This window comes from Longispora sp. NPDC051575, assembly GCF_040681875.1.
In the GTDB taxonomy this organism is placed as follows: domain Bacteria; phylum Actinomycetota; class Actinomycetes; order Mycobacteriales; family Micromonosporaceae; genus Longispora.
Genome location: NZ_JBFAZP010000006.1, coordinates 114,704 through 228,167, shown reverse-complemented (window position 1 = coordinate 228,167; position 113,464 = coordinate 114,704). Strand labels below are relative to the sequence as shown.

Sequence of the window (113,464 nt, the reverse complement as noted above, 5' to 3'; positions counted from 1 at the left end):
GCTGCCCCAGGAACGCCTGATCATCGCCGTGAGCGCGGTGGCCGTGATCGAGGGCGTGCTCGCCCTGACCATCGACTACGTGAAGCAGCGCGAGGCGTTCGGCCGGGAGCTGATCAAGTTCCAGAACACCCGGTTCAAGCTCGCCGAGTGCGCCACGGCCGCCCGGGTCGCCCGGGTGTTCGTCGACGACTGCGTCCGGAACCACCTGGCCGGCGAGCTGGACCTCCAGACGGCCGCGATGGCCAAGTACTGGACCACGGAACAGCAGTGCGCGGTCGTCGACGAGTGCCTGCAACTGTTCGGCGGGTACGGCTACATGGCCGAGTACCCCGTCGCGCGGGCCTATGTTGATTCCAGAGTCCAGAAGATCTACGGCGGGACGAACGAGATCATGAAAGAACTCATAGCGAGGTTTCTCTGATGACCGAGGCATTCATCTACGACACGCTGCGCACCCCGCGCGGCCGGGGCAAGAAGACCGGCTCCCTGCACGAGGTCAAGCCGGTGACCCTCGCCGTGGGCCTGCTCCGGGCCGTCCTGGAGCGCAACCCCGGGCTCGACCCGGCCCGGATCGACGACGTGATCATGGGCATCGTGTCCCCGCTCGGCGACCAGGGCAGCGTGCTGCCGAAGATCGCCGCGCTGGCCGCCGGGCTGCCGGTGACCGTGGGCGGCACCCAGCTCAACCGGTTCTGCGCCTCGGGCCTGGAGGCCGTGAACATCGCGGCGCAGAAGGTCCGCTCCGGCTGGGACGAACTGATCCTCGCCGGGGGTGTCGAGTCCATGTCCCGGGTGCCGATCGGCGCGGACGGCGGCGCCTGGTACGCCGACCCGGAGACCAGCCACCAGGTCGGGTTCGTGCCCCAGGGCGTCGGCGCGGACCTGATCGCGACCATGGAGGGCTTCTCGCGCACCGATGTCGACAGCTACGCGCTGGAGTCGCAGCGCAAAGCCGCTCTCGCGCGTTCCGAGGGCCGTTTCGACAGGTCACTGGTGCCGGTGCTCGACCGCAACGGCCTCACCATCCTCGACCACGACGAGTTCATCAAGCCGCAGAGCACCCTGGAGGGCCTCGGCAACCTGCCCGCCTCGTTCGAGGTGATGGGCCAGGTCGGCGGCTTCGACGCGGTGGCGCTGCAGAAGTACCCGCACGTGGAGCGGATCGACCACGTGCACGGCCCCGGCAACTCCTCCGGCATCGTCGACGGCGCGGCCCTCGTCCTCGTCGGCAGCGCCCGCGCCGGCCAGGAACTCGGGCTCACCCCGCGCGGCAGGGTGGTGTCCGTGGCCGTCAGCGGGGCCGACCCGGTCATCATGCTCACCGGCCCGATCCCGGCCATCGAGAAGGCGCTCGCCAAGGCCGACCTGACCATCGACCAGATGGACCTGGTGGAGATCAACGAGGCGTTCGCGGCCGTACCCATGAAGGTGGTCCGGGATCTGAAGATCGACCCGGAGAAGGTCAACGTCAACGGCGGGGCCATCGCGCTCGGCCACCCGCTGGGCGCGACCGGCGCGATGCTCGTCGGCACCGTCCTCGACGAGCTGGAGCGGCGCGGCCAGCGCTACGGACTGATCACCCTCTGCGTCGGCGGCGGCATGGGCGTCGCGACGATTATCGAACGGATCTGACGGATGACCTTCTTCCACTACGACCGCGACGCGGACGGCATCGTCACCCTCGCCCTGGACGACGAGGGCGCCGTGCCCACCATGGACGCCGAGTTCCGGGCCTCCCTGCGGGCCTCGGTCGACCGGCTGGTCGCCGAGGAGGACCTGCGCGGCGTCATCGTCACCTCGCGCAAGCGGGCCTTCCTCGCCGGGGCCGAACTGACCGAGTTCCTGGCGGCCGGCCCGGGCGCCGGGGCGTCGGCTGGTCCGCCCACGTCGGCCGCCGCGCCCACGTCGGCCGCCGCGCCCACGTCGGCCGGCACGTCCGCCCAGGTGCTGTTCGACATGCTCACCGAGGTCAAGGCCGACCTCCGCCGGCTGGAAACCCTCGGGAAGCCCGTCGTCGCGGCCGTCAACGGCACGGCCCTCGGCGGCGGCCTGGAACTGGCGCTGGCCTGCCACCATCGGATCGCCTCGGACGACCCGCGCGCGGAGTACGGGCTGCCCGAGGTCATGCTCGGCCTGCTCCCCGGCGCGGGCGGCGTGACCCGGACGGTGCGGATGCTCGGACTCGCCGACGCGCTGATGAACGTCCTGCTGCGCGGCCAGCGGCACCGGCCCGCCGCCGCGCTGGAGGCCGGGATCGTCGACGAGCTCGCGCCCGGTTCCGAGGTGCTGGACCGGGCCAGGGCCTGGATCCTGTCCGACCCGGAGGCCTCCCAGCCCTGGGACCGGCCCGGCTACAGGATGCCCGGCGGCACCCCGTCCAGCCCGAAGCTCGCCGGCACGCTGCCCGCGTTCGCGGCGACCCTGAGCCGGGAGCTGAAGGGGGCCGACTATCCCGCGCCCCGGGCGATCCTCGCCGCCGCCGTGGAGGGCGCGCAGGTCGACGTCGACACGGCGTTGCGGATCGAGAGCCGGTACCTCGTCAGCGTCGCCACCGGCCAGATCGCCCGGAACATGATCGGCGCGTTCTTCTTCGACCTCCAGGCCATCAACAGCGGGGCCTCGCGCCCGGTCGGCCCGCCGCGCTGGAAGGCCACGAAGGCGGCGGTCCTGGGGGCCGGGATGATGGGCGCCGGCATCGCGTTCTCCTGTGCCAAGGCCGGGATGCAGGTCGTGCTCAAGGACGTGACCCTGGAGGCCGCCGAGCGCGGGAAGGCCGCGGTGGCGAGGATGGCCCGCCGCACCCCGGAGATCATGGACCGGGTGCTGGCGACCGATTCCGTGGCCGACCTCGCCGGCTGCGACCTGGTCATCGAGGCCGTCTTCGAGGACGCCGCCCTCAAGCAGCGGCTGTTCGCCGAACTGGAGCCGGTCGTGGCCCCCGGCGCGCTGCTGGCGTCCAACACGTCCTCGCTGCCGATCACCGAACTGGCCACGGCCGTCCGGGCGAGTGAGAACTTCGTCGGGCTGCACTTCTTCTCGCCGGTGAACAAGATGCTGCCCGTCGAGATCGTCCGCGCCGACAAGACGAGCGACGAGACCCTGGCCAGGGCCTATGACGTGGTACTCCAGATCAGGAAGACGCCCATCGTCGTCAACGACCGGCGCGGCTTCTTCACCAGCCGGGTGTTCGGGGCCTACGTCCTCGAAGGGCTCGCCCTGCTCGGCGAGGGCGTACCCGCCGCGACGATCGAGCAGGCCGCCCAGCAGGCCGGGTACCCGGTCGGGCCGCTCGCCGTGATCGACGAGGTGACGCTGACCCTGCCGTACAAGCTGCGCCAGGAGACCCTGAAGGCGGCCGAGCGCGACGGGTTCGCCTACCCGCACCACCCCGGCGAGGCTGTGCTGATCCGGATGGTCGAGGAGTTCGGCCGCAAGGGCCGGTCCACGGGCGGCGGGTTCTACGACTACCCGGAGGACGAGCCGAAGGCGCTGTGGCCGGGGCTGTCGGCGTTCGGCGGGCCGGAGGCTGGGGCGGTCGCGTTCGGGGAGATCCAGGACCGGCTGCTGTACGCGCAGACGGTCGAGACCCTCCGGTGCGTCGAGGAGGGGGTCGTCGCGGCCGGCCCGGACGTGAACGTGGGGGCGATCCTGTCGATCGGGTTCCCGCCGTGGACGGGCGGGCCGCTGCGGTTCCGGGACCAGACGCCGGGGTTCGCGGACCGGGCGGCGGAGCTGGCGGAACGGTACGGGGCGCGGTTCGCGCTCTGAGTGGGGGATGGTCCGGGCGGTGACTCCGAGGGGGGCACCGCCCGGACCCTTTTCCGCCTCAGCCCCCGGTCGCCTCCCACGCCCCGACCACGACCCGCACCCGCTCCCGCAGCCCGTCGACCTCCACCGGCACCGCTCCACGCACCAGCTCGTCCACGAGCAGTCCGTCGAGCAGCGCGATGAACAGCCGGGCCCGCTCCGGCGTCCCGAAATACCGCGCCCCCCGGGTCAGGAAGCCCTGCGACAGCGCGCCCCCGACGGCGCCCAGCTCCTGGCGGGCCTGCGGATCGAGCATCAGCAGCATCCGGGCGCGGCTGCGGGCCCGGGCCGGCCCGAGCCAGTGGGTCAGCAGCTCCACGGCCAGGTCGGCGACGGGTTCGGGGGGCGCCGACAGGGCGCGGGCCGCGACGCCCTCGACGTCCACGGTGTCCAGTGCGGAGATCCGGCCGAGGACGGCGCCGAGCAGCGCGCGCCGGCTCGGGTAGTGGTAGCCGCACGTGCCGGCGGGCAGTCCGGCGCGGGTCTCGACGGCCCGGTGGGTCAGGGCGCGCAGGCCGTCGTCGCCCACGAGGCCGATCGCGGCGTCGGCGAGCAGGGTCTTGCGATCTGTGTCACTGGTACGCACCACCCAGATGCTACAGGCGTAGTGTTCGCTACACCTGTAGTGGAGGGCTGGTGGTGTGATGCGGCACAAGGGGCACGCCGTCGTCGTGGGCGGCGGGATCGGCGGACTGGCCGTGGCGGGCGCGCTCGACCGGAGCGGCTGGCGGGTGACCCTGCTGGAGAGACAGCCCACGATCGGGGCCGCCGGGGCGGGGCTGCTGCTGGCCGCCAACGCGGTACACGCCCTACGGGCCCTGGGGCTCGGCGGACGGGTGGCCCGGATCGGTACCCCCGTGGCATCGGTCGGGTTCCGGCGGCCCGACGGCAGCTGGCTCAGCCGGATCGACCCGGCCCGGGTGGCCGCCCGGCTCGGCGCGCCCACCCTGGCCGTGGCCCGGCCCGCCCTGCACGCCCTGCTCCTCGACGCGCTGGGCCCGACCGTCGACGTGCGCACCGGCACCGAGGTGCGCGTCCTTCCCGACGCCGACCTGGTCGTGGGCGCCGACGGCATCGGCAGCGCGATCCGGGGCCTCCTCGCGCCCCGGTCCCTGCTCCTCGACACCGGGCACGTCGCCTGGCGGGCGCTGGTCCCCGCCGGGCGAGCCCCGACCGGCGCCACCTTCGGCGAGACGCTCGGCGCGGGTCTGCGGTTCGGGTGCGCGCCGCTGGGCCCCGACGGCGTCTACTGGTACGCCACGGCCCCCGGCCCCGCGCGCAGCACCCCGCCGGCCGCACAGCTCCGCGAACTCGCCGACCGGTTCGCCGGCTGGCACGCCCCCGTCGGCGACCTGATCGCCGCCACCGACCCGGCCGACCTGCTGCACCACCCGCTCGCCGGCATCCGCGTCGTACCCCCCATGGCGGTCGGCTCTGTCGCCCTGGTCGGCGACGCCGCGCACCCGATGACCCCGAACCTCGGCCAGGGCGCGTGCCTGGCGCTGGAGGACGCGGTGACCCTCGCCGCCCTCCTCGGCACCGACGACGTCGCCCCCGCGCTGGCCCGCTACGACCGCGAACGCCGCCCCCGGGCCGCCCGGATCGTCCGGCGGTCCCGGTCGGCCGGCCGGTTCCTCCAGGCGGGCTCGCCCCTCGGCACCCGACTGCGCGACCTGGCCCTGACCGCGACCCCGGCCCGGTTCGCCGAGTCGGGCGCGGTCGCCCTGGCCGGCTGGACACCCCCCACCCTCCCCGAAGGAAAGGTCCTGCCATGAAGACCCTCACCCTGTTCCGTGTCGGCGCCTGGTCCTGGGTCGTCACCGGCGTCGGCCACACGGTGCTCGACACCCTGATGTCGCTCCGCCCGACCCCGCCGGAGGACGAGGCGATCACCGCCGCGATGAAGGCGCACACCCTGGAGATCGGGGGCATCGCGCGCAGCACGAGCGACCTGCTCAACGGGTTCAGCATCGCGACGGGGGTCGCGATCGCGCTGGTCGGGGTGCTGTTCCTGATCGTGGCCCGGTCGACGTCCCCGCTGGTCGGGGTCACCTGGCTCGGGCTGGGCGCGTCGCTGGTCCTGCTGGCCGTGGCGGCGGTGCTGCTGCCCAGCCCGCCGATCGTGCTGTTCTCGGTAGCCAGCCTCGGGTTCGGGCTGTCGCTGGTCGCGCGCCGACGGCCAGCTTCGCTGACCCCGGCCGCCGAGCAGGGCGCGGCGCGGGTCGCCTGACACCTGGGCGGTGCGCGCTGAACGGCCCCGGGCGGTGCGCCCGGAATTGGCCAGGGCGGTGCGCCCGTAAACGGCCCGGGGCGGTGACCTGCGAGGTCACCGCCCCGGGGCCATGTCGCCGGTCGAGCCGGGGCGGGCCCCGTGGCCCCGCCCCGGAAGTGCCTAGCGCAGCACCGCCGCCCGCTCCACCGCCCGCGCCGCGATCTGGCGGAGCACCGGCTCGTGTCCGGCGCCCGTCTCCCAGCCCAGGTCGGCGACCACCACGACCACATCGCCGATCCGGACGAGTACCGCGTAGGTCTGCTGCTCGCCACCCGGCTTCCCGGGCAGGTACGTCACGTACTTCGTGTTCCGCAGCACCACCGAGTCGTCGCCCAGCCCGGCCGACCCGAGGATCTGCCACGCGCCGGAGCCCGCCCCCGGCACGCCCGGGCACCGCCCGACCTGCTCGCGTACCTCACCGAGGAACGCGGCGGCGCCACCCGCCCGGTAGATCGACACCCGCTCCTGCACCGTGCTCACGATGCCCTGGCCCAGGCGCTCCAACTCGTCCGGCAGCGCGAGGTGCCCGGACAGCCGCCGGGTCTGCGCCCGCTGGCCCTCGCTCGGGTACCCGCCGCACACCGACAGGGTCATCGCCCCGTACTCCGCGATGGTCTCGGTGTCGATGTCCGCCGCCGCCGAGCCCAGCTTGAGGTCCGAGGCCCGCAGCATCGCGCCGTCCGGGATCGGCCCCGGATCCGGCACCCGGGAGGGACTGGCGCTCGCACTCGGGCTCGGGCTCGCGGACGGGCTCGCCGACGTCGAGGTCCCCGGCGGCGGCGGCGCCGGACGCTCCCCGCCCGCGAACGAGGACACCCCGAACGCCACCCCGCCGACCACGGCCAACGCCGCGACCCCCGCCATGATCGCCGTCCGCCGGGTCCTCCGCGCACCCCGCCGACGGATCGCCGCGGCGCCGGGCATCAGTACCGACTCGGTGTCGTGGGTCAGGCCACCGAGGGCATCAGTCAGTTTCTCAGACATTTTCGGTCGCTTCCCATGAGTCGGTGAGCAGTACTGCCAGTGCGGAGCGGCCCCGGGACAACCGGGCCTTCACGGTGCCGGCCGGCGTGGACGTGGCCTCGGCGATCTCGGCGACGGACTGCCCACACAGGTGGTGCAGCACCACCGCCTCCCGCTGGGCGGCCGGGATCCGGGCCAGCGCCGCCATGATCGCCACGTTGTCCGGCGAGGGGCCGGCGCTGACATCGGGCTCGGCGAGCCGGACCCGGGCGGCGAGCCACCGTTTGGCGGTCCGCCAGGTGCCGGCGGCCAACCGCCAGCCGACGGTGCGGACCCACGCCTCGGGGTCGTCGTAGGTCGAGAGCCTGCCCCAGCGTTGCCAGGCGCGGGCGTACGCCTCCTGGGTGACGTCCTGGGCCGTGTTCAGGTCCCCGCAGACGGCATAGAGATAGGTCAGTACCCGCCGGTGGGTGTCCCGGTAGAACTGGTCGAAGCTTTCCGTTCCGCTCATGCGCGCCGTCCTGTTGTCGGTCTACGCAGTCATACACACGGCACGCGCCGGCCGGTTGCACGCGCCAGGGACGGAGTTTCGGGTCACAGACCGAGCCCTGAGATCAACCCCATCATCCGATTACGAGTGGGGCGGCCCCCGACGCGCATCAGCCGATCCGCGGCATGTCCCCCCGCGTACTCACTGCGAGCCGCCACCGGACCCTGAGTCCGACCCGGAGCTGGACGTGTCCGGCACGACGATGATCGTGGAGTCCTGCCCGAGACCGTCGTAGGCGCGTGGCCCCCGGGGCGCTTCGCGCGTGTTCTGCAGGCGGCGGACCCTGACGACCTTCTCCACCCCGAAGACCAGCGCGACGAACACCAGGGCGGCCAGCCCGAGAATGGCGAGATCCATCGATCGAGTGTACGTGCGCGGGCCTCTACGCCAGCCCCGCCGCGTACTCCCCGAGGATGCCGTCCAGGACCCGCCGCGCGTCCTCGGCGTCCTCATCGACGTCGTCCACCGAGTACGCGCAGGTGGAGAGGGTCTTCCACAGCGCCCACCCGCGCCCCCGAGCCCACTCCGCGTCGTCCACGCCGAGCGCCGCCCGGAACACCCGCCGCCCCTCGACGGTCAGCAGCGTCCACGCGACCGCCAGGTCACACGCCGGATCGCCGACCCCGCAGGTCCCGAAGTCGATGACCGCCGCCAACCGCCCGCCCCGGACCAGCAGATTGCCCCGCGCGACATCACCGTGCAACCACGACTCGGCCCCGTCCCACGGCGTACCCAGCGCGTCCCGCCACATTTCGGCGACCAGATCCCCGTCGACACGGCCGGCCAACGCCGCGAGCGCCTCCCGCACGATGTTGTCGAACGTCCGCAGGGTCCCGCCCCGGAACCAGTTGTGCGTCCCCGGACGCGGACCGTACGCCGGATCGACCCGCCGCAACGCCGCCAGGAACCCGGCCAGGTCGCCCGCGAACCGCACCGGGTCGGCGATCCGGTCGGCGCGCGCCGTCTCGCCGTCGAGCCACGAGTAGACCGACCACGGGAACGGGTACCCCTCACCGGGTTGGCCCTTCGCGACCGGCGTGGAGACCGGCAACGGCAGGCGGGGCGCCAACTCCGGCAGCCACCGGTGCTCCTTCTCCACCGCCAGCGCGTACTCCGCCGCGCTCGGCATCCGCACCGACAACTCCGCCCCGAGATGGAACGTGAAGTTGTCCCAGCCGCCCCGCGCCACCGGAGTGACGGGCAGGCCGGCCCACTGCGGGAACTGCGCGGCCACGAGCCGACCCACCAGCTCGGCGGAGACGTCGACGCGCTCGGGCGGGGCACCCAGATCCGGTGTGTCACTCACAGAGGAGGAGTCCTTGTCTGCCGACGGTCAGTCGTCAGAGCACATCAACAGGCCCCGACCCTGTCAACGACATTCCCGCCCCGGCGGCAGGGACACGACAATGGTCGAATGATCAACGACCGCTTCCTGCCCATCCACGATCCCGAGCTCCTCGCCAGGGGCGAACGGGTCCTCGGCCCCGACTTCAGGGCGATGAGCGAGCGGGTACTCCACGTCACCGAGCTGACCTCGCGCCTCAACGTGCTGCCCTTCGACGACGAGGCGGGAAAGGCGGCGCTGTTCGCACAGATCCTGGGCCGCCCACTCCCGTCGAGGGCCACCATCTATCCGCCCTTCTACACCGACCACGGCCTCAACCTGGACCTGGCCGGGCGCGTGTTCGTCAACCAGGGCTGCACGTTCCTCGACTACGCTGGGATCCGGCTCGGTGAGGGTGTGATGGTCGGTCCGAAGGTCACATTCATCACCATGGGCCACCCTGTGGACCCCGACGAGCGGCGCCGGTTCCTCACCGGAGCGCCCATCGACGTCGCGGAGAACGTGTGGATCGGTGCCGGCGCGATGATCCTGCCCGGCGTCAGCATCGGCCGCGACGCCGTGGTCGCCGCCGGGGCGATCGTGGCCGACGACGTGCCGGCGGCGAGTCTGGTCGCCGGACAGAAGGGCACGGTGCGCCGGAGTTGGTAGAAGGTGGGCCTTTTCAGCGTTCGAGCAACCTGGTGAGCACCTGTGGGCGGAACCAGGCCACGTAGCTCAGCGCCAGGCCCGCGACGAAGTACGGCACGTTCGAGAAGCCGCCCGCGCTCTCCGCCTTCTCGTCGGCGTGGCCGACCACCCTGCACAGTTGCCCGTGCCGGTAGAGGACCTGGACCTGGTCGCCGACCTTGCGCTCGCGGGCCTTCGGATCGCCGAGGATGTGCGCGGCCTCGCAGGTGTCACCGTCGGAGGTGGAGAAGCGGGCGAGGTAGTACGGGGTGCGGGAGGTGTTGAGTTCGTCGATGGAGGTGATCTGGGCGGTCACCCGCGCCGGGGCCGGTGTGTTCCAGGAAAACACGTCCATGAACAGCAACCCCCCGGACATGAGCACCCACGTCGTAGAGACAAACCTAGCGATGAGGATCACCCTGGAGGTGTGCTGCGCCATGCGTCCAGGCTAGGTGGGCGCGGCCGGCGGCACTGCCCCGTTTCCTGCGGGCTGCGACACACAGAGGCCCCCAGCCCGCGCCCCGGCCACCCCCGCGACACCCCGGCCGGGACTGGCGGGGGCGGGGACTGGCGACCCGGGCGGTGCTGCTGGTGTGCGGATATGCGGCCGGGGTGGGTGCGCGGGAGGCCGTGATCCAGGTGGAGCCGGGGAATCCCGCGTCTGCTGCGGTCGCGCGGCGGGCCGGGTTCGCCCCGGGTGGGCGGAGACGACGCTTGGACGGCACAGTGTTCGACTGGCACACCAGGGACCTGCACGGCGACGTCCCCTAGCACCCGGACGTCCCCCAGTTCGAACACATCCGGCCGACCCGTCCCGGACCGGTGCCCTGGCTTAGGCTCGGGTGGTGGGGAGCAGCGTGAGCAAGTGGCTGGTGGGCGATCGGCATGTGGCGTCGCTGGTGGTCGTGAGCGGGGATTTTCCCTGGCTCCACGGCCGGATGGAGCCGGGCCCGGACTTCGCGCTCGCAGCGGAGTACTTCGAGCCCGGGCCGGCCGACGGGAGATGGCTGGCGGACGAGGCTCTCGCGGCAGCGGGACACCCGACCTCGACCTGGCTGCTGATCGACGAGGACGACGACGAGCCCTGCTATCTGCACGCGCTCGTGCTGCGGGAGGGCGACACGGTCTCCTGGCGCTTCGGCCTGGCCCCGCTCGAACTCGACTAGACAAACGTCCTGAGGGCGACTCCGGCGGGTGGGCGGCTGCGTCGTAGGTGCCGTCGTTGGGACGTCGTTACTGCCGACTTCCCCGGACAATCCCTGTCAACCCGTGCGGCGCGCGCCTACTGTCGACTCAGGATCGTCATGCGGGAGGTTCGATGGTCGGCGCTCCGACAACCATGCGGGTGCTGCTCAGCCGCAGGCACTGGCAGCGCTACGAGACGTTCCTGATCCAGTTCGAGCGGACGGCGAAGGCGCTCGCCGAACAGGAGGGAAACGGCAGCCTGGCGCGGTTGACGGTGTCCCAGCGGCAGTTCGAGCGCTGGTATGCCGGCGTGCTCAAGACCCTGCCGCGTCCCGACCAGTGCCGGGTGTTGGAGGCGATGTTCGCGTTGCCGATCGCCGAACTGCTCGCGCCGCACGACCTGGCCGAGATAGCCGAGAAGAGGACGCTGCCCGCGGTGGCCGAGCCTCTGGACCTGGAGAGGCAGGTAACGATGGCGGCACGCAGAGCGCTGAGGTTCACAGCGCTGGCCGAGAGCAGTAGCGTCGGGCCGGAGACGGTGGCCCAGCTGCACGACGAGATCTCCCGTCTGGCGGCGGCTTACCCGCGACAGCCGTTGTCCGAGATCATGGGCGACCTGGTCGAGGTGCAGGACCTGTTGTTCCAACTGCTCGACCAAGGGCGGGTCCGGCCGAACCAGGCCCGAGACCTCTACCTGCTCGCCGGGATCGGCACCGGCATGCTCGCCAAGGCCAGCCACGACCTGGGGGACGCCCGCTCGGCGATGACGCAGGCCCGCGCCGCGTTCGTGTGCGCGGACAACGCCGATCACCCGGGGCTGCGTGCCTGGACCCGTGGCCTCCAGTCGCTGATCAGCTACTGGGCCGGTCAGCCCGAACACGCGGTCCGCTACGCCGAACTCGGCATGGCCGCCGCCGAACAGGTGGCCGGCACCTCCCGGACATGGTTGGCCTGCCTCGCGGCCAGGGCCCACGCCACGTTGGGTGATGTCCTGACGACGTCGGCGCTGGTCAGGACCGCAGACGCGAGCCGGGACCAACTCATTGCCGACGACCTCGATGCATACGGCGGGATCATGACGTTTGCGCACCCCAGGCAGCTCTACTACACCGCTGCTGCCCTGGCCCAGCTTCCTGACAAGCCTGCCGGCACGTTGGCGAGGGCGGAGGAGTCTGTGCGGGCCTATGAACAGGCGAGCCCCGACGAGTGGGCCTTCGGGGATCAGGCTGGCGCCCGCAACGCCTTGGCGGTGGTCCGGCTGTCGTCAGGGGATCTCGACGGGGCGGTGGGCGTGATCGGATCAGTGCTGGACATGCCGGTGGAGCAACGGATCCACGGCGTTCTCGTGAGTGTCCGCAAGGTCCACACGACGCTGTGCGAATCCCATCTGCGCAACGCTTCGGTGGCCCGGATAGCGCGCCAGGAGATAGAAACATTCACGGCCACTTCGGCTCGGTCCATCACCGCATGACTTCAGCCAGCGCCAGGCAGTAAGGTGCGTCGGTATGTACCCTGTGTCGCTAGCAGGCCCTCGCCTTTGTCTTCGCGAATTCAGCGTTCAGGACGTAGCGGGAATCCATGCGATCTACGGCGACGCCGAGGCGACCCGCCACTTGAGCTTCGAGCCCAGAAGCGCTGAAGAAGTAGAGAACCTGATAGCCAGGGTGATTGCTCTCGCGGGTGAAGAGCCGCGCGCCGAGTATTCGCTGGCAGCCGTGAGCTGCGATGACGACGCGGTGGTGGGCTTCGCCCGGCTGGCCGTCGAAAGCCCCCACTCGGCAACCATCGGGTTTGCCACCCGCGCCGACTCATGGGGGAAGGGGCTCGGTACAGAGATTGTGGGATTGCTCTGCACCCTGGGATTCGAGCACCTCGGCCTTCACCGCATCTGGGCTGCTCGCGCTCCCGAAAATGCGCCTTCCGACCGGGTGCTCCGCAAAGCCGGCTTCACCGAAGAGGGGCGGATCCGGGCCCACGTGCACGTGCACGGCGCGTGGCGGGACTCCGTTACCTACTCGATCCTGCGGCCGGAGTGGGAATCCGACTGAGCATTCCCGCAGCGGGCCGCGCGACGTGGCAGCCCTCCGAGCAACCGATGCGCGCCCGGCGCCGCCCCACTCGTAACCAGATGATGGGGTTGATCTTCATGCGGCCGGCGCGGGGCGCTCGCCGGGTCTCGGGTGCTACCGGCTGGGGTCGAGGAAGGACTCGATGACCGTGGCCAGTTGGACCGGGGTTTCGTGCATCGGGTAGTGGCCCGCGTTGGCCATCGCGCACAGCTCGGCGTTCGGGTAGTGCGCGAGGAAGGTGGCGTCCATCAGGGCCGGGGCGACCGCCGGGTCGTGCTCCCCGACGATCACCTTGACGGGTACCGGGTTGCCCGCGATCTCCGGCGCGAAGTCCGCCCGGCCCCACTCGGCCAGGTACGCGGCGAACGCGTCGCGGGAGGAGGTCGCCACCGAGTGCGCGACCATCGCGTCCAGCCAGGCGCCGCTGTTGCGGTTGCCCGTGGTGAAGTCGATGATGATCCGCCGGTTGTCGGGGGAGTCGGCCGCGCCGGAGAACAGGGCCCAGCCGGCCTCGTCGAACGGGAAGCCCGAGGCGGGGATGGGTGCGACGCCGACCAGCCGGCGGACCCGGTGCGGGGCGTCGGCGAGGATCCGTTGCGCGGCCGTGCCGCCCATCGAGTGGCCGACCAGGGAGAACGTGTCCCAGCCGAGGTCGTCGGCGAGGGCCAGCGTGTCGGCGGAGATCTCCGCGAGGGTGTACTCGCCGGGCTCGTCCTTGCGCGTGCCGTAGCCCCGGTAGTCGGGGAAGGCGTACGTGAACGCCGTCCCGTCCAGGTAGCGGGGGAGTGAGCCCCACTCGTCGCCGGTGCCGAACCAGCCGTGCAGCGCGATGACCTTGTGCTCCCCGGAGCCGTGCAGCGTGACCATAGGCGGGAGTCTATCGGGCCGCACTGTGGACGGCGCGCAACCCGGCGAGGATGACGTGCAGCCCGGCCTCGAACGCGTCGTCGGTGTCGCGGTCGAACACGTCCGGCATCGCCCGGGCGGTGAGCGGGAAGCGTTCCGGGTCCACCAGGGTGGCGACGGATTCGTAGGGGTTCGCGTCCTGGTACGCCGTGCCGGCCCTGGCCTGCTCCTCGATCGTGAAGCCGATCGTGTAGTGCAGCAGCGCGGGGTAGCTGCGGGCGGCGACCCGCAGGTCGAAGCCGGCGTCGACGAGGGTGCGCAGGGTCAGTTCCATCTTGCGGAACAGGCCGGGGTCGGTCACGTGTGTGCCGGCGAGGACCCGCGCGCCGTCGCGGTGGGCGAGCATCACCCGGCGCAGCCGGCGGACCTCGTCGCCGAGCCATTCGTCCCAGGGCACGTCGCGGCCGGGGAGTTCGAGGTCCGCGCCGGCCTCGGCGAGCATGATCGCGGCCATCGCGTCGAGGAGTTCCTGTTTGTTCTTCACGTGCCAGTACAGCGCGGGGGCCTTGACCTCGAGTTCCGTCGCGACGAGCCGCATGGTGAGCCCGTCGAGGCCGGCGTCGTCGAGCAGCCGGAGGGCGGTGCGGGCGATCAGGTCGGCGGTGAGCTTCACGCTTGACAGCTTAACACTGTTCACTGCATCCTTAACGACGTTAAGGGCTTAACGTTGTTAAGGAGATCGTGATGACCGAAGTACTGATCGCCGGGGCCGGACCGACCGGCCTGATGCTCGCCTGCGAACTGCGGACCGCCGGAGTGGACGTGCTGGTGCTCGACCGGCTGCCCGGGCGCGGTGGCGAGTCCCGGGCCGGCGGGCTGCACGCCCGGACACTGGAGGTGCTCGACCAGCGCGGCATGCTCGCGCCGTTCCTCGCCGCCGGGCGGGAGGTCGCGGCCACGCACTTCTCCGCGCTGTGGCTGGACATCAGCGGGTTCCAGACGCGGTACCCGTACACGCTGATGCTCGTGCAGACCGAGGTGGAGCGGCTGCTGGCGGAGCGGCTGGCGGCGCTGGGCGGACGGGTGCGGTGGTCGGCCGAGGTGGTGGGGGTGCGGCAGGACGCCGACGGGGTGGACGTGGAGCTCGGCGGGGGCGAGCGGATCCGGGCGAGATACCTGGTGGGCTGTGACGGCGGGCGGAGCACCGTCCGCAAGGTCGCCGGCATCGACTTCCCCGGCACCCCCGCGACCCTCACCGCGCTCCTCGCCGATGTCCGGCTCACCGACCCGCCGACCGGCCTGGTCTTCCAGGAACGGCGCGAACACGGCGACTACTCGGTGCTGCGGTTCGGCCCCGACTGGTACCGGGTGATGACCACCCAGCACGACCGGGTCGCCGACCGGGACGCCCCGGTCACCTTCGAGGACGTGCGCGCGGCCATGCTCCGGATCGCCGGCACCGACCACGGCATGCACAGCCCGAGCTGGGTGTCCCGGTTCGGTGACGCGGCCCGGCAGGCCTCGCGGTACCGGGAGGGCAGGATCCTGTTGGCCGGCGACGCGGCGCACATCCACTATCCGGCCGGCGGGCAGGGGCTGAACACGGGCGTGCAGGACGCGGTGAACCTGGGCTGGAAGCTGGCCGCCGCCGTGCGGGGCCACAGCCCGGCGGGCGGACGGGACCTGGAGGCGGCCGACGGGCGGGATCACCACCTGCTGGCCCGGTGGGCCGACGACCTCCTCGACAGCTACGGCGCCGAACGGCACCCGGTCGCGGAGCGGGTCCTGGACAACACCCGCGCGCAGACCGCCCTCGCCCGGCCCGGACCGCACACCGACGCGCTGCGGGCGACCTTCCGGGACCTGATCGGCATGGCCGAGGTCAACCGGTCGCTCACCGGCATGATCACGGCGCTGGACCTCCGCTACGACCTGGGCGAGGGCCACCCGCTGGTCGGTCGCCGGGTGCCCGACGTGGACCTGAAGTCCGCCGGCGGCGACCTGCGGCTGTTCGAGCTGCTGCACGCGGCCCGGCCGGTGTTCCTGGACCTGGGCGGGGCTCCCGGCTGCGCGGAGGTGGCCGGGGAGTGGGCGGTCACCGTGGTGGAGGCGCGGTCGGCGGAGGACGCGTGGGGGATTCCCGTGATCGGGGAGGTGCCGGTGCCCGGGGCGGTACTGATCCGGCCGGACGGGCACGTGGCGTGGGCGGGCGGTTCGGTGCCGGAGCTGCGGGCGGCGCTGGGGCGGTGGTGCGCGCCGCTGGTGGAGACCCGGTCGGGCGGCGCGGCGTAGGCCCACGGAGGAGTCAGACCCGGCGGGGCACCGGGATCCGGTCCAGGTCGGCCGCCACGTACAACTCCCCGGAGAACTCCTCCCGCGCCTCCGCCTCGAACGACCCCAGCTCCGGGTACCGCTGCGAGAAGTGCGTCAACACCAGCGCCCGCACCCCGCTCTCCGCCGCGATCCGAGCCGCCTGCCGCGCCGTCAGATGCCCCACCTCGGCGGCCAGCCCGGCCTCGGCGTCCAGGAACGTCGACTCGATGACGAGCATGTCGACCCCCTCGGCGAGCGCGTACACGCCGTCGCACAGCCGGGTGTCCATCACGAACGCGAACCGCTGCCCGCGCCGCACCTCGCTGACCTCCGCCAGCGCGGGCCCGCCCTCGCGGATCAGCGCCGCCACCGCCGGGCCGGAGATGCCGCGCGCGGCCAGCTCGGCGGGGAGCATCCGCACGCCGTCGGGTTCGACCAGCCGGTAGCCGAAGGCCTCCACCGGGTGGTCGAGCCGGGCGGCCGACAGCCCGCCGCCGAGCGGGCCGTCCCCGGTCACCGGCTCCTCCACCAGGGTGGCGCGTTCGTGGAAGGCGGACGCGTACCGCAGGCGGTGGAAGTACTCCGCGCCCGAGGCCGGGTAGTGCGCCGTCACCGGGTGCTTGACCTGGTCGAGGGACAGGCGCTGCACGATGCCGGGCACCCCGAGGCAGTGGTCGCCGTGCAGGTGGGTCACGCACAGCCGGGTGATGTCGGAGGCGGCCACTCCGGCGTACTGCATCTGGCGCTGGGTGCCCTCGCCCGGGTCGAAGAGCAGGCCCTGGTCGTCCCAGCGCAGGAAGTAGCCGTTGTGGTTGCGGGTCCGGGTCGGCGCCTGGGAGCCGGTACCCAGCACGACCAGCTCACGCATACGTGTACCTCACCTGGGTGGTCTCCACGTCGCCGAGCATCCCCGTCCGCCGGGTGCCGTCGGGTTTCCAGCCGCACTTCCCGTAGAACGCGATCGCCCGGTCGTTGCCGTCGAGGACCCACAGCTCGAACGCGTCGTGGCCGCGCGACCGGAGCGCGTCGAGGGCGGCGGCCATCAGGAGCCGGGCGACGCCGGTGCCGTGCGCGGGCGGGACGACGTGGATCGCGCACAGCAGGCCGCGGCCGTCCCCGCCGGGGCCGACGTAACAGAAGCCGACCGGGGCGCCGTCGCGTTCGGCGAGCAGGAGCTGATGGGTACCGGCCTCGCGGGGCAGGCGCTCGGCCCAGTAGGCGCGCATCGCGTCGGGGTCCATCGCCGCGAGCGCGTCGGGAGGCAGGATCCGGGCGTAGCCGGCCCGGCGCGCGGCGGAGTGCACCGCGCCCACGGCGGGCACGTCGTCGGGCCCACCGGGCCGAATGATCACCGACATCCGTCGAGCCTACGACGGTCCCGGTAGGGGACCGGGCGGGGTTCGCGCGCCGGGGTCGAGGGGTCCCGCGTCCGGGATCGGCCCGGCCGGTGGGGAGGCCCGAAAAGAAGTGGGGCGAATCATGTCGTTCTGGCAGGGTGGCCCGCATGATCGATAACTTGCGGGCCACGGTGCAGCACCGGATCGACGCCCTCGTCGCCTCGGGCCGGGAGGTCGGCGTGCAGGTGGCGGCGTACCTGCACGGGGAGTTGATCGTCGACGCCTGTGCGGGGACCGCCGACCTGTCCACCGGCCGGCCCGTCACCCCCGACACCCCGTTCTTCAGCTACTCCACGGGCAAGGGCCTCGCCGCCACGGCCGTGCACGTCCTCGCCGAGCACGGCCACCTCGACTACGACCTGCGGATCGCCGACGTGTGGCCGGAGTACGCCCGGCACGGCAAGGGTGCCACCACCCTGCGGCACGCGCTCGCCCACACGGCCGGTGTCCCGGCGCTGCCCGCCGACACCACCCCCGAGGACTTCGCCGACTGGGAGGGGATGTGCGCGGTGCTGGCCGACAGCGTGCCCGAGTGGCCGCCCGGCGAGGGGTACGGCTACCACGCCTGGACCTTCGGCTGGCTCGTCGGCGAGGTCGTGCGCCGGGCGACGGGGCGGACCCTCGCCGAGGTGCTCGCCGAGGACGTGGCCGCGCCGCTGGGGGTGGCGGGGGAGCTGTTCTTCGGCGTACCCGACGGGGATCTCGACCGGCTCGCCCGCCTGGAGGAACGCGACTGGGCGGCGACCCTGGACCACCTGAGCGCGCACGTCCCGCGCTTCGACCGGCTCGTGCCGCCCGGCGTGCGGATGGACGCGGCCCTCGGCAACCGCCGCGACCTGCTGCGCGCCGATCTGCCGGCGACCGGCACGGTGACCGCCCGCGCGGTCGCCCGGATGTACGCCGCGCTGCTCGGCGAGGTCGACGGCGTCCGCCTGATCTCCCCGGACCGGCTGCGCGAGGCGCTGACGGTGACCCACCACGGGCCGGACTGGGCGTTCGGCCAGGAGTCCCCCATGGGCCTCGGCTACGCCCTGCTGGAGGACGGCACCGTGTTCGGCACCAGCGGCCTCGGCGGCAGCCTGGCCTACGCGGTCCCCGGCTCGGGGCTCACCGTCGCGGCGACGAAGAACATGCTGGCCTACGGCGACGGCGACCCCATGGAGGAGCTGCGGGTACTCATCCAGGAGGCCGTCGCGTGAGGAGCCGTGCGGTCCGGCCGGGCCGCCGGACCGCGCGAAGATCACAGACCTTCGTCGGGTACGAGGAACCCGTCGGCGCCGTCGAGCACCACCTGCACCGGCAGGAACCCCCACCCCCAGCCGACCGCCCGCTCCGACAGCGACCCGCCCCGGACCGGCGGCTCGAACAGCCCCCGCCCCGGCCCGGTCGGCGCCCGCCCCGGAGCCGCCGGTTCGAACAGCGACCTGCCCGGGTCCGGGGCGCCCGCGTCCGGCGCCCCGCCCGGGGCCACGGGCTCGAACCCGCCCGGACCGTGCCCGGCGAGCGCCTCGGTCAGTTCCTCGCGCACGGTGCCCACGAACCCGGGATCGGGCCCGTCGTACCGGTCGAGCCGTTCCACGAGCCGGGCCAGCGAGCCGAGCATCCGCAGCTCCTCCAGCCGGGCCAGCACCTCTGCGGGCGCGGTCACCGCACCCCCAGGTGGGCGAGCGCGGCCTCGCTGGCGGCCAGCCGGTCGCCATCGAGGTTGGCCGGCCGGTCGAGGGCGACGGCGCCCAGCGGCCGGTCGTGGGTGGCGTCGATGGTCTCGACGTGCGCCACGCCGTCCACGTCGTAGGACATCACCACCCGGATCGGGGCCTCGTCGGGCAGCCCGGGCGGCAGGGCGAGCACGCTGCGGTGCAGGACGGCGACGTGCTCCGGATCGGAGTCCTCGCCCTCGGTCACGGAGGCGTGCAGTCTGCTCTGCCGGGGCTGCACCGTCACGAAGGTCTCCTCGTACCGGCACGGGACCGGGCTGTTCCGGGGGATGATGACGAAGTTGGTGAGCTGGCCGGTGTCCGCATCCAGGGCGATCGTGCCCAGCGCCTGCGAGGTGACGTCGGTGACCGTCACCGTGGGCCGGGGCGCCGTCAACGAGCCGGCGATCACGGCCGCCCCCAACGCCACCGCCTCGTCGGGGTGCACGCCGGGCTCCGGTACCCGGTGGGTCAACCGGCTGATCAGGTCGCGGACCATGGGCATCCGGGTGCAGCCGCCGACGAGGAGCACCCGGTCCACGTCGCGCCAGGACAGCTGGGCCTCGTCCATGACGGACTCCAGGAGCAGTTCCGTCCGGTACAGCAGCCCGGCCGACAGGTCCTCGAACTCGCTCCGGGACACCTGGAACGAGTACGTCCGGTCCCGCACGGTCAGCCGGACCGAGGCGGTGTCCGCTGTGGACAGCCGGATCTTCGCGGTCTCGCAGCGCTCGCGGAGTTCGGCGGACAGCACCGGGTCGCGGGTGACGTCGGGGCCGCCCTGCTCGATGATCCGCGTCGCCAGGTACCCGATCAGCAGGTTGTCGAAGTCGCACCCGCCGAGGTGCCGGTCCCCGTCGGTGGCGATCACCTCGTAGTCGCCGTCGACCACCCGCAGCACGGTGGCGTCGAACGTGCCGCCGCCCAGGTCGTAGACGAAGAACACGCCGTCCTGGCCGGAGTGCGTCCCGTAGCCGACGGCCGCCGCGGTGGGCTCGTTGACCAGGCGGTGCACGGTGAGCCCGGCGAGCCGGCCGGCGTCGCGGGTGGCCGTGCGCCGGGCGTCGTCGAAGTACGCGGGGACCGTGATCACCACGTCGCGCACCGGCCGGCCGAGCGCGGTGGCGGCGTCCTCGGCGAGCCGGCGGAGCAGGAGCGCGGAGACCTCCTCGGCCCGGTACCCCCGACCGTCCGCGTCGACGTGCACCGCCGCCGCCTCGCCCATCCGGCGCTTGACGAACTGCACGCAGTCGCCGGGCCGGCTCGCGGCGGACCGCCGGGCCAGGGTGCCGACCAGCACCCCGGTGGGACTCTCGAACAGCACGACGGACGGGGTCAGCCGCTCGCCGTCCCGGTTGACCAGGAGCTCGGGCCGGCCGTCGGCGGCGAGCGCGGCGACCGCCGAGTACGTGGTGCCGAGATCGATCCCGATCACCTCCACCGGGCGCCTCCCCGCAGCCGGGCGAGTTCACCGGTCGACGTGACGACTTCCTCGGCGAATAGTGGCGGAGATACCGGAAAAGACAATGTTTTGTTATCGGTGAGTAAACATCGGGAGCCGTGAGGAAAATTCATTTCAGCTTGTGCCAACCAATTTCCCCGTTTCTCCGAGTGGCGCTTCGCAGTCCGACGTTGTGCCTGGTCAGGGGCGCTCGCAATGCGTGGGGTGCCAATGATCTCGTCATGGTCGATCATGATTGGAGAGTCCAATGCTTTCGGCGCACGGATAACTGTGCCGGATCATATCCACGGACGTCGGGATCGAGGAGTCGGCCGAGTGGGTGAGGTCAACCAATTCCCCATGACGAAAACGGAACGACTGGGCGGGTGCGGAGAAAGCCGGACCGTGATAGGCGTCCGCCCACTGTGGACGCGCTTATCCCTGGCGTGCCGGACACCGGTCTCCGGATTCTGCCCGGGGTGCTTCGAGATGCGACGAGCGCACGCCGGAGACCAGCGGCTACCGATGTGGAGCGATCTGCGGACCGCCGCCTACCAGGCGATCGACGACCGACCCGGGAAACTCAGGCGGAACCCTGGGGGGTGATCAGGCCGCTCTCGTAGGCGGCGACCACCGCCTGGGCCCGGTCCCGCAGCCCCAGCTTCCCCAGGATCCGCCCCACGTGCGTCTTGATGGTCTGCTCCGCGATCACCAGCTCGGCGGCGATCTCCCCGTTGGACAGCCCGCGCGCGATCAGCACGAGCACCTCGGTCTCCCGGGCGGTCAGCGCGCCGATCGCGGCGGGCGGCGGACCGCTCGGCCGGCGGGCGAACTCCGCGATCAGCCGGCCGGTCACCCTCGGGGCGAGCAGCCCGTCCCCGGCGGCGACGATCCGGACCGCCTGGATCAGCTCGGCGGCCGGCGCGTCCTTGAGGAGGAAGCCGCTGGCGCCGGCGCGCAGGGCCTCGTACACGTAGTCGTCCAGGTCGAACGTCGTCAGGATGAGCACCCGGACCCGGTGCGGTTCCGGCCGGTCCGGGCCGCCCGCGCCCGTCGCGGTCCGCGCGCCGTCGGTCTGGTCCAGGATGATCCGGGTCGCCTCGATGCCGTCCATCACGGGCATCCGGACGTCCATCAGGACCACGTCCGGCAGGGTCCGCTTGGCCACGGCGACCGCCGCCGCGCCGTTCTCGGCGTCCCCGACGACCTCGATGTCGGGCTGCGCGGCGAGGAGCGCCCCGAAACCCTGCCGCACCATGGCCTGGTCGTCGACGATCATGACCCTAATCATCGGTATACGGTAGCCGGGCGCTGACCCGCCAACCGCCGTCGGTGGTGGGGCCGGCCGCCAGCTCGCCGCCGAGCATGCCGACCCGTTCGCGCATCCCGACGAGGCCGTGGCCCGGCCCGGAGTGCGTCGTGGGTCCGTGCGGGGAGACCCCGTTGGACACCAGCAGCCCGAGCCCGGCCGGCTCCCGGTGGACCTCCACGGTCACCGCCGCCCCGGGCGCGTGTCGGCTGGCGTTGGACAGGGCCTCCTGCACGATCCGGTACCCCGTGAGGCTGACGCCGGCCGGCAGCACCGCCTCCCCGGTGACGGTCGCGTCGACCCGCACCCCGGCGGCCCGCGCGGTCTCCAGCAGGCCGCCGAGCGCGTCGAGACCGGGCTGCGGGGCGCGCTCGGTGGCGGCGTCCTCGCTGCGCAGCACCCCCAGGAGCCGGCGCATCTCCGTCAGCGCCTCGCGGGCCGCGTCGCCGAGCTCGGCCAGCTCGGTGGTCGCGGACTCGGGCAGGTCCGGGATCCGGTACGGCGCGGTCTGGGCGCGCACCGTGATCATCGACAGGTGGTGCGCGACGACGTCGTGCAGTTCCCGGGCGATCCTGGTCCGCTCCTCCAGGACGGCGCGCCGGGCGTGCTCGACCTCGGTGCGCCGCTCCTCGACCTTGAGCCGGCTCTGGGCCTGGCGGCGGCGGCCGATCTGGTAGCCGAGCAGCAGGAGCACGACGACGGGCACCATGCACGCGGCGACGTTGTCCCGGTCGACGAACAGCGCGATGGGGACGAGTGTCATCAAACCCACCCAGGTCACCACGCCGGCCGTGTTCCGCAGCGCCACCACGAACAGCACGACCAGGCCGATCAGGATCTGGGCGGGGTTCCACGGCCAGGGCTGGTTGTCCAGATACGCCCGGGCGAGACCGCCGAGCAGCATGCCGGCCGCCATGACCCGCCACGCCCACAGCGGCCACCGGACCACCAGCGCGAGCGGCAGGCAGCTGAGCACGGCGAGCACCGGGTCGCGCAGCGAGTCCGGGTTCCTCTGGGAGTTCAGGAGCGACCAGGTGGACCACGCCAGCAGCGCGGCCGCCACGACGAGCAGCACCCGCGCGTTCCGCCACCGGGGGATCGGCGGGCCGCTGTCGCGTCCGGTCCACAGCGCGAAGAGCAGCGCGCGGCCGACCGTCTGGAACAACTCCCTCATGTCTCCGCAGCCTACGGGCCGCGCGCGCCCCCGACATCGGACCACGGAGCTACCACCCAGGTACCACCAGCGGCCGGCGGGCCGGGCCACGACAGCGCCCGCCGCCTACGCCAGCCCCGCACCCGGCAGGTCACGCCACGGCGCGCAGCCGGGGAATCGTCTCGTCCGGCAGCCGGATCAGCCCCTCCCGGATCGCGAGCACCGCCGCCTCGGTCCGCGACCCGCACCCCAACTTGGCGAGTACGTGCTCCACGTGCTTGGCGGCCGTCTTCGGCGCGACGGTGAGCGCCCCGGCGATCTGCGGGTTGCTGTACCCGGCGACCATCAGGTTCAGCACGTCCAGCTCCCGGGCGGTCAGCTCGTACGGCAGCCGCGCCGGCGTCTCGACCACGACCGCGCCGCCCGCGACCGGGTACATCCGCACCTGGTGCCAGCCGCCGTCGGGGTCCGGCCACCAGAACCGGGGCGGCACGTGCCCGCCGGCCAGGTGCCGCGCGACGTCGGCCACCAGCCCGTCGCCCCGGGCCAGCTGCGGTCCGAGGTCGCAGCCCGGTACGGCGACGGCCCGGCCCTCGCGGCTCACCACGGCCGCGCGGTCGCCGGGGCCGAGCAGGGTCAGCGGGTCGGTGGCGGCGCGCATCCCGTCGGCGACCCCGGACAGCATCGTCTGGAGCACGACCAGGGCGGGGACCACGTCGTCGGCGGGGTGCGCGGTGCTGTCCGTGGACAGGTGCAGGCTGCCGGTGTAGCGGCCCGCCCGGGTGTACAGGCACACGGTCACGCCCTCGACGAAGCCGTTGGGCAGGAACGTCTCCAGGGCCGAGCGGGTCTCCCGGTACGGCACCTCGCCGGGCACGTCCCGCCAGCGCAGCGGGGTGGTGCTGCTGCCGCGCATCGTCCGGTAGCCGATGTCGTCGTCCACGAACGTGGTGTCCAGGTAGCGCAGCACGTCGTCGGGGTAGCCGTCGTTGGCGAGGGTGCGGTGCTCCCCGGTCAGCGGGTCGTACCGGCTGAGGGACGCCGCCGCGAACGGGACGATCCGGTGGATGACGCGCAGCGCCTCGGAGGCGGCCTGCGCCGGGTCGGCCGTACCGCCCGCCACGCAGCCGACCTCGACCAGCACGTCCTGCCACACGGGCGCCTCCCCCCTGTGCTGTGCGGCAAGAGTGCCCAGGTCACGGTACTGGTGTCAAGGAGATCGATCGAGCGAAGTTCTTACAAGAAATGGGGAGGTTGACGTATTCACATCCCGCGTTGACATCGTTAGCGTCGATCTCCTACGGCGCTCCCGAGGGGGGTCTGAGGGCGGCGCCGGCGGGGAAGGGGCCACGGGCCGCGCCAGGGGGTGGCGCGCCCGGCCCCGGCCCCGACGCCAGTAAGGGGGCCAGGCATGACGATCGACATGGAATGGACGCTGCGGGCGAGCTGCCGGGGAAGCAACCCGGAGGCCCTGTACGTCGACGGGGCCGCCCAGCACGAGGCCAAGCGGATCTGCGAACACTGCCCGGTCCGGTACCGCTGCCTCGCCGAGGCGCTCGACGCCGGGGACGAGCACGGCGTGTGGGGCGGGATGACCGACCGGGAGCGCCGCGCCCTGCGCAAGCAGCACCCGAGGGTCACCAGTTGGCGGGACCTGTTCGCCGAGGCGCTCGGCCCGAGGGCGCAGGTCTGGGCGCTGGGCGAGAAGCGCACCATCCCGGTCTGACAGCGTCCTCCCCGCCCGGCGGCCCGACGTCGCACCTGCTCGGAGCGACCGGGGCCGTCCGGCGCCGGCACCCGCCCACCTGGCGGAACTGACGGGCGTTGCCCCGACTGGACGTGAGGGGCTAGTTTCGTGGGGTGATGTCGAGCGAGGTGGACGAACGCTACGAACACCTCCGGGCACTGCTCACCGGCGACGAGAGAGCCACCGGCCTGCGGTACCGCCACGAGACCCGCTTCCCCCGCCTCCTGAGCTACTGGGCCTACGAGGGCCGCGGCAGCAACGTGTCCTGGTGGTGCGTGTGGTGGGTGCTGCCGAGGCCGGGTCTGCTGCTCCGCCGGGCCGCCCTGGTCGGCTGGACGACGTCCGACCTGGGCGTCGACGAGGACAGTGGCCGGCACCGGGTGGTCTACGACGACTGCGACGACTGGCTCTACACCGGACCGGCGGCGCGCCGGATCTACAAGCACGCCCTGGGCGAGGCCCAGCTCCTCTACGTGGACACCTGGCCCAAACCACTCTGGCCGGACGTCGACGGCAACATCAGCTGACGGGTACGCCGGGGCGGGCCCCCGGCCCAGCACGCCGCAGCCCTCCGGGGACACCCCGGGAGCCCGCCGCCGTCCTCGTACCCGACAGCGGCGGCCTCCCGGAAGTGCCGACCGGCACAGGGCCGGGTGTCGCCGTAACCATCAAAAGCTCTTCGCTCTTGATCTGCTCTCAGTGCAGGCGCGGGGCCTCGTCGCCCCGGGAACGCTTCAGTTCGAAGAATCCGGGGGTACCGGCGACGAGCAGCACCCCGTCCCACAGCTTCCCGGCCACCTCGTCCCGGGGCACCGGGGTCACGACCGGCCCGAAGAACGCGATGGTCTCCCCGTCGGCCCCGGGCACGTGGATGACGGGGGTGCCGACGTCCTGGCCGACGAGGTCCATGCCGGCGTGGTGGCTGGCGCGCAGCTCGGCGTCCAGGGCGTCGGAGTGCGCGGCCTCGGCGAGGTCGGCGGGCAGGCCCACCTCGGCGAGCGCGCCCAGGATGATCTCCTCGGGGGTGCCCCGGTCGGGGGTGTGGATCCGGTTGCCGAGGGCGGTGTAGAGCGGCAGCAGGATCTTGTTGCCGAACCGCTGCTCGGCGGCGATGCAGACCCGCACCGGGCCCCAGGCGGTGACCAGGAAGTCGAGGTAGCTCTGCGGCAGGTCGCGGCCGTCGTTGAGCACGGACAGGCTCATGACGTGGAACCGGAAGTCGACGGTACGGACCTTCTCGACCTCCAGCAGCCAGCGGGAGGTGACCCAGGCCCAGGGGCAGGAGGGGTCGAACCACATGTCAGCGGTGAGACGTTCGGTAGTCATTACCGAACTCTAGCCACGACCTGGGCCTGTAACGTTGGTGTTATGCGCCACCAGGCAGGGTAGGGACCATGCGCGTACTGATTGCCGAGGACGAACCGACGCTCGCCGAGCACATCGCCGACGGGCTGCGCGACGCCGGCATGGCCGTCGACGTGGCCCCGGACGGCGCCGACGCGCTCGCCAAGGTCGGCGTGAACGCCTACGACGTCCTCGTCCTCGACCGCGACCTGCCCGTCCTGCACGGCGACGACGTGTGCCGGGCGCTCGCGGGCCGGGCCGACGCGCCCCTGATCATCATGCTCACGGCGTTCGTGGAGCTGGCCGACCGGCTCGACGGGCTGGCGATGGGCGCCGACGACTACCTGGGCAAGCCGTTCGCGTTCGACGAGCTGGTGCTGCGGGTCCGGGCCCTGGGCCGGCGGGGCCGCAGCCAGTCCGCGCTGCTGCGGCGGGACTCCATCGAGATGGACACCCTGCGCCGCACGGTCTGGCGGGACGGGCAGCCGATCCGGCTCACCGCCAAGGAGTTCGCGGTCCTGGAGGCGCTGATGGTCTCCGACGGCGCCGTCGTCAGTACCGAGGACCTGCTCGAACGGGTCTGGGACGAGAACACCGACCCGTTCACCAACACGGTGCGGGTCACGATGAACCGGCTGCGCCGCAAGCTCGGCGACCCGGCGGTCATCGAGACCCTGGTCGGCTCCGGATACCGGTTGCCGTGAGCAGACGGCTCACGATCCGGGCCCGGCTGACCCTCCTGTACGGCACGGTGTTCCTGCTCGGCGGCCTGCTGCTCATCGCGATCATGGTGTTCTCGGTCCGGGCCGACATCCTGAACCAGCCGACCACCGCCGAACTGCACGACCGGGCCAGCTCCCAGGCCGGCCAGCCGCCGACCACGGACTCCGAGGCCGTCGCCGCCGAGGAGCGGATCCGGCAGAAGCTCCGCGAGGACGCCCTCAACCGGCTCGCCGCGAACTCCGTCGGCGTCCTCGGCGTGCTCGTGCTGCTGTCCGGCGGGGCCGGCTGGCTGATCGCGGGCCGGACCCTGGGCCGGCTGCGCCAGCTCACCGACGCGGCCCGGCGCGCGGGGGAGAACACCCTGCACGAGCGCCTGGACCTGCCCGGGCCGCACGACGAGATCAAGGAGCTCGGCGACACGTTCGACGCGATGCTCGCCCGGTTGGACGCCTCGTTCGAGGGGCAGCGCCGGTTCGTGGCCAACGCGTCGCACGAGCTGCGTACCCCGCTGGCCGTGACCCGGACCGCCGTGGAGGTCACCCTGGCCAAGCCCTCGGCCTCCGAGGGCCAGCTGCGGGCGATGGGGGAGGACGTGCGCTCGGCCACCCTGCGCGCCGAGCGGCTGATCGACAGCCTGCTGACCCTGGCCCGCAGCGAGCAGGAGGTCCGGGGCGGCGAGGTGGACGATCTGGCGGACCTGGCGGCGGAGGCGGTGGACGCGGTCCGGCGCGAGGCGGGAGTGCACGGCGTGACGGTCACCGCGGATCTGGAGTCGGTGCCGGTGCGCGGCGACGTGGCGCTGCTGTCCCGGGCGGTGGAGAACCTGGTGGAGAACGCGGTCCGGCACAACGTCCGGGGCGGCTCGGTGCGGGTCACGACCGGCGCGGGTGTGCTGCGGGTGGTCAACGACGGCGAGGTGATCGGGCCGGAGCTGCTCGGTCAGCTGTTCGAGCCGTTCCACCGGGGCAGTCGCAGCCGGTTGGGGGGTGGCGGGGTCGGCCTCGGCCTGTCGATCGTGCGGTCGGTGGCCCGGGCGCACGGCGGGACCGTGGAGGCGGAGGCGCGGACCGGGGGCGGCCTGGTGGTCACGCTGGCGCTCCCGGTCGCGGAATGATCACCTGAGCGCTACCTGCTGGTACTTGAATCGATAAGGATAGTTAACATAACACGTGATTTAAGTAACTTTTATTTTAACCTTGGGTTCCCCTTGAACCGGTGATCTTAATACTCCGAGCTACCGCTACAGCGGTTTACCCACCCCTCCGGAGGCTTGACAATGGTCCCCTTCGATCCAAAGCGCGCTGTGAAGGCCGGTGCCGGGCTCGCGCTCGTCGCCGGTCTGCTGGGCCTCCCGGCCGCAGCGACCGCCGCCCCGAACGCCCCCACCCCGCTCGCGTCGGCCTCTGTCGCCGTCGCGGACGCCAAGGCCAGCCTCCGCACGCACGGCGCGGCCCTCCGGGCGAGCGGCTCCGACGCGTTCGTCGCCAAGGGCAGCACGGTCGACCCCAACGGCACCCGGCACGTGCGCTTCGACCGCAACTACAAGGGCCTTCCGGTCCTCGGCGGCGACGTGATCGTGCACAGCGCCGCCAACGGCCAGTTCAAGGAGGCCAGCGTCGGCCTCGAGGCCCCGTTGAACCTGTCGACCAGCCCGGCGGTCACCGCGCAGCGCGCCGCGGCCCTCGCGGTCGGCGGCTACGCGGGCAAGCCCGCCAGCTCGACCCCGCAGCTCGTGGTGGACGCCACCGCCGGCTCCCCGGCGCTCGCCTACCGGGTCGTCGTGGACGGCAAGGCCGCCGACGGCGGCACCAGCCGGATGAACGTCCTGATCGACGCGCAGTCCGGCCTGATCCGCAATGCGTGGGACGACGTGCAGACGTTCGCCACCCGCAACCGCGCGGCCAAGGCCGGCGCGGCCACGGCGATCGCGGCCGGCCCGGCGACGGGCAACGGCAAGGGCTACCAGGTCGGCAACGTCACCCTCGGCGTGAACCAGAAGGCCGACGGCAACTACGAGCTGCTCGACCCGAGCCGGGGCAACGGCGAGACCCGCGACGCCAACAACAAGGGCGACGCGCAGGGCAACACCGACCCGACGGTCGCCAACTCGCTGTCCTTCACCAGCGCGAACGGCACGTTCGGCGACAACACGCTGAACAACCGGGCGACGGTGGCCGCAGACGCGCACTACGGCGTCCAGTGGACCTGGGACTACTTCAAGAACGTCCACGGCCGCAACGGCATCAAGGGCGACGGCGTCGGCGCGCGTTCCTACGTGCACTACTACGTCAACTACGACAACGCCGGCTGGTCGGACTCGTGCTTCTGCATGATCTACGGTGACGGGGCCGCCGGCTCCAAGCCGTTCACCGAGCTGGACGTCGCCGGCCACGAGATGGGGCACGGCGTCACCGCCTCCGTCGCGGGCCTGATCTACTCGGGTGAGTCCGGTGGCCTGAACGAGTCCACCTCGGACATCTTCGGCACGCTGGTCGAGTTCTACGCCAACGCCGCCGCGGACACCCCCGACTACCTGATCGGCGAGAAGATCGACATCCGGGGCAACGGCACGCCGCTGCGCTGGATGGACGAGCCGAACAAGGACGGGTCCTCGCACAGCTGCTGGTCGACCAGCACCAAGAACGTCGACGTGCACTACTCCTCCGGCGTCGGCAACAAGTTCTTCTACCAGCTGGCCGTCGGCTCCGGTTCGTCCTCGTGGGGCAACAGCCCGACCTGCGCGAGCGCCCCGGCCGTCACCGGCATCGGCAACGACAAGGCCGGCAAGATCTGGTACAAGGCCCTCGACGCGTACATGACGACGTCGGAGACCTACGCCAAGGCCCGGATCTCCACGATCAAGGCCGCGAACGACCTGTACGGCGCCACCGAGTGCAACGCCGTCAAGGCCGCGTGGAAGGCCGTCAACGTCGCGGTCCAGACCGGTGAGCCGGCCTGCGCCAGCACCCCGTCGGGCAGCCCGACCGTCACCAACCCGGGCAACCTGACCGGCAAGGTCGGCGTCGCGTTCTCCCAGCAGGTCAGCGCCACCGACCCGCAGGGCGACGCGGTCACCTTCTCCGCCACCGGCCTGCCGGCCGGCCTCGCGATCAGCACCTCCGGTCTGATCTCGGGCACCCCGACCACGGCGGGTACCGCCAACGTGGTCGTCACGGCGAAGGACCCGGCCAACAACGCGGGTACCGCCTCGTTCACCATCACCGTCAGCCCGGCCTCGGGTGGCTGCACCGCCGCCCAGGTCGTCGCGAACGGCGGCTTCGAGTCCGGTGCCGCCTCGTGGACCGCGTCCTCCGGCGTGATCGACAACGGCACCTCGCAGCCGGCGCGCAGCGGCTCGTACAAGGCGTGGCTGAACGGCTACGGCAAGGCGCACACCGACACCCTGACCCAGTCGGTGACCGTCCCGTCGGGCTGCTCGACGTACACGCTGAGCTTCTACGTGCACATCGACACGGCCGAGTCGGGCACCACCGCCTACGACAAGCTGACCGTGAAGGCCGGCACCACCACCCTGGCGACCTACAGCAACGCGAACGCCGCCAGCGGGTACGTCCTGAAGAGCTTCAACCTGTCGGCCTTCGCCGGTCAGACCGTGACGCTCTCCTTCACCGGTGTCGAGGACTCCAGCCTCAAGACCAACTTCGTGATCGACGACGTGAACCTCAACGTCTCCTGATCACACTGGTCGGCACCGGCGCACTCAGCTCGCGCGCCGGTGCCGACCGCCTTCGCACCCCCGGTACTTCCGTGTAGGAGCCCCTCATGCGCAGCACCCCCACTCGACGCGCGGCGATCCTCGCCGGCATCGGCACGGTCATGACCGCGGCGGTGCTCGCTGCCGCCCACCCCACGATGGCCACGACGACGGCGGCCCCGCCGGACATCAGCGTCACCAACGTCAAGGCCCACCTGCAGAAGTTCTCCGACATCGCCGCGGCCAACAGCGGCACCCGCGCGCACGGCACGCCCGGCTACGAGGCGTCGGTCGACTACGTCAAGGGCAAGCTGGACGCCGCCGGGTTCACCACGTCGAAGCAGAGCTTCACGCACAACGGCAAGACCGGCTACAACCTGATCGCCGACTTCCCGGGGCGCGGCGACGCCAACCAGGTCGTCATGCTCGGCGCCCACCTCGACTCCGTCACCGCCGGCGCGGGCGTCAACGACAACGGCTCCGGCTCGGCGATGATCCTGGAGATCGCGCTGCGCTACGCGGCGGGGACGGACGCGGGTACGAAGTCGCTGCGGTTCGGCTGGTGGGGCGCCGAGGAGCTCGGCCTGGTCGGCTCGGAGTACTACGTGGACAACCTGTCCGCCACCGAGCGCACGAAGATCAAGTCGTACCTCAACTTCGACATGACCGGCTCCATCAACGGCGGCTACTTCGTCTACAGCGAGGACCCGACCCGGGGCGCGGCCATCAAGACGGCCATCGAGTCGGCGTTCACGGGCCGGAACATCGACCCCGACGACGCGAACCTCAACAGCCGCTCCGACCACGCGGCCTTCATCGGCGCGTCGATCCCGAGCGGCGGCATCGCCTCGCTGAGCCTGGACCCGACCAAGAGCGCGGCCCAGGCCGCCAAGTGGGGCGGTACGGCCGGCGCGGCCTACGACCCCTGCTACCACAAGGCCTGCGACACCCTGTCGAACATCAACGACACGGTCCTCGACACCATCGGCGACGTCGCCGCGGTCGCCGCCTGGAACCTCGCCGGGATCGGGGCGGGCACGCCCACGCCGAGCCCGACCGCGACGGCCACGCCCACCGCGTCGCCGACCCCGGGCGGGAACACCTACACCAACGCCAACGACGTGGCGATCACCGACAACGCCACGGCCGAGTCGCCGATCGCCGTGTCGCGGACCGGGACGGCGGGCACCGTGCAGGTCGCCGTCGACATCAAGCACACCTACCGGGGCGACCTGGTCCTGTCGCTGGTGGCCCCGGACGGCTCCGTGTACCCGCTGGAGGACTTCGCGAACAACGACAGCACCGCCAACGTGCTCAGGACGTACACCGTGGACGCGTCCTCCGAGGCGGCCGGCGGTACCTGGAAGCTGCGGGTGGTCGACGGCGCGAGCAACGACGTCGGCAAGATCGACTCCTGGGGGCTGACCTTCGCGGGCGCGACGACGAGCCCGTCGCCCACCACGAGCCCCTCGGCCACGACGAGCCCGTCCTCGAACGTCTTCACCAACGCCGCCGACGTGACGATCGGCGACAACACCACGGTGGAGTCCCCGATCGCGGTGACCCGCGCCGGCAACGCCCCGTCGGCCCTCAAGGTCGCCGTGGACGTCAAGCACACCTACCGCGGTGACCTGGTCATCTCGCTGGTGGCGCCGGACGGCTCCGTGTACCTGCTGGAGGACTTCGCGAACAACGACAGCGCCGCCAACGTCGCCAGGACGTACACCGTGAACGCCTCCTCCGAGGTCGCCAACGGCACCTGGAAGCTGCGGGTGGCCGACGTGGCCGGCGGCGACGTCGGCAAGATCGACTCTTGGACACTGACCTTCTAGAGCCTCCCCCCACAGTGGCCCGCCCCAGGACAGGGGGCGGGCCACTGTCGTGTCCGGCCGCGGGTCGCTCTGGGCCGGCGACGCACGCCCAGGTCCGGCCACGGGCCCTCCGGGTCGGCGACGCCGCTGACCCACCGCATGTCCGGCCACGGGCCCTTCCGGGTCGCCGACGCCGCTGACCCACCGCCATGTCCAGCCACGGTCCGTCCCGGGGCCGACACCGCCCCCGACACTGCCCCGACACGGCGCCGCCGAAGCACTGCCATGTTCACCCGTGATTCATTCCCCTGTGGGCCGAACGGACGTTAAAGTCAGCCCGCGTCCCACCCGCCCCGCCTTTTGGGAGTGAGTCATGAGATATCGGATCGCAGGCGCGCTGACCCTCGGACTGACCCTGGCCCTCGCCGCCCCCGCACAGGCGTCCTCACCCAATGTCGTGCTGAGCGAGGTGTACGGCGGCGGCGGCAACAGCGGCGCCCCCTACGCCAACGACTTCGTCGAGCTGTACAACCGGAGCGCCGCCGCGGTCTCCGTCGCCGGCTGGAGCGTGCAGTACGCGTCGGCCGCCGGCACCACCTGGCTCGTCACCCCGCTGACCGGCAGCATCGCCCCCGGCGGCTCCTACCTGGTCCGGCTCGCGGCCGGCGGCGGTGGCGGGGCCGCACTGCCCACCCCGGACGCGACGGGCACGACGAACCTGTCCGCCACCTCCGGCAAGGTCGCCCTGGTCACCTCGACGAACGCGCTGGCCTGCGGCTCCAACTGCGACACCGCCACGGGCGTCCGCGACTTCCTCGGCTACGGCACGGCCAACGACTACGAGACCTCCCCGGCCGGAGCGGCCAGCAACACCCAGTCGGAGACGAGGACCAACCCGGCGGCCGACGCGGACGACAACGGCACCGAGTTCGCCCGGCTCGCCCCGGACCCGCGCAACTCCAGCTCGGGCGGCGACACCTGCGGGTACCCGTCGCCCCGGATCCGCGACATCCAGGGCGCGGCGCACGTGTCCCCGAAGAACACCCAGACGGTGTCCGGGGTGCGGGGCGTCGTGACCGCCGTGGGCGCGAAGGGCTTCTGGTTCCAGGACCCGTGCCCGGACGCGAACCCGGCCACGTCCGAGGGCGTGTACGTGTTCACCAACACCGCCGGCGCGGCCGTCGTGGGCCAGGACGTGGCGGTGGGCGGCACGGTGACCGAGTACCGGTCCGGCGGCGCGACGAGCACGAACCTGTCGGTCACGGAGATCGCGACCCCGACGGTGAGCGTGGTGGCCTCCGGGAAGCCGGTGCCGGCCCCGACCGTGATCGGCGCGGGTGGCCGGGTGCCGCCGGCCACCGTGGTCGACGACGACGCGACGGGGGACGTGGAGACCTCCGGCACCTTCGACGCGACCACGGACGGGATCGACTTCTACGAGTCGTTGGAGGGGATGCGCGTGCAGGTCACGGCACCGAAGGCCGTCGGCCCGTCCAACAGCTTCGGCGAGATCCCGGTGATCGGCGACACCGGCTCGGTCCGGACGAACCGGGGCGGCATCATGGTCCGCCAGAACGACTTCAACCCGGAGCGGGTGATCCTGGACGGCTTCCTGCTCGCCGGCTCGACCCCGACCGGGGTGAACGTCGGCGACACGTTCTCGGGCCCGGCGGTCGGGATCCTCGACTACGCGGCCGGCAACTACAAGCTGGACCTGACCGGCGCGCTGACCCGGGTGTCCGGCGGCCTGGCGAAGGAGACCACGGCGGCCACCCCGGCGGGCCAACTGTCGGTGGCCACGTTCAACGTGGAGAACCTCGCGCCGTCGGACCCGCAGTCCAAGTTCGACGGCCTGGCCGGGGTGATCGTGAACAACCTGGCCAAGCCCGGGATCCTCGTGGTGGAGGAGGTCCAGGACAACGACGGCGCGACGAACAGCGCGACCGTGGACGCGTCGCAGACCTGGACGAAGCTGATCACCGCGATCACCGCCGCCGGCGGCCCGACCTACGACTACCGGCAGATCAACCCGACCGACGACCAGGACGGCGGCGCCCCGGGCGGCAACATCCGGGTCGGCTTCCTGTTCCGTACCGACATCGGCCTGACGTTCGTCCCCGGCACGGCGGGCGACGCGACCACCCCGGTCGGCGTGGTCAACGTCGGCGGCACCGACAAGGTGGGCCTGACCCGCAACCCCGGCCGGATCGACCCCGGCAACGCGGCCTGGGCGGCGACCCGCAAGCCCCTGGTCGGCGAGTTCCGGTACGCCGGGGCCCCGCTGTTCGTGGTCGCCAACCACTGGAGCTCCAAGGGCGGCGACGACCCGCTGTTCGGCCGCAAGCAGCCCCCGGTCCGGTCCAGCGAGGTGAAGCGCGACCAGCAGGGCGCGTCGGTGGCGGCGTTCGTGTCCCAGGTGCTGGCGATCGACGCCCAGGCCCGGATCGTGGTGGCCGGCGACCTGAACGACTTCGAGTTCTCCGCGGCCGTCGGGAAGCTGGTCACGGCCGGGCTGACGGACCTGCCGGCGACCCTGCCGGACGCGGAGCGCTACTCCTACGTGTACGAGGGCAACTCGCAGTTCCTCGACCACATCCTGGTGTCGCCGTACCTGGCCGCGAAGTCCTACGGGTACGACGTCGTGCACGTGAACGCGGAGTTCGCCGTGCAGACCAGTGACCACGACCCGCAGATCGTCCGGCTGCCGCTGCCGTAACGGGCCGCGTCCCCGGAACGCCGGAGCGGTCCGCGCCCGAGTCGTCTCGCGCGCGGACCGCCACCGTCAGGCCCGGGCTCCCGCCGAGGCCGTCCCCAGCCAGGTGTGCGGATTCCCCGCCCAGCACCAGCCCAGCTTCGGCGCGTTCTCACTGATCCACAGCGCCGGCACCCGCCGGTCCCCGCACCGCGAGCCGCCCAGCATGAAGCACTTGTTCTTCTCCAGCGTGGCCGGGAAGTGCGTGACGACCGCGATCCCCTCCTCGATGGTCAGCGGCGTGCGCCCCCGGCCGGCGAGGGTCTCCATGGCCTCCTGCGGCTTGACGTCGCAGAACTCCTCGCCGCGTTCGACGTCGAAGACCACGTAGGCGGCCCGGTCCGGGACACCCACCTCCTTGACGGGTACGAACCGGGAGACCTCCCCCTCGGCGTAGTTGCGGTCGACCACGCCCGGCTTCTTCTTCCCGGCCAGGGTGAGCAGCGGCACCGCCTGGTAGGGGTCCACCGCCACGACCAGCACGAACGGCACCCATCCGGGCGTCGCCGGCGCCAGGTCCCCCCGGGCGAGCACGTCGGCGCGCACCGGGGCGACCAGCGCGGTGAACTCCTCGGCGGACAGGCCGGCCAGTGCCGGGTACCCCAGATCCAGCAGGTTCTTGACCTGTCGGTCGAATTCGGTGTTCGGGTCGAGGGTCATCGGCTCAGCCTCCGGTAGCGCCAGACGGACAGGGGAAGGAAGATCGCGACGAGGAGTACCGGCCAGGCCAGCGCGAGGGCCAGCGCGTGCTCCTGGCCGCCCATCCCGGGGTTGCCGAACAGGTCCCGGGTCGCGGTCACGGTCGCCGACAACGGGTTCCATTCCGCGACCGTACCCAGCCAGGCCGGCATCGTCGCCGGATCCGCGAACGTGTTCGTGACCATGGTGAGCGGGAACAGCAGGGTCTGCACGGCCGCCGTCGCCTCCGCGCCCCGGACGACCAGCCCGAGGAAGACCCCCACCCAGACCAGCGAGAACCGCAGCAGGAACAGCAGCCCCACCGCGCCCAGGGCGGAGGCGAACCCCTCGTGGGCGCGCCAGCCGACCAGCAGCCCGAAGGCGAGCATGACGGCGAGCAGCACCGCCGAGTACGCCATGTCGGCGATGCTCCGGCCCAGCACCACGGCCGCGCCGGACAACGGCATGGACCGGAACCGGTCCGTCACGCCCTTCTCCTTGTCCGCGCTGACCGAGACCATCGTCTCGCCGATCCCGAAGGCCATGGTCATGACGAACATGCCGGGCATCAGGAACTCGATGTAGTCCCCGCCGCCGGGCACGGACATCGCCCCGCCGAACAGGAACCCGAACAGCACCGCCAGCATGATCGGGAACAGCAGACCGAACACGATCGCGAACGGCTGGCGGACCCAGTGCGCGAAGCTCCGGCCCGTGAGGGTCCAGGCGTCGCCGAGTACTGCCGTCATCGGCCCTCCTTCGTGAGCTGCGGGGAACGCCCGGGCTGTGGCAACCCGGGTTCCGACAGGTCAGGGGCCCGCTCGCCGGTCAGGTGCAGGAACACCTCGTCCAGGGTCGGGCGGCGCACCGCGATGTCCTCCGCGACGATCCCCGCCGCCGCCAGCCCGGCCATCACCCCGGTCAACGCGGCCATCCGGTCGGTCACCGGCGCGCCGACCAGCCGGCGGTCCGGATCGGTCGTGGGCGCGCCCCCGGTCGCCGCGGCCACCACGACGGCCGCCCGGTCCAGGTCGGCGGCCCGGTGGGTGACCACGTCGATCCGGTCCCCGCCCAGGGTCGCCTTCAACTCCTCCGGGGTGCCCCCGGCGATCACCCGACCGGCGTCGATCACCGAGATCCGGTGCGCGAGCTGGTCGGCCTCCTCCAGGTACTGCGTCGTCAGCAGCACTGTCGTCCCGGAGTCCACCAGGGCCCGCACCGCGTCCCACACCTCGGTCCGGCCGCGCGGGTCGAGCCCCGTCGTCGGCTCGTCCAGGAACAGCACCGGCGGGGCGAGGATCAGGCTGGCGGCCAGGTCGAGCCGCCTGCGCATCCCGCCCGAGTAGTCCTTGACGGCCTTGGTGCCGGTGTCGGTGAGCCGGAACCGCTCCAGCAGCTCGTCGGCCCGGCGCGCCGCCGCCCGGCGGTCCAGGTGGAACAGTCGGCCGAACATGACCAGGTTCTGCCGGCCGCTGAGGATCTCGTCCACGGCCGCGTACTGCCCCGACAGGCCGATGTGCCGGCGGACCTGGTCGGGCTGCCGGCGCACGTCGTACCCGGCGACCTCGGCCCGCCCCGCGTCGAACCGGGTGAGGGTGGCCAGGATCCGCACCGCCGTCGTCTTGCCCGCCCCGTTGGGCCCCAGCAGCCCGTGCACCGTGCCCGTCGGCACCGCGAGATCGAACCCGTCCAGCGCCGGACCGGCCCCGTACCGCTTGGTCAGCCCCTCGGCGACCACTGCGAGTGTCACGCTCGCTCCTCTCGTTCGGGGTCCCATTTTAATGTACGTCGTAAATAGTTTACAACGTAATTGATTGTGATCCCGGTCGCGGGGACCCGACGTGCACAATGACGGGGTGAGCATCGAGTACAGCGGCACCGGCGACCCGACCCGGAGCATGGAGCTGCTCTGGGGCGTCGGCGAGGACCGGCCCCGCCGGGGACCGAAGCCCAAGCTCACCGTCGCGGGGATCACCGCCGCCGCGATCGCGGTCGCCGACGCGGAGGGCCTCGACGTGCTCACCATGCGCCGGGTCGGCGAACAGCTCGGCGTGACGGCGATGTCGCTGTACAACTACGTCCCCGGCAAGGGCGAACTCCTCGACCTGATGCTCGACGCGGTGTACGCGGAGGTCGGCCCGCCCGCGCCGGCGGACGCCCCGGGGGAGCCCGTGGGCTGGCGGGCGCGCCTGGAACGGATCGCCCGGGACAACCGGGCCCTCTACCTGCGCCACCCCTGGCTGCTCCGGGTCGCGACCAGCCGCCCGGTCCTCGGCCCGCACACCATCGCCAAGTACGACCGCGACCTGCGGGCCGTCGACGGGCTCGGCCTCACCGACATCGACATGGACCTGCTCGTCCAGCTCGTCAACGACTACGTGCACGGGGCCGTCCGGGGCGCGGTCGAGGACGCCCAGGCGGTCCGGAGCACGGGCATCACCGACCTGGAATGGTGGGAGGCGCACGCGCCGCTGCTGGCGCGGGTGTTCGACCCGGAACGGTTCCCGGTGGCGGCGCGGGTCGGGTCGGCGGCGGGCGAGGAGTACCAGGCGGCCCACGACCCGTCCCGGGCGTTCGAGTTCGGCCTGAAGGTGCTCCTGGACGGCGTCGAGGCGAACCTGCCGCCCCGCTGACCGCCCACGCGCCCGCCGCGTCAGCCCCGCCCGGCCGCCCGTTGGGCCAGCCCCGGCGGCGTCACCCCACCTGTAGCGACACCGCCACCGCCCGGTGGTCCGACGCCCGGCTCTCCGGGGTCACCACCCCGTGGGCCACGAGCCCGGCCGTGACCAGGACGTGGTCGATCTGCTGGGTGGGCACGTCGGCGGGGAACGTCGGCACCGGCCGGCTCGGCGCCAGCGCGTCCGTCAGCCCCACCGCCGCCAGCGGGGCGAACGCCGGCGCGCCCGGCTCGATGTTCAGGTCCCCGGCCAGTACCACGGGCCGGCCCCCGGCGGACAGCTCACGGACCAGCTCGGCCGCCGCCGTGGCCTGGCGGACGGCGGGGGAGTCCCCGGCGGGCTGGAAGTGGGTGGACACCACGGCCAGTTCGCGCCCGCCGGCCACCCGGAGCACCACGCCGAGCGCCTGCGCCCCGGTCGGGCCCTCCCTCGGCAGCGCGACGGACCGCGAGGACACGATGGTGGCCCGGGTCAGGACCGCGTCGCCCCAGACCTGGTCGGCGGCGGGGGCGAACACGTAACGCATGCCGAGGCGCTCGGCGAGCAGGCCCAGGGTGTCGTGGCCGCCGTTGAGGAACCAGCCCCGGTCGACCTCGCTGAGGAGTACCACATCGGGATTCTGGCTCTGGATCGTCGCCGCGAGGGCGTCCACGGAGAACCGGCCGTCCAGATCGAAACCCATCCTGATGTTGTACGAGACCAGTCGCAGCATCCCCGGCGGCTCCGCCGACGTGACGGCCGGCAGCGCCCAGAGTCCGAAGAGGAGCGCCAGCCCGCCGGCCAGCACCGCGTCGAGGTTCAGCACCCGAGGCCACACGCGGGCCCGCGCCCGGACGGCCGCCCGCGCGCCGAGCAGGGCGGGGACGGCCACGGCCAGCGCGGCGAGGAGGACGGCGACGAGCGTGGCGGAACCGGAACCGGAGCCGAGGTCGAGGTCGTAGGAGGCGTAGTACCCGAAGAGGAGGGTCACGCAGACGAGCAGCCCGCCGGCGGCCGCGAGACCGCGCCGCACCCCGGATCCGGCGCCGCTCCCGCCCGTGCCGGCCACGCCTGTGCCGCCGGCCGCGTCGGCCGCGTCCGGGGCGGAACTCCGGATGTCGCCATCCGCCGCGCCGCCCCCGCCACGGCTGGCACCAGCCACGCCCGCGGCGCGGGCCGCCCGGGCCGCCGCGCCCAGGCACAGCCCTAACCCGACCGCCACGCCGGCCGACCCGGCCACCAGGAGCCACCCGCTGGCCTCGTTGGCCACGGCGACGGACCCGAGCAGCAGCAGCGCGGCCAGCCCCGCCAGGGGCACCCGGAGCCGCTTCCGGCCCACCCCGGACAGCCGGTTCCCCAGCACGCAGGCCCCGACCAGCACCGCGACCGCCCACACCCCGGCCGCCGCGCCCACCCGGGCCGTCGCACCACCGAGGATCCCGAACAGCAGCACCGCCGGCCCGACGGCGAACCAGAACCCGGCCGGGGCCGCGACCTTCCCGGACGGCGCGCGCGGGGTGGCCGCCACCGCCGCGAGACCGGCGAGGACCAGGACCAGCCACACCCACCAGCCGGTCCGCCACATCAGGTCCACGCCGCCGAGGACCGCGTGGCCGAGGGCACTGAGCGCGAAGCCGCCGAGGACCGCGTTCGCGGCGGCCCGGCCGGGCAGGCCGCCGACCGCGAGGCCGACGAGCCACCACAGGCCGCAGATCAGGGCGGCGGTGGCGAGGTAGAGCTGGGGGCGGCCGCCGTGGGTGGCCTGGAGGAAGATCCGGGCCACGGCGAGGCCGGCCACCGACGCGGTCGCGAACCGGCCGGGGCCGACCCACCGGGCCAGCGGCACGCCGAGCAGCGCGACCGCGAAGCAGGCGAGGGCGAACAGGCCGAGCTGCTCGGCCGGGGTGCTGCCGGCGGCGCCGTACACCGTGATCAGGGAGGGTAGCCAGACCCTGAGGACATCGATGAGCAGCGCTATGCCGAGAGCCATGGTGATCACCGTAGCGATCACCATGGCCCTACGGAAGTGGCGTCAGGACACGTTCAGCGCCGTGTCGTCGATGACGAACGACGTCTGGAGCGAGATGTCCTCGGTGCCGGTGAAGTTCAGCACCACCGTCTGGCCGGCGAAGGCGCCGACGTTGAACGACTTGAGGGAGTAGCCCTGCGGGTTGAGGTTGGAGTACGTGGCCAGCACCGTCGAGCCCACCTTCACGGTCAGCTTGTCGTACTGCACGGTCGTGGTCGTCTCCGCCGTGGTGATCTTCAGGTAGAAGCTCAGCACGTAGCTGGAGCAGCCGGCCGGGATGCTGACCGTCTGCGACAGGGTGTCGGTGTGCGTGGTGCCGTAGCCGTCCAGCCACGCGCTGCGGGTGCCGGTGCGCGGGGCCCCGGTGCCGGCCCACGCGCCGATCACGCCGGTGGTGGACGTCCACGGCGCGGTCGCCGTCTCGAAGCCGGGGTTGCCCAGCTTCTGGCCCGGGCTGGAACAACCGCCCGTGCCGTTGACCGTGAGCGCGTAGGACGTCGTCCGGGTGACGGCCGTGCCGGTACCCGTGATCGTGTACGTCCCCGGTGCCGCCCCCGTCGTCGTGGCGATGGTCGCCGTCGAGGAGAAGCCGGAGCTCCCGGAGGCCGGGCTGAACGACACGGTCACGCCGGCCGGCTGGCCGGAGGCCGTCAGGTTCACGGTCTGCGGGGCGCCGGCCGTGGTCGTGGTCGTCACCGTCGCCGACAGCGAACCGCCCGGGTTCGTGCTGCCCGAGGCCGGGCTGACCGCGATGGAGAAGTCCTGGCTGGCGTTGCAGGGCGCGTCGTTGCCGGCCACGTTGACCGACGTCCACGACGACTGGACGGCCTTGTACTCGGTGCTGCACAGGCCGTAGAGGTCCGTGGCGGCCGTCAGGGTCTGGGCGCGGGACGTGTTGGCGGGAGTGGTCGTGTTGACGTACTTCGTCGTGGTCGTGAAATACAGGTCGAGCGCCCGGTACCAGATCTTCTCCGCCTTCGCCCGGCCGATGCCGACCGTGCCCGGGTTGGAGCCGCACAGCGGGGAAGTGCCGTACGGCGTCGAGCCGGTGCCCTCGGCCAGGTTGAAGTAGAAGTGGTTGCCGACACCGGAGGAGTAGTGCACGTCCACGCTGTTGGTGCTGGTCGACCAGCAGGTGTGCGAGGAGCCGTCGAGGCCCGGGTTGTACATGTACCGCAGCGGGGTGCCGTTGCCGTTGATGTTGATCTTCTCGCCGACCTGGTAGTCGCCCGGATCGGAGGACGTGTTGGCGTAGAACTCGACCATGTTGCCGAAGATGTCGGACGTGGCCTCGTTCAGCCCGCCGGACTCGCCGGAGTACTGCAGCCCCGACAGCGCCTCGGTGACGCCGTGCGACATCTCGTGCCCGGCCACGTCCAGCGAGACCAGCGGGCGCTGGTTGCTCGCGCCGTCGCCGTAGGTCATCTGCGCGCCGTCCCAGAACGCGTTGATGTACGCGTTGCCGTAGTGCACCCGGCTCGGCACGCCGGCACCGTTGCCGAAGATGCCGTTGCGCCCGTGGGTGTTCTTGAAGTAGTCGAACGTGACCGCCGCGCCGAAGTGCGCGTCCACGCCGGCCGAGGCCCGGTCGGACTGCGTTCCGTTGCCCCACGTGTTGTCCGTGTCCGTGAACGTGGTGCACGTGCCGGAGCCCTGGTTCATGTCGCAGGTCCGGCCGTTGCCGTGCGACGGGTCGACCATGCTGTAGGTGCTACCCGACAACGTGGTGTCGATCGTGACCGCGCCGGAGTAGACGCTGTTGCCCGTCCCCGCGACCAGCGCGCCACCACTCGCGCCGGACCCGGAACCGAAGCTCTTCACCTCGTCGTACCTGTTGAGGACGGCGCCGCTGTGCGCGTCGGTGAGGACGTGCAGCACGCTCGGGGTCTGCCCGTTCGTGCCACGGACGACGGTCTCCCACGCCAGCCGGCCGGTGCCGGAGGTGGCGTCGACGACCAGGGCCGGGTCCCGCACCCCGGAGACCGTCCCGGTGAACTGGCCGCGCGCCTTCGCGGCCGCCGAGGCCCGGCCGACGCCGGGGTTCGTGGCGAGGGTGAGCGGGGCGGACAGGCCGTTGGACGCCGTGACCGCGCCGCCGGGGGCGGTGTGCGTGACGAAGTCGCCGCCGATGACGGGCAGTCCCTGGTAGGTCCGCTGGTAGCGGACGTGTGACGTGCCGTCGGGATCCACGACGGTCCGGGTGGCCCGGTAGGCGTCGCCGGGGCCGCCGGCGAAGGCCGCCCGGTGCGCCGTGAGTGCCTGGTCCAGTCCGGACGGTGTCGGGGAGGCCGTCGCTGTGGTGGACACGCCGGCCAGCAGGCCGACCACCAGAACGGCTATCCCACTTGCGGCGATGGATTTTCTCATCGGTGAGTCTCCCTTGCCGAAGGGCCGCGTTATGCGGTTGTTACATCTCTAGCAGTCGATCTTTTGTCCAGTAAAGAGCTTGATTGTTATCGATGTGTTAGTCGCCGTCACTTAACGGTGGACCGCCGGGTACTCTGCGCGATGTGCGTAAAAGGTTGAATTGGGGCATAGGAATCGTGGCAGTGGCGGCGCTGGCGGGCTGCGCCCAGGCGGACCCGAAGCCCGCGGCGAAGCCCCAACCCGTGCCCGCCCCCACCGCGACCAGCGCGTCGCCGACCCCCGCCATGGACGTCCTGCCCGGCATGCCCCCGCCGCTGACCACGGCCGACGTGTACGCCGCCTCCGGGTCCAACAAGTTCAGTCCCGCCGTGGCCGGCGCGCGCGAACTCGTGTACGTGCCGCACAACGGCAGCCACGACGTGTGGGTGATCGACCCCAAGACGTACCAGGTGATCGACAGGTTCGACGCCGGCCGCGAACCCCAGCACGTGGTCCCCGGCTACGACATGAGGACCCTGTACGCGACCGCCGACGAGATCCCCGGCGGCACCCTCACGCCGATCGACCCGAAGACGGGGCGGCCGGGCGAGGTGATCCACGTCCAGGACCCGTACAACCTGTACTTCACCCCCGACGGGAAGTACGCGATCGTGGTCGCTGAGGCCTACAAGCGACTCGACTTCTACGAGTACCCGTCGTGGAGGCCGCACAAGAAGCTCTCCGTGCCCGAGTGCGCCGGGGTGAACCACATGGACTTCACCGCCGACGGCAAGCGGGCTCTGGTGACCTGCGAGTTCGCCAACCGGATGATCGTGCTCGACGTGGCCACGATGGAGCAGGTCGCCAGCTTCGCCCTCGACCAGGTGCCCAACGGGATGCCGCAGGACTCCCGGCTGTCCCCGGACGGCAAACGGTTCTACGTCGCCGACATGCACGCCAACGGGGTGTACGTCTTCGACGGCGACGCCACCAAGCAGATCGGCTTCATCCCGACCGGCCAGGGCGCGCACGCCGTCTACTTCTCCCGCGACTCGAAGCGGATGTTCGTCACCAACCGGGGCGAGGGCACGATCGTGGTGCTGGACCCGGTGACCGGCGACAAGCTCGGCAAGTGGACGATCCCCGGCGGCGGCAGCCCCGACATGGGCGCGCTGTCCGCCGACGGCACCCAGTTCTGGGTGTCCGGCAGATACCACAACGAGGTGTACGTGTTCGACACCACCAGCGGCGAGCTGCTCCGGAGGATCCCGGTCGGCTCCGGCCCGCACGGCCTCACGTACTGGCCGCAGCCCGGGCGCTACTCACTCGGGCACACCAGCAACATCCGGTGACGGGCCGCCGGCCGGCTTCCCTCCGGCCGGGGGTCCGGCGGTGCGCGCCGGGGCGCCGGACGGCACTTCCCCGCCGTCCGGCCCGGCCGCGTCGTCCGGGGCCGCAGTCTCGTCCGGAGCCGGAGCCGGGGCCGTCACCGGCGGGCCCGCCCCGCCCCGCCTCCTACGCCGCACCGACAGCCACGACAGCGCGAACAACGGCCCCACCACCAGCACCGACACCAGCTGCCACGGCCACCGCCAGTTCCGGTCCGCCCGTTCCTCCACGGCCCCGCCCCCGGACACCCATCCCGTCGTGGTCGTCGACCACACCATGAACGAGTCCCCGATCGGCACCAGCCCGCCGAGATACCGGTCGCCCACCCGGAACCCGGTCGCCTCCGCCAGCCCGGACAGCTCGGCCGCCGTCCGCTGGTCCCCGAACAGCACCGCCGTGCCCAGCCCCACCGCGCTCGCCGACGCCGACAGCCCGAACACCAGCGGCCCCGAGTCCACGTCGCCGCCGCCGGAACTCCCGCGCGGGTACTCCCGGATCCCCGGCGCCCCCGGCACCGTCGAGGCGAAGGTCTCCCGGAACACCGTCCAGTCCTTGCGCGCCCGGGCCGGGTCCAGCTCCGCCAGGAACCGCAGCGCCACCACCTGCGACGTCGCCCGCGCCCCCTCCAGCGGCCGGCCGCTGACCGGGTCGGTCGTGTGCGGCAGCAGCCCGGTCGCCGGGTCGCGGCGCTCGTCGGACGCCGCCAGCCACCGGCCGATCACGTTCGCGTAGTCGCCCGCGTCCACCTCGTCGGCCAGCGCCAGGGACGCCACCGCCACCACCGAGTCCACCGGCCAGGCCTGCCCCGGATACGACGGCAGGAACGGCGTCGGGCTGGCCAGCAGCACCTCGGCGAGCTGCTTCGTCTCGGCCGCCAGCTGGGGCCGTTCCGGCGCGGCCGGGTCGGCGGAGAGCTTCACGATCCCGCCGCGCAGCCAGTTCGACCAGCCGACGTAGAACGCGCCGTAGGCGGGGGACAGGTTGGGGGAGAACGGGGCCCGGCCGGCGTCGGAGTCCACGTGCGCCAGCGCCCAGCGGGCCTCGGAAAGAGCCCTCTTCTGGTGTACCGGCGAGCGCAGCCCCACGTTGACCCAGCTCAGCCCGTACAGCTCGTAGGAGAAGAAGTACCCCTCCGGGAAGAGTCCCTGGGCGTCCCCGGCGGCCCCGTCCTCCAGCGTGCCCCGCAGGTACTCCAGCCGGGACACCGCCTCGGCCACCACGTCGGACGTGCGGCGCTCCAACGGACTCGGCGCGTACAGCCGCACGTTGACCAGCCCGGCGAGCAGCGTCACCAGCATGGTGACGGACAGAAGGAGGACCCGGCGCATCGGCCGATCATGCCAGTACCCTGACGTCATGACCAAGGATCGATCCGCGTTGGCACTCGCCGGCCTGCTCGCCGGCATGGGCGCGCTGCACTTCCTCAAGCCGCGGCCGTTCGACCGGATCGTGCCCCGCGCGCTGCCCGGCTCCCCCCGGTTCTGGACCTACGCCAGCGGGGTCGCCGAGCTCGCCGTCGCCGCGAGCGTCGCGCTGCCCGCCACCCGGCGCGCGGGGAGCTACGCGGCGGCGGGGCTGTTCGCGGCCGTGTTCCCGGCGAACGTGCAGATGGCGGTGGACGCGCGGGGCGGTTCCCCGAAGGCGAGGGCCATCGCCTACGGCCGGCTGCCGCTCCAGCTCCCGCTGATCGGCTGGGCCCTCAAGGTCGCCCGCCGCGCCTGACCCCGGTCCGCACCGGACCGCGTCGTGCCGGCCGCACCGGACCCTGCCCGCATCGTGCCGGCGGCCCCTGGCCCGTGTCCGTCGGGGACCATTCCTGTTATACCAGTCATGATCGCCCGTATCGTCACCTTCCTGACCGCCCTGCTCGTCGTCGGCGCGGCCACCCCCGCCCCGGCGGCCCCCGGCCTGCCCCGGTTCCGCGCCACCGGCGCCTACCAGGTCGCCGTCCGCCAGACCGGTGGCTTCGCCGGGGTCGACCGCACCGTGACCCTCAGCCGGTGGACGGCGCACGTCGACGCCCCCCGGGTCCTGGAGCTGGCCGGCGGTCCCGGGTTCCGCGCGCTCGCCCCCACCTACAGCCGCCCCGACCTGTGCTGCGACCGGTTCAACTACGAGGTGACCGTCTCCTACCTCGACGGCGCGGCCAAGACCGTCACGCTGCTCGCCGAGGCCCCGGCCCCGAAGGTGCTCCGCGACGTGATCGACGAGACTCTGCGGATCGGCACCCCGACGGCCCGCCGGGTCGCGATGCGCTAGCCGGTCACCGGGGACCGCGCCCGGGCCGCGCGCCGGGGGACCCGTACCCGTCGGCTATTTGCCCTTGCCCTTCCACTTGAAGTGCACGAACAGCCGGCCGAAGTTGTCGGAGTCCTTCTCCACCCGGTGGTACAGCGCCTTGATGTCCTTGCGCTCCAGGAACCGCAGCACGGTCTTCTTCAGCGCCCCGGACCCCTTCCCCGGGATGATCTCGACGCTGGTGGCCTTCTTCTCGACGGCCTGGTTGATGATGTCCTGCAACGACCGCTCGATGTCGCGGCCCTTGTTGAAGATGTCGTGCAGATCCAGCTTCAGCTTCACAGTCGTCCCGCCTCGATGATCCGTCGCACGAACTGCCGGGTGCGCTCCTCGGTCGGCGACCCCAGCACCCGCGACGGCGGCCCGGACTCCAGGACGCTGCCCCGGTGCAGGAAGCACACCCGGTCGGCGACCTGCCGCGCGAAGCCCATCTCGTGGGTGGCGATCACCATGGTCATGCCGTCGTTCTTCAGGTCCCTGATCATGGTCAGTACCTCGCCGACCAGCTCCGGGTCCAGCGCCGAGGTGACCTCGTCGAGCAGGAGCAGCCGGGGCGCGTTGACCAGGGCGCGGACGATCGCGACCCGCTGCTGCTGCCCGCCGGACAGCCGGTCGGGGTACTCGCCGGCCCGGTCCGCGAGCCCCACCCGGTCGAGCAGCTCCCGGGCCTTGTCCTCGGCCTCGCGGCGGGGCAGTTTGTGCACCCGGACCGGGGCCAGGGTGATGTTGTCCAGCACGCTCATGTGCGGGAACAGGTTGAACGACTGGAACACGATCCCGATCCGCTGCCGGACCACGTCCGGGTTCACCCGGGGGTCGGTGATGTGTTCGCCGTCCAGCCGGATCGCGCCGTCGTCGATGTCCTCCAGCAGGTTCACGCACCGCAGCAGGGTCGACTTGCCAGAGCCGGACGCCCCGATGAGTACGACGACCTCGTGCTCGCCCACGTCGAGGGACAACCCGTCGAGTACCACATTGGGCCCGAAGGTCTTGCGGACGTCCACGCAGCTCAGCACAGGGTTCACGAGGTGCCTCCCGCCGACTGCCGCCGGGCCGCCCGCAGCGTCACCCAGTCGGTCACGGCGATCAGCGGGATGGCCAGCAGCACGAAGATCAGACCCGCCACGATGTACGGCGTGAAGTTGTAGCTCGTCGCGACCTCGATCTGGGCCGCGCGCACCGCGTCGATCACCCCGGCGATGGACACCAGTCCCACGTCCTTCTGCAACGCGACCAGGTCGTTGAGCAGCGCGGGCCCCACCCGGCGCACCGCCTGGGGGAGCACGATGTGCCGCATGGTCTGCCAGTAGGTCAGGCCCAGGGAGCGCGCGGCGGCCCGCTGGCTCGGGTGCACCGACTCGATGCCGGCCCGGAACACCTCGGCGATGTACGCCGCGTACGTGATCACGATCGCGAACCCGCCGAGCACCACCACGGGCGGCGTCCACTCGAACCGCAGGCCCGGCACGCCGTAGCAGAGCACGTACAGCACGATGATCAGCGGCATGCCCCGGAACCCGTACGTGTACAGGGTCGCCAGCGCCCGGACCGGGAAGAACACCGCCCCGCGCAGGGTCTTGACCACCGCGACCAGCAGACCCAGCGCCAGGGCCCCGGCCGCGCAGAACAGCAGCAGCCACAGGTTGAGCACCAGGCCGTCGAGCACGGCCGGCAGCGCGGACCGGGCGGTGTCCAGGTCGAGGAACGTCTCCTTGACCTTCTGCCACCCGGGGGAGCCGGTGACGGCCACGACCAGCCCGGTGCCGAGCACGACCGTGGACGCCGCCGCGATCAGCACCGACCGCAGCGCCCGGGACCTCTTGTAGGCGACCCGTTCGAGCTGGAGCCCGCTGGGCTGGTACGTCACGAGAGTTCGCGGGCGCCGTCCGCGCCGGCGAGCCACTGCTTGGCCAGCTCGGCGAGCTTGCCGTTGCTGCGCAGCTGGTCGACGGCCTGGCTCACGCAGCTCGTCAGCTTCGAACCCTTGTCGAGCACCAGGCCGAACTGCTCCTGCTGCACGCCCGGCAGCGGCGGGAGCTGGCCGACGATCAGGGAGTCCTTGATCTCGGCCCCGGTCATGTAGAACGCGGTCGGCAGGTCCACGACCAGGCCGTCGAGCGTGCCGTTGGCCAGGGCGGCCTTCGCGTCGTCGTTGTTGTTGTACACGCCCGGCTTGTCCGTCGGCTTGATCACGTCGGTGATGGCCTTGTAGCTGGTCGTGCCGACCTGCGCGCCGAGGTTGGCGCCCTTGAGGTCCGCGATCGACTTCGCGCCCGCGATCTTGGAGCTCTTCAGGGCGATGACGGTCTGCTTCACGTCGTAGTACCCGGTGGAGAAGTCGACGGCCTTGCGCCGGTCCTCGGTGATCGAGAACTCGTTGATGTCGAAGTCGTACGCCTTCGGGCCGGGCGCGATCGCCGCGTTGAAGGTGACCCGGGTCCACACGACCGAATCCTTCGGGTACCCGAGCTTGTCGGCCACCGCGTACGCCACGGCCGACTCGAAGCCCTGGCCGCTCTCCGGCTTGTTGTCCACGAACCACGGGCCGTAGACCGGGTTGTCGGTGCCGATCGTCAGCTTGCCCTTCGCGAGGGTGGGCAGCTTGTCCGCCGTACACCCGAAAGCGTCCGGCTTGGTGTCGGACTTCTTGTCGGCGGCGGTGCCGCAACCGGCGAGGGCGAGCAGGGCGGCGGAGCCCACAGCGAGGGCGAGACGGGCACGAGGCATGACATGGATCCTAGAGTGAAGGCACGGCGCGGTGGTCCGAAACGGCGACGGGGCGGCCTCACCGAGCGGTTGAGCGCTCAAACTACCGGCCGCGTCCCGTCATCCCGTCACTGAGCTGGCGTGTTGCTGGTCACGCCGTGTTCCACACAGGAAGCCGACCAGCCCGCCGGCAGCACCTGGACCTTCATCCGCCGCCGGCACTCCGGGCAGAACCGGGGCGGTTCCATCTCCCGGGCCCGCGAGCACGCCTCGTGGCCGCCCTCGGCGGCGGCCAGCCCGCAGTGGTCACACCACTTCAGCACCGCGACTCCTCCCGACCCCGTCACAGGGTCGTGTTCAGGGCCTTGATCGGCATGTTGAGGTCCACGAGCAGGCTCAGGTCCTCGTCGGCGGGCCGGCCGAGCGTCGTCAGGTAGTTGCCGACGATCACGGCGTTGATGCCGCCGAGCAGGCCGTCACGGGTACCCAGGTCGCCGAGGGTCAGTTCGCGCCCGCCCGCGTACCGCAGAATGGTCTTCGGCAGTGCCAGCCGGAACGCGGCGATGGCCCGCAGCGCGTCGGACGTCTCGACCAGCGGCAGCTCCTCCAGCGGGGTGCCGGGGCGCGGGTTGATGAAGTTCAGCGGGACCTCGTGCGGCTGGAGCTCCGCGAGCTGTGCCGCGAACTCGGCCCGCTGCGCCAGGGACTCGCCGAGGCCGAGGATGCCGCCGCAGCAGACCTCCATGCCCGACTCCCGGACCATGCGCAGCGTCTCCCAGCGCTCCTCCCACGAGTGGGTGGTGACGACCTTGGGGAAGTGCGACTTGCAGGTCTCCAGGTTGTGGTTGTACCGGTGCACGCCCATGTCCACCAGGTCGTCGACCTGCTCCTGGTTGAGCATGCCCAGCGACGCGGCGACCTGGATGTCCACGGCCTCCTTGATCGCCTTGACGCCGTCGCGCATCTGCTTCATCAGCTTGGCGTCCGGGCCGCGCACGGCGGCGACGATGCAGAACTCGCTGGCCCCGCTCGCGGCGGTCTGCTGCGCGGCCTTCACCAGCTCGGGGATGTCGAGCCACACGCTGCGCACGGGGGACTGGAACAGCCCCGACTGGGAGCAGAAGTGGCAGTCCTCGGGGCAGCCGCCGGTCTTGAGGGACACGATGCCCTCGACCTCGACCTCCGGGCCGCACCAGGCCATCCGCACCTCGTGCGCGAGCTGGAGGGCGTCGGGGAGCTGGTCGTCGGGCAGCTCGAGGACCTCGAGGACACCGGCCTCGTCCAGGCCGACGCCGGTGGGCAGTACTTCGCGGCGGGCCCGCGCGAGGACATCAGACATGGCGTTACCCTACAAGCGATCCTGTGGGGAGCACACAAGTGGGGGCACACGTGTCTGATTGGCTCCGTCGCGATGCCGCAAGCGTCTGGCATCCCTTCACCCAGCACGGAATGTGGCTGGAAGATGAGCCGACCGTAGTCGACCGGGCCGAGGGGCCGTGGTTGTTCGACACGGACGGCAACAAGTACCTCGACGGGGTCTCGTCGCTGTGGGTCACGACCTTCGGGCACCGCACCCCGGAGATCGACGCCGCGATCATCGCCCAGCTGGGCAAACTCGACCATTCCACCTTCCTGGGCGCCACGCACACCCCCGGCATCGAACTCGCCGAGAAGCTGCTCGCCCTCACCCCCGGCCTGGACAAGGTCTTCTACGCGGGCGACGGCTCTTCGGCCGTGGAAGCCGGGCTGAAGATCGCGTACCAGTACTCGGTGCAGAGCGGGCAGCCCCGGCCGCTGTTCGTGCACCTGTCGGAGGCGTACCACGGGGACACCCTCGGCGCCGTGTCCGTCGGCGGGATGAAGCTGTTCCACGCCACGTACCGGCCGCTGCTCCTGAAGACGGCCACCGTGGGCTCCCCGGGGCTGCGGGCTCCCGGCCAGACCCCTGCCGCCCGGGCCCTTGAGGTGATCGCCGAGCTGGAGGCCGTGATGGCCGCCCAGGGCGACCAGGTGTGCGCCATCGTCCTCGAACCCATGGTCCAGGCCGCCGCCGGGATGCTCACCTACGACGCGTCGTTCCTCCGGGCCGCGCGGTCGTTGGCCACGAAGTACGGCGCGCTGCTCATGGTCGACGAGGTCGCCACCGGCGTCGCCCGGACCGGCCCCATGTGGGCGCACCAGCACGCCGGGATCACCCCCGACCTGCTGACCTGCGGAAAGGGCATCACCGCCGGGTACCTGCCGCTGTCGGCCGTCCTGGCCACCGACGAGGTGTACTCGGCCTTCCTCGGCGCCCCCGAGAAGACCTTCTTCCACGGCCACACCTACACCGCCAACCCCCTGGCCTGCGCCGCCGCGAACGCCAACCTGACCCTCGCCGTCGAGCGCGACCTCCCCGGCCAGGTGGCCGTCCTCGGCGCCCGGCTCGCGGACCTGCTCAAGCCCGTCGGCGACCGCGACAGCGTCGTGGAGATCCGCCAGCTCGGCGCGATGATCGGCGTGGAGGTCGCGAACGTGCGGCACCGGACCGGCTTCGAGGTGTGCCGGGCGGCCCGCCGGCGCGGGGTGTGGCTGCGGCCCCTCGGGGACACCGTGATCCTGATGCCGCCGCTGACCCTGGGCGAGGCGGAACAGGACCTGATGGTCGGGGCCCTCGCCGAGGCGATCGACGAGGTCGTCCGTTGAGCGCCGCCGGACACACCTTCCCGTCCCGGCACTCGTCGGCAGGGTCCGCCGTGCCACAGCCTGCGCAGGCCGGGTCCGCCGTGCCCCGGCCCGTGTCGGCCGCGTCCGCCGTGCCCCGGCCCGCGTCGACTGGTTCCGTCGTGCCCCGGCCCCGCGTCGCGCCGGAGCACGTGACCCCGCTCGCGGAGATCCCGGTGGCCCTGCGCGGCGCCTCCGCCCGCCCGGCCGACCGGCCCCGGCCCGGCAAGACGCGGACCACACCCGTCGGCGCGGCCCGGACCACCTCGTCCGCTCCGGACCAGCCGGCCCGGACCGCTCCCGCCGCCGCGCGGGTAGCCCCGTCCGCTGGCCCCGCCGCACCCGACCACACCCCGCAGGCCCCCGCCGCGCCCGACCACGCCCCCGCCGCGAACGACACCGTCCTCGCGGAACGGGAGACCCCCGCGCCCCGCAGCCTCACCCACAGCGGCGCCCGGAGCACCACCCACCCCGCCCCCACCCTCGCTGGCCGCCGCGTCCGCGCCGACGGCGTCCGCCGGGGCCCGACGGGAGACGCCCGGTGACCTGGGCCCGCCTCGTCCGCAAGGCCGAACTCCGCGCCAAGGCCGGCCTCAGCCGCACGGTCACGGCCCGCGACCCTGCGGCCGTCGACCTGGCCGGCAACGACTACCTGGGTCTGTCCCGGCACCCCGTGGTGATCGCGGCGGCGGCCCGGGCCCTCGCCGAGTACGGCCTGGGCGCGACCGGTTCCCGGCTCGTCCGGGGCGGCACCCCCGAGCACGAGCTGCTGGAGTCCGAACTGGCCGCGTGGACCGGCGCGGAGACGGCGCTCGTCTACTCCTCCGGCTACCTCGCGAACCTGGGCGTGATCAAGGGCCTGGCCCGCAGGGACACCCAGCTGATCATCGACGCGCACGCGCACGCGTCCCTGATCGACGGCGTCCGGGCGACCGGCCTGACCCCGCTGGTCGCCCCGCACAACGACGTCGCGTACGTCGCCGCGAACCTGCGCCCCGGCGCCCTCGTCATCGTGGAGTCCATCTACTCCGTGGACGGCGACCTCGCGCCCCTCGCCGACCTGCACCGCGCGTGCCGGGACGCGGGCGCGATCCTCGTCGTGGACGACGCGCACGGCCTCGGCGTGATCGGACCGCGCGGCGCGGGCGGCCCGGCCGACTCCGGGCTGGCCGGCGAACCCGACGTGATCGTCACCGCGACGCTGTCCAAGTCGCTCGGCGCGGCCGGCGGGGTCGTCCTCGCCCCGGCCGCCGTCCGCCGGCACCTGGTCGACACGGGCCGCACCTTCATCTACGACACCGCCCCGCCGCCGGCCGTGATGGCCGGGGCCCGGGCCGCGGTGGGCCTCGCGCGGGGCTTCGACATCGCGCGCGACGAGCTGCGGTCCCGGGCGGCCACCGCGTCGGAGGCACTCGACCTGCCCGGCGTACCGGCCGGCGGGGTGCTGTCCGTGCCCGCCCCGTCCCCGCAGGCCGCCGTCGACTGGGCCGCCGCGTGCCGGGACAAGGGCGTCGCGGTCGGCTGCTTCCGGCCACCGTCCACCCCGGACGGCACGGCGCGGCTGAGACTGACCATCAACGCGGGCGTACCCCGCCATGACTTCGATCGTGCTCTGGAGGTGGTGACCGCGTGCGCACCCTGATCGTGACCGGCACCGACACCGGCGTCGGCAAGACCGTCGTCACCGCCGCGCTGGCCGCGAAGGCCGCCGCCGAGGGCCAGCGGGTCGTGATGGTCAAGCCGGCGCAGACCGGCCTGGCCCCGGGCGAGGAGTCCGACGCGGAGACCGTGGCCCGCCTGGCCGGGGTGCGGGTCCTGGAACTCGCCCGCTACCCCGACCCGCTCGCCCCGCGCACCGCCGCCCGCACCTCGGGCCTGCCGGAACTGCCCATGAAGACGGTCGTCGAGGCCGTCGCCGCGCTGGACGAGGACCTGGTCCTGATCGAGGGCGCGGGCGGCCTGCTCGTGCAGCTCGGCGAGGACGGCTGGACCGTCGCGGACCTGGCCGCCGCCCTGGACGCCCGGCTCGTGGTCGTCGCGCGCGCCGGCCTGGGCACCCTCAACCACACGGCCCTGACCCTGGAGGCCCTCGGCCGTCGGGGCCTGTCCGCCGACGTGGTGATCGGCTCCTGGCCGCGCGAACCCGGGCTGGCCGACCGCACCAACCGCGAGGACCTGCCCCCGGTGGCGGGTGTCGTCCCCGAGGGCGCGGGCGCCCTGCCCCCGACGGAGTTCCGCGCGGCGGCCCCCACCTGGTTCACCCCCTGACCCCTCCATCGGGGTACCGGGACCGCCCGGCCCGTGTCGGGTCTCCGTCGGTGGGGAGTCCCTAGTGGAGGGCCGGGCGGGCGCATAATGCTCTCGTGGCGAGCCCGAGGAGTCTCCCGTCCTGGATCGTCGCGCTCGGCGCGGGCGCGGCGTCGGTCCCGGTGGTCGGCCCGTGGATCTCCGGAGCGGTCACCCACCGGTACCTGGGACCGACCGTCGTCGCCGTCGTGGCCCTGGTCGTCGGTGGCCTGGGCAAACTCGCGACCGACCTGCTCGGCCACCTCCGCCCCCGGCTGGTCGCCTGGCTGGAGCTGCTCCTGGTCCGCTGGTTCTCCCGCTTCGGCCCCTGGTACCGCCGGGTCGTCCTCACCGACTCCCGCACGATGGGCAGGGAGGGCTTCGGCGGCCTGGTGGCCCGGGGCCTGGACCTCGACGCGGTGTACGTCGACGTCAGCCTCGTCTCCCGCGCCCCGCGCAGCGCCTCCCGGCACCTGGTCCGCGACGGCCGGAACGAGGGCGACCGCCGCCAGGACATCACCGGCTACCTGGGCGACGCCGACCAGACCGTCCTCGTGGTCCTCGGCGGCCCGGGCAGCGGCAAGAGCACCCTGCTGCGCCGGATCGCCCGCCAGACCTACCTGGACCCGAAACCCCACGGCCGCCGGATCCCGATCTTCCTGGCGCTCCGCGAGCACGTCGCCGCGATCGTCGCCGACCCCGCGATCCGGCTGTCCACCCTCGTCGGCCGCGCGAAGGCCCCGCTGCTCACCGGCGGCACCGTGCCCGGGCTCCTCGCCCCGGAGCCGCGCCGGACCGACGCGCTGGTCGCCTGGTTCGAGAACCTGCTGGTCGCCGGGCGGTGCGTCGTCCTGCTCGACGGCCTCGACGAGGTGGCCACCGAGGGGGAGCGTTCGGCGATCGTCACCTGGGCCAACACCCAGATCCTCCGGTACGCCCGGCACGGCAACCACTACGTCCTGTCCTCCCGCCCCGACGGGTACCGGACGGGCGGCCTGGTCGACGCCGCCGTCCTGGAGGTCGAACCGTTCACCACGGCACAGGTCAACGCGTTCGTCGTCGACGCGTACGCCGCCGGCTCGGCGGACGGCCGGCCCGGGGTCGCGCGGCGCTCGTCGCTCCGGCGGTTCTTCCGGCGGCCCGGTTCCGGGGAGGTCGTCCGGCGCGGCGCCTCCCGGGCCGCCGCCCAGCGGGCCGCCGACCTGTCCCGCCAGCTCGGCGAGGCGTCCCGGCTCCGGCCGCTGACCCGCAACCCGCTCCTGCTGACCATGCTGTTCTTCGTGCACCGCGACCGGGGCTCGCTGCCCAAGAGCCGGCTGGAGCTGTACCGGCAGATCTGCCGCACCGTCCTGGAGGACCGCCAGAAGGACAAGCGGATCACGGTGCCCCTCCCGGTCGAGCAGGCCGAATTCCTGCTCAGCGGCCTGGCCCTGGCCATGACCCGGGAGGGCCGGGCGACCACCTGGACCCGGGCCCAGGTGCTCGACGAGATCGGGCCGCACATGCGGGCGCTGCGGATCACGGCGGAGGACTTCCTGGACCTCGCCGGGCTGCACGGCCTGTTCGTGGAGAGCGGCATCGACCGGTACGCGTTCACGCACCGCACCTTCCAGGAGTACCTCGCGGCCGTGGCCCTGTCCGCCGCACCTCCGGAAACCCTGCCGGTGGATGACCCCTGGTGGCACGAGACCCTGCTGTTCTACGCCATGGTCACAGGTCCGGGCGCCGTGGTCCGCGAGTGCCTGCGGAGTGAGACGGTCACCGCCTGGGCGCTGGCCTTCGACTGCGCCGACCACGCGACCGACACCGAGCCGCTCGACCCCGACCTCGCTCTGCGCCTGGAAAAGCTCCTGGTCGTACCGGTCGCCGACTCCGGCCTGCGTCGTCTGGTCGCCGGTGTGCTGGCCACCCGGCACCTGCGGGACGTGGTGCACACCGCCAGGGACCACGCGATCTGCGCGCGCCTCGTACCCGCCAAGCTCTACCAGTTGTTCCAGGACGACACCTCGGAGAACCTGCCGATCGACCCCGCGTGGGTGACGTACACGCCCGACACGCCCGACCATCCGGTTCTGGGCGTGCTCGGCGGGTTCGCGGCCGAGTTCGTGGTCTGGATCAACACGGTGAGCGGCGGCGGGCGACAGTGCCGCCTGCCCACGGAGCCCGAGGCGTCGAACCCCGCCGTCCGGGAGCTCTTCGCCGGGCGGGGGGCCGGCGCGCCGCCCAGCCTCTGGACCTCGGCCCGGTCCTCGGCGGGCGGGCCCGCCCTGTGGATCCCGCCGGGGCAGTCGCATCCGTGGACGGTCTCCGCGGAGGAGATCCGGCACAGGTGGGGTCTTGACCTGGAAGAACCGCGGTTCCTGCTCGCACGCCTGTTGCTCGTCCGGAGCCTGTCGGACCTGCGACTGGTGGCCCAGGTGGACCGGGATCGACCCCCGGCGGAGCGGGGCCCCGGACGGCTGGCCGTACTCGGGCAGGTCGAGCTGGTCATCGGTCTCCTGAGGGGCCTACTCCCCGCGGAGGAGTACGGCATCCCGGGCGCCGCCTACGTCCGGCACCGGATCGACGAGCCCGCGGACGGCAGGGTCGGAGGTATCGCCAGGCTCGCCCGGGATCTGCGGGCCGCACACGCGAACGTCGCCGCTGAGCAAGCCCCGGCGGCCCAGGCGGTCACCCTCGACGTCGCGCAGCTGGACGGGTACCTGGACGTGCCGGTGGCCAGGTCGGAGCGGCAGGAGCTGGTCTCCGGAGATATGGGACGGGTCATCGCGGAGGCCCGGCGGGCGATTCTCGGACACCGCAACGCGGAAGCGTTGGACCAGATGATGGCGAGGGAGTTCGTGTCTCCCGCCGGGGCTCTGACCCAACTGGCCCCGACGGCCTTGGCCCAGGACCTGCGCGGGATCGTAGAGCCGCTGGTGCCAGCACGGACGGTTTCCCCGGAGGACCTGGCCGGCATCCTGCGCCGGGTATGCCTTGAGCACCTGGCACTGTCGGAGTCTCCTTCGAAGTCGGCGTGGGCGCTCGCGGTCAGCCGTCAGCTCGAGGCGACGTCCGCTCCGGTGTTCGCCTGGCACACGCCCGTCACGCCGGATCTGGCCACCCGGATCAGGGCAGCCGCGCTGTGCCTGGCTGGCGAGGCACTGGCCCAGGCCGGGATACGGCGGGACCTCCGGACCGCCCTTGACCAGGTGGCCGGATGGTTCCTGGACATCGCCGCCGGGGTCACGCTTCTCGAACAGCGCGCCTCCGGCCCGGCCCGCCCGACCGAGGGGATCCTGCTCGCCGTCGACTGACATGGGGTACACATGGCGGATGGACGCGAGGGTGGAGTTCACGGCCGGGGCGACCCCGGTACAACGGGCGGACCGGTTGGCCGCCGCGATCGGGATGCGCCCCGGCGCCCTGTGGATCAAGCGCGACGACCTGACCGGCCTCGCCGGGGGCGGCAACAAGGCCCGCAAGCTGGAGTACCTGTGCGCGGCGGCCCGGGCGGCCGGCCACACCCTGCTGGTCACGGGCGGCGGGCCGCAGAGCAACCACGCGCGGGCCACGGCGGCCGCGGCGGCGTACCTCGGCATGGGGTGTCATCTCGTGCTCACCGGGTCCCCGCCGGCCCAGCCCAGCGGCAACCTGATCCTCGACCGGCTGCTCGGCGCGACCGTCGAGTGGACCACGGGCCCGCCGGAGGAGGCGATCGCGGCGGCGACGGCGGCCCGGGGCGGCTACCTTGTCCCGTTCGGTGGCAGCTCCCCGACGGGCGCCCTCGGGTACGTCCGGGCGGCCGACGAGCTGCGCGCCCAGGTCCCCGACCTGCGGCTGGTGGTCACGGCGACGGGCTCGGCGGGTACCCACGCGGGACTCGCCGCCGGGCTCGGCGACTGGGGCGCGGTGCACGGCGTGCGGGTGACGGAGTTCGGGGACCTGCGCGAACGGCTGGTCCGGCTGGCGGAGGGCTCGGCGGCGCTGGCCGGCCGCCCGGCCCCGACGGGCGCCCCGACCCTGGACGGTTCCCAGCTGGGCGGCGGCTACGGCGTCCCGACCCGCGCGGCGCTCGCGGCCATCGAACTGACGGCCCGGACCACGGGCCTGGTCCTCGACCCGGTGTACACGGGCAAGGCGATGGCCGGGCTGATCGACGGGCTCCGGAGCGGCGCGCTCGACCCCGAGGCGACCACGGTCTTCCTGCACACCGGCGGCCTCCCGGGCGTCTTCGCCGAGCGCTATGCCCCACTCTGGTAGCCGATCCGAACTTCGCGGCACCCAGGCCGGCCCAACTGCGGCCCGGTCGGTGCGGAAAGTGGCATTCGGCTGGAACCCGGCACGGTCGGGTCGCGGTGGTATTCGGTGGTGACCCCGGGGGAGTTTTCGGCCTCACCGTCCGGGTGTCGTCACCGGTGGGAGAAAAGGGTGATCCCCGGGGTGCTTCCATACCTTGCGGTATGGGCCGGGAGGACAAGCTCCGGCACCCCGGGGATCAGATGACTGTCTCTGTCGCCGCACCGCGTCCGGCCAGCGACCATCGAGAGTCCAGAAGGACAGCGGCTAGGAGACAGCCACCTCATGTGTCCGATGCTTACTCAACTCTGGACCACCTCCTCTCAACGTCTCGATGGCTACGTTATGCCGCCGCCCAGCCGCTTGCCAACTGTTTTTCCCGAGTAATCTCGGCGGCATGAATCCGCAGGTACCGGCCCCGTGACCGACCTCAGGCTGCGGGTGGGTACGGCCGCCGCCGTGATCGCTGTCGGGGCACTGCTCGCGCTGCCCACCACGGAGTCGCCGCAGCGCCCGCCGGGCGGCCCGGAGACGGTGGCCTCGGTGTGGCCGCGGGCGGTGACCGGGACGCTGCCGGCGGTGGGGGCGGACGGGCAGTCGTACACCCCGATGCTGTTTCTCGATTCTGGGTTCTCGGTCGGGAGCCTGGCCGTGGAGGCGGCCGCGCCGTCGTTCGTGCTCCGCTCCCCGGGCGGCTACCGCGAGCTGGCCCCCGCCGACCGCACGAAGTCCGTGGACGCGGTGACGGCCACCCCCGAAGCGCTGTTCTGGCTGCGCAGCGCGTCGGGCGCCGACGGCCGGGTCGGGTACACGGTGTGGACGGCGGCGCGGGCGGGCGGCCCGGCCCGGCAGCTCACCGCCGACACGGGCAGCCCGCTGATCTACGGCACCGGCTACGACCTCCAGGTCGCCGAGGGCCAGGTGCGCTGGGCGGCGGCGGTCGGCGAGGCGGACACGGAGATCCGGTCGGTGCCGGTCGACGGCGGCCCGGTGACGACCCGCGCGGTGCCCGGCAACGTGGTGCTGTCCGCGTGGCCGTGGGTGGTGTCCGCGCCGGGGCGGCCCATGGAGGTGACCAACCTGGTCACCGGCGAGCGAAGGCCGCAGCAGGGCACCCCGGGACAGCAGCTGACCTGCTCGCCGGTGTGGTGCCGGTCGGTGACGACCCGGGCGGACGGCGGCGGGGAGTTCGAGCTGCGCCGGACGGACGGCACGGAAGCGCGCCGGATCGGGGGATCCGACGCGTCTCCGCTGGGTTTCGGTCCGGCCCCGTTGGACCGCTACGAGGTGTACTCGACCCCGGGCGTGTCCAACGCGACCGGCTCGGCTCTCACGGTGTGGTTGTACGACATCGCGCTCCGCAGGGCCGTGCGCGTGGAGTCCACGGCCTACGGAGTGCTGGTCCGTGACGGCGTCCTGTGCTGGTCGACAGGGGACCACGAATCCCTCGTCTGGCACTTCCTCGACCTGCGGTCACTCTGACGCCCGTCCCACAACGAGCTCGCCCACTCCCAGGGCGAGCTCTCGGCTCAACTCGCAGTACTCCTCGCGGCACAGCACGAGAAAGGCCAGCGACAGTACGTCCTCTGTCGACAGACATGCCGGTACGGAGACCAGGACGTCGTCCCGGTCGGCGATCCGCACCAGCACGGGCAATGTCGAACAGCGCACGACCCGCATCGGCTCCCCCTAACGGAGATCGGCGCTCACACCGACTACCGTAAGCCCATAACGGGTTGTTACGTAAGGGTTACCCGGATGAAATCGACGTCAGGAAAGATCGTTGCGACGGCGTTCATCGTCCAGAAGCGACTCCACCAGCGCCTGGACGTGTCTGCGGTCCTGGGGACTCAGTTGTGTGAGTCCTGCCACTAGGACGTCGATCTCGGGGTCGGTCACCGTTTGGTGCCACGTGCTGAGCCCCGCGGCGTCGGCGGCGGCGGCGCGGACGGTGTCGAGCGGCACCTCGAGGCCGATGGCCAGGCGTTCCAGGGTGGTCGGATTCGGAGGGCGGGTGAGTCGGTCAGTGGTCGCGATGTGGTGCACGGTGGAGCGAGGCAGTCCGCCGCGTTGGGCGACATCGCCGTACGACCATCGGCGATCCTCCATCCTTGAGCGGATGAGCTGCTGCAATGCGTTCAACGGGGCCTCGGGATGCCGACTCGATTAGCAGATAACAAAGGTTACTCCTGTAGACCCCTTGCGGGCCGCCGACATGTCGCAGTAGTGTCCAATCTCGTTGGACAGATCGTCCAATAAGATCGGATTGGAGGCGGAACAAGGATGCGACCCCGTTCCGCACCGACCGATCGGGGTCCGGCGCCGGCGTTTCTCCCAGTCGCCCGCACCGTGCCCCTGTGGCCCGCCATGGCCCAGGTGGCCAGGCTGTTGCCGTTCTTCACCGCGATCACCGCACCACCGCCGGTCCCGGTGGCACCGATCGCGGAGATGAGCCCGGCGTTGCGTGTCGCCGGGTCGGTCACCGAGCGCGCTTCCACTGAGGGGTAGGGGTGTAGCTCGGTTGCCAAAGGGAAGGGTTGGGCGGGGATTCCGGAGTCCCCGCCCAGCTCGCCGCGTGCCGCACCCGCTCCCTCGGGTGCGGCACGCGCCCTTCTTCGCCACATCCCCGTCCCGGCGGAGCGCTCTCACGGCCACACCCCGGTCCCCGTTCACCGTCTTGTAGTTACGCGACTCTATCTTTCCGGGCGCCGCGCCACACCCGTGTGTCGGGCCAGATCCGTCTGGTGGGCCAGATCCGGGCGGCAGACCGCGTCCGTGGGCGCGGCCGGATCCACGCGTCAGACCGGGCCCGTCGGCCGGGCCGGATCCGTGCGCGGGGCCGCACCGGTCCGCCGGGCCGGAGCCGGGTCCGTGCTCCGCACCACGAGGGTGTCCGGCATCCGGAACGACAGGTTCGCCGGGAAGCTCGGCGCCGTGACGACCGTCGACCGCCTCAGCAGCGGCGCGACCTCGTCGAGGACCACGGCCGCCTCCATCCGGGCCAGCTGCGCGCCCACGCACCGGTGCGCGCCCGCCCCGAAGGCCAGGTGCCGGCGCGAGCCGCGCTGGCCGGGCACCATCGCGTGCGGGTCGGCGGCCACCGCCCGGCCGGCCGCGCCCAGCCACAGGAGGACCGACGTGCCGACGGGTACGTCGACACCGGACAGTGTGGACGGTAGGGCCGCGAGGCGCCGCCACGTCGGGATCGGCGGGTCGAGCCGCAGGCCCTCCTCGACGACGTCCGCCGTGTCGTACCCGTCGGGCAGGCCCTCCTCCGCCAGCCGGTGCAGCAGCAGGGTCAGGAACTGCGAGGTGGTCTCCTGGCCGGCGACGAGCAGGAAGAACAGCGCGGCGGTGACCTCGTTCTCGGTGAGGCCGGCCTCGCGCAGGTCGCGGGCGAGCCCCGGGCCGGTCCGGGCGATCTCCCGCAGCTCGCGGTGGTACTGGCCGACCTTGTCGGCGAGCAGCAGCTGGCGGTCGAGGGGGAGCGGGGCCCAGAAGAGTTCCAGGGCGGCGGCGGAGAAGTCCTTGACCCGGCGGACGTCGGCCACCGGCAGGTCGATCAGTCGGGCGAGGACCAGCAGCGGCAGGTCCGTGGTGAGCGAGGCGTGCAGGTCGACGGCCTCCCCGGCGCGCAGCCGGCGCATCAGCGGGGCGACCCGGCGGCGGACGATGCCGGTCAGCCACGGCCGGAGCGCCTCGACCCGGGCCGGGTGCATCGCGTCGAACACGGCGCCCCGGATCATGGGGTGCGAGTCGGTGCCGTTGTTGGCGAGGGTGGCCGGCAGCTTGAACCGGTACTTCGCCAGGACCCGCATCACGGCCACCGACATCGGGGTGACGGCGTCGAGCGCGTTGTCCGGCCGGTACGTGTCGGGGTCGGCGAGAACCTTCCGCACTTCCGCCGGCCCGGCCACGACGAGGTGACCGTCGCGCCAGAACACCGGCTCGACGGTCTCGTGGACCTGTTCCCAGCTACGCCACATGTGCCCAATCTATTCAATGCCGGGCTGGCGTCTTTCCGACAGGTCTTTGAGGTGCTTATGTCTGGTTCGGGAGTTGCCTGACGACGCTGTGAGTGTGACTGTGGTCGCGGTTAGTTAACGCCCTCCAGGGATGTGACATGCGCCGTTGCCTCGCCCTCCTGCTCGTCCTGAGCGTCGCCGGCTGCACCTCCACCGCCGGCGGCACGCCCCGGGCGACCCCGACGGCCGTCGACCCGCCCGCCTCCGGTGCCAACCCCTCCGACCAGGGGAATCTGCACACGACGAGCCCGGGCGCGAGCCCCCGGCCGAAGCCGGCCACCCCGAAGATCAGCTCCTGGGTGTACCAGTTGCAGAACTACCCGGGCGGCACCCTGGAGGACGTCGCCAAGGCCCCCGGTCAGCTCGCGGTGATCGACCTGGCCCGCGACGCGAAGACCGACTACTTCCGCGCCGAGGAGGTCGCCGCGCTGAAGAGGAGCGGGAAGACCGTCCTGGCGTACTTCGAGATCGGCTCCATCGAGAACTTCCGGCCGGAGTACCCCGGAGTCAAGGATCTGGTCCTCAACCGGTGGGACGACTGGCCCGAGGAGTTCTTCGTCCGCTACTGGGAGGCCGCGTGGTGGGACAAGGTCGTCCGCCCGCGCCTCGACCAGGCGGCCCGCGCCGGCTTCGACGGGGTCTACCTCGACACGCCGCTGGCCTACGAGGAGATCGACCTCAAGCTGGTCAAGGGGGAGACGCGCGAGACGCTCGGCCGGAAGATGGCGGACCTGATCGTGCGGATCGCCAAGTACTCCCAACAGCTCCTGATCTTCCCGCAGAACTCCCCGGAGCTGCGGAAATACTCCGGCTACACGGAGGCCATCGACGGCATCGGCATGGAGGAGCTGTTCTTCCTCGCCACCGACAAGCCGTGCGACGAGGACTTCTGCCCCGAGAACCTGGCGGAGACCCGTGAACTGCGCAAGGCCGGCAAGCTCGTCCTCGCCGTCGACTACGCCACCCGCCCCGAGAACATCCGGAAGGCGTGCGCGAGCTACGCGGCCGAGGGCTTCGCCGGCTACGTGACCACCCGAGCACTCGACACCTTAACCAGGAGCTGCGAATGAAACGGATCGGCGTCATCGGCATGGGCTACGTGGGGCTCACCCTCACCGCCGCGCTGGCCCGCAAGGGCTTCACCGTGTTCGGCGTGGACACCCAGCCGGCCGTGCTGGAGTCCCTGGCCGCCGGCAAGCCGCACATCTTCGAGCCGGGCTGCGAGGAGGTCTTCGCCGAGTTCGTCGGGAAGACCATCCACGTCGAGTCCGAGCTGCCCGCCGACGGGGTCGACGCGGCCATCATCTGCGTGTCCACCCCCGTGGACGAGACCACCCACGAGCCGTACCTGCTCAACCTCGCCGCCGCCGCGAAGCACATCGCCGCCGTCTGCGGGCCCGAGACGCTCGTCGTCGTGCGCAGCACCGTCCCGGTCGGCACCAGCCGGCGGGTCGTGCTCCCCGAGCTGTGGGAGGGCGCGAAGGTCGTGATGGCCCCCGAGCGCACCATCCAGGGCCAGGCGCTCCGCGAGCTGGTCGAGCTGCCCCAGGTCATCGGCGGCCTCGACCAGCGGTCCCTGGAGGCGGGCCTCGAACTGTTCGGCGGCCTCGCCAACCAGCTCGTGCCCGTCTCCTCCATGGAGGCCGCCGAGATGGTCAAGCTCACCAACAACTGCCACACCGACGTGATCTACGCCTTCGGCAACGAGGTCGCGCTGCTCGCCGAGCGGTTCGGGCTCGACCCGCTGGAGGTCATCCGGGCCACGAACCTCGACTACCCGCGCCCCGACATCGCCAAGCCCGGGTACGTGGGCGGCGGGTGCCTGTCCAAGGACCCGTACATCCTGATCTCGGCCGCCGAGCGCGAGGGGCACACCCCCTACCTGATCGGCCGGGCCCGGGCCCTCAACGAGGAGCTGCCCGTGCACGTCGCGCACCGGCTGCTCTCCCTCGTGCAGGACCTCAAGACGGTGCTGGTGCTCGGCTGGGCGTACAAGGGCTGGCCGCCCACCGACGACATGCGGGGCACGCCGATCGCGGCCATGCAGCCGGTGTTCCAGGCCGCCGGTGTCGAGGTGCTCGGCCACGACCCGCTGGTCACGCCCGAGGTCATCACGGCCTACGGGGGCCGGCCGGTCACCCTCCAGGAGGGCTTCGCCGCCGCCGACGCGGTGCTCGTGATCACCGACCACCCGATGTACCGGGCCCTGGACCTCCCGGCCCTGTTCGCCGAGGGCACCCCGAAGCTGGTCTACGACTCGTGGCGGATCCTCGACGAGGCGGTCGTCGAGTCCTTCGGCGTGTCCTACGTCGGCCTGGGCTACGAGGTCGCCGGAACCTCCGCGGCGGTGGCCCGATGAAGATCCTCGTACTCGGCGGCGCCGGGTTCATCGGCGCGCACCTGACCCGCCGCCTCGTGGCCGACGGCCACGACGTGACCGTGGTGGACGACTTCTCCCGGGGCCGCGACGACCTCGGCTACGAGATCATCCAGGCGGACCTGACCGACCCGGCCGCGTGGGAGCGGATCCCGCACGGCTGGGACCACATCTACCACCTGGCGGCGGTCGTCGGGGTGCGCAACGTGGAGCGGGACCCGGCGCGGGTGCTGCGGATCAACACGCTCGCGCTGTCCCACTTGCTGGACTGGATCCAACCGGGCCCGAAACTCTTCTTCGCGTCGACCAGCGAGGCCTACGCGGGCGGGGTCACGGCCGGCGTCGTCGCCGTCCCGACGGACGAGACGGTCCCGCTGCACATCCAGGACGTCACCGCCCCCCGGTTCACCTACGCCATCTCCAAGCTCTGGGGCGAGGCCGCGGTGGCGCACTCCGGGGTGCCGGCCGTGATCGGCCGCTTCCACAACGTCTACGGCCCCCGGATGGGCGCGGACCACGTCGTCCCCGAGCTCGCGCTGCGGTCCCTCAAGGGCGAGGACCCCTTCATCGTGTACGGGTCCGAGCAGCACCGCGCCTTCTGCTACATCGACGACGCGGTCGAGGCCATGGTGCTCCTGATGGCGGCCCCGGAGGCGGTCGGCCAGATCGTGCACATCGGCGACGACACCCAGGAAACCAACATCGGGGACCTGGTCGGGCTGGTGCACGGGATCGCCGGGGTCAAGCCGGAACTGGAGATCGCGCCCGCGCCGGCCGGTTCGGTGGCCCGCCGCTGCCCGGACCTGACCAAACTGCGCGACCTCACCGGGTACGCGCCGAAGGTGTCCCTGGAGGACGGCGTGCGCCGCACGTTCGACTGGTACCGGGACAACCGGTGAGTACCGGCCTCCCGGGCCCGGCCACGAGCCCGGGAACCTTCCCGGGGCCGGGCTTCCCGGACGGTTCGCCGGGGATCGCCCGGGGCCCGGGGGTGCCCGGTTCGGTCGGCCAGGACATCGTCTTCTACTACGGCGACGGCGAACTCGACAAGCTCACCACGTACCGGTGCGCCGTCCTGCAGCCCGACTTCTACCGCCCGGCCGAACTGGCCGAGCTCGCCGCGGGCGGGGTCCGGCTGCTCGGCTACCTCAGCGTCACCGAGGACGTCGATCCCGACCCGGCGCCCTGGCACCGGCCGTCCCGCAACCCCGACTGGGGCGGGCACTTCGTGCACGTCGGGCACCCCGGTTGGGTCGCGCACGTGCTCGGCCAGGCGACGGCGGCCCTCGACGCGGGCTTCCACGGGCTGTTCCTCGACTGCCTCAACGTGGAGTTCACCTACCCGGAGGACCTGCCGCACACCCTGGCGCTGATCGGGGCCCTGCGGGCGGCGGCGCCGGACGCGTACCTGCTCGCCAACCGGGGCTTCGAGCTGTTGCCGCAGCTCGGCGAGCTGGTCGACGGGGTGCTGTTCGAGTCGTTCTCCGCCCGGTGGACCGACGAGGGGTACGCGCCCTGGCCGCCGGAGACCCTGGAGGTGCACGCCCAGTACGCCGAGCGCCTGCTGCACCTCGACATCGACCTGTTCGCCCTGGACTACGCGGACACCCCGGCGCTGACGGAGTTCGCGCGGCGGCGGGCCGAACGGTTCGGGATGGTGTGCTCGATCAGCGACAAGGCCCTGAGCAGGGTCTGAGCCCGGATCCGGCGCCCCGGCCAGCCATGGTCGCGGGCGCCGTCCGTTCGCGCCCGGCCGTGGCCCCAGGGCGCCGTGCGTTCACGCCAGGCCGTGGCCCCGGGGCGCGGGCCGTCGTCAGTCGCCCAGGCCGAGGGTGAACTCGTCCGGCGATTCCTTCTTCCTGCTCCGGCGGCCCGGCCGGGCAGGCTCCGGGGCTGACCCGGCACCGGGGGCCGCCGGTGCCGGGTCGCCCAGGACCACCGGGGTGACCGCCGGGACCTCGTGCCGGGGAGCCGTGGCCACCCGGGCCGGAGCGGCCCCGTCGGCCGGCCGGGCGGCGGGAGAGCCACCCGTCGCGGGCACGGCACCGGCCGCCGGTAGGTCGGCCGTCGGCGACTCGCCCGGCGAGGGGTCGGCGGTCGTCTCCACGGCGGCGGTCGTCTCCGTCGTGGTCAGGGCGCGGACCGTGAGGCCGGCGAGGACCACCGCGAAGGCGCCCGCGCCGATGGCCCACCACCAGTAGCCCTGGTAGACCGAGGCCAGGACGAGCCCGAGGCCCAGGCCGGCGGCGAAACCGAGGCCCAGCAGGGTACGCGGGCCGAGCCGGAGCCGGGGCAGCCGCACGACGATCAGGATCTCCAGCCACGTACCGCCGATCGCGAGCGGCACCGCGCCCACCAGGTCCAGCGGGGACACGGCGTGCCCGGTGCCGAGGTCGACCAGCGGCGGCCCCTCGAAACCGGCCGGCATGGCGAGGACGGCCCCGCCGAACGCGACGAGCAGCAGGGCGAGGGTGAACTGCACGCGGACGGGCATGCCCCGCAGTATGCCCCGGGGGGCCGGCCGACGGAAGCTTTCGAGCCATGGTGAAACCTCGATGCGTGCTGAGGACTTGTCGTCTATAAAGGTCTAAAAAGGAAGAGGTACCGCGATGACGGCAACCTTCGCGCAACAGTCCTCCCATCCCGCCGATCTGCTCGACTGGTTCCACCACATGCGCGGCTCCGAGCCCGTGAGCTGGGACGGCCCGTTCGGCGCCTGGCACGTGTTCGGCTACCCCGAGGTGTCGGCCGTGCTCGCCGATCCCGGCACGTTCTCGTCCGACCTCAGCGCCCTCATCCCGCCGCAGGAGGACCTGGAGCTGTTCGCCAAGGGCAGCTTCGTCGGGATGGACCCGCCCCGGCACCTCAAGCTCCGCCGGCTCGTCAGCCGCGCGTTCACGCCCCGGATCGTCGCCGAGCTGGCGCCCCGGATCGACCAGGTGACCCGGGAACTCCTCGACACCGTGCGGGGCGCCTCAGCGTTCGACCTGGTCGCCGACCTGGCGTACCCGTTGCCGGTGATCGTCATCGCCGAGCTGCTGGGCGTGCCCGCCGACGACCGGGCCGCGTTCCGGCGCTGGGCCGACGGGCTGCTCAGCGACGCCCGGCCCGAGCAGCTGATGCCCGACGAGGCCACCCTGAACGCGGTGGGCGCGACGGTCCGCGAGATGAACGCGTACCTGCTCGACCACATCCGGGCCCGGCGCGCGGCGCCCACCACCGACCTGACCAGCACCCTGATCGCGGCCGAGGTGGACGGCGAGCGGCTCGACGACGAGGAGATCGTGGGCTTCGTCGGCCTGCTGCTCATCGCCGGGCACATCACGACCACCCTGCTGCTCGGGAACACCGTGATGGCCCTCGACGCCCACCAGGACGCCACGGCGGCGCTGCGGGCCGACCCGACGGGCCTGGCGACGGCCCTGGAGGAGGTGCTCCGGGTCCGGACGCCGTTCCCGCGCCTGGTCCGGCTCGCGAGGACCGACGTGACGCTCGCCGGCCGGGACATCCGGGCCGGTCAGGTGCTCAACCTGTGGCTGGCGTCGGCCAACCGGGACGAGCGGCAGTTCGCGGGGGCCGACCGGTTCGACGCCGGGCGCAACCCCAACCCGCACCTGAGCTTCGGGCACGGCATCCACTTCTGCATCGGCGCGCCGCTGGCCCGGCTGGAGGCCCGGTTGGCGACGGCGATGCTGCTGGAGGAGTGCCCGGAGTTCGCGGTCGGCCCCGACGCCGACCTGTACGACGCGCGGGTGATGACCGGGGCGCGCCGCCTGCCGGTCGCGGTCACCTGGCGCTAGGTCCCCGGCCGGCCAGCCGGGAGCCTGGCCGGAGAGGGACGGGCGCGGGGGACCGCCCCGGTGGCGTGGACGGCCACCGGGGCGGTCAGCGCCGGCGCAGGGTGGGCAGGGAGGCCAGCGCGAGCAGTACCCCGAACAGGATCGTCGCCAGGGCCGAGACCAGCATCGTCTGCCGGCCGCCGATCGCACCCACCAGCGGCCCGCCGACGGCCGTGCCGAGCGCCGCGGCCGGCGAGATCAGGGCGCCCCGGAACGCGAGTACCTGGCTCAGGTGCTCCGCCGGGGCGCTCTTCTGGAACAGGGCCGTGCAGATCGCGGTGAACGGGCCGTAGACGAACCCGCCGATCCCGAAGCCGACCATGCCGGGGGCCACGGCGTCGGTCAGCCCGTTGGGCAGCAGGCACAGCCCCCAGCCGACCACGATCGCCGCGATCACCGGCCACAGCGGCAGCCGGCGCAGCAGCCCGGCGCACAGGGAGCCGAGGACGGTCCCGACGCCGTACGCGGCGACGTAGCCGCCCAACAGGCCCGCCGAGCCGTGCAGCTCGTCGGCGATGTGCACGGGCATGGCGACCTCGACCGGGCCGTACAGGAAGAAGAACGCGCAGGTCACGCCGATCAGGGCCAGCAGTTGCGGATGGGCGCGCAGGGTCCGCCAGGCGCCGCCCCGCTCCGGCGGCGGCAGCGTCCGGGGCGGCCGGGACCGGACGATGCCCACGCAGGTCACGGCCAGGATCGCGAACGTCACCGCGTCGGCCCCGATCACCCAGCCGGGACCCGTGACCGCCGTCGCGAGGCCGGCGAGGGCCGGGCCGATCACGAACGACGCCTGCTGCACCGAGGAGACCAGCGCGTTGCCGGTCACCCGGTCCTCCTCGTCGAGCTCCTCGGCGACCAGGGTGTACACGCCCGCGTTGCCCCAGGCGTGCAGGAGCGAGGACACGGCGAGGAGGGCGACGTACAGGCCCGGGTCGAGCAGGTCCGCGACGGCCAGCACCGCGATGGTGCCCAGCATGCCGGCCCGCAGGGTCGCGTCCACGGCCACCAGCCGCGCCCCGTCGAACCGGCGGACCAGCGGGCCGAGCAGGACCGCGCCGAGGGTGGCCGGCAGGGCGTACGCGGCGACGGCCAGGCCCGTCCACACCCCGCGCTGGTCGGCCGGGGCGAGCTGCACGGCCAGCCAGGCGACCGCGACGAAGCTCATGCCGTCCCCGAACGCGGACAGCAGCACGGCGGGCAGGAACCGGCGGAGCACCGGGTGGCGCAGGACGCGCAGGTAGGGCCGCCGGGAGGGCGCGACAACGGTCATGCGGGGGACCCTGCCATCTCGACCTGGGTTGAGGTCAAGCCGGGCCCGGGGCGGGCACTGAGAGCCGGTCCCGGGGCAGGTGGCGGCCCGGCCCGGAGCGGGGCCGGAGTGGGGCCGGAGTGGGCCCGGAGCGGGGCCGGTGGCGGCCGGCCCGCGCGGGCGCACCCTAGAGCAGCAGCTCCTTCACCGCCGCCTCCAGGTCGTACGCCGGCCGCCACCCCAGCGTCCGGGTGATCAGGGTCAGGTCCGCCGCGATCCACTCGACCCCGGCCGACCGCCCGGGCGCCTGCTCGCCCTCGATCAGCTCCCCGGTGAACCCGGCCGCCGCGCACAGCATCCGCACGGCCTCCCGGGTGGCCACGGCGGTCCCGCTGCCGACGTTCAGCACGGTCTCGGGCAGCTGGGGCGCGAGGGTCGCGGCGGCGATCGCCGAGCCCACGTCCCGGCCGTCGACGAAGTCCCGGTGCGCGCCGAGCGGCCCGAGCCGGACGACCCCGGAGTGCAGCTGGCGCAGCGCCCGGCCGAGGACGTTGTCGGCGGGCAGGCCGGGGCCGAGCGGGTTGAACACCCGGAGCACCGCGCCGTCGAGCCGGTTGTCGGCGACGGCCAGCCGGACCAGTTCGGTGGCGGCGAGCCGGGTGACGCCGTACCCGCCGACGGGGCGGCAGGGGGCGTCCTCGGCGACGGGCACCCCGTGCGGCACGACGCCGTACTCGGCGGCGGAGCCGAGCGTGACGAGCCGGGTACCCAGGAAGGAGCACGCGTCGATCAGCCGGGCCACGGCCGTGACGTTGGCCTCGACCAGCTCGGCCGTGCTGCCGCTGAGCAGGCCGGCGCAGTTGACCACCGCGTCGGGCCGGTGCGCCGCCAGCAGCGAGGCGAGCCGCGCCGGGCCGTCGACCACCAGGTCGTGGATGATCGGGCCGCGCCGGCCGGCGGGCAGCACCTCGGCCCCGGCCGCGGTCAGCGCCGCGTGGACGTTCTTGCCGATGAAACCGGACGCTCCGAACAGGAGAACTCGCATGGACTACCGCCAGGTGGATACGGGTGGACTGGGCACGGGGGTGGCGGTGCTGTCGTGACCGGCGGACGGCTTGTCGTCCTCCGGCTGTCGGGGGCCCGGCAGCAACAGTGGCTTGATCAGGTCGAACGTCCGGTTCGCCTCGTCGTAGTCGTCCGGCCGGCCGATGTCGAGCCAGTAGCCGGTGAACAGGTGCGAGGCGGGGGGCTCCTTCCGGTCGAGGAGGTCGAGGACGAGGTCGTCGAAACCGAAGGCCACGCCCTTGGGGTACGGGGCGAGGGTCTTGCGGGACATGCCGTAGATGCCCATGCTCACCGAGTAGTCGAGGGTGGGCTTCTCGGTGAAGCTGACCACGGTGCCGTCCACGGCCTCCAGGCAACCGAAGTCGATCTTCACCTGGCGGTTGTAGGTGGCCACGGTCAGCGGCGCCTCGGAGGCGATGTGCTTCGTGAGCAGCTGGCCGTAGTCGAGGTCGGTGAGCACGTCGCCGTTCATGACGAGGAAGTGCTCGGGCAGCTGGTCGAGGATGTTGAACATGGGGCCGATCGTCGACAGCGGCCGGTCCTCCTCGGCGTAGTCGACGGACAGGTCCCACTGGGAGCCGTCGCCGACGAACGCGCGGATCAGGGAGCCGAGGTGCCCGATCGCGAGGGTCACGGAGGTGAACCCGTACGAGCGGAGCTGCCGCAGGATGATGTCGAGGATCGCGTACTCGTCGCCGATGGGCACGAGGGGTTTCGGCAGGGCGGTCGTGTACGGACGGAGCCGGACACCGCGGCCGCCGGCGAGGATGACTACGTGCATGACCAGTTCCTCTCTAGTAGCTGGCGTAACGCCAGACCTGTCCGAGATCGGGGAGCAGCCCGATGACCAGGCCGAACACGAGCAGTGCGCTGCAGATGCCGAACACCAGCACCTGACGGTCGGGGCCCAGGTAGGCCACGGCGCCCAGGTAGCCGGCCACGACGCAGCCGAGCACCCCGAGCAGCCGGCCGAACCGGGCCTGGTTGATGAGCAGGAAACCCGTGAAGTACGCGCCGCCGAGCAGCACGTGCCCGGCGAGCGACGCCACGCCCAGCCGGGACAGCTGGCCGTTGGCGTACAGGAACGCCGCGAGCACCCCGGCCAGGCAGGCCAGCGTCCCCACGGCGACGGTGATGTCGACGGCGAACGCCCGGAGCACCCGGGCGCGGAACTCCGCCGGGTACCGGGTCCGGCGCAACAGCCCGAGGCTGCGCTCCCCGAACCGGCGGGCCCGCCACTCCAGGACGCCCATGCCGAGCACGATCGGCGTCACGGCCAGCGCCAGGTCGAGCCGGGGCTGGTCGAAGCGCGCGTCGGCGGACAGCAGGTAGAGGGCGGACAGGGCGGCGTAGGCGATGACGGGCAGCGCGCGGGGGATCTCCGACCGGATCGGCACCGCCGGCTCCTTGACGGGGGCGATCCGCACCACCTCCAGCACGGCGAACGCGCACACCAGCAGCACGCAGGCCCCGGCGGCGGCGACGGCGGCCACGGCCAGGGCGCGGGTGCCGTCGCCGAACAGGAAACCGAGGCCGACCCCGACGGCGGGGGCCGACAGCGCGAAGAGCACCGGTTCGCGGCGGTGGAACAGCAGGATGCCGCCCGCGAGCTGGAACGCGAGCTGCGCGACGGTCAGGGCCAGGGTCGGGGGCGGCAGGAACAGCGCGCCGATCGCGGTGGGGACGAGCACGCCGAGGACGAGGCTGCGGCGGAGCACCATGGCGGCCAGGTCCTTGCGGCCGTGCCCGAGCATCCGGTAGGCCACCGAGGTCCAGCCCATGGTCCACACCCAACCGAACGCGGTCGCGTACACCATGCCGGTGATCGTGTCCTTCGCCCCGAGCAGGAACGCGACGGCCGGGAAGACGGCGCTGGGCAGGGTGTAGAGCAGGCCGTGGGACAGTTCGCGCAGGGCCTGGATCCGGTCGGGGCGCGGGTGCGGCTCGCCGGGGCCACGGTGCGGGATCCGCCGGTAGATGTCCTCGGCGAGGGCGAACACGTCCTTGTAGCCGTAGTCCTGCAGGGCCATCCGGTCGGTCATGCCGTCGCTCTCGAGCATCGCGGCGATCTGCAGCGGGTCGATGGCCAGGCCGCAGCGGTCCGACACCTTGGTGGCGAGCGCGTCCACGGGGTCGACCTGGCGGAGCTGGAGCGTGTCGGTCACGCCAGGACCTCTTCGTAGACCGACCGGTAGGCCTCGATGGACTGGGCCAGGGTGAAGTTGTTCAGGATCCGTTCCCGGGCGGCCACCCCGAGCCGGCGGCGCAGGTCGTGGTCGGTGAGCAGCTTGACGCAGCCGGCGGCGATGGCGACGTGGTCACGGGCCGCGCACACGATCCCGGCGTCGCCCACGGCCTCGGCGACCCCGCCGACGTTGGTGCACACTGGCGGGCGGCCGGTGGCCATGGCCTCCACGATGGTGTACGGGAACCCCTCGGAGATCGAGGTCAGCACGTTGATGTGCCCGGCGTGGTACGCGTCGACCTGGCTGGCGATCCGGCCCTCGAAGGTGGCGGAGTCGGTGAGCCCGAGGTCGTCGACGAGTTTGCGGCAGCTCGCCGCGTACTCCTGGTTCACCTCGGGGATCGGCCCGAACATCTTGAGCCGCGCGTCGGGCACCTCCTCCTTGACCAGGGAGAACGCCCGGATCAGGGTGTGCAGGTCCTTGAGCGGGTCGATCCGGCCCATGAACACGATCGTGGGCACGTCCGGCTCGCCGGTCGCGGCGGGGAAGTCGGCCGGGTCGACGCCGTTGTACATGGTGCGCATCCGCGCCGGGGTGGCCCCGTTGTACAGCGCCCAGCGCCGGTTGTAGTTCGAGTGCGGGGCGAGCAGGTCCGCGCTGTGGTAGGTGGCCACGGCCAGGGTGCGGAAGAAGTTCAGCAGCAGCACCTTCACGGCGTGCGGCACGTCCTCGTTGACCATGGACAGGTAGCGTTCCCGCAGGTACACCCCGTGCTCGGAAAGAATGATCTTGGATCCGTTGCGCCACTTGGCGGCCAGCGCGACGAGGCCGGCGAGCCCGTTCATGGCCAGGTGGCAGATGTCGACCTCGACGGGCGGCGCCGACAGGGGCCGGAGCATGTGCTCGATGAGGTCGGCGGCGGTCAGCGCGTCGGCCAGGCAGAGCGGCTCGCCGATGTCCATGCCGGACTCGTGCCAGGCGTCCATCAGGCGGCTGATCGCGGCGTTGCTGGTCAGCGCGGCGGTCAGGTCGGCGATCTGCGCGTAGTCGAACAGGGCCCGCAGCGCCTGGAGGAACGACTCGCGGCCCTGCTGGCTCCAGCGTTCCCGCACCTCGGCGGGCCGGATCAGGGCGCGCAGGAACGTGGCGTGCGCGTCGGTGAACCACTGCGGCTCGCGGTCGGGCTCGCGCTCGCGCTGGGTCCACAGTGGGATGTTGATGACCTGGTCGAGGTTGTCGGGGATGTCCCAGACGCTCTTCTCGACCCCGGTGACGGTGAGGGCCACCACCTGGAACCGGTGCTCCGGCATGCCCCGGATCAGCTGGTCCATCCAGACGCTGACCCCGCCGAAGTGGTGCGGGTAGGTGCCCTCGGAGATCATGGCGACCCGGGTGGTGCGCCGGTCGCGCTGCCGGGGGACCACCGGGTCGGCCACGGAGGCCCGCCCGATGGCCCGCCAGCTCTTCAGCGGGGTGTGGGGGCGTGTCGTCATGGGGAGCATCGCCCCCACCTCCCTTCTACGGCTTCGGGTACGCGGTCAGGACGGTCGCGGTGGGCACCTTGGAGATCGAGTCGGTGCCGTACGCGTCGAACCCGGCCGCCCGGACACCGGTGGCGAACACCGGACCGGTACCCGTGAAGGTGACCTGGTTCGTGGCCCGGTCCCACACGGCGTCGTTGCCGGCGGACAGGGACCCGAAGTGCGCGGTGCGGTCGGCCACGTAGCCGGCGAGCGCGACCCAGTCGGGGTTGCGCAGCGGCACGTTGTAGTAGGTGCTGTACTTGCCGGCCACGGCGCGCAGCCAGTCGAACGTCAGGTTCTTGTTCGCCGCGTACTGGCGCAGGTTGTTCTGGTGCATCGTGTGCGAGTACGCCGAACCGGTCATCACGTGTTGCAGCGCGACGTCCGACTCGTGACCGATGACCTGGTCGTAGGTCTGGTTCACCGGCCAGTAGGGGAACTTGCCCTGCGGCCCGTAGTAGGAGTTGTAGAACTGGGTCTCCTGCGCCGGGTTGGTGACGTGGTAGGCGATGTTCGTCGGCCAGTCGGGCACGATGAGCAGGCTCGGCTCCAGCGGGTGGTAGATCCCGCAGTTGAAGCAGGACGGCTTCTGGCTGGCGAAGGACATGTTGCCGTGCAGGTACTTCACCCCGGCGGCCTTCGCGGCGGCCAGCAGGTTCACGTTGGACGCGCCGAGCCCGTAGTCGGTGGGCGGGTCGATGTCGTTGTTCGGGTCCGGGTGGTAGACGCCCAGGCCCGAGTACTCCGGGGTCTTGAGCACCGTGGTCGGCACGGCCAGCCCGATCTGCGCGGCGGCCGTCAGGTTGCTCTGGATCTCGGTGAGGCTGGTGTTGTAGTCGGTCGCGTTCATCTTCGGGTGGGTCAGCGTGTGGTTGACCCAGCGGAAGTCGTTCTTGTTGCACCGCGACTGCCCGGTCAACGGGTCCTCGAGGATGATCGCGCAGGCGATGTTGACGCCCGGCTGGATGCCCTCGCCGTTGTAGGGGACGTTGAGCTCGAAGCCGGCCGCCAGCGGGTACGTGCTGCGCAGCGAGGCCTGCTGGGTCTTCGTGCTGGTGACGTCGGTGCCGTTCATCCGGTAGCCGGGGTCGGAGTTCACCGTGCCGTCCGGCTGGAGGACGTCGCCGTTGTTGAACCAGTCGTCGACGTCGACGTTGAGCCAGTGCCGCTGCTCGCCGAGGAACACGCCCTTCGACGCCCACCGCAGCAGGCCGTACGTCAGCAGGTTCGCCTGGATCAGGTACTGGTTCGACGTGAACGTCAGGGCGAGGCGCTCCCGGCCGTCGGCGGTCGTGCTGGTCACGCCGATGACGCTGCCGCCGAGGGTGAGGATCGGGGTGGCCGCGCAGTTCGGGGTGACACTTGTCCGGTACACGTAGGACAGCGAGATCGGGATGTTCGCCGCTGCCTTCAGGTAGTCGAAGATCGGCGCGCCGGCGGTCGTGAGCACCGCGTTCTGCGGGGTGTCGCCGATGCCGCCCTCGCTGACCGGGGTCAGGCAGTAGGTCTCCGGGTAGGTGCCGTAGGAGGTGTACAGGGACACCTGCCGCACCTTGTACGCCTTCTCGTACTCCCAGAGTGCCGTCCACTCGGCGGGGTCGAGGGCGCTGACGTAGTTCCCGTTGTCGTTGTACAGCAGCGCGTTGTTGGTCAGCAGCACCGCGTTGTACTTACCGGTGCCGTCGGGCCGGGTCAGCGCGCCGAGGGGCGCGTTGCGGGCGTACAGCAGGTCGTAGGGGGCGCCGATCTGGTCCAGGCTGGACTTCCAGGTGGCGGCGCCGAAGTCGCCCGCGTCCACGGCGATGACGAGGGCGCGCAGGGCCACCTTGTCGGTGGGGGCCAGCGCGGCGGCCGCGCGTGGTGCGGCGGTCGACAGGGGACCGTTGCGGACCGGGAGCTTCTCCGGGGTCTTGACCTGCGGCCGGGCCGCGTCCGCCCGGATCACGCTGTGCTTGTGGTCGTCCGTGTGCCCCGGCGCGGCCTGGGCGGTGGTGACCGTGCCGGACACCACTGCCACGGAACCGACGAGGGCGACAGTCAGAATGATGCGTCCGGGCAGACTTCTGCCCGGCATGCGATATTTCATGCCACATCCTTGATGGGACGGGCAGTGATCAATAGAGCACTGCGGGTGTGGGGGAGGGGCTCGTGTGAAGTAAACCGTCCCCGGGCAGCGCGCATGACGGCTCCGACAAGTTGCCGACATGGTGACTAAGAAAGAGGGTTTGGGGTAATGCGGGGTTCACAGTGGAGGACGTGGCCCTGTTGGTCCGAAGAACCAACCAAATGTCTGATTCAGGGTACCTGAAGGGGGGAGTCCCCCTCGGGCACCGGCACGCCGATCTCGGCGAGGATGTCGCGGGCCGTCCGCCGCTGGTCCTCGTCGCCGGTGGCCTCGGCGAGCAGTTCCAGGGTCCGCGCCTCGCCCAGCAGGTGGCCCGTCGTGCGGTGGATCCGGATCGCCTCCCGGCCGTCGACGACCGCGAGGTCCGACTCGCCGCGCGCCAGGTGGATCCGGGCCCGTTCGGTGAGCGCCTGCCCCTCCAGCACCGCGTACCGCAGCTCCCGGGCCAGTCCCAGGGCCGCCGTGGCGTCCTCCAGGGCCGCCCCGGTGTCCCCCAGGGCCCCGGACGCGGCGGCCCGCCGGATGAGCGCCACGGTCCGCTGACCGGGCTGGGCGTTGACCACGGCCACGTCCACGGCCCGGGTGTGCCCCGCCACGGCCTCGTCGAACCGCCCCAGCCGCCAGCGCACGTCCGCCAGGTTCGTCTCCACATCGGCCTCCAGTCGCACGATCCGGTGCTCCCGGACCAGCGCGACCCCCTCGCGCAGGTCGGCGAGGGCCGGCTCCAGCGCACCCAGCTCGGCGTGCGCCTCCGACCGGCCGCTGAGCGCCGAGACCACGGTGTCCACACTGGCTATTCCCCGGGCCAGCGCCAGGCCCCGGGTGAACGTGTCCACGGCCAGGGCGGGCCGCCCCAGTTGGTGGTACGAGCGGGCCAGGGTCGTCAGGAGTGATGCCCGCACGTTGTCCAGCTCGTCGGCGGGCAGCAACGACAACGCCGTACTCAGCTCGGCGGCGGCCCGGTGCAGCCGGCCCGTCTCCAGCAGCACGATGCCCAGATTGGCCAGAATGGACGCCCGGACCTGCGGGGCCAGCTCGAAGCCCAGCGCCGCCTCCAGGTGCCGCGCCCCCTCCTCCATCTGGCCGCGTTCGCTGAGGATCCGGCCGCAGTTGGCGAGCAGCACCACCTCGTAGTCGGTGAAGCCGTGCGCGCGGCTCAGCTCCAGGGCCGCCCGGCCGTGGTCGAGGGCCCGGTCGTGCCGGGAACCCACGGCGTTGGCCAGGCTCAGGCTCAGGTGCGCGGCCGTCCGGACCAGCGGCTCGTCGGCCGCCGTCGCCGAGGCCAGGCTCGCCTCGGCCGCCGCGAACCAGTCGACGGTGAGTTTGCGCTGCCAGAAGTACCCGCGCAGGCTGTCGGCGAGCAGCCAGGCCACCGAGGGCAGGCCGGCGGGCGGCTCCGCGATCGCGGCGACCAGGTTGGCCCGCTCCGCGTCGAGCCAGGCCAGCGCCTGCGCGTGGGTGTCGAACGCGGCGGCCCCGGGCACCGTGCCGGCCGGTCGGGGCAGCCGGAGCATCTGGGGGTGCAGGACGTGCGCGGCGGTGTGCGCGGCGTCGCCGTACCAGAGGTGCAGCCTGTGTTCCGCCGCCGCGCGGTCCGCCGGCTCCTCGTCGGCCTCGGCCCGTTCCCGGGCGTAGGCGCGGACCAGGTCGTGCAGCGTCCACCGGCCCGGGGCGTGCCCCTCGACCAGGTGCGCCGCCGCGAGCCGTTCGAGCCCCTCGGCCGCCTCGGCGAGGTCCGTACCCGCGAGCTGGGCCGCCGCCGCGGCGGTCAGGTCCGGGCCCGGGGCGAGGCCGAGCAGCCGGAACAGCCGGGCCGCCCGGGGCGCCAGCGCCTGGTAGGACAGGTCGAACGCGGCCCGCACCGAGGACTGCTCGTCCCCGTCGACCTCCAGCGCGGCCAGCCGGTTGCCGGCCCGCAGTTCCGCCGCGTGGTCGGCCAGGGGCAGCGTCGGCCGGTCCGCCAGGTACGCGGCGCTGATCCGCAGGGCCAGCGGGAGGTGGTCGCACAGGCCGGCCAGCTCGGCGGCGGCGGCGGACTCGGCGGTGACCCGGCCGGGGCCGACGATCCAGGCCAGCAGCGCCACCGAGTCGGGGCCGGACAGCACGTCGAGGTGCAGCCGGCGCGCCCCGTCGCGGGCGGACAGGCCGGCGAGCCGGTCCCGGCTGGTGATCAGCGCCAGGCCGCCCGCGCCGACCGGCAGCAGCGGGCGCACCTGTTCGGCGCTGTTGGCGTTGTCGAGGAACACCAGGAGCTGGCGGCCGGCGATCCGGCTCCGGTACAGGTCGACGGCCTCGTCCAGGTCGACCGGGATCTGGCCGGGCGGCACGCCGAGCGCCCGGAGGAAGCGGGCCAGCGCCTCGATCGGGCGGAGCGGGGCGGAGGTGGAGTAGCCGTGCAGGTTCACGTACAGCTGGCCGTCGGGGAAGCGGTCGCGGACCTGGTGCGCCCAGCGCAGGCCGAGGGCGGTCTTGCCGACGCCGCCGATGCCGGCGATCACTCCGACGGGTACCGGGCGGCCCGCCACCGGGTCGCGCTGGCCCGGGATGTGGATGGCGGGGCCCTCCGGGGGGCCGCCGGGCGCCGCGTCCGGGCCGGTGACCCCTGCCGGCTCGGCGCACAGCAGCGTGTCGAGGGCCGCGAGCTGGTCGACCCGGCCCGTGAAGTCGGCGATGCTGGCCGGCAGCAGCCGGGGCACGTCGCGCGCCTCGGCGGCCGGCGCGGGCGCGGCCGGGGTCTCCGGCGGCTCCAGCAGCAGGACGGGGTCGTCGCGGAGGACGGCCAGGTGCAGCCGGTTCAGGTCCGGGCCGGGGGTCAGGCCCAGCTCGGCGGCGAGCCGGCGGGTGATCCGCTGGTGCGCGTCGAGGGCCTCGGCGCGGCGGCCGGCCCGGTACAGGGCGAGGATCCGCAGCTCGGCGAGGCGTTCGCGCAACGGGTACCGGACGGCCAGCTCGGCCAGCTCCGTCAGCACCTCGTGGTGCCGGCCGTACTCCAGCTCGGCGGCGATCCGCAGGTCCGTGGCGTCCTGGAACGCCGCGTCGATCGGGGGCCAGATCCGCTCCCAGATCCGGTCGTTGAGGATCTCCCCGAACAGCCCGCCCCGGTCCAGGGCGTGCGCGGCCCGGTGCAGGGCGACCTTCGCGGCCAGGTCGGTGGCCGCCGTGGCCCGTTCGACCAGCAGCCGGAAGCGGTGCAGGTCCACCCGGTCGGGCTCGCCGGTGAGCAGGTAGCCGTCGCCGGAGCGGGTGAGGGCGAAGCCGTACCGGTCGGCCCCGGCGGCGGCCAGCCGTTTGCGGATCCGGGACACGTGCACCTGGACGGCGCTGCGCGGCCGGGCCGGGGGCTCGGTGTCCCAGAGCAGGCCGATCAGCCGGTCGGTGTCCACAGTGCAGCCGAGGTATACGGCCAACAGGCCCAGCAGCCGGCGCTCCATGCGCTGACCTATGTCGATGGACTGCCCGTCTGCGACGGCCTCGACCGTGCCTAGTACGCGCAACTCCATGTCAGGAGGTTAGTCCAGTACGGACCGTGTTCGGGAGGCCCGCGCTGTCGGTTACAGGTCGTACTGGTAGAGGTTGTACCGCTTCATCAGCGTGATGACCTTGTCCGCGTACCGGGGATCCGTGGCGTAACCGGCCTTCGCGATCCGGCGCGCGAACTCGTCCGGGTTCCCGGTCGCGCCGAACGAGCCGGCGTAGCGCTCGTTGACCCGGAGGAAGCGGCCGTGGTCGTCGTAGGAGTCGGACTCGCTGCGGTACGACCGGAACGTGGCCGACGTCGGGTAGCACCGGGTCCCCGCGCACTCCGACGTCCTGTACTTCGCGCACCCGGTCGCGATCGGCCCCGCCCAGCCGAAACACTTGATCCCGAACAGGTTGTGCTCGACCCTGGCCAGCTCGCTCGCGCCCCAGCCGGACTCCAGGATCGCCTGGCCGAGGCTGACGGACGCCGGCACCCCGTAGGTGGCCTGGGCGCGGCGCGCGTGCCCGACGCCGGAGGAGATGAAGGCCCCGGCCTCCCGGGGTGCGGCCGGACCGGCGGGCGCGGCCCCGCACACGGGCGGCTCCGCGGGCCGGGCGACGTAGGCGTCGGAGACGAAGCCGCCGGAGGTCAGGCGGTCCCACCGGTTCGTGGTGCGCACCGTGCCCTCGACCATCTGACCGGTGACCTGGCAGTCCACGGTGAGCGGCGTACCGTTCTCGACCGTGCCGACCCGGGTACTGGTCGCCGACGCCGCCGAGCGGACCTTCAACGGGATGCCGGGGGTGCGGGCGACGGCGCTGGTGGGCGCCTGGGCGAGCGCCCGGGACACGGCGGCACCGGACACCCCGGCCAGGGGTGCGGCGACGGTGGTCAGGGGCGCTGCGGACACGGGTGGGGCGGGGGAGACGAGGAACGTGCCGATCGCCGCGCCGGTCAGGACCACCAGGGATCGCATAATCGCCTCCAAGTACCAGATAACTCTCCAAAGGTACCGGATGGACATCCGGGCTGAGAGGGGAATCGGGCAACTCTGAGGCTGATCGTGGATGTCCGGGCAGCTCACGGCCCCGGGGGCTCAACGGGGCCGGAACGAGCGGAACCTCACCGGACTTCGGCGGGTGGGAGTGCGGGCCTAGGCCCTGCGTAACTGGTCCGCCCATACGGGACTGTGATGGACCACCAGGCGCGCGGTGCCGAGATCGGACCCGGTCAGCACCCGCACCGCCGTGACGGAGTCGGGCTCGCCGAGCCCGGCCGCGCGCAGGTACGAGATCACCTGGTCGAGATCGGCGCCGGCCGCCAACTGGTCCCTCGCCGCGGCGACGACCTGCTCTAACCGTTCGGCGGGCTGCATGTCGCCAGTATGCCGGCGAAGATCGCGGGGCCGGAAGGACAAGTTGTCCGTCTTCGCAGATGGTGATGAACAATATTGCACAGGGTAAATGCTGTGTAAACACGTAGTAATGGTGGGCGGATAACCGCAGGACAAGGGTTTCCTCGGATTCGGGTGCCGTACGTATTCACCAGCATGACTTCATGCGAAAACTGACGATGAGGTTACTGACCGGGTTGGCGGTGGCCGCGCTCGTCGTGGTGTCCCTGCCGGGCTCGGCGGGCGCGATCCGGGGCGGCACACCGGTGTCGGTGGCGGACTATCCGTGGGCGGCGGTGAGCACCCGGCCGGGCAGCGCGCACCCGTACAAGGAGTCGTGTAGCGGGGTGCTGCTGTCGCCGACCCTGTTCATGACGGCCGGGCACTGCACGATGAAGGTGGAGACCTGGGACAAGCGGACCGTGATCGTGGGCCGGTCCGACATGGCCACCACCGAGGGGATCGAGGTGAAGCCGGTCGACGCGTGGCTGCACCCGGAGTACCCGAACTGCAACGAGGGCTTCCAGTGCGGCGACATCGGCATCTGGGTGCTGGAGAAGCCGGTGGGCACGTCCTACGTCCAGATCGGCACCGCCGCCGACGAGGCGGTGGGCACCAGCTCCACCATGGTCGCGTGGGGTCAGACGGGCGGCGGGCAGAACTCCACGGTCGCCCGCAGGGCGACGTTCCCGGTGACGGCGGAGAAACCCTGCAAGGACAAGGGCTACGACTTCAAGACGGGTACGATCCTGTGCTTCGGCCCCGTCAACGGCACGGTCGGCACGTGCGTGGGCGACTCCGGGGCCGGGTACGTCGTCGGGACCAAGCTGATCGCCATCCACTCGGGCGGGGACTCCAGCTGCAACGGCCCCGGCATGGGCATGCGCGTCGTCGACCAGGCCGCCAACATCCAGAAGATCATCGACGGCCAGGGCGAACAGTCGGGCTGGCGGCACCTGGGCACCTCCACCCCCACGCCGGCCGGGGACTTCTCGGTGGCGGTCGGCCCGGCCGCCGGCACCGTGGCCCCGGGCGGGTCGACCACCGCGACGGTCGGCACCGCCACGACCTCCGGCGGCGCGCAGACCGTGAACCTGACGGCCAGTATGGGGGCCGCCGGCCCGCTCGGGATCACCGTCGCGCTCAGCCCGGCGTCGGTGCGGTCCGGCGGGTCGTCGACCATGACCGTGACGGCGGCGTCGACCACCCCGCCCGGCACGTACCCGATCACGGTGCTCGGGACCGGGGCGACGACCAGCCATGAGGCGACGTACGCCCTGACGGTGTCCGGGGGAACGCCGACCCGCACCTTCCGCGCCGACACTGACTACCCGATCCGCGACAACCAACGGATCTTCAGCCCGGTGTCGTCCACCGCCACCGGACAGGCCGCCACCTCGGTGGCCCTGCGGATCGGGCTCGGCCACACCTGCCTGGAGGACCTGGGCATCTCCCTGGTCGCGCCGGGCGGGCAGGTCTACACCGTCAAGCTCTCCGGCAGCGGCAACTACCCGTGCACCCCGTGGAACGGCGAGAAGGCGTTCACCGTGGCCGGGGTGAACTCGGCGGCCTCCGGCACCTGGCAGCTGCGGGTCACCGACTACGGGCCCGGTGACCAGGGCACCCTCGACTACTGGTCGCTGACGCTGTAGCGGCGTGTCGTCCCGGTCCCGGACATCCGGGACCGGGACATTGTTTACGCCACGCACGTTGATCTGTCTTGTCCACACAGGTCATCCTGGGGCGGTCATGTCGCATCACACCTCCCGAAACTGGAGGCACCATGCACATCCCGCGCATTCTCGGCCGGTTCGCCGTCGCCGTCACCGCGAGCGTCCTGGCCGCCGTCGGACTGGCCGCGCCGGCCGGGGCCGCCGTCCAGACGCCCGGCATCGACGTCTCGCACTACCAGGGCACGATCAACTGGACCTCCGTGCGCAACGCCGGCATCCAGTTCGCGTACATCAAGGCGACCGAGGGGATCGGGTACAAGGACACGAAGTTCAACACCTACTACCCGGCCGCGTACCACGCCGGGGTCATCCGGGGCGCGTACCACTTCGCGCTGCCCGACCGGTCCACCGGCGCTGCCCAGGCGGACTTCCTGGTCGACAACGGCGGCGCGTGGTCGCGGGACAACCTGACCCTGCCGGCGGCGCTGGACATCGAGTACAACCCGTACGGGGCGACCTGCTACGGGAAGAGCGCCTCGGCGATGGTGGCGTGGATCAACGACTTCCTGGCCCGGTACCAGGCCCGGACCGGCCGGTGGGCCGTCCTCTACTCCACGACGAACTGGTGGCAGACCTGCACCGGCAACTACTCCGGGTTCGCGAACCGTAGCCCCTTGTGGCTGGCGCGGTACGCGAGTGCGCCCGGGACGCTGCCGGCGGGCTGGCCGGTGTACACGATCTGGCAGTACTCCTCGACGGGGTCCGTGGCCGGGATCGCCGGCAACGTCGACCGGAACAACTTCAACGGGGACCGCGGCCGGCTGCTCGCCCTCGCGAACAACACCTGACGGGTACCGGGGTCGGCCGGGTGGTTCCGGGTGGCCCCGGTCCGGGGTGACCTGGCCCGTGCGTCCGTGACAGGTGTGAGCGCGGGTTCCTGCGCAGCCGGGCGGTTCCGGGGGCCGGGGCGGCCCGGGGCCGGGGTGACTTGGCCCGTGCGTCCGTGACAGGTGCCGGCTTCCCGGGGCGGGCCTCGTTGGGGGCCGCTGGCGGGGTGCGCGGTCCGGGATCGGGGTGACTTCGCGCGTGCGTCCGTGACAGGTGCGCGGGCGCGCTTCCTGGGGCGGGCCGCTCCGGGGTGTCTGGACGGCCCGGGATCGGGGTGACCCAGGCCGTGCGTCCGTGACAGGGGAGGGGCTGCGGGGGCGAGTTGTGTTGCCGCCGGTCGGGGGTGGCGGGGTGGCGGTCGTCGGGGGTGGGTGCCGGGACCGGGGCGGGGAAGGGCCGCCCGGTCGGGCGTACCCGTCGTGAGCTTGGCCTCTTTGACGGGGGCACGCCGATAGGCCAGCATGGGGCGGGGCAGCAGTGGAGGAACCCGGTGGGAGTCCGGGGCGGTCCCGCCACTGTGACCGGGCATCCACGCCCGGGAGTCAGGAACTTCCGCTGCCCGCAATGTCGCAGCTATTCGCGGGCGTGGACACCCGCGGAGAGGACTCACCCGTGGTGCCGTTCCCGTTCTCGGCCGTCGTCGGCATGCCCGACCTGCGGCTCGCCCTGCTCCTCAACGCCGTGTCGCCGGCGATCGGCGGGGTGCTGGTCCGGGGCGAGAAGGGCACGGCCAAGTCGACCATGGTCCGGGCGCTGGCCCGGCTGCTGCCCACCCTCGACGTGCTCGACGGCTGCCGGTTCTCCTGCGCGCCCGGTGCCGAGTACCCGGGCTGCCCCGACGGGCCGCACGACGGCGTGACCGTCCGCAAGGACGCCCGGCTGGTGGAGCTGCCGGTCGGCGCGACCGAGGACCGGCTCCTCGGCTCCATCGACCTGGAGAAGGCCCTGGGCGGGGGCACGGTGTCCTACACCCCCGGCCTGCTGGCCGCCGCCCACCGTGGCGCGCTGTACGTCGACGAGGTCAACCTGCTCCCCGACCACCTCGTGGACGCCCTCCTCGACGCCGCCGCGATGGGCGAGGCGCACGTGGAGCGCGACGGCGTCTCCCTCAAGCACGCGGCCCGGTTCCTACTGGTCGGCACCATGAACCCGGAGGAGGGCGAGCTGCGGCCCCAGCTCCTCGACCGGTTCGGGCTGACCGTGGAGGTGCGCGCGCCCCGGGTCGCCACCGAACGGGTCGAGGTGGTCCGCCGCCGGCTCGCGTACGAGGCCGCGCCCGAGGCGTTCGCCCAGTCCTGGGCCGGGGCCGACACCGTCCTCGCCGACCGGATCGCCACCGCCCGCGCGCACCTCGCGAAGGTCGAGCTGCCCGACGCGGAACTGCTCCGGATCGCCCAGGTCTGCGCCGCCTTCGACGTGGACGGGCTGCGCGCGGACCTCGTGGTGGCCCGGACCGCCATCGCCCTCGCCGCCTGGGAGGGCCGGGCCGAGGTGACCGCCGCCGACGTGGAGGTGGCCGCCCGGCTGGCCCTGCCGCACCGGCGGCGGCGCGACCCGTTCGACGCGCCCGGCCTGGACGAGGACACCCTGCAGGACGCGTTGCGGGACCCGCCGGCCCCGGAGGAGCCCGAGGACGACCCGGACGGCAACGGCCCGGACCCCGACGACGACGGCGGCCCGGATGACGGCGGTCCGGACGGCGGCCCCGGTGGCGCGCCCGAGCCCGACCGGGACCGGCCCGCGAACCCGCCGGACGCCGACCGGCCCCACCCGCCGACGCCGGACCGCCAGAACCCGCCGGACCCCGACAAGGCCCCCCACCAGCCCCGGAGCCAGTCCGACGACGGCAACGGCACATCCGGCCAGGACAAACACGGCAAGGGCGACCCGTTCCGCGCCCGGCTGCTGACCGTCCCCGGCACCGGGCAGGGTGCGGCGGGCCGCCGTTCCCCGGCGTACACCCGCAGTGGCCGGGTCGTCGGCGCCCGGCTGCCCGACCCGACGCTGACCGGGGTGCACCTGGTCGCCACGGTCCGCGCGGCCGCCCGGCGCGGCTCGTCGACCCTGGAGCGCCAGGACCTGCGCGCCCCGGTGAAGAAGGGCCGCGAGGCCAACCTGGTGCTGTTCGTGGTCGACGCGTCCGGTTCGATGGCCGCGCGCCGCCGGCTGGGCGCGGTCACCGACGCCGTGTTGTCCCTGCTCATGGACGCCTACCAGCGCCGGGACAAGGTCGGCATGATCACGTTCCGGGGTAGTGAGGCGCAGCTGGTCCTGCCGCCGACGTCGAGCGTGGAGGTCGCCGCCGCGCGGCTGCGGGACCTGGGCACCGGCGGCCGGACCCCGCTCGACGCGGGCCTGCGCCGGGCCGAGGACACCCTGCGGATCGAGCGGCTGAAAGATCCGTCCCGCCGGCCGTTGCTCGTCGTCGTCACCGACGGCCGGACCACCTCCGGGCCGACCCCGGGCGCGACCGCCGGCCGGTTGGCCGCCGCCGGGGTGGCCAGCGTCGTCGTGGACTGCGAGTCCGGGCACGTCCGGCTCGGCCTCGCGGGGCTGCTCGCGACCCAGTTGCGCGGCGAGCACGTGCCCCTGGCCGACGTGTCGGTCCAGAGCCTGCGCACCGTCGCCGGCCGCGCCGCCTAGCCGGGACCGGCGACCATGTCCTCCGAGCCTGGGCCTCGCGGCTGGTGTGCCGCCGCCGTGTCGCGGCTGGTTGTGGTCGTGCGGCCAGGCCTCGGATCCGTGACGTTGGATCCCGATCCTGGGCCTCGCGGCCGGTGTGCTGCCGCCCTGTCAAGGCATGTCGTGGTCGGATCCGTGACGTTGCGTCCCGTGTCTGAGCCTCGCGGCCGGTGTGCCGCCGTCCCGTCACGGCTTGTCGTGGTCGGACCCGTGACCTTGCGCCCGGAGCCCGGACCCCGCCCCCGATCGGCCGATGCCCCGCCGGGCCGGTTCGTGGCCGCACCGGCCGGCCGGATCCCGTCGTCACCTCGGAGGATCCGCCCGGCCGGGGCCGCGGTGCGCGGAGCGGGTCGGGCGGCGGCGGTCGGCGGCCCGGGACAACGCCCGGGGCGGTAGCCCCGGGCCGCGCGTGCCCTCCGGCGCCGGACGAACCGCCGGACACCGGAACAGGCGCCCCCGTAACCATCACATGGTGTCGATCTTGATTTGAGGAGTGAACATGCCGCAGGGCAAGCCCGAGACGGTCCCCGACGACGGCCTCACCACCCGCCAGCGCCGCGCCCAGCCGGTCCTCGCCGTGCACACCGGCCTGGGCAAGGGCAAGTCCACGGCCGCGTTCGGCATGGCGTTGCGCGCCTGGAGCGCGGGGCTGCGGATCGGGGTGTTCCAGTTCGTGAAGAGCCCGAAGTGGAAGGTCGGCGAGGAGGCGGCGATGCGCGCGCTCGGCGAGACGGGCAAGGGCGGCACGGTCGACTGGTTCAAGATGGGTGAGGGCTGGTCGTGGCTGGCCCGGCCGGGGACCGAGCGCGACCACGCCGTGGAGGCCGTCGAGGGCTGGGCGCAGATCAAACGCGACCTCTCGGCGGGTACCTACGACTTCTACGTCCTCGACGAGTTCACCTACGTGATGCACTGGGGCTGGGTGCCCGTCGAGGAGGTCGTCGAGGTGCTCGGCGCCCGGGACGGCGCGCACGTGGTGATCACCGGCCGGTACGCGAAGGACGAGCTGACGGCCGCCGCCGACCTGGTCACCGACATGGGCAAGGTCAAGCACCCGATGGACGCCGGCCGCAAGGGGCAGAAGGGCATCGAGTGGTGAGCCTCGCCGTGCCCCGGGTCGTGATCGCCGCCCCCGCGTCGGGGCACGGTAAGACGACCGTGGCGACCGGGCTGCTCGCCGCGCTGACGGCCGCCGGGCACCGCGCCGCCGGCTTCAAGGCCGGCCCGGACTACATCGACCCCGGGTACCACTCGCTGGCGTGCGGCCGGCCGGGGCGCAACCTGGACCCGGTGCTCGTCGGCGAGGAGAAGATCGCGCCCCTGTTCGCGCACGGGATGGCCGGCGCCGACGTCGCGGTCGTCGAGGGCGTGATGGGGCTCTACGACGGGGCCGTCGGCCGGGGCGACTTCAGCTCCACCGCGCACGTCGCGCACCTCCTCGACGCGCCCGTGGTCATGGTCGTGGACACGTCCTCGCAGGGCCGGTCGGTGGCGGCCGTGCTGCACGGGTTCCGGTCGTTCCCCGGCGCGCCCCGGATCGGCGGCGTGATCCTGAACCGGGTCGGCTCCGACCGGCACGAGCAGCTGTTGCGGGACGCGTGCGAGGAGGTCGGGACCCCCGTGCTCGGGGTCCTGCGCCGGCACGCGGTGATCTCCGCGCCGTCCCGGCACCTCGGGCTGGTGCCGGCCGTGGAGCGAACGGCTGCGGCCCGGGAGTCCGTGGCCGCGTTGGCCGAGCTGATGGCCGACCTGGTCGAACCCGTCCTGGAGGTCGCCCGGACCGCCCCGGAGCTGGTCACGACCCCGTGGGCCGCGCCGGTGCTGGAGCGGGCGGTCCGGCCCGTGATCGCGGTCGCGGGCGGGCCGGCGTTCTCGTTCGGCTACACGGAGACCACCGAGCTGCTCACCGCCGCCGGGGCCGACGTGGTGACCTTCGACCCGCTGCGCGACCCGGCCCTGCCCGCCGGCACCCGCGGCCTGGTCGTCGGCGGCGGCTTCCCCGAGGTGTACGCGGCGGAGCTGTCCGCCAACGCGACCCTGCGCGCGGAGGTGGCGGCCCTCGCCGCGACCGGGGCGCCGGTGGCCGCCGAGTGCGCCGGGCTGCTCTGGTTGTCGCGTTCCCTCGACGGCGCGCCGATGTGCGGGGTGCTCGACGCGGAGGCGGAGATGACGAAGACCCTGACTCTGGGGTACCGCGACGCCGTCGCCGCGTCCGACAGCTGGTTCGCGCCGGCCGGCACCCGGCAGTCGGGGCACGAGTTCCACCGCACCGTCGTGGCGCCGAGGGCGGGGGCGGCGCCGGCCTGGGTGAGCGCGCACGGGCCCGAGGGGTTCGTGGCGGGCGGGGTGCACGCCTCGTACCTGCACGTGCACTGGGCGGCGCGGCCGGAGATCGCGGCCAGGATGGTGGCGGCGTGCGGATAGGGCCGGGTGCCGGTGTGCCGGAAGGCCGGGCGGTGCCGGGTGTCGAGGCGCTGGCGGTTCCGGCTGTCCAGGGCGCGCGGCTGGTGCTCGGGGTCGGGGCCCGGGCCGGGGTGACCGTCGAGGAGCTGGAGGCGGCGGTGGCCGCGGTTTTGGCGACGGCCGGACTGGGTAAGGACAGTGTGGATCGTCTGGTGACGGTGGCCGCGAAGGTCACCGAGCCGGCGGTCGTCTCGTTCGCCCGCGCGGCCGGTTGGCCGCTGGTGGGATACCCGGCCGAGGAGCTGGCGGCGGTGCCTGTACCGCACCCCTCGGCCGTGGTCGACGGTTCCGTGGGTACGCCGAGCGTCGCCGAGGCCGCCGTGCTGCTGTCCGGGGCGACCCTGCTCGTCCCCAAGACCAGCACGGCGCGAATTACCCTAGCTGTCGGGACTTTGTCCTAGTTCCCTAGATACGCCAAGTGACGATAGGATCACAGTTCCTGTCAATTCACGGTATCGTGTGACTACAGTGGACACCGTGAGAACTCCGCACCCGATCGAAGTTGAGTCCTACCGGATCCTGCGGGCCGCCTGCGACACCCACGGGCTCCCACCCCGCAGCCGCGACGTCGTCGAGCGGATGGTGCACACCAGCGCCGACGAGAGCTGGTGCGCCGACCTGATCCTCGACGAGCAGGCCCTGGCCGCCGGAGCGGCCGCCCTCGACGGTGGCGCGCCCCTCGTGGTCGACGCCCAGACCGTGTGCGCCGGCATCGCCGCCTATCCGTCGCTGTGCCTGATGGACAGCGAGGCCGCCTACGACATCTCCGTCCGGACGGGCATCACCCTGCCCGCCGCGGGCTTCCAACTCGCCGCCTCCCGGGTCGCCGACGGCGCGGTGTGGGTGGCGGGCAGTTCGCCCACGGCGCTGTGGGAACTGCTCCGGCTCGCCGAGGGCGGGGTGCTCCGCCCGGCCCTCGTGATCGGCCTGTCCGTCGGGTACGTCGGCGCCGCCGAGGCCAAGGCCGCGCTGCGGCGCAGCGGGCTGCCGGCGATGTCCAACGTGAGCGCGAAGGGCGGGGCGGTGGTCGCGGCGGCGGCCGTCAACGCCCTGCTGTACGGCGACATCTACTGACGCGCGACGCCCCTCCGGAGAGGCTCCGGAGGGGCGGGTGGCGTGACGACGGCGGGGTCAGCCGGCCGGCGGCGGCAGCGCCGAACCCTTCAGGAAGTCCCCCCAGCTCAGGTCCCACGCCGTCCACCCGTTGCCGGGCGACAGCGCCTGCTCGGTGTTCTTCACCACGATCGGGTCCCCGACCTTCGTGAAGTCGTACGTCCACTTCGCGCCGTCGGCGGCCACGTTCACGCAGCCGTGCGAGACGTTGTTGCGGCCCTGGTCGGCCACGGACCACGGCGCGGAGTGGATGAACTGGCCGTCCCAGGTCATCCGCTGGGCCCACTCGATGTCGGTCCGGTACCCGTCGGGGGAGTTGGCCGGGACGCCGTACGTGCCGGAGTCGAAGACCGTCTTCGGCAGCTTCTCCATCACGACCATCGTGCCGTGGAACGACGGCTTGCTCGGCTTGCCCAGGCTGACCGGCATGCTCTTGACCTCGGCCCCGTTGAGGGTGGCCACCATGGTCTTGGTGTTGTTGTCGATCACGAGCTCACGCTTGTCGTGGTCGATGGTGAACTCGCTGGTCACGTCGTACTGGCCGTACTTGTCGCCGCCCAGGGGCAGGCCGCCGAGCCCGTAGCGCACGCTCACCTTGGTGTCGGGCTGCCAGTACTCCTTCGGCCGGTACTCCAGGTGGCTGCCGCTGAACCAGTGCCACGCGCCGACCTGCGCCGGGGTGCTCGTGACGAACAGCCGCTTCTCCACGGCCGCGCGCTGCTCCTTGGGGACCTGGTAGTCCTTGAACTCCATGACGATGGGCATCGCCTGCCCGTACACCGTGTTGTCGCTGACGTACACGTGCACGTTGACCCGGTTCTTCGGGCTGGACATCGTCGTGAACGTGCTGGAGGACCCCCAGACCTTCACCGTGTACTGCGTGTCGTAGCCGAGCGGCTCGGCCGGCACCCAGGAGCTGCCGTCGGCGCGCGCCGTGCCCTTGACCTCGCCCTTCGGGCCGGTGAGCTGCACGTCGGCCGCCTTGCCGCCCGCGACCACCGCGATCTCGGCGGAGACCGGGACGTTGACGTCCTTGTCGGCCGGCGTCACCTGCGCGGCGGAGCCCTTGGTCGGCCCGGCCGAACCCTTGCCCTGCGGATCCTTGTCGGACTTGCCCGAACCGCAACCGGTCAGGACCACTGCCATCGTGGCCATCACGGCCACGCCCACCATCAGTCGTCTGCGCGCCATGTTGTCCTAGGCTACCCGCTCCCCGACGACCGTGACCGGGTGAGCTGATCTTGGGGTGCGCGGGGGCTGGGTGACCAGCGCGCCGATGCTGAGGACAAAAACGACGAACAGCGCACCGAACCACCACCAGCTGAAGATCAGGCCGCCGACGACCATCAGGAGCCACTGCAGGGGCATGGAGGTGAGCAGCAACACCCGCCCCGCGCGGGGGAGCTGGTGGCGGAAAGCGCTGACCAGCAGGAACCCGGCGACGGACACCAGGAACGCGCCGAGCAGGCAGAGCAGGATCCCGAGGACGAGCACGGTCTCGCCGGTGGGGCGGCCGCCCATGCTGATCGAGTACTCCCGGGTGGAGCTGCGGAGCACGAACAGCAGGCCGCAGAAGACCGCGGCCTCGCCGAGGACGCCGAGCGCGGCGGCGGCGGAGAGGAGGCGTCGGACCATGCCCGAGAAGCTACTCGTCGGTAGCCATCCTTTCAAGAGTCTCGATCTATTGTGCGGATTTCTCTGGGAAGTCCCGTGTGGTCCGCACGGGGGCGTTGACAGGGCCCCGCATTAGAAGTCTATTGTGCTAGCTAACTAGATGAATGGAGGCCGGGTGATCGAGTTCCACCTGGACGGCCGGTCGGGGGTCTCGCCCTACCAGCAACTGGTCCAGCAGGTGCGCCAGGCGCTGCTGCTGGGCATGCTGCGCAAGGGTGACCAGCTGCCGACGGTCAAGGAGGTCGTGGCGCGGCTGGCGATCAACCCCAACACCGTGCTCAAGGCGTACCGGGAACTCGAGCACGAGGGTCTGGTGGCCGCGCGGCCCGGCGTCGGCACGTTCGTGACGGCGACGCTGGCCGACGACACGCTCGCCGCGCACGGCCCGCTCCGCGAGGAACTGCGGCGCTGGCTCGACAGGGCACGCCTCGCCGGCCTCGACGAGGAGAGCATCGAGGCCCTGTTCCTGACCACCTTCCGTACCCCCGCAACGAAGGAAGAGGAATGACATCCGTGATAGAAGCCCAGGGGCTGGGTATGCGCTACGGGCGCCGCTGGGCGTTGCAGGACTGCACCCTCGACATTCCCGCCGGGCACGTAGTCGGGCTCGTCGGGCCCAACGGGGCCGGGAAGACCACCTTCCTGAACCTGACCGTCGGCCAGATGGCGCCGACCGCGGGCAGCATCCGGGTCCTCGGCAGCCGGCCCGCCGACACGACGGCGCAGCTCGCCAAGGTCGGTTTCGTCGCGCAGGACACCCCCACCTACGCGGGCCTGACGGTCGCCGAGCACCTCCGGCTCGGTGCCCGGCTCAACCCCGGCTGGGACGCGGCCCTGGCCGCCGCCCGGATCCGCGATCTCGGCCTGGACCCCGCGCAGCGCGCCGGGAAGCTGTCCGGCGGCCAACGCGCCCAGCTCGCCCTGACCCTGGGCATCGCCAAGCGGCCGGAGCTGCTGGTCCTGGACGAGCCGGTCGCGGCCCTGGACCCGCTCGCCCGCCGCGAGTTCCTCCAGAGCCTGATGGAGGCCGCCGCCGAGCACGAGTTCAGCGTGGTGATGTCCTCGCACCTGGTCTCCGACCTGGAGCGGGTCTGCGACTACCTCGTCGTGCTCGTCGGCTCCCGGGTCCAGCTGGCGGGCGAGGTCGACGAACTCCTGGCCACCCACCACCTGCTCAGCGGCCCCCGCCGCGATCCCGGCACCCTGCCCGCCGGCGTGCACGTCGTCTCCGCCAGCCACACCGACCGGCAGAGCACCCTGCTGGTGCGGACCGGCACCCCGATCCGCGATCCCGAGTGGACCGTCAGCCAGGTCAGCATGGAAGACCTCGTCCTCGCCCACATGAGCAGGCCCGCCACCGCGGGCGACGACCGCACGCCCGCACTGGAGGTACAGAAATGATCTGGCTGACCTGGCGCCAGTTCCGGGTGCAGGCCGGCGTGGTGTTCGCCGCCCTCGCCGTCCTCGGCGTCGCCCTGGCGGTGACCGGCCCGGCCATGGCCGACGAGTACGCCGACGGCATGAAGGCCTGCACCGCGCAGGGCGACTGCGGGCCGTTCACCGGGCAGTTCATCGAGGACCACACGTCCCTGTTCGTCGCGTTCAGCATCATCGTCCTGCTGCTGCCGGCCATCATCGGGATGTTCTGGGGGGCTCCGTTGGTCGCCCGCGAGTTCGAGGCCGGTACCCATCGACTGGTGTGGAACCAGAGTGTCCCCCGCACCCGCTGGCTCGTGGTCAAGATCTCCCTCGTCGGGTTGGCCGCGATGGTCGCCGCCGGCCTGGCCAGCCTCGCGGTGGGCTGGTGGGCGAGTCCGTTCGACCAGGCCCTGGCCGTCCGGATCCCGCGGTTCGCGCCCGAGTTGTTCGACGCCCGGGGGATCGTCCCCGTCGGGTTCGCGGCCTTCGCCTTCGCGCTCGGCCTCACGGTCGGGATCCTGGTCCGGCGCACGGTGCCGGCCGTCGCGGTCACGCTGGCGCTGTTCGCCGTCGTCCAGGTCGCGGTGCCCCTCGCCGTGCGGCCGCATCTCGCCGAGCCGGCCCGGGTGACGACGGCGATCACGGCCGACAACATCAGCGGCCTCATGATCGGTTCCGGCGGCCGCATGTCGGTGATGGTGGACCTCAGCCAGCCGGGCGGCTGGATCCTGTCCAACGAGACCGTCGACGCGGCGGGGAAAGTGGTCGGGGCCATGCCCGAGTCCGTCAGCGCGAAGTGCACCCCGGACGGTTCCCAGACCGGCGGGATCCGGATGCGCGACGAGTGCTACACGAACATCAGCCAGCTCGGGTACCGGCAGCAGGTGATCTACCACCCCGCCGGCCGGTACTGGGCCTTCCAGTGGGCCGAGACCGCGATCTTCCTGGTCCTGGCCCTCGGCCTCGCCGCCTTCTCCTTCTGGTGGATCCGCCGCCGTCCCGCCTGACACGGACCGGGGCCGCCCGCGCGTGCGGACGGCCCCGGTCATCGGGCTACTCGGAGGGCTTCGCCTCCGCCGTGGACTTCAGGAGGGTGTCGACGACGAGGACGCCGACCAGGATGCCGACCACCGGGCCGACGAGGTAGACCCAGAGGTCCGACCAGTCACTCTTGCCCCCCGACAGGGCGAGCGTGATCTGCGGGGCGATGCTGCGGGCGATGTTGGCCGACGCCCCGGTGAAGCTGCCCAGGGCGAGGATGCCGGTGCCGTACGCGAGGCCGACGCCCAGGGCGCCCAGTCCGCCGGAGAGGCGGCCCTGGACGTGGAAGGCGTAGTACGCCGCGCCGAGCAGGAAACCGGCGAGAGCCTCCGCGAGCAGGCCCTCCCACACGTTGGTGCCGGCGCTGAGCGAGGTGGCCCCGAGGCCCGCGCCCTTGGTGCCGACGGCGGCCCAGATCAGCAGGCTGCCGGCGACCGCGCCGACGAGCTGGGCGACGACGTAACCGGGGACGTCGCGCCACGCGAACCGGTTGCGGGCGGCCATCACGAGGGTGATCGCCGGGTTGAGGTGCGCGCCGGACACGCCGCCGACGAGCCAGATGGCCAGGGTCAGGGCCAGGGTGTAGGCGACGGCTGTCCCGTACGCGCCGGACGCGGCGGAGACCGCGGCGGTCGCGCCGAAGAAGACGAGGATGAAGGTGCCGAGGGCCTCGCTGAGGAGACGTTGCAGGGTGGTGCTCATGTCCCACCTCCGAGAGTGGCGGTGCAACTACTCTGGGTAGATAGAGTGCCACTGTGGAACGGGACCCCGGAGCTGCCCGAACAGCCCGATGCGCCGATCGGCGAACATCGATCGGCGAGCGGCGCGGGGCTGCGCCCAACGGTCCGGCGGACGGCACGGGCCGCGCCGAACGGTCGTCAGTGCACGTCGAGCGTGCCCCGCATGCCCACGCTGCCGTGGTACGCGCACGGGTACGGGTAGCTGCCCGGGCGGTCCACAGTGACCCGCAGCGTCCGGGTCTCCCCGCCGTTGACGTTGTCGAGCTTGTCCGCGCCCACCCCGAACGTGTGCGGCGAGCCGCCCGTGTTCCGGATCGTGAACTCGATGACGCCGACCCTGGCCCGCACCTCGGACGGCTCGAACCGCAGCCGGTCGGTCACCGTGATCGTCACCCGCTGCACGCCGTCCGCGCCGAGGATCGTGTCCGTGGCCGTCGCCGTCGTGGCCGCCGCGCTCGGCCGGGGGATGCCCGCCCCGTTCGGGCCGCCCTCCGGGCCCCAGACGGCGCACCCGCCCAGCAGGGGCAGGACCAGCAGCAGGCCGAGGAGTTTACGCATCGAGGAGCCCCTGTCCCAGGTAGCCGGTGGCGTCGACCCCGGCCGGCATCGCGAACACCGCGCTGGTCTCGTGCCGGATGAAGGCGTTCAGCGCGTCGGAGTCGGCGAGCCGGCGCTGCACCGGGACGAACCCCCGGCGCGGGTCGGCCTGCCAGGCCAGGAACAACAGTCCGCTGTCGTCGGGCGCGTCGGCGTAGTTGAACCCGCGCCGGACCATCGCCGCCCCGTTGTTGAACGCCGGGGTCGCCAGCCGCACGTGCGCGTCGGGCCGGATCACCAGGCCGCCGCCCGGTTCCTGCGCGCCGAAGTCCGCCGGGGTCCGCTCCGTGCCGCCGGTGGCGGGCGCGCCGCTGTCCTTGCGCCGGCCGATCACCTGGGACTGGCGGTCGACGGGGGTGGCGTCCCAGGCGTCGAGCAGCATCCGGATCCTGCGGAACACCAGGTAGGAGCCGCCGTTCAGCCAGGCGGGGCCGTCGGTGACGAAGACCTGTTCGGCGGGTACCGGGTTGCCGGTGCCGTCCAGGAAGCCCATCATGTTCCGCTGGGTCGCGCCGTCGTCGGCCCCGGAACCCCGCGCGGCCCCGAACCCGGACATGCCCCACCGGGTGGTCGCCAGGCCGGCCGCCAGCCGGGTGAGGGCGCGGACCGCCTCCTGCACGACCAGCGGGTCCTCGGCGGCGATCACCACGCCCAGGTCGCCGTCGCCGCGCGCAGGGTCGAGCCGCTCGCCGGGGAACGCGGGCAGCGGGGCGAGCGCCTCCGGCCGGGGCAGGCCGAGCTTGTCGAAGAACGTCGGGCCGAACCCGACCGTGACCGTGAGGGCGGCGGGGCCGAGGCCTGCGCCGATCAGGTTGTCGACCGCCGCGCGCCGGCCGGCGGTCAGCGCCCGGGCCGCGTCGGTCCAGCGCCGCAGGAGCTGCTGCGCGGCGGGCTTTCCCGCGCCGTCGACCAGGTCGAACGCCCCGATCCAGCCCTGGGCCTGGCGCCGTGCCGGGCTGAGGATCCCGGCCTGGTGCGGGCCGTGGAAGGCGACCTTCTCCTCGCCGGTACGAGGCGCCGGGGCGGCCTTCTCCGCCGGTGCCTCCGGGGCGCTGGCGTAGCCGAGGGCGGCACCCGCGACGCCGCCCAGTCCGGCGGCACCGGCGTACTCGACGAAGCGGCGGCGGGGGACCGGGTGGCCCGGGGTGGGCGGTGCGTCAGCGCCGCCCACCCCGGGCGACTCCTCCGCGGGTGAGCCGGCCCCGGGCTCGACCGCCCCGGACGCCGGATCCGCGTCGGCGCCGAGCGACGCGGATCCGGCGGGGGTGGCAGGGCTGTCGCTGACGTCGGCGTGCCCCGGGACCGGGTCGGCAGGGCTGTCCGGGGACACCGGGGCCGCACCCGGAACGTTCCCCGCGTCGTCGGCCGCGTCCCCGGTACCCGTCGAGGTCCTCTTCTGGCGGTGCACCACGAACGGGAGGGCCAGCAGCAGGCCGAAGCCCAGGGCGATCGTCACGGCGAGGGTGCCCCGGTTCAGCGCCGCCGACCACGCGAACGGCGCCGAGGACCGCCAGAACACCGGCGCGTCGGACATGCCGCTGGTCAACGCGATCATCGCCGCGCCGCCCGCCGCCAGCCACGCCCCGACCACATACCCCTTGCGCAGCGCCAACAGGGCCAGGACCAGCACGAACCAGCAGGTGATCTGCAACAGGTCCCCGCCGATGAACGCCCCGATCCGCTCCAGGGTCGACCCGGGCGTGACCAGCGCGATCCCGGCCGCGTGCACCACGTCCGCCACGATCATGACCACGGTGGCGGCGGTCAGCGCCGGGTACGGCCGCCGGAGCAGGCCCAGCGCCCCCACGGCGAGCACGGCCAGCCCGATCACCGCGAACCAGGCCCACGGCTGCGGGCCGGGCCGCCAGTCGAGGGTGCCGGTGGCGGTCAGCGGCCGGCCGTCCTGGACGAGGGTGATGCTCCACGCCGTGACCCGGTGCTCCCGCGTCGGGGCGTCGGCCACGGCCGGGGGCATGGTGGTGAGCATCCAGTGGATCCGGTGGTCGTGCCAGCGGTACACCGGCTCGTCGGACACCTTCTTCCAGTCCGGCGGATTCTTCGGGGACACCCCGACGGGTACCGACACCTGGGCGTACCGGCTCTGGTTGAGGTACGCGGCGGGGGACTGCCGGTTCTCGTACACCCCGTCGGGGCCGACCCGCAGGTACGGCTCGTCGGCGTACCCCCGGACGGTGACCTCCGACGAGGAGGTGTTGCGCAGCTCCAGCCGGCTGCCGTTCTCGATCACGGCGAGCCGCACGCCCGGCGCGGCCGGGGACAACGCGGACAGCGTGGTGTGGAAGTTCGTCGCGCCGACCCCGCCGACGGTGTGCGCGCTGGCGGGGCTCGCGGGCAGCACCACGAGCGCGGCGAGCACGGCGAGCAGGAGCGCGAGCCGGCGCATGGTGCCTCCCAGACGTGTCGGAGCGGCCATTCTTCCATCCCGGCCTTCTCCCGGTTCCCCGGGAACGCGTCGCGGGCGTTCCCGGCAACCAGGGAACGCCCGCGCGACTTCCGGCGTCATACCGCCATGACACGCAAGCGTTGGGGCGGCATCGGCCTGGTACTCGCCACGGGACTCTCCCTGGCCGGGTGCACGCCGGACGACAAGGCCCCCGTTTTCAAGGACTCCGGGGTGACGACGGTCGGCATGCGCCTCGTCGCGTACGACTCGTGCCAGGCCGCGATGGACGGCCTGCGCGCGGCGGCCAAGAGCGCGGTCGGCCCGTACGGGTTCGGCGGCGGCATGATGTACGCCAAGGGCTCCGGCGGCCGGGCCCTGGACGCCCCGGCGGCGGCGGGGGGCGTCCCGGAGACCTCCAAGAAGGGCGAGGACTATTCCGGGACGAACACGCACGAACAAGACGTTGACGAGCCGGACCTGGTCAAGACGGACGGCAGGCGCATCATCACCGTCACCGGCGGCACCCTGCGCGTGGTCGACGCGGCCACCAAGCGGATCACCGGCGAACTGAAGCTCGACGACCAGGGCGCCGACGAACTCCTGCTGTCCGGCGACCGGGTCCTGGTCCTCTCGCACGGCGGCGGCTGGGCCCAGCCCATGGCCCGGTCGGTGCCCGACAAGCAGGGCTACGGCTCCCGGCTCACCATGGTCGACCTGTCCGGCGCGCCGAAGGTCACCGGCACGCTCTCCGTCGACGGGTCCTATCTGGACGCCCGGCAGACCGGCAGCACGGTCCGGGTCGTCGTCAAGTCCGCGCCCCGGGTGGAGTTCCCCTACGACGAACGCGAACTGGGCCTCGACGAACGCACCGCGGCCAACCGCAAGGTGATCGACCGCGCGGGCCCGGACGAGTGGCTGCCCCGGTACCAGCTGGAGGTCGGCGGCTCGACCAGCACCGGACGGGTGGACTGCGCCCAGGTCAGCCGGCCCGAGGTGTACTCCGGGGCCAGCATGCTCAGCGTGTACACCATCGACCTGGCGGCCCGCGCCCTCGGCTCCGGCGACCCCACCACGATCGTCGCGGACGGCGAAACCGTCTACGGCACCGGTTCCAGCCTGTACATCGCCAACGACGACCGGTGGCGGGTGTGGTTCTGGTCCGGCCGGGACGGGATCCGGCAACCGCCGAAGGACCGGACCCAGATCTTCCAGTTCGACACCTCCAAGCCCGGCCGGCCGGTGTACGTGGCCTCGGGCGAGGTGCCCGGCTGGCTGCTCAACCAGTACTCGCTGTCCGAACACGACGGCCGGCTGCGGGTGGCCACCACCACCGACCAGCGGATCTGGGGCGGCAGCGCGTCCCGCGACACCTCGCACAGCGGCGTGTACGTGCTGCAGCGCAAGGGCGACGCGCTCACCGAGGTGGGCCGGGTCGACGGGCTCGGCAAAGGCGAACGGATCTACGCGGTCCGGTTCGTCGGGACCACCGGGTACGTGGTGACGTTCCGCCAGGTCGACCCGCTGTACGTGCTCGACCTGCGCACCCCGGCCGCGCCGAAGGTCACGGGCGAACTGAAGATCAACGGGTACTCGGCGTACCTGCACCCCGCCGGCGACGGCCGCCTGATCGGGGTCGGCCAGGACGCCAGCGACCAGGGCCGGGTCAAGGGCACCCAGGTGTCGCTGTTCGACGTGCGCGATCCGGCGAAGCCCGGACGGCTGGCGCAGTACGTGCTGGCCGGCGCGCACTCGGAGGCGGAGTTCGACCCGCACGCGTTCCTGTACTGGCCGAAGACCGGGCTGCTCGTCGTCCCCGTCTACGACCGGACCGGCACCGGTGTCCGCGGCACCGCCCTGGCGCTGAAGATCGACGGGTCCTCGGTGACCGAGGCGGGCCGGGTCCTCCTGGACGCCGGGCAGATCCGCCGCTCGCTGGTCATCGGCGACACGCTCTGGGTGGTCTCCGAGGCGGGCCTGAAGGCCAGTGACCTGAACTCGCTGGCCCCCCAGGCCTGGGTCCCCTTCGCGTGACCGGGTGGGGCGCGCTCCGCACGCCCCACCCCCGCACCGCGTCCGGGCGGGTGTCGCCGTCACGAGGGGGACGGCGACACCTCCCTGGTCACCCCCGCCGGATCGAGTTCCCCCCGTGGTGGTCGGCCACCGGCCCCACCTCCAGCCGCAACCTGCCCGACCGCCCGTAGCACCGCACCGGGTTGTCCCACAGCACCCCCTCGACCCGCTCCGCCCCGAACCCGGCCGCCAGCATCGCCTCCGCCGCCACCCGGGTGAGCAGCGGATCCGTCCGCCCCCAGTCGGCCGCCGAGTTCACCAGCACCCGCTCCGGCCCGTACTCCTGCACGAAGCCCACCAGGCGTTCCGGGCTCAGCTTCGCCTCCGGGTACACCGTGAAGCCGAGCCAGAACCCGGCGTCGGCCGCCAGCGGAGCGGTCTCCTCGTCCAGCTGGTCGAACACGACCAGCTCCGGATCGATCCCCGACTCCCGGACCAGGTCGATGCTCCGCCGCACGCCGAGCGCCTTGTCCCGGTGCGGGGTGTGCACGAGCACCGGCAGCCCGTACCCGGCGGCCAGCTCCACCTGCCGGGCGAACGCCACGTCCTCGGCCGGGGTCATCGCGTCGTACCCGACCTCGCCGACCGCGAGCACCCGGTCCCGGGCCAGGAACCGGGGCAGCTCGTCCAGGATCTCCGCGCAGCCCGGCTCGTTGGCCTCGCGCGGGTTGAGCCCCAGCGCGCAGTGGTGCGCGATCCCGTACTGCGCCGCCCGGAACGGCTCCCAGCCCAGCAGCGTCTCGAAGTAGTCCACCTGGGAACCGGCCGAGGTGCGGGGCTGCCCGGCCCAGGACGCCGGCTCCAGCACGGCGCGCACGCCGGCCGCGTGCAGGTCCTCGTAGTCGTCCGTGGTGCGCGCCGAGGCGTGCAGGTGCGGGTCGAAGATGCGCATCACTCAGGCTAGAAAGTCGAGCATCCGACACGCCCGGTTGAGTCGGGGTGACGACACGTGACCGCGCGATCACCAGTACCCCGCGAAAGGTGTTATTTCTTCCCGAAGACGCTGCGGATGGCGAGGACCATGATGACGGCGCCGAGGGCGAGTCCGACGAGCTTGACCGCCGGGATGTCCTCCCAGGCGCGGTCCGCGAGCAGGCTGGCTAGCATCCGGGCATCGTAGCCGGATTCGGCGCCGCCGCGCGGATCACGTCCAGGAGCTGCCGGGACCGGACCAGACCCGCGTGGTACCCGCTCTCCTCGTGCGACGCGAGCCCCCGCCCGACCGCGTCGAGGGCCGGGCCGGTGTCCCCGGCAGCGAGGTGCGCCTCCGCCATCGCGGTCAGGGCCCGGCCCCGCAGCGCCACGTGGTCGATCCGGACGGCGAGATCCAGGGCCCGGCCCGCGGCGGCCAGCGCCTCGGCGGGCGACCCGGCCAGGGCGGACAACCCGAGCAGCCCGTCCGCCTCGCCCTGGACGTAGTCGATGTCCCGCGCGAGTTCGATGGACCGACGGTAGAGCCCGGTGGCCTCCCCCGCCCGCCCCTCGGCGTGGTGCGCCTCGGCCGAGGCGTTCAGCGCCTCGACCTCGAACTCCCGGCTGGCGTGGATGCCGATGTACACCAGCGCCTGCTCCAGCTGGACCAGCGCTCCGGCGGGGTCGCCGGTGTCGGTGAGCAGCCGCCCGAGGACGGTCAGGGTGTGCCCGCTGCCGTCGACGGAACCCGCCTGGTCGTGGTGGTCCACCGCCCGCTCCAGGTGGGACTCCGCCTCGGCGGTCCGGCCCAGCCACCGGCACGCGTCGGCCAGGTTGCTCAGCAGGATCGCGGCGAACAGGTGCCGGCCGGAGACGTCCAGCGTTGCCACCGCCCGCTCCAGGTGGGTGTGTGCCTCGCGGTAGCGGCCCTGGCGGAGCAGCAGGTCGCCCAGGTTGTTCGTCGCCGCCGCCGCCCCGACCGTCCAACCCGCGCTGTCGGCCAGCTCGAGGGCCCGCGCGTAGTACGCGGCCGCCTGTCCGGCGTCGTTCGTGACGAGGTGCAGGGTCCCCCTGCCGAGGTACGCGGAGGCGCGGGCCCGCTCGTCGCCGCTCGCCTCGGCCGCCGCCGTCGCCGCGTCGGAGGCGGCGAGCCAGTCCACCGGGTACCGCCGCTGGTAGAAGTAGCCCCGCAGCGCGTCGGCGAGCTGCCAGGCCAGCTGGTGCGGCCCGTGCGCGGCGGCGTGTCGGATGAGGGCCACCAGGTTGGCCCGCTCCGATTCCAGCCAGCTCAGCGTGCCCTCGTCGGGGCGCACCGAGTCCGGGCGCGGGGGGAGCGGGAGCCGGCTGGCGGTGCCGTAGAGGAACGCCGCGGCGTCCGTCGTGTACAGGTACCAGTCGTGCAGCCGCGCCGCGGCCTCATGCCGTTCGGGATCGTCGGCGACCCGCTCCTCGGCGTACCGGCGCAGCAGGTCGTGCAGCGCGTACCGGCCCCCGGACTCCCCGACCAGGTGCGCGGCGGTGAGCTGGCGCAGCAGCCGGTCCGGGTCCGCCCCGGCGAGGGCGCGCGCCGCCCCGGCGGTCAGGTCGGCGCCGGGCACCAGGCCGAGGAACCGGAACAGCCGGGCGGCCTCGGGGGCCAGCGCCGCGTAGGACAGGTCGAACGCGGTGCGCACCGAGGCCTGCGGGTCGTCGTCGACCTCCAGCGCGCCGAGCAGGTCCCCGCCGCGCATCCGGGCCACGTGGGCGGCGATCCCGGGCCGGTCGAGCAGGTGTGCGGCCGTGATCCGCAGGGCCAGCGGGAGCCGGCCGCAGAGCGCGATCAGCTCGGCGGTGGCCTCCGGCTCGGCGGCGACCGTGTCGGGGCCCAGGACGGACCGGAGGAACTCCGTCGCCTCGTCCGCGCTGAGCACCGGCAGTTCCAGCACGACGGCGCCGTCCCGGACGACGAGCCCGGTGAGCGCGTCCCGGCTGGTCACCAGCACCATGCAGTGCGGACTGGACGGCAGCAGCGGCCGGACCTGGTCGGGGTGGTGGGCGTTGTCGAGCAGGATGAGCACCCGGCGGTCGGCGAGCAGGCTGCGGTACATGCCGGCGGCCTCCTCCAGGTGCGGCGGGATCCGCTCGGACGGCACCCCGAGGGCGCGCAGCAGCCGGGCCAGGGCCTCCGTGGGCGGCACGGGGGCGCTGGTGGAGTACCCGTGCAGGTTGAGGTGCAGTTGACCGTCGGGGAACCGGTCGCGGATCCGGTGCGCCCAGTGCACGGCGAGGGTGGTCTTCCCGATCCCGCCGGTCCCGGTGACGGTGCTGATCACGACCGTGCCGCCGCCGGTGGGCAGCAGGGCGTCGAGCCGGTCGAGCTCGTGCTCCCGGCCGGTGAAGTCGGCCAGGTCGGGGGGCAGCTGGGCGGGGGCGCGCACCGGGGCGACCTCGTGCAGCACCCGCTGGTGGGCGGCGGCCAGTTCGGGGCCGGGGTCCAGGCCGGTCGCCTCGGCGAGCCGTTCCCGGGCCGTGTCGTACGCCGCGAGGGCGTCGGCGCGCCGGCCGGTCCGGTGCAGGGCGGTGACCCGCAGCGCGGCGAACGTCTCCCGGAGCGGGTGGGCGGCGGTCAGCGCGGCCAGTTCGGGCAGCACCGCCGCGTACTCCCCGGCGGCGAGTTCGGCGGTCAGCCGGAGCCCGGTGGCGGCGAGGAACAGCTCGTCGAGGCCGCCGGCGAACCGCTGCCGGACCGCGTCGGTCGTGTCGGCGCCGAGCGCGGGGCCCCGCCACAGCGCGAAGGCCTCCCGGAGCGGCGCGAGCGGCCGGTCGGACTCGCGGGCGGCGGCCACCAGGGCCCGGAACCGGTGCACGTCGATCCGGTCGGGGTCGGCCAGCAGCGTGTACCCGCCGCGTTCGGACCGCAGCGTCGCGCTGGTGCCGGCCAGGGCCTTGCGGAGCCGGGAGACGTGCACGTGCACCTGGTTCCTGGTCAGCTCCTCGCCGAGCAGTTCGACCAGGCTCTCGATGGAGACCGGCGTGTTGACCTGCAACAACAGCACGCCGAGGAGGCACCGTTCGCGGCGGCGGCCGAGGTCGACCGGGGCGCCGTCGACCTGGGCCCGCACGCCGCCGAGTACCCGGAACTCCATGGCGAGAGGGTAGCTCGGCGGGTCAGACGTCCTCGCCGACGGTGGCCCGGACCGCGTCGCCCATCCCGTGCGGCTTCGTGCGCCGGGCGCCGTGCGCGGCCATCGGGTCGTCGCGCAGTTCGCGGACCAGGGCGACGCTGAGCGCGAGCAGGACGAGCACGAACGGGCCGGCCACGAGGATGGTGGCCTGTTTGAGGGCCTCCAGGCCGCCGGCGACCAGCAGGACGGCGGCCACGGCCCCGATCAGCACGCCCCACAGCACGACGAGGCTGTTGGGCGGCTTGAGGGCGCCCCGGCTGCTCAGGGAGCCCAGGACGAGGGAGGCGGAGTCGGCGCCGGTGACGAAGTACAGCCCGACGAGGACGATCGCGATCACCGAGGTGACCGTGGCGCCGGGCAGCGCGTCCAGCAGGGCGAACAGTGCCTGCTCGGCCCCGCCCTTCGAGGCCGCGATCAGGTCGGCCTCCCCGTCGGCCTGCAGCTTCAGGGCGCTGCCGCCCATGATGGAGAACCAGACGGCGCTGGCCCCGCTGGGCACGAGCAGCACCCCGACGAGGAACTGCCGGATGGTGCGGCCCCGGGAGATCCGGGCGATGAACGTGCCGACGAACGGGGCCCAGGAGATCCACCAGGCCCAGTAGAAGATGGTCCAGTCGGACAGCCACGCCGGGTCGGAGAACGCTCCGGTCCGGGTGGACATCCGGACCAGGTCGGTCAGGTAGCTGCCCACGGCGGCGGGCAGCACGTCGAGGATGTACACGGTGGGGCCGACGACGAACACGAACAGCGCGAGCAGCACGGCGAGCGCCACGTTGGCGGTGGACATCCACTTCACGCCCCGGTGGATGCCGGAGAACGCCGACACCACGAACGCGGCGGTCAGCGAGCCGATGATGATCAGGTGCAGGGTCTTGGTGTCGGCGACCCCGGTGACGATGTTCAGTCCGGCGCCGACCTGGAGCGCGCCGAGGCCCAGGCTGGTGGCGGAACCGAACACGGTCGCGAAGATGGCGATCAGGTCGATCACCCGGCCGGCGGCGCCGTCGGCCCGCTTTCCCAGGAGGGGTACGAACGCGGCACTGACCCGGTTGCCCCGGCCCTTGCGGAACGTGGCGTACGCCATCGCGAGCCCGGCGACCGCGTAGATCGCCCACGGGTGCAGCGTCCAGTGGAACAGGGTGTAGCGCATCGCCGCGTCGGCCGCCGGCCCGGTGAGCGGGGCGGCCCCGCTGGCCGGGGGCGGGGCCGCGAAGTGGCTGAGCGGCTCGGACACGGCGAAGAACATCAGGCCGATGCCCATGCCGGCGCTGAACATCATGGCGATCCACGCGACGGTGCGGAACTCCGGCTCGTCGTCGTCGCGGCCGAGCGGGATCCGGCCGTACCGGCTGACGGCGAGCAGCACCGCGAGGACCAGGAACGCGTCGGCGGCCACGACGAACAACCAGCCGAAGGTGCCGATCACCCAGTCCAGCCCGGAGTTGGAGGCCGCGAACAGCGAGTCGGCGTCGAGCGCGCCCCAGGCGACGACGGCACCGACCACGCCGACCGCGACCGCTAGGACAATCCGGTCAATAGCGGGCTTTTCCGTCATGTGGCCACCGTACCGGCCGAGCTGAACACCCGGGCCGGAACGGACGGGGCAGAATCGTCCAGGTGACCATCGCGATACTGGGGCCCCTCGAAGTCGAGGGTGGGACGGTCCGCGGCGCGAGGCTGCGCACCCTGCTCGTCCTGCTCGCCCTCGAACCGGACCGGATCGTCACCACCGGGCGGCTCGCCGACGCGCTCTGGGGCGGCGCGCCACCCGCCGAGGTGACCAACGCCCTGCAGGCCCTCGTCTCCCGGCTCCGCCGCGCGGTGCCCACCCTGGACCTCCGCTCGCACCCGGCCGGCTACCGGCTCCGGATCGACCCCGAGTCCGTCGACGCCCGCCGGTTCGAGCAGCTCGCCGCCGCCGGCAGGGCCGCGCTGCCCGACGATCCGGCCGGGGCGCTGGCCACCCTGCGCGAGGCCCTCGGACTGTGGCGCGGGCCGGCGCTGGCCGACGTGGCCGACGCCGAGTTCGCCCGCGCCCCGGTCGCCCGGCTCACCGAACTGCGCCTCTCCGCCGTCGAGGACCGGGTCGCCGCCGAGCTGCGCGTCGGGGTCGGGCCCGGGACGGTCGCGGAACTGGAGGGCCTGGTCGCGGAGTACCCGGTGCGCGAGTCCCTCGCCGTCGCCCTGATCCGGGTGCTCGCCGCCCTCGGCCGGCCCGGGGCGGCGCTCACCGCGTTCGAACGGACCCGCGCCGAGCTCGCCGACCGGCTGGGCGCGGACCCGTCACCGGCCCTCGCGGCGGCGCACCTGGACGTCCTGCGCGCCGAACCGGCCGCCCCCGGGCCCGCCGCCCCCCGGCCCACCAACCTCCGGACCGGCCTGACCAGCTTCGTCGGCCGCGACGCCGACCTCGACCGGGTCGGCGGTCTGCTGGCCGACGCCCGGCTCGTCACCCTGACCGGTCCGGGCGGGGCGGGCAAGACCCGGCTGGCCGGCGAGGCGGCCCGCCGGCACCTGGACCGGACCCCCGGGGCGGTGTGGATGGTCGAGCTGGCCCCGGTCACCGACGAGGCGGAGGTGCCCCAGACGATCCTGGCGGCCCTGGGCCTGCGCGAACAGGCCCTCTACCAGCGCCGACGCTCCGCCCCGGAGCCGGCGGACCTCGTCGGCCGGCTGGTCGAGGGCCTCGCCGGCAAGGACGTGCTCCTGGTCCTCGACAACTGCGAGCACGTGATCGGTGCCGTCGCCGCCGTCACCGACCGGCTCCTCGGCGAGTGCCCGGCGCTGCGGGTGCTGGCCACCAGCCGCGAACCGCTGGGCATCACCGGCGAGACACTGTGGCCGGTGGAGTCCCTCGACCTGCCGCCCGACGCCGACGGGGACCCGACCCGGTACGCCGCCGTCCGGCTCTTCGTCGACCGGGCCACCGCCGCCCGCCCCGACTTCGTCATGGACGCCCGCACCGCCGGGGCCGTGGTCCGGATCTGCCGGGCGCTCGACGGCATGCCGCTGGCCATCGAACTGGCCGCCGCCCGGCTGCGCTCGATGGGTGTCGACCAGGTCGCCAGCCGGCTCGGGGACCGGTTCCGGCTGCTCACGGCCGGCAGCCGGACCGCGCTGCCCCGGCACCAGACCCTGCGGGCCGTCGTCGACTGGAGCTGGGAACTCCTCAGCGCGGACGAGCGCGCCCTGTGGCGGGCGATGGCCGTGTTCTCCGGCGGGGCGACCCTGGAGGCCGTCGAGGAGATGTGCGGCGGGCCGGGGGCGGACGACCTGGTCGCGGCGCTGGTCGACAAGTCGATCCTGGTGTCGGCCGGCGACCGGTACCGGATGCTGGAGACCATCCGCGAGTACGGCCTGGACCGGCTCGCCGACCACGGGGAGACCGACCGGGTCCGCCGGGCGCACGCAACGTACTTCCTGGCCCTCGCCGAGCAGGCCGAGTCCCGGACCCGGGGCGCCGAGCAGGTGCCGTGGCTGGCCCGGCTGTCCGAGGAGCACGACAACCTGCACGGCGCGCTGCGCTGGGCGATCGGGGCCGGCGACGCGGACATCGCGGTCCGGCTGGCCGCCGCCCTCGGCTGGTACTGGGGCCTGCGCGGCCACCGCGTCGAGGGCGCGGCCCTGGCCATCGACGCGGTGGCCCTGCCGGGCGGGAGCCCCCCGGCGTCCCGCGCGCTCGCCCACGTCCTGGGCGCGCTGAACATCGCGGAGGGCCGCCACGACGCCGAGCTGGCGCTGAGCTGGCTGGACATCGCGGCCGACATGGTGGTCGCCGACGACACGCTGCTGTCCGCGCACCCCATGCTGCGGATCGTCGTCGCGATCCGTTCCCTGTTCCGGGACATGGAGGACGGCTCCGGCCTGGCGGAGCTGCGCGAGGTGTACGACGACCCGGACCCGTGGCTGGGGGCGGCGGCCCGGGTGGCGCACGCGTTCGTCGCGTTCAACGTGGGGCTGGAGGCCGAGACCGCCGAGGCCGACAGCCTGGCGTCGCTGGCCGTGTTCCGGCGGCTCGGGGACCGGTGGGGCATCTCGCTCGCCCTGTCGGCCGTGGCCGAGCACCGCACCCGGACCGGGGACCACCGGGGCGCGGCCACCGCGTACGCGGAGTCGGCGACCCTGACCGCCGAACTCGGCGCGTACGAGGACCTGCCGCAGTTCCAGACCCGCCAGGCCGAGCAGTGGTGGCTGGCCGGCGAGCACGCGCGCGCGTGGGAGGTCCTGGCGGAGGCCCGGCGGGCGGCCGAGCGGGCCGGACTGGTCGAGGGCGACGCCGCCGTGCACATGACCCACGGCCTGCTGGCCAAGTGGGAGGGCCGGACCGCCGAGGCCCGGGCCGCCCTCGCCCGCGCCGAGGAGCAGATCCGTTCGCCCACGCTGTCCGGCCAGGTCAGGGCCCTGATCTTCGGTTTGCTGGGCAGCCTGGACACGGCGGACGGCGACCTGGCCGGGGCCGGGGTCCGGTTGCGCGAAGCGCTGGCCTCGGCCGTGGCGGCCCGCGACGCCCCGGTCACCGCGGCGGTCCTGGTGTACCTCGCGGAGTTCGCGGTGGCCTCCGGCGACCCGGGCCGGGCCGCGGTCCTGCTCGGGGTGTGCGACAGCAGCCTGGGCGCCAGGGGCCCGGTGGGGCCGGACGCGGTGGCCGTGGCGACGGCCGCGTGGGCGGCCCTCGGCGAGGAGTACACCGGGTGCTACCAACGCGGCCGCGCCACGACCGTCCAGGAGGTACTCGCGGAGGTCATGTCCTCCGCATGAAGGCCCGCACCGCCAGGGTGGCGAACACGGCCGTGAACCCGGCGGCCCACAGCAGGGCCTGGAGGATCGGCTTCGCCTCGGCGCCGGTGACCCACAGGCCGCGCAGCGCGTCGGCGATGACGCTCACCGGGTTGATCTTCGCCCAGGCCTGCAGCCAGCCGGGCATCTTCTCGGTGGGCACGAACACGTTCCCGGTGAACGTGATGGGGAACAGCACCGTGAACCCGAAGATCTGCACCTTCTCGGGGTTGGCCGCGAGCATGCCGATCAGCACGGAGACCCAGGACACGGCCAGCGCGAACACCAGCAGCAGCAGGAAGCCGCCGAGCACGCTGAGCGGGTCGGTGCCGATCCGGAAGCCGAGCACCCAGCCGCCGCCGAGCAGCAGGGCCACGGCCCAGGACTGCTTGACGACGTCCGCGAGGATCCGCCCGGCCAGGGGCGCGGTCCGGGCGATGGGCAGGGACCGCAGTCGGTCGAAGACGCCCTTCTGCAGGTCGGTGCTGAGCCCGACGCCGGTGTTCATCGTGGCGAACAGCGCGTTCTGCACGATGATGCCGGGCAGGGCGAAGGTCAGGTAGTCCCCGGTACTGCCCATGATCGCGTTGCCGAACACGTACGTGAACAGCAGCAGGAACATGATCGGCTGGATGCTGAAGTCGAGCAGCTCGGCCGGGTTGTGCTTGATCTGCACCAGGGTGCGCCAGGCGAGCGTGAGGGTGTGCCGGAACCCGGCGGCCGGGCTGACCCGGGGGGTGAGCGTCAGGGTGGTCATGCCGAGGTCCTTTCCAGGGTGGCGTCGTCGGTGCGGTGCCCGGTCAGGGACAGGAAGACCTCGTCGAGGCTGGACCCGCGCAGCGCCAGCTCGCTGACGACGACGCCGGCGTCCTCCAGGCGGCGGACGACCACGGGCATCGCGGCCGGGTCGGTGACGGGCGCGGAGACCAGGCCGCTGACGACCTGCGGGGTGGTGGTGGTCACGCCGTCCATCAGGGACAGCACGAGCGGGATCTGCCCCGGGTCGGCGGGCCGCACCTCGAGGGTCTGGCCGCTGGTGCGGGCCTTGAGGTCCGCGGGCGTGCCCTCGGCGATCACCCGGCCGTGGTCGACGACGGCGACGACGTCGGCGAGCAGGTCGGCCTCCTCCAGGTACTGCGTCGTGAGCAGCACCGTCGTGCCGTCCGCGACGAGCATCCGGATGATGTCCCACATCTCGTTGCGGCTGCGCGGGTCGAGCCCGGTGGTCGGCTCGTCCAGGTACAGCACCCGGGGCCGGCCGACGAGGCTCGCGGCCAGGTCGAGCCGGCGGCGCATCCCGCCCGAGTAGGTCTTCGCGGCCCGGCCGCCGGCCTCGTCGAGCCGGAAGTCGGCGAGCAGGGCGCCGGCCCGGGCCTTGGCGTCGGCGCGGCTGAGGCCGAGCAGCCGGCCGATCAGCACGAGGTTCTCCACGCCGGTGAGGGTCTCGTCCACGGACGCGTACTGCCCGGTCAGGCCGATCAGCTGCCGGACCTGGTGGGCCTGGGTGATCACGTCGTGCCCGCAGACCGTGGCGTGGCCGGCGTCAGGGCGCAGCAGGGTCGCGAGCACCCGCACGGTGGTGGTCTTGCCGGCCCCGTTGGGCCCCAGGAGGCCCATGACCGTCCCGGTGCGCACCGAGAGGTCCACCCCGTCCAGGGCGGTGGTCTCCCCGTACTTCTTGACCAGCCCTTCGGCCTGAATCGCATAAGTCATGCCCGATACCCTGCACCCAGGGTCTGACAGTCCGCTGACACGGGGAAAACCCGCTGACAGCCCGCTGACGCGCCGGTACCGTCCTCGCCATGTCACAGACCCTGATCGAGGACGCGCTGGCGATCCTTCGCGACAAATACGTTTTTCCGGAAAAGGCCGAGGAGGCGGCGGCCATCGTCGAGGCGAGCCTCGCGGCGGGGGAGTACGAGGGCCTGACCGAGGAGCAGCTCGGCGAGCGGCTCACCGAGCAGATCTACGCCGTGTGCGCCGACAAGCACCTCCGGGTCCGGGTCCGCGCGGTGGACCTCCAGGAGGCCGGCGAGAGCGACGAGGACGCCGACGCGGTCTGGAACGAGCGCCAGCGCCTGACCAACTACGGCATCCTCAGGACCGAGCGGCTCGACGGCAACATCGGCTACATCAAGCTGCGCGGCGTCACCTCCCCGGGGATCGGCGGCGCGGCCATCGCGGCGGCCATGGAGCTGGTGGCCAACACCGAGGCGCTGATCTTCGACCTGACGGTCAACCGGGGCGGCGACCCGGACGGGGTCCAGATGTGGAACAGCTACCTGTTCAAGGACTCCGAGACCCACCTGAACAGCATCTACGACGCGGAGACCAAGCACACCCGCGACTACTGGACCCTGGCGCACGTGCCGGGCGCGCGCTATCTCGACAAGCCAGTCTACCTGCTGACCAGCAAGTCCACCTTCTCCGGTGGCGAGGAGTTCGCGTACAACCTCCAGGCCCTGAAGCGGGCGACGCTGATCGGGGAGACCACGGGCGGCGGGGCGCACCCGACCGACCAGTTCCCGGTGTCCAAGACGGTGGAGATCACGGTGCCGGTGGCCCGGTCGGTCAACCCCGTGACGGGTACGAACTGGGAGGGCGTCGGCGTCGTCCCCGACATCGCGCTGCCGGCCGACGAGGCGTTCGCGCACGCGTACACCCTGGCGCTCCAGCACGTCGCCGCCACCTCGACGTCACAGCTCGTACAGGAGGAGGCACAGTCCGCTCTGGAAAAATAAGGCACGCACTGCCAGTATTGATGAATGTCCATTGCTAGCCCGGCGTCCCCCCGCGAGGACGCGCTCACCACGTTCTTCGGGGCCTGGCTCGTCGGCGGCGCGCTCGCCGACGGCTGGGCCCACAACAACATCCGGACCCTGGAGACGATCTTCACGCCCTGGCACGCGATCCTCTACTCGGGATTCATCGCCACCGGCCTGTGGACCGTCTTCCTCGCCTACCGCCGCCGCGCCGCCCACCGGCTGTGGTGGCGCGACGCCTGGCCCGCCGGCTACCGGACCGGCCTCGTCGGCGCGGTGATCTTCTTCTTCGCCGGCAACCTGGACCTGGTCTGGCACTCCGTCTTCGGGATCGAGACCGACCTCGACGCCCTGTTCAGCCCCACGCACGTCGGCCTGGCGATCGGCGCCGGCCTGCTGCTGACCAGCCCGCTGCGGTCCTGGTGGGCGGCCGGCTCGACCGGGACGCTGCGCACCGCCGCCGGGGTCGGCGCCCTCGTCCTGGGCACGACGAGCACGGCGGTGTTCCTGATCTACGCGTCGGCGTTCCAGACGGTCCAGCCCACCGTGCCCTACGCGGGCGCCCAGGGCACCCCCGGCTACCTGGCGGCGTCGATGGCCCTGACGGCCTACCTGGTGACCACGGCGCTGCTCGTGCTGCCGCTGACCCTGGTGCTGCGCCGCCGGGCCGCCGTGCCGGGTGCGGCGACCGCGCTGGTGGCGGTCGTGGCCGCCTTCGCCGTCGGCCTCCTGGACCTGCCCCGGACCCAGACCGTCGCGGCCGTGGCGGCCGTCGGCGGCGCGATCGCGGTCGACCTCCTGCTGGGGTACCTGGACCGGACGCGCGGACTCGACGCCCCGCTGCGGCTGCCCGTCGCCGGGGCGGTGTTCGCGGCCGTGGTCTGGTCGGCGCACCTGCTGGCCCTGGACCTGGTCGCGGGCGTGCGCTGGCCGGTGGAGCTGTGGTCGGGCACGGTCGTGATGTCGGCGGCGGTCGGCGCGCTGATCGGCGGCCTCGCGGCCCGCCCGGTACCCGCCGCGCTCCCGGGGCCGGTCGGGGGCGTGCCCGGGCCGGTCGAGGTCCGAGAGGTGCCCGGGCGGGTCGGCGCCCCGTCGGCCCCGGCGCAGGGCTGAGGCCCGGCCGGAGCGGCCGGGCCTGTCGGGTGTGCTCCGGGACGCCGGCCCCGGCCGGTACCCCTAGAAGCTGAACTTGTCCTGGTTCTTCTTGCCCCAGAAGAACCAGGCCAGGCTCCCGATGAACGGGAACGCGAACGCCACGACCGCCCAGAGGATCTTGGCGGCGGTCGTCAGCCGGTCGGCGCTGATGATGCTGATCAGCGCCGCGATGAACAGGATCAGGCTGCCGATCGAGCAGATCAGCCCGCAGGTG

102 protein-coding genes and 1 riboswitch (2 of these 103 cut by a window edge) are annotated in these 113,464 nt (G+C 72.8%); of the genes, 49 read left to right on the top strand and 53 right to left on the bottom strand.

All coding sequences use genetic code 11. The annotated features are described in order from the left end of the window. The 3 genes in view from AB0M43_RS18575 to AB0M43_RS18565 are tightly spaced (at most 3 nt apart) and all read left to right on the top strand, a layout consistent with a single transcriptional unit that may run on beyond the window. Positions 1–421: the final stretch of an acyl-CoA dehydrogenase family protein gene (locus AB0M43_RS18575; protein WP_363726174.1), read on the top strand. 686 nt of this gene lie to the left of the window's left edge; 421 of the gene's 1,107 nt are visible here — the last part of the coding sequence; its start codon lies off the left edge, out of view; the stop codon is at positions 419–421. Further along, complete coding sequence (locus AB0M43_RS18570; RefSeq protein WP_363726172.1) at positions 421–1,632, top strand: acetyl-CoA C-acetyltransferase; 1,212 nt, start codon at positions 421–423, stop codon at positions 1,630–1,632. The genes AB0M43_RS18575 and AB0M43_RS18570 overlap by 1 nt, the downstream gene beginning before the upstream one ends. A 3-nt stretch (positions 1,633–1,635) precedes the next feature. Continuing rightward, on the top strand, positions 1,636–3,768 hold the full coding sequence (locus AB0M43_RS18565; protein ID WP_363726170.1) for a 3-hydroxyacyl-CoA dehydrogenase NAD-binding domain-containing protein: 2,133 nt from the start codon (positions 1,636–1,638) through the stop codon (positions 3,766–3,768). Between the two features lie 58 nt (positions 3,769–3,826). Here the strand turns inward: AB0M43_RS18565 and AB0M43_RS18560 are convergent, their stop codons facing one another. Then, positions 3,827–4,393 carry a hypothetical protein gene (locus AB0M43_RS18560; RefSeq protein ID WP_363726168.1) on the bottom strand — a complete coding sequence of 189 codons (567 nt, stop codon included), beginning with the start codon at positions 4,391–4,393 and terminating at the stop codon, positions 3,827–3,829. A 58-nt stretch (positions 4,394–4,451) separates the two neighbouring features. On the opposite strand from AB0M43_RS18560, the gene AB0M43_RS18555 reads away from it, so the two are divergent. After that, positions 4,452–5,582, top strand: coding sequence for an FAD-dependent monooxygenase (locus AB0M43_RS18555; RefSeq protein WP_363726167.1), 1,131 nt, complete (start codon positions 4,452–4,454; stop codon positions 5,580–5,582). Continuing rightward, positions 5,579–6,037, top strand: a complete 459-nt coding sequence (locus tag AB0M43_RS18550) for a hypothetical protein (RefSeq protein WP_363726165.1) — start codon at positions 5,579–5,581, stop codon at positions 6,035–6,037. Before AB0M43_RS18555 ends, AB0M43_RS18550 begins: the two co-directional genes overlap by 4 nt. Before the next feature lie 162 nt (positions 6,038–6,199). Here the strand turns inward: AB0M43_RS18550 and AB0M43_RS18545 are convergent, their stop codons facing one another. The 4 genes from AB0M43_RS18545 to AB0M43_RS18530 form a co-directional block, all read right to left on the bottom strand. Beyond that, on the bottom strand, positions 6,200–7,063 hold the full coding sequence (locus AB0M43_RS18545) for a hypothetical protein (protein ID WP_363726163.1): 864 nt from the start codon (positions 7,061–7,063) through the stop codon (positions 6,200–6,202). Then, entirely contained in the window at positions 7,056–7,553 is a 498-nt protein-coding gene (locus AB0M43_RS18540) for a SigE family RNA polymerase sigma factor (protein WP_363726161.1), read from the bottom strand. Before AB0M43_RS18540 ends, AB0M43_RS18545 begins: the two co-directional genes overlap by 8 nt. Positions 7,554–7,733: 180 nt before the next feature. Beyond that, entirely contained in the window at positions 7,734–7,949 is a 216-nt protein-coding gene (locus AB0M43_RS18535; protein WP_363726159.1) for a hypothetical protein, read from the bottom strand. 25 nt (positions 7,950–7,974) lie between these two features. After that, a complete protein-coding gene (locus AB0M43_RS18530; RefSeq protein WP_363726157.1) occupies positions 7,975–8,898 on the bottom strand; it encodes an aminoglycoside phosphotransferase family protein in 924 nt (307 codons plus the stop codon). A 108-nt stretch (positions 8,899–9,006) separates the two neighbouring features. Between AB0M43_RS18530 and AB0M43_RS18525 the strand changes: the two genes are divergently transcribed. Then, positions 9,007–9,585 (top strand): DapH/DapD/GlmU-related protein, encoded by a 579-nt coding sequence (locus AB0M43_RS18525; protein ID WP_363726155.1) that lies wholly within the window; start codon positions 9,007–9,009, stop codon positions 9,583–9,585. A 13-nt stretch (positions 9,586–9,598) separates the two neighbouring features. On the opposite strand, the gene AB0M43_RS18520 is transcribed toward AB0M43_RS18525, so the two are convergent. Next, positions 9,599–9,958 carry a hypothetical protein gene (locus tag AB0M43_RS18520; RefSeq protein WP_363726154.1) on the bottom strand — a complete coding sequence of 120 codons (360 nt, stop codon included), beginning with the start codon at positions 9,956–9,958 and terminating at the stop codon, positions 9,599–9,601. A 116-nt stretch (positions 9,959–10,074) separates the two neighbouring features. Between AB0M43_RS18520 and AB0M43_RS18515 the strand changes: the two genes are divergently transcribed. The 4 genes from AB0M43_RS18515 (at position 10,075) to AB0M43_RS18500 (ending at position 12,836) form a co-directional block, all read left to right on the top strand. Next, the gene (locus AB0M43_RS18515; RefSeq protein WP_363726976.1) at positions 10,075–10,374 is read left to right on the top strand and encodes a GNAT family protein; all 300 of its coding nucleotides are present in this window, start codon (positions 10,075–10,077) and stop codon (positions 10,372–10,374) included. An 86-nt stretch (positions 10,375–10,460) separates the two neighbouring features. Next, a complete protein-coding gene (locus AB0M43_RS18510; RefSeq protein WP_363726152.1) occupies positions 10,461–10,769 on the top strand; it encodes a hypothetical protein in 309 nt (102 codons plus the stop codon). A gap of 152 nt (positions 10,770–10,921) precedes the next feature. Continuing rightward, a complete protein-coding gene (locus tag AB0M43_RS18505) occupies positions 10,922–12,259 on the top strand; it encodes a hypothetical protein (RefSeq protein WP_363726150.1) in 1,338 nt (445 codons plus the stop codon). Between the two features lie 34 nt (positions 12,260–12,293). Continuing rightward, positions 12,294–12,836, top strand: a complete 543-nt coding sequence (locus AB0M43_RS18500; RefSeq protein WP_363726148.1) for a GNAT family protein — start codon at positions 12,294–12,296, stop codon at positions 12,834–12,836. A 135-nt stretch (positions 12,837–12,971) separates the two neighbouring features. Here AB0M43_RS18500 and AB0M43_RS18495 read toward each other — a convergent pair whose 3' ends face one another. Together AB0M43_RS18495 and AB0M43_RS18490 are read right to left on the bottom strand one after the other, a co-directional pair. Beyond that, positions 12,972–13,724, bottom strand: a complete 753-nt coding sequence (locus AB0M43_RS18495) for an alpha/beta hydrolase (protein ID WP_363726146.1) — start codon at positions 13,722–13,724, stop codon at positions 12,972–12,974. Positions 13,725–13,734: 10 nt separating this feature from the next. After that, positions 13,735–14,376, bottom strand: coding sequence for a TetR/AcrR family transcriptional regulator C-terminal domain-containing protein (locus AB0M43_RS18490; RefSeq protein WP_363726144.1), 642 nt, complete (start codon positions 14,374–14,376; stop codon positions 13,735–13,737). A gap of 71 nt (positions 14,377–14,447) precedes the next feature. Here AB0M43_RS18490 and AB0M43_RS18485 point away from each other — a divergent pair, with 71 nt between their 5' ends. Continuing rightward, positions 14,448–15,995 carry an FAD-dependent monooxygenase gene (locus AB0M43_RS18485; RefSeq protein ID WP_363726142.1) on the top strand — a complete coding sequence of 516 codons (1,548 nt, stop codon included), beginning with the start codon at positions 14,448–14,450 and terminating at the stop codon, positions 15,993–15,995. A 13-nt stretch (positions 15,996–16,008) separates the two neighbouring features. Here the strand turns inward: AB0M43_RS18485 and AB0M43_RS18480 are convergent, their stop codons facing one another. After that, positions 16,009–16,884, bottom strand: coding sequence for a ribonuclease Z (locus tag AB0M43_RS18480; protein ID WP_363726140.1), 876 nt, complete (start codon positions 16,882–16,884; stop codon positions 16,009–16,011). Beyond that, positions 16,877–17,374: a GNAT family N-acetyltransferase gene (locus tag AB0M43_RS18475; protein WP_363726139.1), complete on the bottom strand. Its 498-nt coding sequence runs from the start codon at positions 17,372–17,374 to the stop codon at positions 16,877–16,879. Before AB0M43_RS18475 ends, AB0M43_RS18480 begins: the two co-directional genes overlap by 8 nt. 146 nt (positions 17,375–17,520) lie before the next feature. Between AB0M43_RS18475 and AB0M43_RS18470 the strand changes: the two genes are divergently transcribed. Further along, positions 17,521–18,612, top strand: a complete 1,092-nt coding sequence (locus AB0M43_RS18470) for a serine hydrolase domain-containing protein (RefSeq protein WP_363726137.1) — start codon at positions 17,521–17,523, stop codon at positions 18,610–18,612. Positions 18,613–18,653: 41 nt separating this feature from the next. Here AB0M43_RS18470 and AB0M43_RS18465 read toward each other — a convergent pair whose 3' ends face one another. The 5 genes from AB0M43_RS18465 to AB0M43_RS18445 all read right to left on the bottom strand — a co-directional run bounded on the left by AB0M43_RS18465 (position 18,654) and on the right by AB0M43_RS18445 (position 24,169). Then, on the bottom strand, positions 18,654–19,061 hold the full coding sequence (locus tag AB0M43_RS18465) for a hypothetical protein (protein ID WP_363726135.1): 408 nt from the start codon (positions 19,059–19,061) through the stop codon (positions 18,654–18,656). Beyond that, entirely contained in the window at positions 19,058–20,551 is a 1,494-nt protein-coding gene (locus AB0M43_RS18460; protein WP_363726133.1) for an Hsp70 family protein, read from the bottom strand. The genes AB0M43_RS18465 and AB0M43_RS18460 overlap by 4 nt, the downstream gene beginning before the upstream one ends. A gap of 583 nt (positions 20,552–21,134) precedes the next feature. Next, the gene (locus tag AB0M43_RS18455; protein ID WP_363726131.1) at positions 21,135–21,842 is read right to left on the bottom strand and encodes a response regulator transcription factor; all 708 of its coding nucleotides are present in this window, start codon (positions 21,840–21,842) and stop codon (positions 21,135–21,137) included. After that, the gene (locus AB0M43_RS18450; protein WP_363726129.1) at positions 21,835–23,034 is read right to left on the bottom strand and encodes a histidine kinase; all 1,200 of its coding nucleotides are present in this window, start codon (positions 23,032–23,034) and stop codon (positions 21,835–21,837) included. Before AB0M43_RS18450 ends, AB0M43_RS18455 begins: the two co-directional genes overlap by 8 nt. 130 nt (positions 23,035–23,164) lie before the next feature. Further along, positions 23,165–24,169 (bottom strand): LuxR C-terminal-related transcriptional regulator, encoded by a 1,005-nt coding sequence (locus tag AB0M43_RS18445; RefSeq protein WP_363726127.1) that lies wholly within the window; start codon positions 24,167–24,169, stop codon positions 23,165–23,167. Positions 24,170–24,424: 255 nt separating this feature from the next. Here AB0M43_RS18445 and AB0M43_RS18440 point away from each other — a divergent pair, with 255 nt between their 5' ends. Beyond that, a complete protein-coding gene (locus AB0M43_RS18440; RefSeq protein WP_363726125.1) occupies positions 24,425–24,739 on the top strand; it encodes a WhiB family transcriptional regulator in 315 nt (104 codons plus the stop codon). A gap of 137 nt (positions 24,740–24,876) precedes the next feature. Continuing rightward, positions 24,877–25,287, top strand: a complete 411-nt coding sequence (locus AB0M43_RS18435) for a hypothetical protein (protein ID WP_363726123.1) — start codon at positions 24,877–24,879, stop codon at positions 25,285–25,287. Between the two features lie 169 nt (positions 25,288–25,456). Here the strand turns inward: AB0M43_RS18435 and AB0M43_RS18430 are convergent, their stop codons facing one another. Next, the gene (locus AB0M43_RS18430) at positions 25,457–26,086 is read right to left on the bottom strand and encodes a DsbA family protein (protein WP_363726121.1); all 630 of its coding nucleotides are present in this window, start codon (positions 26,084–26,086) and stop codon (positions 25,457–25,459) included. Between the two features lie 68 nt (positions 26,087–26,154). Between AB0M43_RS18430 and AB0M43_RS18425 the strand changes: the two genes are divergently transcribed. From AB0M43_RS18425 to AB0M43_RS18405, 5 genes are all read left to right on the top strand, one after another. Next, complete coding sequence (locus AB0M43_RS18425) at positions 26,155–26,808, top strand: response regulator transcription factor (protein WP_363726119.1); 654 nt, start codon at positions 26,155–26,157, stop codon at positions 26,806–26,808. Next, a complete protein-coding gene (locus AB0M43_RS18420) occupies positions 26,805–27,941 on the top strand; it encodes a HAMP domain-containing sensor histidine kinase (protein WP_363726117.1) in 1,137 nt (378 codons plus the stop codon). Before AB0M43_RS18425 ends, AB0M43_RS18420 begins: the two co-directional genes overlap by 4 nt. Positions 27,942–28,130: 189 nt before the next feature. Then, positions 28,131–30,524, top strand: coding sequence for a M4 family metallopeptidase (locus AB0M43_RS18415; protein ID WP_363726115.1), 2,394 nt, complete (start codon positions 28,131–28,133; stop codon positions 30,522–30,524). A gap of 86 nt (positions 30,525–30,610) precedes the next feature. Further along, on the top strand, positions 30,611–32,374 hold the full coding sequence (locus AB0M43_RS18410) for a M28 family peptidase (protein ID WP_363726114.1): 1,764 nt from the start codon (positions 30,611–30,613) through the stop codon (positions 32,372–32,374). A 352-nt stretch (positions 32,375–32,726) separates the two neighbouring features. After that, on the top strand, positions 32,727–35,069 hold the full coding sequence (locus AB0M43_RS18405) for a lamin tail domain-containing protein (protein WP_363726112.1): 2,343 nt from the start codon (positions 32,727–32,729) through the stop codon (positions 35,067–35,069). A gap of 66 nt (positions 35,070–35,135) precedes the next feature. Here AB0M43_RS18405 and AB0M43_RS18400 read toward each other — a convergent pair whose 3' ends face one another. The 3 genes from AB0M43_RS18400 to AB0M43_RS18390 are packed head-to-tail and all read right to left on the bottom strand — an operon-like array spanning position 35,136 to position 37,533. After that, entirely contained in the window at positions 35,136–35,765 is a 630-nt protein-coding gene (locus tag AB0M43_RS18400; protein WP_363726111.1) for a DUF5701 family protein, read from the bottom strand. Continuing rightward, positions 35,762–36,532, bottom strand: coding sequence for an ABC transporter permease (locus AB0M43_RS18395; protein ID WP_363726109.1), 771 nt, complete (start codon positions 36,530–36,532; stop codon positions 35,762–35,764). Before AB0M43_RS18395 ends, AB0M43_RS18400 begins: the two co-directional genes overlap by 4 nt. Continuing rightward, positions 36,529–37,533, bottom strand: coding sequence for an ATP-binding cassette domain-containing protein (locus AB0M43_RS18390; RefSeq protein WP_363726107.1), 1,005 nt, complete (start codon positions 37,531–37,533; stop codon positions 36,529–36,531). The genes AB0M43_RS18395 and AB0M43_RS18390 overlap by 4 nt, the downstream gene beginning before the upstream one ends. A 106-nt stretch (positions 37,534–37,639) precedes the next feature. Between AB0M43_RS18390 and AB0M43_RS18385 the strand changes: the two genes are divergently transcribed. Next, the gene (locus tag AB0M43_RS18385) at positions 37,640–38,416 is read left to right on the top strand and encodes a TetR/AcrR family transcriptional regulator (protein ID WP_363726105.1); all 777 of its coding nucleotides are present in this window, start codon (positions 37,640–37,642) and stop codon (positions 38,414–38,416) included. Positions 38,417–38,477: 61 nt separating this feature from the next. Here AB0M43_RS18385 and AB0M43_RS18380 read toward each other — a convergent pair whose 3' ends face one another. Next, complete coding sequence (locus AB0M43_RS18380; protein ID WP_363726103.1) at positions 38,478–40,430, bottom strand: endonuclease/exonuclease/phosphatase family protein; 1,953 nt, start codon at positions 40,428–40,430, stop codon at positions 38,478–38,480. A gap of 42 nt (positions 40,431–40,472) precedes the next feature. Beyond that, complete coding sequence (locus AB0M43_RS18375) at positions 40,473–42,836, bottom strand: M4 family metallopeptidase (protein WP_363726102.1); 2,364 nt, start codon at positions 42,834–42,836, stop codon at positions 40,473–40,475. A gap of 176 nt (positions 42,837–43,012) precedes the next feature. Between AB0M43_RS18375 and AB0M43_RS18370 the strand changes: the two genes are divergently transcribed. After that, positions 43,013–44,167, top strand: a complete 1,155-nt coding sequence (locus AB0M43_RS18370) for a beta-propeller fold lactonase family protein (protein WP_363726100.1) — start codon at positions 43,013–43,015, stop codon at positions 44,165–44,167. On the opposite strand, the gene AB0M43_RS18365 is transcribed toward AB0M43_RS18370, so the two are convergent. Then, positions 44,138–45,532: a hypothetical protein gene (locus AB0M43_RS18365; RefSeq protein ID WP_363726098.1), complete on the bottom strand. Its 1,395-nt coding sequence runs from the start codon at positions 45,530–45,532 to the stop codon at positions 44,138–44,140. The two genes, AB0M43_RS18370 and AB0M43_RS18365, sit on opposite strands and share 30 nt — an antisense overlap. Positions 45,533–45,560: 28 nt before the next feature. Between AB0M43_RS18365 and AB0M43_RS18360 the strand changes: the two genes are divergently transcribed. Further along, on the top strand, positions 45,561–45,926 hold the full coding sequence (locus AB0M43_RS18360) for a hypothetical protein (RefSeq protein ID WP_363726096.1): 366 nt from the start codon (positions 45,561–45,563) through the stop codon (positions 45,924–45,926). A gap of 108 nt (positions 45,927–46,034) precedes the next feature. Further along, positions 46,035–46,463 carry a protealysin inhibitor emfourin gene (locus AB0M43_RS18355; RefSeq protein ID WP_363726094.1) on the top strand — a complete coding sequence of 143 codons (429 nt, stop codon included), beginning with the start codon at positions 46,035–46,037 and terminating at the stop codon, positions 46,461–46,463. A 54-nt stretch (positions 46,464–46,517) separates the two neighbouring features. On the opposite strand, the gene AB0M43_RS18350 is transcribed toward AB0M43_RS18355, so the two are convergent. From AB0M43_RS18350 to bioB, 6 genes are all read right to left on the bottom strand, one after another. Then, the gene (locus tag AB0M43_RS18350) at positions 46,518–46,784 is read right to left on the bottom strand and encodes a Smr/MutS family protein (protein WP_363726092.1); all 267 of its coding nucleotides are present in this window, start codon (positions 46,782–46,784) and stop codon (positions 46,518–46,520) included. Then, positions 46,781–47,527 (bottom strand): amino acid ABC transporter ATP-binding protein, encoded by a 747-nt coding sequence (locus AB0M43_RS18345; protein WP_363726090.1) that lies wholly within the window; start codon positions 47,525–47,527, stop codon positions 46,781–46,783. Before AB0M43_RS18345 ends, AB0M43_RS18350 begins: the two co-directional genes overlap by 4 nt. Then, positions 47,524–48,369 (bottom strand): amino acid ABC transporter permease, encoded by an 846-nt coding sequence (locus AB0M43_RS18340; RefSeq protein WP_363726087.1) that lies wholly within the window; start codon positions 48,367–48,369, stop codon positions 47,524–47,526. The genes AB0M43_RS18345 and AB0M43_RS18340 overlap by 4 nt, the downstream gene beginning before the upstream one ends. Then, positions 48,366–49,229, bottom strand: coding sequence for an ABC transporter substrate-binding protein (locus tag AB0M43_RS18335; protein WP_363726085.1), 864 nt, complete (start codon positions 49,227–49,229; stop codon positions 48,366–48,368). The genes AB0M43_RS18340 and AB0M43_RS18335 overlap by 4 nt, the downstream gene beginning before the upstream one ends. Before the next feature lie 107 nt (positions 49,230–49,336). After that, positions 49,337–49,555, bottom strand: coding sequence for a hypothetical protein (locus tag AB0M43_RS18330; protein WP_363726083.1), 219 nt, complete (start codon positions 49,553–49,555; stop codon positions 49,337–49,339). Continuing rightward, entirely contained in the window at positions 49,552–50,547 is a 996-nt protein-coding gene (gene bioB, locus AB0M43_RS18325; RefSeq protein ID WP_363726081.1) for a biotin synthase BioB, read from the bottom strand. The genes AB0M43_RS18330 and bioB overlap by 4 nt, the downstream gene beginning before the upstream one ends. A 23-nt stretch (positions 50,548–50,570) precedes the next feature. On the opposite strand from bioB, the gene bioA reads away from it, so the two are divergent. The 7 genes from bioA (at position 50,571) to AB0M43_RS18290 (ending at position 59,957) form a co-directional block, all read left to right on the top strand. Next, a complete protein-coding gene (gene bioA / locus AB0M43_RS18320; protein WP_363726079.1) occupies positions 50,571–51,893 on the top strand; it encodes an adenosylmethionine--8-amino-7-oxononanoate transaminase in 1,323 nt (440 codons plus the stop codon). 50 nt (positions 51,894–51,943) lie between these two features. Continuing rightward, entirely contained in the window at positions 51,944–52,456 is a 513-nt protein-coding gene (locus AB0M43_RS18315; protein WP_363726077.1) for a hypothetical protein, read from the top strand. Next, entirely contained in the window at positions 52,453–53,553 is a 1,101-nt protein-coding gene (locus AB0M43_RS18310; RefSeq protein ID WP_363726075.1) for an 8-amino-7-oxononanoate synthase, read from the top strand. The genes AB0M43_RS18315 and AB0M43_RS18310 overlap by 4 nt, the downstream gene beginning before the upstream one ends. Further along, positions 53,550–54,179 carry a dethiobiotin synthase gene (gene bioD, locus AB0M43_RS18305; protein ID WP_363726974.1) on the top strand — a complete coding sequence of 210 codons (630 nt, stop codon included), beginning with the start codon at positions 53,550–53,552 and terminating at the stop codon, positions 54,177–54,179. The genes AB0M43_RS18310 and bioD overlap by 4 nt, the downstream gene beginning before the upstream one ends. A gap of 95 nt (positions 54,180–54,274) precedes the next feature. Further along, entirely contained in the window at positions 54,275–57,493 is a 3,219-nt protein-coding gene (locus AB0M43_RS18300) for an NACHT domain-containing protein (RefSeq protein ID WP_363726073.1), read from the top strand. A 19-nt stretch (positions 57,494–57,512) separates the two neighbouring features. Next, positions 57,513–58,439, top strand: a complete 927-nt coding sequence (locus AB0M43_RS18295) for a pyridoxal-phosphate dependent enzyme (protein WP_363726071.1) — start codon at positions 57,513–57,515, stop codon at positions 58,437–58,439. A gap of 456 nt (positions 58,440–58,895) precedes the next feature. After that, positions 58,896–59,957 (top strand): hypothetical protein, encoded by a 1,062-nt coding sequence (locus AB0M43_RS18290; protein ID WP_363726069.1) that lies wholly within the window; start codon positions 58,896–58,898, stop codon positions 59,955–59,957. Here the strand turns inward: AB0M43_RS18290 and AB0M43_RS18285 are convergent. The 3 genes from AB0M43_RS18285 to AB0M43_RS18275 all read right to left on the bottom strand — a co-directional run bounded on the left by AB0M43_RS18285 (position 59,949) and on the right by AB0M43_RS18275 (position 62,461). Beyond that, entirely contained in the window at positions 59,949–60,155 is a 207-nt protein-coding gene (locus tag AB0M43_RS18285) for a hypothetical protein (RefSeq protein WP_363726067.1), read from the bottom strand. The genes AB0M43_RS18290 and AB0M43_RS18285 overlap by 9 nt on opposite strands. Before the next feature lie 90 nt (positions 60,156–60,245). After that, positions 60,246–60,617 (bottom strand): helix-turn-helix transcriptional regulator, encoded by a 372-nt coding sequence (locus tag AB0M43_RS18280; protein WP_363726065.1) that lies wholly within the window; start codon positions 60,615–60,617, stop codon positions 60,246–60,248. Between the two features lie 656 nt (positions 60,618–61,273). Further along, a complete protein-coding gene (locus AB0M43_RS18275) occupies positions 61,274–62,461 on the bottom strand; it encodes a cytochrome P450 (protein ID WP_363726063.1) in 1,188 nt (395 codons plus the stop codon). A gap of 137 nt (positions 62,462–62,598) precedes the next feature. Here AB0M43_RS18275 and AB0M43_RS18270 point away from each other — a divergent pair, with 137 nt between their 5' ends. Genes AB0M43_RS18270 through AB0M43_RS18255 form a run of 4 tightly spaced genes read left to right on the top strand, consistent with a single transcriptional unit; the run spans position 62,599 to position 66,573 of the window. Then, positions 62,599–63,570, top strand: a complete 972-nt coding sequence (locus AB0M43_RS18270; protein WP_363726061.1) for an endo alpha-1,4 polygalactosaminidase — start codon at positions 62,599–62,601, stop codon at positions 63,568–63,570. Then, positions 63,567–64,859 carry a nucleotide sugar dehydrogenase gene (locus AB0M43_RS18265; protein WP_363726059.1) on the top strand — a complete coding sequence of 431 codons (1,293 nt, stop codon included), beginning with the start codon at positions 63,567–63,569 and terminating at the stop codon, positions 64,857–64,859. Before AB0M43_RS18270 ends, AB0M43_RS18265 begins: the two co-directional genes overlap by 4 nt. Next, entirely contained in the window at positions 64,856–65,776 is a 921-nt protein-coding gene (locus AB0M43_RS18260) for an NAD-dependent epimerase/dehydratase family protein (RefSeq protein WP_363726057.1), read from the top strand. The genes AB0M43_RS18265 and AB0M43_RS18260 overlap by 4 nt, the downstream gene beginning before the upstream one ends. After that, positions 65,773–66,573 (top strand): hypothetical protein, encoded by an 801-nt coding sequence (locus AB0M43_RS18255; protein ID WP_363726055.1) that lies wholly within the window; start codon positions 65,773–65,775, stop codon positions 66,571–66,573. The genes AB0M43_RS18260 and AB0M43_RS18255 overlap by 4 nt, the downstream gene beginning before the upstream one ends. 117 nt (positions 66,574–66,690) lie before the next feature. Here AB0M43_RS18255 and AB0M43_RS18250 read toward each other — a convergent pair whose 3' ends face one another. Further along, positions 66,691–67,371, bottom strand: coding sequence for a hypothetical protein (locus tag AB0M43_RS18250; protein ID WP_363726053.1), 681 nt, complete (start codon positions 67,369–67,371; stop codon positions 66,691–66,693). 115 nt (positions 67,372–67,486) lie between these two features. On the opposite strand from AB0M43_RS18250, the gene AB0M43_RS18245 reads away from it, so the two are divergent. Then, positions 67,487–68,677, top strand: coding sequence for a cytochrome P450 (locus AB0M43_RS18245; RefSeq protein ID WP_363726051.1), 1,191 nt, complete (start codon positions 67,487–67,489; stop codon positions 68,675–68,677). Positions 68,678–68,762: 85 nt separating this feature from the next. Here the strand turns inward: AB0M43_RS18245 and AB0M43_RS18240 are convergent, their stop codons facing one another. From AB0M43_RS18240 to AB0M43_RS18200, 9 genes are all read right to left on the bottom strand, one after another. After that, positions 68,763–69,986 carry an MFS transporter gene (locus tag AB0M43_RS18240; protein WP_363726049.1) on the bottom strand — a complete coding sequence of 408 codons (1,224 nt, stop codon included), beginning with the start codon at positions 69,984–69,986 and terminating at the stop codon, positions 68,763–68,765. Between the two features lie 166 nt (positions 69,987–70,152). Then, positions 70,153–71,010: an NAD(P)-dependent oxidoreductase gene (locus AB0M43_RS18235; protein ID WP_363726047.1), complete on the bottom strand. Its 858-nt coding sequence runs from the start codon at positions 71,008–71,010 to the stop codon at positions 70,153–70,155. Positions 71,011–71,013: 3 nt separating this feature from the next. Continuing rightward, on the bottom strand, positions 71,014–71,811 hold the full coding sequence (locus tag AB0M43_RS18230) for a sugar phosphate nucleotidyltransferase (protein WP_363726045.1): 798 nt from the start codon (positions 71,809–71,811) through the stop codon (positions 71,014–71,016). A 13-nt stretch (positions 71,812–71,824) separates the two neighbouring features. Then, positions 71,825–73,195, bottom strand: coding sequence for a hypothetical protein (locus AB0M43_RS18225; RefSeq protein WP_363726043.1), 1,371 nt, complete (start codon positions 73,193–73,195; stop codon positions 71,825–71,827). After that, positions 73,192–74,709, bottom strand: coding sequence for a GT4 family glycosyltransferase PelF (gene pelF, locus AB0M43_RS18220; protein WP_363726041.1), 1,518 nt, complete (start codon positions 74,707–74,709; stop codon positions 73,192–73,194). The genes AB0M43_RS18225 and pelF overlap by 4 nt, the downstream gene beginning before the upstream one ends. A gap of 25 nt (positions 74,710–74,734) precedes the next feature. Further along, positions 74,735–76,825, bottom strand: a complete 2,091-nt coding sequence (locus AB0M43_RS18215) for a hypothetical protein (RefSeq protein WP_363726039.1) — start codon at positions 76,823–76,825, stop codon at positions 74,735–74,737. Between the two features lie 209 nt (positions 76,826–77,034). Further along, positions 77,035–80,364, bottom strand: coding sequence for a BTAD domain-containing putative transcriptional regulator (locus tag AB0M43_RS18210; protein ID WP_363726037.1), 3,330 nt, complete (start codon positions 80,362–80,364; stop codon positions 77,035–77,037). A 51-nt stretch (positions 80,365–80,415) separates the two neighbouring features. Then, positions 80,416–81,300, bottom strand: coding sequence for a sporangiospore maturation cell wall hydrolase GsmA (gene gsmA, locus AB0M43_RS18205; RefSeq protein ID WP_363726035.1), 885 nt, complete (start codon positions 81,298–81,300; stop codon positions 80,416–80,418). A gap of 177 nt (positions 81,301–81,477) precedes the next feature. Then, entirely contained in the window at positions 81,478–81,699 is a 222-nt protein-coding gene (locus AB0M43_RS18200) for a hypothetical protein (RefSeq protein WP_363726033.1), read from the bottom strand. Positions 81,700–81,881: 182 nt separating this feature from the next. Here AB0M43_RS18200 and AB0M43_RS18195 point away from each other — a divergent pair, with 182 nt between their 5' ends. The 7 genes from AB0M43_RS18195 (at position 81,882) to AB0M43_RS18165 (ending at position 90,497) form a co-directional block, all read left to right on the top strand. After that, the gene (locus AB0M43_RS18195) at positions 81,882–83,369 is read left to right on the top strand and encodes a trypsin-like serine protease (RefSeq protein WP_363726031.1); all 1,488 of its coding nucleotides are present in this window, start codon (positions 81,882–81,884) and stop codon (positions 83,367–83,369) included. A gap of 131 nt (positions 83,370–83,500) precedes the next feature. Next, on the top strand, positions 83,501–84,238 hold the full coding sequence (locus tag AB0M43_RS18190) for a lysozyme (RefSeq protein ID WP_363726029.1): 738 nt from the start codon (positions 83,501–83,503) through the stop codon (positions 84,236–84,238). A gap of 522 nt (positions 84,239–84,760) precedes the next feature. Beyond that, positions 84,761–84,828: riboswitch (cobalamin riboswitch) on the top strand. A gap of 14 nt (positions 84,829–84,842) precedes the next feature. After that, positions 84,843–86,921: a magnesium chelatase subunit D family protein gene (locus AB0M43_RS18185; protein ID WP_363726027.1), complete on the top strand. Its 2,079-nt coding sequence runs from the start codon at positions 84,843–84,845 to the stop codon at positions 86,919–86,921. A gap of 538 nt (positions 86,922–87,459) precedes the next feature. Then, on the top strand, positions 87,460–88,059 hold the full coding sequence (cobO, locus tag AB0M43_RS18180) for a cob(I)yrinic acid a,c-diamide adenosyltransferase (protein WP_363726025.1): 600 nt from the start codon (positions 87,460–87,462) through the stop codon (positions 88,057–88,059). After that, positions 88,053–89,384 carry a cobyrinate a,c-diamide synthase gene (locus AB0M43_RS18175; RefSeq protein ID WP_363726023.1) on the top strand — a complete coding sequence of 444 codons (1,332 nt, stop codon included), beginning with the start codon at positions 88,053–88,055 and terminating at the stop codon, positions 89,382–89,384. The genes cobO and AB0M43_RS18175 overlap by 7 nt, the downstream gene beginning before the upstream one ends. After that, positions 89,375–89,824 (top strand): cobalamin biosynthesis protein, encoded by a 450-nt coding sequence (locus tag AB0M43_RS18170; protein ID WP_363726021.1) that lies wholly within the window; start codon positions 89,375–89,377, stop codon positions 89,822–89,824. The genes AB0M43_RS18175 and AB0M43_RS18170 overlap by 10 nt, the downstream gene beginning before the upstream one ends. A gap of 76 nt (positions 89,825–89,900) precedes the next feature. Continuing rightward, complete coding sequence (locus tag AB0M43_RS18165; RefSeq protein ID WP_363726020.1) at positions 89,901–90,497, top strand: precorrin-8X methylmutase; 597 nt, start codon at positions 89,901–89,903, stop codon at positions 90,495–90,497. A gap of 57 nt (positions 90,498–90,554) precedes the next feature. Here AB0M43_RS18165 and AB0M43_RS18160 read toward each other — a convergent pair whose 3' ends face one another. Both AB0M43_RS18160 and AB0M43_RS18155 read right to left on the bottom strand, forming a co-directional pair. Then, positions 90,555–91,727, bottom strand: coding sequence for an Ig-like domain-containing protein (locus tag AB0M43_RS18160; RefSeq protein WP_363726018.1), 1,173 nt, complete (start codon positions 91,725–91,727; stop codon positions 90,555–90,557). Between the two features lie 6 nt (positions 91,728–91,733). Beyond that, positions 91,734–92,171: a hypothetical protein gene (locus AB0M43_RS18155; protein WP_363726016.1), complete on the bottom strand. Its 438-nt coding sequence runs from the start codon at positions 92,169–92,171 to the stop codon at positions 91,734–91,736. Positions 92,172–92,325: 154 nt separating this feature from the next. On the opposite strand from AB0M43_RS18155, the gene AB0M43_RS18150 reads away from it, so the two are divergent. From AB0M43_RS18150 to AB0M43_RS18140, 3 genes are read left to right on the top strand one after another with little or no spacing between them, the layout of a single operon-like run. Continuing rightward, positions 92,326–92,718, top strand: coding sequence for a GntR family transcriptional regulator (locus tag AB0M43_RS18150; RefSeq protein ID WP_363726014.1), 393 nt, complete (start codon positions 92,326–92,328; stop codon positions 92,716–92,718). Beyond that, positions 92,715–93,611, top strand: coding sequence for an ABC transporter ATP-binding protein (locus AB0M43_RS18145; protein ID WP_363726012.1), 897 nt, complete (start codon positions 92,715–92,717; stop codon positions 93,609–93,611). Before AB0M43_RS18150 ends, AB0M43_RS18145 begins: the two co-directional genes overlap by 4 nt. Then, positions 93,608–94,636 carry an ABC transporter permease subunit gene (locus AB0M43_RS18140; RefSeq protein ID WP_363726010.1) on the top strand — a complete coding sequence of 343 codons (1,029 nt, stop codon included), beginning with the start codon at positions 93,608–93,610 and terminating at the stop codon, positions 94,634–94,636. The genes AB0M43_RS18145 and AB0M43_RS18140 overlap by 4 nt, the downstream gene beginning before the upstream one ends. Positions 94,637–94,682: 46 nt before the next feature. Here AB0M43_RS18140 and AB0M43_RS18135 read toward each other — a convergent pair whose 3' ends face one another. The 3 genes from AB0M43_RS18135 to AB0M43_RS18125 all read right to left on the bottom strand — a co-directional run bounded on the left by AB0M43_RS18135 (position 94,683) and on the right by AB0M43_RS18125 (position 98,411). Continuing rightward, on the bottom strand, positions 94,683–95,372 hold the full coding sequence (locus tag AB0M43_RS18135) for an MIP/aquaporin family protein (protein ID WP_363726007.1): 690 nt from the start codon (positions 95,370–95,372) through the stop codon (positions 94,683–94,685). Positions 95,373–95,548: 176 nt separating this feature from the next. Then, positions 95,549–95,968 (bottom strand): cupredoxin domain-containing protein, encoded by a 420-nt coding sequence (locus tag AB0M43_RS18130; RefSeq protein ID WP_363726005.1) that lies wholly within the window; start codon positions 95,966–95,968, stop codon positions 95,549–95,551. Beyond that, the gene (locus AB0M43_RS18125; protein WP_363726003.1) at positions 95,961–98,411 is read right to left on the bottom strand and encodes a Dyp-type peroxidase; all 2,451 of its coding nucleotides are present in this window, start codon (positions 98,409–98,411) and stop codon (positions 95,961–95,963) included. The genes AB0M43_RS18130 and AB0M43_RS18125 overlap by 8 nt, the downstream gene beginning before the upstream one ends. 126 nt (positions 98,412–98,537) lie before the next feature. Between AB0M43_RS18125 and AB0M43_RS18120 the strand changes: the two genes are divergently transcribed. After that, complete coding sequence (locus tag AB0M43_RS18120) at positions 98,538–100,442, top strand: beta-propeller domain-containing protein (protein ID WP_363726001.1); 1,905 nt, start codon at positions 98,538–98,540, stop codon at positions 100,440–100,442. A gap of 88 nt (positions 100,443–100,530) precedes the next feature. Here the strand turns inward: AB0M43_RS18120 and AB0M43_RS18115 are convergent, their stop codons facing one another. The 4 genes from AB0M43_RS18115 to AB0M43_RS18100 form a co-directional block, all read right to left on the bottom strand. After that, complete coding sequence (locus tag AB0M43_RS18115) at positions 100,531–101,373, bottom strand: TatD family hydrolase (protein ID WP_363725999.1); 843 nt, start codon at positions 101,371–101,373, stop codon at positions 100,531–100,533. Between the two features lie 92 nt (positions 101,374–101,465). Continuing rightward, a complete protein-coding gene (locus AB0M43_RS18110) occupies positions 101,466–101,588 on the bottom strand; it encodes a hypothetical protein (RefSeq protein ID WP_363725997.1) in 123 nt (40 codons plus the stop codon). After that, a complete protein-coding gene (locus tag AB0M43_RS18105) occupies positions 101,582–104,518 on the bottom strand; it encodes a BTAD domain-containing putative transcriptional regulator (protein WP_363725995.1) in 2,937 nt (978 codons plus the stop codon). Before AB0M43_RS18105 ends, AB0M43_RS18110 begins: the two co-directional genes overlap by 7 nt. Positions 104,519–104,540: 22 nt before the next feature. Further along, the gene (locus AB0M43_RS18100) at positions 104,541–106,112 is read right to left on the bottom strand and encodes a BCCT family transporter (RefSeq protein ID WP_363725993.1); all 1,572 of its coding nucleotides are present in this window, start codon (positions 106,110–106,112) and stop codon (positions 104,541–104,543) included. A gap of 62 nt (positions 106,113–106,174) precedes the next feature. On the opposite strand from AB0M43_RS18100, the gene AB0M43_RS18095 reads away from it, so the two are divergent. Continuing rightward, complete coding sequence (locus AB0M43_RS18095) at positions 106,175–109,315, top strand: BTAD domain-containing putative transcriptional regulator (RefSeq protein ID WP_363725991.1); 3,141 nt, start codon at positions 106,175–106,177, stop codon at positions 109,313–109,315. Here the strand turns inward: AB0M43_RS18095 and AB0M43_RS18090 are convergent. Together AB0M43_RS18090 and AB0M43_RS18085 are read right to left on the bottom strand one after the other, a co-directional pair. Then, positions 109,299–110,090: an ABC transporter permease gene (locus AB0M43_RS18090; protein WP_363725989.1), complete on the bottom strand. Its 792-nt coding sequence runs from the start codon at positions 110,088–110,090 to the stop codon at positions 109,299–109,301. The genes AB0M43_RS18095 and AB0M43_RS18090 overlap by 17 nt on opposite strands. Beyond that, complete coding sequence (locus tag AB0M43_RS18085; RefSeq protein WP_363725987.1) at positions 110,087–111,046, bottom strand: ATP-binding cassette domain-containing protein; 960 nt, start codon at positions 111,044–111,046, stop codon at positions 110,087–110,089. The genes AB0M43_RS18090 and AB0M43_RS18085 overlap by 4 nt, the downstream gene beginning before the upstream one ends. 89 nt (positions 111,047–111,135) lie before the next feature. Between AB0M43_RS18085 and AB0M43_RS18080 the strand changes: the two genes are divergently transcribed. Both AB0M43_RS18080 and AB0M43_RS18075 read left to right on the top strand, forming a co-directional pair. After that, positions 111,136–112,074, top strand: a complete 939-nt coding sequence (locus AB0M43_RS18080; protein WP_363725985.1) for a S41 family peptidase — start codon at positions 111,136–111,138, stop codon at positions 112,072–112,074. 24 nt (positions 112,075–112,098) lie between these two features. Beyond that, positions 112,099–113,208 (top strand): hypothetical protein, encoded by a 1,110-nt coding sequence (locus tag AB0M43_RS18075; protein WP_363725983.1) that lies wholly within the window; start codon positions 112,099–112,101, stop codon positions 113,206–113,208. Positions 113,209–113,271: 63 nt separating this feature from the next. Here the strand turns inward: AB0M43_RS18075 and AB0M43_RS18070 are convergent, their stop codons facing one another. Beyond that, positions 113,272–113,464, bottom strand: partial view of a PLD nuclease N-terminal domain-containing protein gene (locus tag AB0M43_RS18070; RefSeq protein ID WP_363725981.1) — the 3' portion only. The gene runs 65 nt beyond the window's last position; the window shows 193 of its 258 coding nt (coding positions 66–258); the start codon falls outside the window, past its right edge — the gene reads right to left on this strand; its stop codon occupies positions 113,272–113,274.

Excerpts from the sequence above, each read along its gene's own strand:
- gsmA (WP_363726035.1), bottom strand. The coding sequence starts at position 81,300 with ATGCGATCCCTGGTGGTCCTGACCGGCGCGGCGATCGGCACGTTCCTC.
- AB0M43_RS18470 (WP_363726137.1), top strand. The coding sequence starts at position 17,521 with ATGATCGATAACTTGCGGGCCACGGTGCAGCACCGGATCGACGCCCTC.
- AB0M43_RS18195 (WP_363726031.1), top strand. The coding sequence starts at position 81,882 with ATGCGAAAACTGACGATGAGGTTACTGACCGGGTTGGCGGTGGCCGCG.
- AB0M43_RS18160 (WP_363726018.1), bottom strand. The coding sequence starts at position 91,727 with ATGGCGCGCAGACGACTGATGGTGGGCGTGGCCGTGATGGCCACGATG.
- AB0M43_RS18230 (WP_363726045.1), bottom strand. The coding sequence starts at position 71,811 with ATGCACGTAGTCATCCTCGCCGGCGGCCGCGGTGTCCGGCTCCGTCCG.
- AB0M43_RS18555 (WP_363726167.1), top strand. The coding sequence starts at position 4,452 with ATGCGGCACAAGGGGCACGCCGTCGTCGTGGGCGGCGGGATCGGCGGA.
- AB0M43_RS18120 (WP_363726001.1), top strand. The coding sequence starts at position 98,538 with ATGACACGCAAGCGTTGGGGCGGCATCGGCCTGGTACTCGCCACGGGA.
- AB0M43_RS18125 (WP_363726003.1), bottom strand. The coding sequence starts at position 98,411 with ATGCGCCGGCTCGCGCTCCTGCTCGCCGTGCTCGCCGCGCTCGTGGTG.
- AB0M43_RS18565 (WP_363726170.1), top strand. The coding sequence starts at position 1,636 with ATGACCTTCTTCCACTACGACCGCGACGCGGACGGCATCGTCACCCTC.
- AB0M43_RS18400 (WP_363726111.1), bottom strand. The coding sequence starts at position 35,765 with ATGACCCTCGACCCGAACACCGAATTCGACCGACAGGTCAAGAACCTG.
- AB0M43_RS18275 (WP_363726063.1), bottom strand. The coding sequence starts at position 62,461 with ATGTGGCGTAGCTGGGAACAGGTCCACGAGACCGTCGAGCCGGTGTTC.
- AB0M43_RS18085 (WP_363725987.1), bottom strand. The coding sequence starts at position 111,046 with ATGACTTATGCGATTCAGGCCGAAGGGCTGGTCAAGAAGTACGGGGAG.
- AB0M43_RS18540 (WP_363726161.1), bottom strand. The coding sequence starts at position 7,553 with ATGAGCGGAACGGAAAGCTTCGACCAGTTCTACCGGGACACCCACCGG.
- AB0M43_RS18550 (WP_363726165.1), top strand. The coding sequence starts at position 5,579 with ATGAAGACCCTCACCCTGTTCCGTGTCGGCGCCTGGTCCTGGGTCGTC.
- AB0M43_RS18075 (WP_363725983.1), top strand. The coding sequence starts at position 112,099 with ATGTCCATTGCTAGCCCGGCGTCCCCCCGCGAGGACGCGCTCACCACG.
- AB0M43_RS18110 (WP_363725997.1), bottom strand. The coding sequence starts at position 101,588 with ATGCTAGCCAGCCTGCTCGCGGACCGCGCCTGGGAGGACATCCCGGCG.
- pelF (WP_363726041.1), bottom strand. The coding sequence starts at position 74,709 with ATGACGACACGCCCCCACACCCCGCTGAAGAGCTGGCGGGCCATCGGG.
- AB0M43_RS18235 (WP_363726047.1), bottom strand. The coding sequence starts at position 71,010 with ATGCGAGTTCTCCTGTTCGGAGCGTCCGGTTTCATCGGCAAGAACGTC.
- AB0M43_RS18545 (WP_363726163.1), bottom strand. The coding sequence starts at position 7,063 with ATGTCTGAGAAACTGACTGATGCCCTCGGTGGCCTGACCCACGACACC.
- AB0M43_RS18250 (WP_363726053.1), bottom strand. The coding sequence starts at position 67,371 with ATGCCCGTCCGCGTGCAGTTCACCCTCGCCCTGCTGCTCGTCGCGTTC.
- AB0M43_RS18355 (WP_363726094.1), top strand. The coding sequence starts at position 46,035 with ATGATCGCCCGTATCGTCACCTTCCTGACCGCCCTGCTCGTCGTCGGC.
- AB0M43_RS18135 (WP_363726007.1), bottom strand. The coding sequence starts at position 95,372 with ATGAGCACCACCCTGCAACGTCTCCTCAGCGAGGCCCTCGGCACCTTC.
- AB0M43_RS18360 (WP_363726096.1), top strand. The coding sequence starts at position 45,561 with ATGACCAAGGATCGATCCGCGTTGGCACTCGCCGGCCTGCTCGCCGGC.
- AB0M43_RS18115 (WP_363725999.1), bottom strand. The coding sequence starts at position 101,373 with ATGCGCATCTTCGACCCGCACCTGCACGCCTCGGCGCGCACCACGGAC.
- AB0M43_RS18395 (WP_363726109.1), bottom strand. The coding sequence starts at position 36,532 with ATGACGGCAGTACTCGGCGACGCCTGGACCCTCACGGGCCGGAGCTTC.
- AB0M43_RS18265 (WP_363726059.1), top strand. The coding sequence starts at position 63,567 with ATGAAACGGATCGGCGTCATCGGCATGGGCTACGTGGGGCTCACCCTC.
- AB0M43_RS18365 (WP_363726098.1), bottom strand. The coding sequence starts at position 45,532 with ATGCGCCGGGTCCTCCTTCTGTCCGTCACCATGCTGGTGACGCTGCTC.
- AB0M43_RS18185 (WP_363726027.1), top strand. The coding sequence starts at position 84,843 with ATGTCGCAGCTATTCGCGGGCGTGGACACCCGCGGAGAGGACTCACCC.
- AB0M43_RS18245 (WP_363726051.1), top strand. The coding sequence starts at position 67,487 with ATGACGGCAACCTTCGCGCAACAGTCCTCCCATCCCGCCGATCTGCTC.
- AB0M43_RS18210 (WP_363726037.1), bottom strand. The coding sequence starts at position 80,364 with ATGGAGTTGCGCGTACTAGGCACGGTCGAGGCCGTCGCAGACGGGCAG.
- bioB (WP_363726081.1), bottom strand. The coding sequence starts at position 50,547 with ATGTCTGATGTCCTCGCGCGGGCCCGCCGCGAAGTACTGCCCACCGGC.
- AB0M43_RS18080 (WP_363725985.1), top strand. The coding sequence starts at position 111,136 with ATGTCACAGACCCTGATCGAGGACGCGCTGGCGATCCTTCGCGACAAA.
- cobO (WP_363726025.1), top strand. The coding sequence starts at position 87,460 with ATGCCGCAGGGCAAGCCCGAGACGGTCCCCGACGACGGCCTCACCACC.
- AB0M43_RS18100 (WP_363725993.1), bottom strand. The coding sequence starts at position 106,112 with ATGACGGAAAAGCCCGCTATTGACCGGATTGTCCTAGCGGTCGCGGTC.
- AB0M43_RS18485 (WP_363726142.1), top strand. The coding sequence starts at position 14,448 with ATGACCGAAGTACTGATCGCCGGGGCCGGACCGACCGGCCTGATGCTC.
- AB0M43_RS18495 (WP_363726146.1), bottom strand. The coding sequence starts at position 13,724 with ATGGTCACGCTGCACGGCTCCGGGGAGCACAAGGTCATCGCGCTGCAC.
- AB0M43_RS18430 (WP_363726121.1), bottom strand. The coding sequence starts at position 26,086 with ATGACTACCGAACGTCTCACCGCTGACATGTGGTTCGACCCCTCCTGC.
- AB0M43_RS18455 (WP_363726131.1), bottom strand. The coding sequence starts at position 21,842 with ATGATTAGGGTCATGATCGTCGACGACCAGGCCATGGTGCGGCAGGGT.
- AB0M43_RS18215 (WP_363726039.1), bottom strand. The coding sequence starts at position 76,825 with ATGAAATATCGCATGCCGGGCAGAAGTCTGCCCGGACGCATCATTCTG.
- AB0M43_RS18295 (WP_363726071.1), top strand. The coding sequence starts at position 57,513 with ATGGACGCGAGGGTGGAGTTCACGGCCGGGGCGACCCCGGTACAACGG.
- AB0M43_RS18140 (WP_363726010.1), top strand. The coding sequence starts at position 93,608 with ATGATCTGGCTGACCTGGCGCCAGTTCCGGGTGCAGGCCGGCGTGGTG.
- AB0M43_RS18535 (WP_363726159.1), bottom strand. The coding sequence starts at position 7,949 with ATGGATCTCGCCATTCTCGGGCTGGCCGCCCTGGTGTTCGTCGCGCTG.
- AB0M43_RS18200 (WP_363726033.1), bottom strand. The coding sequence starts at position 81,699 with ATGCAGCCCGCCGAACGGTTAGAGCAGGTCGTCGCCGCGGCGAGGGAC.
- AB0M43_RS18240 (WP_363726049.1), bottom strand. The coding sequence starts at position 69,986 with ATGACCGTTGTCGCGCCCTCCCGGCGGCCCTACCTGCGCGTCCTGCGC.
- AB0M43_RS18260 (WP_363726057.1), top strand. The coding sequence starts at position 64,856 with ATGAAGATCCTCGTACTCGGCGGCGCCGGGTTCATCGGCGCGCACCTG.
- AB0M43_RS18380 (WP_363726103.1), bottom strand. The coding sequence starts at position 40,430 with ATGGCTCTCGGCATAGCGCTGCTCATCGATGTCCTCAGGGTCTGGCTA.
- AB0M43_RS18155 (WP_363726016.1), bottom strand. The coding sequence starts at position 92,171 with ATGGTCCGACGCCTCCTCTCCGCCGCCGCCGCGCTCGGCGTCCTCGGC.
- AB0M43_RS18410 (WP_363726114.1), top strand. The coding sequence starts at position 30,611 with ATGCGCAGCACCCCCACTCGACGCGCGGCGATCCTCGCCGGCATCGGC.
- AB0M43_RS18405 (WP_363726112.1), top strand. The coding sequence starts at position 32,727 with ATGAGATATCGGATCGCAGGCGCGCTGACCCTCGGACTGACCCTGGCC.
- AB0M43_RS18435 (WP_363726123.1), top strand. The coding sequence starts at position 24,877 with ATGTCGAGCGAGGTGGACGAACGCTACGAACACCTCCGGGCACTGCTC.
- AB0M43_RS18335 (WP_363726085.1), bottom strand. The coding sequence starts at position 49,229 with ATGCCTCGTGCCCGTCTCGCCCTCGCTGTGGGCTCCGCCGCCCTGCTC.
- AB0M43_RS18450 (WP_363726129.1), bottom strand. The coding sequence starts at position 23,034 with ATGAGGGAGTTGTTCCAGACGGTCGGCCGCGCGCTGCTCTTCGCGCTG.
- AB0M43_RS18440 (WP_363726125.1), top strand. The coding sequence starts at position 24,425 with ATGACGATCGACATGGAATGGACGCTGCGGGCGAGCTGCCGGGGAAGC.
- AB0M43_RS18570 (WP_363726172.1), top strand. The coding sequence starts at position 421 with ATGACCGAGGCATTCATCTACGACACGCTGCGCACCCCGCGCGGCCGG.
- AB0M43_RS18190 (WP_363726029.1), top strand. The coding sequence starts at position 83,501 with ATGCACATCCCGCGCATTCTCGGCCGGTTCGCCGTCGCCGTCACCGCG.
- AB0M43_RS18425 (WP_363726119.1), top strand. The coding sequence starts at position 26,155 with ATGCGCGTACTGATTGCCGAGGACGAACCGACGCTCGCCGAGCACATC.
- AB0M43_RS18105 (WP_363725995.1), bottom strand. The coding sequence starts at position 104,518 with ATGGAGTTCCGGGTACTCGGCGGCGTGCGGGCCCAGGTCGACGGCGCC.
- AB0M43_RS18285 (WP_363726067.1), bottom strand. The coding sequence starts at position 60,155 with ATGCGGGTCGTGCGCTGTTCGACATTGCCCGTGCTGGTGCGGATCGCC.
- AB0M43_RS18090 (WP_363725989.1), bottom strand. The coding sequence starts at position 110,090 with ATGACCACCCTGACGCTCACCCCCCGGGTCAGCCCGGCCGCCGGGTTC.
- AB0M43_RS18145 (WP_363726012.1), top strand. The coding sequence starts at position 92,715 with ATGACATCCGTGATAGAAGCCCAGGGGCTGGGTATGCGCTACGGGCGC.
- AB0M43_RS18270 (WP_363726061.1), top strand. The coding sequence starts at position 62,599 with ATGCGCCGTTGCCTCGCCCTCCTGCTCGTCCTGAGCGTCGCCGGCTGC.
- AB0M43_RS18480 (WP_363726140.1), bottom strand. The coding sequence starts at position 16,884 with ATGCGTGAGCTGGTCGTGCTGGGTACCGGCTCCCAGGCGCCGACCCGG.
- AB0M43_RS18475 (WP_363726139.1), bottom strand. The coding sequence starts at position 17,374 with ATGTCGGTGATCATTCGGCCCGGTGGGCCCGACGACGTGCCCGCCGTG.
- AB0M43_RS18525 (WP_363726155.1), top strand. The coding sequence starts at position 9,007 with ATGATCAACGACCGCTTCCTGCCCATCCACGATCCCGAGCTCCTCGCC.
- AB0M43_RS18520 (WP_363726154.1), bottom strand. The coding sequence starts at position 9,958 with ATGGACGTGTTTTCCTGGAACACACCGGCCCCGGCGCGGGTGACCGCC.
- AB0M43_RS18505 (WP_363726150.1), top strand. The coding sequence starts at position 10,922 with ATGGTCGGCGCTCCGACAACCATGCGGGTGCTGCTCAGCCGCAGGCAC.
- AB0M43_RS18375 (WP_363726102.1), bottom strand. The coding sequence starts at position 42,836 with ATGAGAAAATCCATCGCCGCAAGTGGGATAGCCGTTCTGGTGGTCGGC.
- AB0M43_RS18130 (WP_363726005.1), bottom strand. The coding sequence starts at position 95,968 with ATGCGTAAACTCCTCGGCCTGCTGCTGGTCCTGCCCCTGCTGGGCGGG.
- AB0M43_RS18500 (WP_363726148.1), top strand. The coding sequence starts at position 12,294 with ATGTACCCTGTGTCGCTAGCAGGCCCTCGCCTTTGTCTTCGCGAATTC.